Annotated in this window: 108 protein-coding genes and 1 riboswitch (2 of these 109 running past the window's edge); of the genes, 19 read left to right on the forward strand and 89 right to left on the reverse strand. The window is 36.1% G+C overall.

The window, feature by feature from the left end:
• The 13 genes from BCR23_RS10215 to BCR23_RS10280 form a co-directional block, all read right to left on the reverse strand.
• Positions 1-280 carry the beginning of a WxL domain-containing protein gene (locus BCR23_RS10215; RefSeq protein WP_069635400.1) on the reverse strand. It extends 491 nt beyond the left edge of the window, so the window shows 280 of its 771 coding nt (coding positions 1-280); its start codon is at positions 278-280; the stop codon falls past the left edge of the window.
• Between the two features lie 31 nt (positions 281-311).
• Entirely contained in the window at positions 312-1,118 is an 807-nt protein-coding gene (locus tag BCR23_RS10220) for a WxL domain-containing protein (protein WP_069635401.1), read from the reverse strand.
• Entirely contained in the window at positions 1,115-1,465 is a 351-nt protein-coding gene (locus BCR23_RS10225; protein ID WP_069635402.1) for an LPXTG cell wall anchor domain-containing protein, read from the reverse strand. The genes BCR23_RS10220 and BCR23_RS10225 overlap by 4 nt, the downstream gene beginning before the upstream one ends.
• A 15-nt stretch (positions 1,466-1,480) precedes the next feature.
• Positions 1,481-5,044 carry a pectate lyase-like adhesive domain-containing protein gene (locus BCR23_RS10230; RefSeq protein WP_069635403.1) on the reverse strand — a complete coding sequence of 1,188 codons (3,564 nt, stop codon included), beginning with the start codon at positions 5,042-5,044 and terminating at the stop codon, positions 1,481-1,483.
• A 141-nt stretch (positions 5,045-5,185) separates the two neighbouring features.
• The gene (locus BCR23_RS10235; RefSeq protein WP_069635404.1) at positions 5,186-5,893 is read right to left on the reverse strand and encodes a DNA-binding response regulator; all 708 of its coding nucleotides are present in this window, start codon (positions 5,891-5,893) and stop codon (positions 5,186-5,188) included.
• Positions 5,894-6,163: 270 nt separating this feature from the next.
• A complete protein-coding gene (locus BCR23_RS10240) occupies positions 6,164-7,264 on the reverse strand; it encodes a tyrosine-type recombinase/integrase (protein WP_069635405.1) in 1,101 nt (366 codons plus the stop codon).
• Positions 7,265-8,392: 1,128 nt separating this feature from the next.
• Positions 8,393-8,953, reverse strand: coding sequence for an aggregation-promoting factor (gene apf / locus BCR23_RS10245; RefSeq protein WP_069635406.1), 561 nt, complete (start codon positions 8,951-8,953; stop codon positions 8,393-8,395).
• A 432-nt stretch (positions 8,954-9,385) separates the two neighbouring features.
• Positions 9,386-10,612: a hypothetical protein gene (locus BCR23_RS10250; RefSeq protein WP_069635407.1), complete on the reverse strand. Its 1,227-nt coding sequence runs from the start codon at positions 10,610-10,612 to the stop codon at positions 9,386-9,388.
• A gap of 24 nt (positions 10,613-10,636) precedes the next feature.
• Entirely contained in the window at positions 10,637-12,433 is a 1,797-nt protein-coding gene (locus BCR23_RS10255) for a glucosaminidase domain-containing protein (protein ID WP_069635408.1), read from the reverse strand.
• A 17-nt stretch (positions 12,434-12,450) separates the two neighbouring features.
• Positions 12,451-13,596 (reverse strand): coiled-coil domain-containing protein, encoded by a 1,146-nt coding sequence (locus BCR23_RS10260; RefSeq protein ID WP_069635409.1) that lies wholly within the window; start codon positions 13,594-13,596, stop codon positions 12,451-12,453.
• Between the two features lie 938 nt (positions 13,597-14,534).
• Positions 14,535-16,475 (reverse strand): heavy metal translocating P-type ATPase, encoded by a 1,941-nt coding sequence (locus BCR23_RS10270; protein WP_069635411.1) that lies wholly within the window; start codon positions 16,473-16,475, stop codon positions 14,535-14,537.
• A 195-nt stretch (positions 16,476-16,670) separates the two neighbouring features.
• Positions 16,671-18,302: a peptide ABC transporter substrate-binding protein gene (locus BCR23_RS10275; protein WP_069635412.1), complete on the reverse strand. Its 1,632-nt coding sequence runs from the start codon at positions 18,300-18,302 to the stop codon at positions 16,671-16,673.
• Between the two features lie 19 nt (positions 18,303-18,321).
• On the reverse strand, positions 18,322-18,699 hold the full coding sequence (locus BCR23_RS10280; RefSeq protein WP_069635413.1) for an OsmC family protein: 378 nt from the start codon (positions 18,697-18,699) through the stop codon (positions 18,322-18,324).
• A gap of 546 nt (positions 18,700-19,245) precedes the next feature.
• Between BCR23_RS10280 and BCR23_RS10285 the strand changes: the two genes are divergently transcribed.
• The gene (locus tag BCR23_RS10285; RefSeq protein WP_069635414.1) at positions 19,246-22,104 is read left to right on the forward strand and encodes an InlB B-repeat-containing protein; all 2,859 of its coding nucleotides are present in this window, start codon (positions 19,246-19,248) and stop codon (positions 22,102-22,104) included.
• A 74-nt stretch (positions 22,105-22,178) separates the two neighbouring features.
• Here BCR23_RS10285 and BCR23_RS10290 read toward each other — a convergent pair whose 3' ends face one another.
• Complete coding sequence (locus BCR23_RS10290; RefSeq protein WP_069635576.1) at positions 22,179-22,511, reverse strand: thioredoxin family protein; 333 nt, start codon at positions 22,509-22,511, stop codon at positions 22,179-22,181.
• Positions 22,512-22,585: 74 nt separating this feature from the next.
• Positions 22,586-23,353, reverse strand: coding sequence for a MerR family transcriptional regulator (locus tag BCR23_RS10295; RefSeq protein WP_069635415.1), 768 nt, complete (start codon positions 23,351-23,353; stop codon positions 22,586-22,588).
• 99 nt (positions 23,354-23,452) lie between these two features.
• Between BCR23_RS10295 and BCR23_RS10300 the strand changes: the two genes are divergently transcribed.
• The 6 genes from BCR23_RS10300 to BCR23_RS10325 all read left to right on the forward strand — a co-directional run bounded on the left by BCR23_RS10300 (position 23,453) and on the right by BCR23_RS10325 (position 35,218).
• Positions 23,453-25,195, forward strand: coding sequence for an ABC transporter ATP-binding protein (locus BCR23_RS10300; RefSeq protein WP_069635416.1), 1,743 nt, complete (start codon positions 23,453-23,455; stop codon positions 25,193-25,195).
• Complete coding sequence (locus BCR23_RS10305) at positions 25,195-26,970, forward strand: ABC transporter ATP-binding protein (protein ID WP_069635577.1); 1,776 nt, start codon at positions 25,195-25,197, stop codon at positions 26,968-26,970. The genes BCR23_RS10300 and BCR23_RS10305 overlap by 1 nt, the downstream gene beginning before the upstream one ends.
• Positions 26,971-28,474: 1,504 nt before the next feature.
• Positions 28,475-30,334: an Ig-like domain-containing protein gene (locus tag BCR23_RS10310; RefSeq protein WP_069635417.1), complete on the forward strand. Its 1,860-nt coding sequence runs from the start codon at positions 28,475-28,477 to the stop codon at positions 30,332-30,334.
• A 957-nt stretch (positions 30,335-31,291) separates the two neighbouring features.
• On the forward strand, positions 31,292-32,305 hold the full coding sequence (locus BCR23_RS10315; protein WP_069635418.1) for a trypsin-like peptidase domain-containing protein: 1,014 nt from the start codon (positions 31,292-31,294) through the stop codon (positions 32,303-32,305).
• Positions 32,306-32,540: 235 nt separating this feature from the next.
• Positions 32,541-32,712: riboswitch (Lysine riboswitch) on the forward strand.
• 202 nt (positions 32,713-32,914) lie between these two features.
• Positions 32,915-34,465 carry an ABC transporter permease subunit gene (locus BCR23_RS10320; protein ID WP_420809727.1) on the forward strand — a complete coding sequence of 517 codons (1,551 nt, stop codon included), beginning with the start codon at positions 32,915-32,917 and terminating at the stop codon, positions 34,463-34,465.
• A 9-nt stretch (positions 34,466-34,474) separates the two neighbouring features.
• Positions 34,475-35,218, forward strand: coding sequence for an amino acid ABC transporter ATP-binding protein (locus BCR23_RS10325; RefSeq protein ID WP_205688504.1), 744 nt, complete (start codon positions 34,475-34,477; stop codon positions 35,216-35,218).
• A gap of 38 nt (positions 35,219-35,256) precedes the next feature.
• Here the strand turns inward: BCR23_RS10325 and BCR23_RS10330 are convergent, their stop codons facing one another.
• The gene (locus tag BCR23_RS10330; protein ID WP_069635421.1) at positions 35,257-36,339 is read right to left on the reverse strand and encodes a helix-turn-helix domain-containing protein; all 1,083 of its coding nucleotides are present in this window, start codon (positions 36,337-36,339) and stop codon (positions 35,257-35,259) included.
• A 137-nt stretch (positions 36,340-36,476) separates the two neighbouring features.
• Between BCR23_RS10330 and BCR23_RS10335 the strand changes: the two genes are divergently transcribed.
• Together BCR23_RS10335 and BCR23_RS10340 are read left to right on the forward strand one after the other, a co-directional pair.
• Positions 36,477-37,589, forward strand: a complete 1,113-nt coding sequence (locus BCR23_RS10335) for a DUF871 domain-containing protein (protein ID WP_069635422.1) — start codon at positions 36,477-36,479, stop codon at positions 37,587-37,589.
• A 2-nt stretch (positions 37,590-37,591) separates the two neighbouring features.
• Positions 37,592-38,968 (forward strand): PTS sugar transporter subunit IIC, encoded by a 1,377-nt coding sequence (locus BCR23_RS10340; protein ID WP_240482549.1) that lies wholly within the window; start codon positions 37,592-37,594, stop codon positions 38,966-38,968.
• 129 nt (positions 38,969-39,097) lie between these two features.
• Here BCR23_RS10340 and BCR23_RS10345 read toward each other — a convergent pair whose 3' ends face one another.
• The 5 genes from BCR23_RS10345 to BCR23_RS10365 form a co-directional block, all read right to left on the reverse strand.
• Positions 39,098-39,664 (reverse strand): LOG family protein, encoded by a 567-nt coding sequence (locus BCR23_RS10345; RefSeq protein ID WP_069635424.1) that lies wholly within the window; start codon positions 39,662-39,664, stop codon positions 39,098-39,100.
• Between the two features lie 85 nt (positions 39,665-39,749).
• Complete coding sequence (locus tag BCR23_RS10350; RefSeq protein ID WP_069635425.1) at positions 39,750-40,379, reverse strand: histidine phosphatase family protein; 630 nt, start codon at positions 40,377-40,379, stop codon at positions 39,750-39,752.
• Between the two features lie 166 nt (positions 40,380-40,545).
• Positions 40,546-41,268, reverse strand: coding sequence for a hypothetical protein (locus BCR23_RS10355; protein ID WP_083241942.1), 723 nt, complete (start codon positions 41,266-41,268; stop codon positions 40,546-40,548).
• Positions 41,255-43,999 (reverse strand): hypothetical protein, encoded by a 2,745-nt coding sequence (locus BCR23_RS10360; protein WP_071870061.1) that lies wholly within the window; start codon positions 43,997-43,999, stop codon positions 41,255-41,257. The genes BCR23_RS10355 and BCR23_RS10360 overlap by 14 nt, the downstream gene beginning before the upstream one ends.
• A gap of 123 nt (positions 44,000-44,122) precedes the next feature.
• Entirely contained in the window at positions 44,123-44,740 is a 618-nt protein-coding gene (locus BCR23_RS10365; RefSeq protein WP_069635427.1) for a hypothetical protein, read from the reverse strand.
• 280 nt (positions 44,741-45,020) lie between these two features.
• Here BCR23_RS10365 and BCR23_RS10370 point away from each other — a divergent pair, with 280 nt between their 5' ends.
• The 4 genes from BCR23_RS10370 to BCR23_RS10385 all read left to right on the forward strand — a co-directional run bounded on the left by BCR23_RS10370 (position 45,021) and on the right by BCR23_RS10385 (position 49,297).
• Positions 45,021-45,386 (forward strand): MazG nucleotide pyrophosphohydrolase domain-containing protein, encoded by a 366-nt coding sequence (locus BCR23_RS10370; protein ID WP_069635428.1) that lies wholly within the window; start codon positions 45,021-45,023, stop codon positions 45,384-45,386.
• Positions 45,364-45,852, forward strand: a complete 489-nt coding sequence (locus BCR23_RS10375) for a GNAT family N-acetyltransferase (RefSeq protein ID WP_069635429.1) — start codon at positions 45,364-45,366, stop codon at positions 45,850-45,852. The genes BCR23_RS10370 and BCR23_RS10375 overlap by 23 nt, the downstream gene beginning before the upstream one ends.
• Positions 45,853-45,967: 115 nt before the next feature.
• Positions 45,968-47,329 carry a branched-chain amino acid transport system II carrier protein gene (gene brnQ / locus BCR23_RS10380; protein ID WP_069635430.1) on the forward strand — a complete coding sequence of 454 codons (1,362 nt, stop codon included), beginning with the start codon at positions 45,968-45,970 and terminating at the stop codon, positions 47,327-47,329.
• A gap of 459 nt (positions 47,330-47,788) precedes the next feature.
• Positions 47,789-49,297 (forward strand): helix-turn-helix domain-containing protein, encoded by a 1,509-nt coding sequence (locus tag BCR23_RS10385; RefSeq protein WP_069635431.1) that lies wholly within the window; start codon positions 47,789-47,791, stop codon positions 49,295-49,297.
• Between the two features lie 166 nt (positions 49,298-49,463).
• On the opposite strand, the gene BCR23_RS10390 is transcribed toward BCR23_RS10385, so the two are convergent.
• From BCR23_RS10390 to BCR23_RS10440, 11 genes are all read right to left on the reverse strand, one after another.
• Positions 49,464-52,073, reverse strand: coding sequence for a YfhO family protein (locus tag BCR23_RS10390; protein ID WP_069635432.1), 2,610 nt, complete (start codon positions 52,071-52,073; stop codon positions 49,464-49,466).
• Positions 52,074-52,116: 43 nt separating this feature from the next.
• Positions 52,117-52,779 carry a signal peptidase I gene (gene lepB, locus BCR23_RS10395; protein WP_083241943.1) on the reverse strand — a complete coding sequence of 221 codons (663 nt, stop codon included), beginning with the start codon at positions 52,777-52,779 and terminating at the stop codon, positions 52,117-52,119.
• Positions 52,780-52,803: 24 nt separating this feature from the next.
• Entirely contained in the window at positions 52,804-53,490 is a 687-nt protein-coding gene (lepB, locus tag BCR23_RS10400) for a signal peptidase I (RefSeq protein WP_240482550.1), read from the reverse strand.
• 41 nt (positions 53,491-53,531) lie between these two features.
• Complete coding sequence (locus BCR23_RS10405) at positions 53,532-54,197, reverse strand: hypothetical protein (RefSeq protein WP_069635434.1); 666 nt, start codon at positions 54,195-54,197, stop codon at positions 53,532-53,534.
• Between the two features lie 24 nt (positions 54,198-54,221).
• Positions 54,222-55,280 (reverse strand): WxLIP family cell surface protein, encoded by a 1,059-nt coding sequence (locus BCR23_RS10410; protein ID WP_069635435.1) that lies wholly within the window; start codon positions 55,278-55,280, stop codon positions 54,222-54,224.
• 78 nt (positions 55,281-55,358) lie between these two features.
• Positions 55,359-56,114, reverse strand: coding sequence for a WxL domain-containing protein (locus BCR23_RS10415; RefSeq protein WP_069635436.1), 756 nt, complete (start codon positions 56,112-56,114; stop codon positions 55,359-55,361).
• Between the two features lie 31 nt (positions 56,115-56,145).
• Positions 56,146-56,952 (reverse strand): WxL domain-containing protein, encoded by an 807-nt coding sequence (locus BCR23_RS10420; RefSeq protein ID WP_069635437.1) that lies wholly within the window; start codon positions 56,950-56,952, stop codon positions 56,146-56,148.
• Complete coding sequence (locus BCR23_RS10425; RefSeq protein WP_069635438.1) at positions 56,949-57,287, reverse strand: LPXTG cell wall anchor domain-containing protein; 339 nt, start codon at positions 57,285-57,287, stop codon at positions 56,949-56,951. The genes BCR23_RS10420 and BCR23_RS10425 overlap by 4 nt, the downstream gene beginning before the upstream one ends.
• Before the next feature lie 23 nt (positions 57,288-57,310).
• Positions 57,311-60,874 carry a pectate lyase-like adhesive domain-containing protein gene (locus BCR23_RS10430; RefSeq protein WP_069635439.1) on the reverse strand — a complete coding sequence of 1,188 codons (3,564 nt, stop codon included), beginning with the start codon at positions 60,872-60,874 and terminating at the stop codon, positions 57,311-57,313.
• Between the two features lie 141 nt (positions 60,875-61,015).
• The gene (locus BCR23_RS10435; protein ID WP_069635440.1) at positions 61,016-61,687 is read right to left on the reverse strand and encodes a winged helix-turn-helix domain-containing protein; all 672 of its coding nucleotides are present in this window, start codon (positions 61,685-61,687) and stop codon (positions 61,016-61,018) included.
• Positions 61,688-62,005: 318 nt separating this feature from the next.
• Positions 62,006-63,508, reverse strand: a complete 1,503-nt coding sequence (locus BCR23_RS10440; RefSeq protein ID WP_069635441.1) for a helix-turn-helix domain-containing protein — start codon at positions 63,506-63,508, stop codon at positions 62,006-62,008.
• Between the two features lie 483 nt (positions 63,509-63,991).
• On the opposite strand from BCR23_RS10440, the gene gad reads away from it, so the two are divergent.
• Positions 63,992-65,392 carry a glutamate decarboxylase gene (gene gad, locus BCR23_RS10445; protein ID WP_069635442.1) on the forward strand — a complete coding sequence of 467 codons (1,401 nt, stop codon included), beginning with the start codon at positions 63,992-63,994 and terminating at the stop codon, positions 65,390-65,392.
• A gap of 71 nt (positions 65,393-65,463) precedes the next feature.
• Here the strand turns inward: gad and truA are convergent, their stop codons facing one another.
• From truA to iolA, 45 genes are all read right to left on the reverse strand, one after another.
• Positions 65,464-66,210, reverse strand: coding sequence for a tRNA pseudouridine(38-40) synthase TruA (truA, locus tag BCR23_RS10450; protein WP_069635443.1), 747 nt, complete (start codon positions 66,208-66,210; stop codon positions 65,464-65,466).
• 19 nt (positions 66,211-66,229) lie between these two features.
• Entirely contained in the window at positions 66,230-67,027 is a 798-nt protein-coding gene (locus BCR23_RS10455) for an energy-coupling factor transporter transmembrane component T family protein (protein ID WP_069635444.1), read from the reverse strand.
• On the reverse strand, positions 67,024-67,893 hold the full coding sequence (locus BCR23_RS10460) for an energy-coupling factor ABC transporter ATP-binding protein (protein ID WP_069635445.1): 870 nt from the start codon (positions 67,891-67,893) through the stop codon (positions 67,024-67,026). Before BCR23_RS10460 ends, BCR23_RS10455 begins: the two co-directional genes overlap by 4 nt.
• On the reverse strand, positions 67,869-68,708 hold the full coding sequence (locus BCR23_RS10465; RefSeq protein ID WP_069635446.1) for an energy-coupling factor ABC transporter ATP-binding protein: 840 nt from the start codon (positions 68,706-68,708) through the stop codon (positions 67,869-67,871). The genes BCR23_RS10460 and BCR23_RS10465 overlap by 25 nt, the downstream gene beginning before the upstream one ends.
• 228 nt (positions 68,709-68,936) lie before the next feature.
• On the reverse strand, positions 68,937-70,106 hold the full coding sequence (locus tag BCR23_RS10470; RefSeq protein WP_069635447.1) for a M20 family metallopeptidase: 1,170 nt from the start codon (positions 70,104-70,106) through the stop codon (positions 68,937-68,939).
• Positions 70,107-70,121: 15 nt separating this feature from the next.
• The gene (locus BCR23_RS10475) at positions 70,122-71,324 is read right to left on the reverse strand and encodes a hypothetical protein (protein ID WP_069635448.1); all 1,203 of its coding nucleotides are present in this window, start codon (positions 71,322-71,324) and stop codon (positions 70,122-70,124) included.
• A 290-nt stretch (positions 71,325-71,614) separates the two neighbouring features.
• Positions 71,615-71,998 carry a 50S ribosomal protein L17 gene (rplQ, locus tag BCR23_RS10480; protein WP_069635449.1) on the reverse strand — a complete coding sequence of 128 codons (384 nt, stop codon included), beginning with the start codon at positions 71,996-71,998 and terminating at the stop codon, positions 71,615-71,617.
• Between the two features lie 27 nt (positions 71,999-72,025).
• Positions 72,026-72,964: a DNA-directed RNA polymerase subunit alpha gene (locus tag BCR23_RS10485; RefSeq protein WP_010761667.1), complete on the reverse strand. Its 939-nt coding sequence runs from the start codon at positions 72,962-72,964 to the stop codon at positions 72,026-72,028.
• 80 nt (positions 72,965-73,044) lie between these two features.
• Positions 73,045-73,434, reverse strand: coding sequence for a 30S ribosomal protein S11 (gene rpsK, locus BCR23_RS10490; RefSeq protein ID WP_010761668.1), 390 nt, complete (start codon positions 73,432-73,434; stop codon positions 73,045-73,047).
• A gap of 27 nt (positions 73,435-73,461) precedes the next feature.
• A complete protein-coding gene (rpsM, locus tag BCR23_RS10495) occupies positions 73,462-73,827 on the reverse strand; it encodes a 30S ribosomal protein S13 (RefSeq protein WP_010761669.1) in 366 nt (121 codons plus the stop codon).
• An 18-nt stretch (positions 73,828-73,845) separates the two neighbouring features.
• Positions 73,846-73,962: a 50S ribosomal protein L36 gene (gene rpmJ / locus BCR23_RS10500; RefSeq protein ID WP_002288710.1), complete on the reverse strand. Its 117-nt coding sequence runs from the start codon at positions 73,960-73,962 to the stop codon at positions 73,846-73,848.
• 32 nt (positions 73,963-73,994) lie between these two features.
• Positions 73,995-74,213 (reverse strand): translation initiation factor IF-1, encoded by a 219-nt coding sequence (gene infA / locus BCR23_RS10505; protein WP_002356224.1) that lies wholly within the window; start codon positions 74,211-74,213, stop codon positions 73,995-73,997.
• Between the two features lie 196 nt (positions 74,214-74,409).
• Complete coding sequence (locus BCR23_RS10510) at positions 74,410-75,060, reverse strand: adenylate kinase (RefSeq protein WP_069635450.1); 651 nt, start codon at positions 75,058-75,060, stop codon at positions 74,410-74,412.
• Between the two features lie 86 nt (positions 75,061-75,146).
• Positions 75,147-76,445 (reverse strand): preprotein translocase subunit SecY, encoded by a 1,299-nt coding sequence (gene secY, locus BCR23_RS10515; RefSeq protein WP_069635451.1) that lies wholly within the window; start codon positions 76,443-76,445, stop codon positions 75,147-75,149.
• Positions 76,445-76,888, reverse strand: coding sequence for a 50S ribosomal protein L15 (gene rplO, locus BCR23_RS10520; protein ID WP_069635452.1), 444 nt, complete (start codon positions 76,886-76,888; stop codon positions 76,445-76,447). The genes secY and rplO overlap by 1 nt, the downstream gene beginning before the upstream one ends.
• Positions 76,889-76,924: 36 nt before the next feature.
• A complete protein-coding gene (rpmD, locus tag BCR23_RS10525; protein ID WP_069635453.1) occupies positions 76,925-77,104 on the reverse strand; it encodes a 50S ribosomal protein L30 in 180 nt (59 codons plus the stop codon).
• A gap of 13 nt (positions 77,105-77,117) precedes the next feature.
• Positions 77,118-77,618, reverse strand: a complete 501-nt coding sequence (gene rpsE / locus BCR23_RS10530; RefSeq protein WP_069635454.1) for a 30S ribosomal protein S5 — start codon at positions 77,616-77,618, stop codon at positions 77,118-77,120.
• 20 nt (positions 77,619-77,638) lie between these two features.
• Positions 77,639-77,995 carry a 50S ribosomal protein L18 gene (gene rplR / locus BCR23_RS10535; protein ID WP_010761675.1) on the reverse strand — a complete coding sequence of 119 codons (357 nt, stop codon included), beginning with the start codon at positions 77,993-77,995 and terminating at the stop codon, positions 77,639-77,641.
• A 96-nt stretch (positions 77,996-78,091) separates the two neighbouring features.
• Positions 78,092-78,628 carry a 50S ribosomal protein L6 gene (rplF, locus tag BCR23_RS10540; RefSeq protein WP_069635455.1) on the reverse strand — a complete coding sequence of 179 codons (537 nt, stop codon included), beginning with the start codon at positions 78,626-78,628 and terminating at the stop codon, positions 78,092-78,094.
• A 31-nt stretch (positions 78,629-78,659) separates the two neighbouring features.
• Positions 78,660-79,058, reverse strand: a complete 399-nt coding sequence (gene rpsH / locus BCR23_RS10545; RefSeq protein WP_010761677.1) for a 30S ribosomal protein S8 — start codon at positions 79,056-79,058, stop codon at positions 78,660-78,662.
• A gap of 35 nt (positions 79,059-79,093) precedes the next feature.
• Positions 79,094-79,279 carry a type Z 30S ribosomal protein S14 gene (locus tag BCR23_RS10550; RefSeq protein WP_002356214.1) on the reverse strand — a complete coding sequence of 62 codons (186 nt, stop codon included), beginning with the start codon at positions 79,277-79,279 and terminating at the stop codon, positions 79,094-79,096.
• Positions 79,280-79,297: 18 nt separating this feature from the next.
• Complete coding sequence (gene rplE / locus BCR23_RS10555; protein ID WP_069635456.1) at positions 79,298-79,837, reverse strand: 50S ribosomal protein L5; 540 nt, start codon at positions 79,835-79,837, stop codon at positions 79,298-79,300.
• Positions 79,838-79,863: 26 nt separating this feature from the next.
• A complete protein-coding gene (gene rplX / locus BCR23_RS10560; protein WP_069635457.1) occupies positions 79,864-80,172 on the reverse strand; it encodes a 50S ribosomal protein L24 in 309 nt (102 codons plus the stop codon).
• Positions 80,173-80,206: 34 nt separating this feature from the next.
• Positions 80,207-80,575: a 50S ribosomal protein L14 gene (gene rplN, locus BCR23_RS10565; protein WP_010766218.1), complete on the reverse strand. Its 369-nt coding sequence runs from the start codon at positions 80,573-80,575 to the stop codon at positions 80,207-80,209.
• 59 nt (positions 80,576-80,634) lie between these two features.
• Positions 80,635-80,901: a 30S ribosomal protein S17 gene (gene rpsQ / locus BCR23_RS10570; protein ID WP_010761681.1), complete on the reverse strand. Its 267-nt coding sequence runs from the start codon at positions 80,899-80,901 to the stop codon at positions 80,635-80,637.
• A gap of 23 nt (positions 80,902-80,924) precedes the next feature.
• Positions 80,925-81,113, reverse strand: a complete 189-nt coding sequence (gene rpmC / locus BCR23_RS10575) for a 50S ribosomal protein L29 (protein WP_010766220.1) — start codon at positions 81,111-81,113, stop codon at positions 80,925-80,927.
• Positions 81,103-81,537 (reverse strand): 50S ribosomal protein L16, encoded by a 435-nt coding sequence (rplP, locus tag BCR23_RS10580; RefSeq protein WP_010761683.1) that lies wholly within the window; start codon positions 81,535-81,537, stop codon positions 81,103-81,105. Before rplP ends, rpmC begins: the two co-directional genes overlap by 11 nt.
• A gap of 2 nt (positions 81,538-81,539) precedes the next feature.
• Entirely contained in the window at positions 81,540-82,196 is a 657-nt protein-coding gene (rpsC, locus tag BCR23_RS10585; RefSeq protein WP_069635458.1) for a 30S ribosomal protein S3, read from the reverse strand.
• Positions 82,197-82,411: 215 nt separating this feature from the next.
• The gene (gene rplV / locus BCR23_RS10590) at positions 82,412-82,759 is read right to left on the reverse strand and encodes a 50S ribosomal protein L22 (RefSeq protein ID WP_069635459.1); all 348 of its coding nucleotides are present in this window, start codon (positions 82,757-82,759) and stop codon (positions 82,412-82,414) included.
• 21 nt (positions 82,760-82,780) lie between these two features.
• The gene (rpsS, locus tag BCR23_RS10595; protein WP_069635460.1) at positions 82,781-83,059 is read right to left on the reverse strand and encodes a 30S ribosomal protein S19; all 279 of its coding nucleotides are present in this window, start codon (positions 83,057-83,059) and stop codon (positions 82,781-82,783) included.
• Positions 83,060-83,101: 42 nt separating this feature from the next.
• Positions 83,102-83,932 (reverse strand): 50S ribosomal protein L2, encoded by an 831-nt coding sequence (rplB, locus tag BCR23_RS10600; protein WP_069635461.1) that lies wholly within the window; start codon positions 83,930-83,932, stop codon positions 83,102-83,104.
• A gap of 39 nt (positions 83,933-83,971) precedes the next feature.
• The gene (gene rplW / locus BCR23_RS10605) at positions 83,972-84,265 is read right to left on the reverse strand and encodes a 50S ribosomal protein L23 (protein WP_069635462.1); all 294 of its coding nucleotides are present in this window, start codon (positions 84,263-84,265) and stop codon (positions 83,972-83,974) included.
• Positions 84,265-84,888, reverse strand: coding sequence for a 50S ribosomal protein L4 (gene rplD / locus BCR23_RS10610; protein ID WP_069635463.1), 624 nt, complete (start codon positions 84,886-84,888; stop codon positions 84,265-84,267). The genes rplW and rplD overlap by 1 nt, the downstream gene beginning before the upstream one ends.
• 25 nt (positions 84,889-84,913) lie before the next feature.
• Positions 84,914-85,543 carry a 50S ribosomal protein L3 gene (gene rplC, locus BCR23_RS10615; RefSeq protein WP_069635464.1) on the reverse strand — a complete coding sequence of 210 codons (630 nt, stop codon included), beginning with the start codon at positions 85,541-85,543 and terminating at the stop codon, positions 84,914-84,916.
• 24 nt (positions 85,544-85,567) lie between these two features.
• Positions 85,568-85,876: a 30S ribosomal protein S10 gene (gene rpsJ / locus BCR23_RS10620; protein WP_002389727.1), complete on the reverse strand. Its 309-nt coding sequence runs from the start codon at positions 85,874-85,876 to the stop codon at positions 85,568-85,570.
• A 373-nt stretch (positions 85,877-86,249) separates the two neighbouring features.
• Positions 86,250-88,034: a Cna B-type domain-containing protein gene (locus BCR23_RS10625; RefSeq protein ID WP_069635465.1), complete on the reverse strand. Its 1,785-nt coding sequence runs from the start codon at positions 88,032-88,034 to the stop codon at positions 86,250-86,252.
• A 395-nt stretch (positions 88,035-88,429) separates the two neighbouring features.
• Entirely contained in the window at positions 88,430-88,735 is a 306-nt protein-coding gene (locus tag BCR23_RS10630) for a PTS sugar transporter subunit IIB (RefSeq protein ID WP_069635466.1), read from the reverse strand.
• 53 nt (positions 88,736-88,788) lie between these two features.
• Positions 88,789-90,390: a solute:sodium symporter family transporter gene (locus BCR23_RS10635; protein WP_071870060.1), complete on the reverse strand. Its 1,602-nt coding sequence runs from the start codon at positions 90,388-90,390 to the stop codon at positions 88,789-88,791.
• 24 nt (positions 90,391-90,414) lie between these two features.
• Entirely contained in the window at positions 90,415-91,308 is an 894-nt protein-coding gene (gene iolE / locus BCR23_RS10640; RefSeq protein ID WP_069635467.1) for a myo-inosose-2 dehydratase, read from the reverse strand.
• A gap of 18 nt (positions 91,309-91,326) precedes the next feature.
• On the reverse strand, positions 91,327-92,370 hold the full coding sequence (gene iolG, locus BCR23_RS10645; protein ID WP_069635468.1) for an inositol 2-dehydrogenase: 1,044 nt from the start codon (positions 92,368-92,370) through the stop codon (positions 91,327-91,329).
• 25 nt (positions 92,371-92,395) lie between these two features.
• Positions 92,396-93,400, reverse strand: coding sequence for a Gfo/Idh/MocA family protein (locus BCR23_RS10650; protein ID WP_069635469.1), 1,005 nt, complete (start codon positions 93,398-93,400; stop codon positions 92,396-92,398).
• 163 nt (positions 93,401-93,563) lie between these two features.
• Positions 93,564-95,477, reverse strand: coding sequence for a 3D-(3,5/4)-trihydroxycyclohexane-1,2-dione acylhydrolase (decyclizing) (gene iolD, locus BCR23_RS10655; protein WP_069635470.1), 1,914 nt, complete (start codon positions 95,475-95,477; stop codon positions 93,564-93,566).
• 21 nt (positions 95,478-95,498) lie between these two features.
• On the reverse strand, positions 95,499-96,458 hold the full coding sequence (gene iolC, locus BCR23_RS10660; protein ID WP_069635471.1) for a 5-dehydro-2-deoxygluconokinase: 960 nt from the start codon (positions 96,456-96,458) through the stop codon (positions 95,499-95,501).
• A 17-nt stretch (positions 96,459-96,475) separates the two neighbouring features.
• Positions 96,476-97,294 (reverse strand): 5-deoxy-glucuronate isomerase, encoded by an 819-nt coding sequence (gene iolB, locus BCR23_RS10665; protein ID WP_069635472.1) that lies wholly within the window; start codon positions 97,292-97,294, stop codon positions 96,476-96,478.
• A gap of 19 nt (positions 97,295-97,313) precedes the next feature.
• Positions 97,314-98,774 (reverse strand): methylmalonate-semialdehyde dehydrogenase, encoded by a 1,461-nt coding sequence (iolA, locus tag BCR23_RS10670; RefSeq protein WP_069635473.1) that lies wholly within the window; start codon positions 98,772-98,774, stop codon positions 97,314-97,316.
• A 260-nt stretch (positions 98,775-99,034) separates the two neighbouring features.
• Between iolA and BCR23_RS10675 the strand changes: the two genes are divergently transcribed.
• Positions 99,035-99,790, forward strand: a complete 756-nt coding sequence (locus tag BCR23_RS10675) for a DeoR/GlpR family DNA-binding transcription regulator (RefSeq protein WP_069635474.1) — start codon at positions 99,035-99,037, stop codon at positions 99,788-99,790.
• Positions 99,791-99,814: 24 nt separating this feature from the next.
• Positions 99,815-100,207: a tautomerase family protein gene (locus BCR23_RS10680; protein ID WP_069635475.1), complete on the forward strand. Its 393-nt coding sequence runs from the start codon at positions 99,815-99,817 to the stop codon at positions 100,205-100,207.
• 149 nt (positions 100,208-100,356) lie between these two features.
• On the opposite strand, the gene tuf is transcribed toward BCR23_RS10680, so the two are convergent.
• The 4 genes from tuf to rpsL form a co-directional block, all read right to left on the reverse strand.
• Positions 100,357-101,544 carry an elongation factor Tu gene (tuf, locus tag BCR23_RS10685; RefSeq protein ID WP_069635476.1) on the reverse strand — a complete coding sequence of 396 codons (1,188 nt, stop codon included), beginning with the start codon at positions 101,542-101,544 and terminating at the stop codon, positions 100,357-100,359.
• A 139-nt stretch (positions 101,545-101,683) separates the two neighbouring features.
• Positions 101,684-103,771 (reverse strand): elongation factor G, encoded by a 2,088-nt coding sequence (fusA, locus tag BCR23_RS10690; protein ID WP_069635477.1) that lies wholly within the window; start codon positions 103,769-103,771, stop codon positions 101,684-101,686.
• An 80-nt stretch (positions 103,772-103,851) separates the two neighbouring features.
• Positions 103,852-104,322 (reverse strand): 30S ribosomal protein S7, encoded by a 471-nt coding sequence (gene rpsG / locus BCR23_RS10695; protein WP_010761695.1) that lies wholly within the window; start codon positions 104,320-104,322, stop codon positions 103,852-103,854.
• Positions 104,323-104,378: 56 nt separating this feature from the next.
• Positions 104,379-104,798: a 30S ribosomal protein S12 gene (gene rpsL, locus BCR23_RS10700; protein ID WP_010761696.1), complete on the reverse strand. Its 420-nt coding sequence runs from the start codon at positions 104,796-104,798 to the stop codon at positions 104,379-104,381.
• A gap of 616 nt (positions 104,799-105,414) precedes the next feature.
• Here rpsL and rpiA point away from each other — a divergent pair.
• From rpiA to gpmA, 3 genes are all read left to right on the forward strand, one after another.
• Positions 105,415-106,092 (forward strand): ribose-5-phosphate isomerase RpiA, encoded by a 678-nt coding sequence (rpiA, locus tag BCR23_RS10705; protein ID WP_069635478.1) that lies wholly within the window; start codon positions 105,415-105,417, stop codon positions 106,090-106,092.
• Positions 106,093-106,223: 131 nt separating this feature from the next.
• Entirely contained in the window at positions 106,224-106,811 is a 588-nt protein-coding gene (locus BCR23_RS10710; RefSeq protein WP_069635479.1) for a recombinase family protein, read from the forward strand.
• 212 nt (positions 106,812-107,023) lie between these two features.
• The gene (gene gpmA, locus BCR23_RS10715; RefSeq protein ID WP_069635480.1) at positions 107,024-107,710 is read left to right on the forward strand and encodes a 2,3-diphosphoglycerate-dependent phosphoglycerate mutase; all 687 of its coding nucleotides are present in this window, start codon (positions 107,024-107,026) and stop codon (positions 107,708-107,710) included.
• A gap of 55 nt (positions 107,711-107,765) precedes the next feature.
• Here gpmA and BCR23_RS10720 read toward each other — a convergent pair whose 3' ends face one another.
• From BCR23_RS10720 to BCR23_RS10755, 8 genes are all read right to left on the reverse strand, one after another.
• On the reverse strand, positions 107,766-108,113 hold the full coding sequence (locus tag BCR23_RS10720) for a hypothetical protein (RefSeq protein ID WP_069635481.1): 348 nt from the start codon (positions 108,111-108,113) through the stop codon (positions 107,766-107,768).
• Positions 108,114-108,150: 37 nt separating this feature from the next.
• The gene (locus BCR23_RS10725) at positions 108,151-109,353 is read right to left on the reverse strand and encodes an iron-containing alcohol dehydrogenase (protein ID WP_083241945.1); all 1,203 of its coding nucleotides are present in this window, start codon (positions 109,351-109,353) and stop codon (positions 108,151-108,153) included.
• A gap of 297 nt (positions 109,354-109,650) precedes the next feature.
• Positions 109,651-110,358, reverse strand: coding sequence for a purine-nucleoside phosphorylase (deoD, locus tag BCR23_RS10730; protein WP_069635482.1), 708 nt, complete (start codon positions 110,356-110,358; stop codon positions 109,651-109,653).
• Between the two features lie 27 nt (positions 110,359-110,385).
• Complete coding sequence (locus tag BCR23_RS10735; protein ID WP_069635483.1) at positions 110,386-111,204, reverse strand: purine-nucleoside phosphorylase; 819 nt, start codon at positions 111,202-111,204, stop codon at positions 110,386-110,388.
• A 10-nt stretch (positions 111,205-111,214) separates the two neighbouring features.
• Positions 111,215-112,381 (reverse strand): phosphopentomutase, encoded by a 1,167-nt coding sequence (deoB, locus tag BCR23_RS10740; RefSeq protein WP_069635484.1) that lies wholly within the window; start codon positions 112,379-112,381, stop codon positions 111,215-111,217.
• Between the two features lie 135 nt (positions 112,382-112,516).
• Positions 112,517-113,479, reverse strand: a complete 963-nt coding sequence (locus tag BCR23_RS10745) for an ABC transporter permease (RefSeq protein WP_069635485.1) — start codon at positions 113,477-113,479, stop codon at positions 112,517-112,519.
• Positions 113,479-114,615 (reverse strand): ABC transporter permease, encoded by a 1,137-nt coding sequence (locus tag BCR23_RS10750; RefSeq protein ID WP_069635486.1) that lies wholly within the window; start codon positions 114,613-114,615, stop codon positions 113,479-113,481. The genes BCR23_RS10745 and BCR23_RS10750 overlap by 1 nt, the downstream gene beginning before the upstream one ends.
• Positions 114,608-115,343: the final stretch of an ABC transporter ATP-binding protein gene (locus BCR23_RS10755; RefSeq protein ID WP_069635487.1), read on the reverse strand. The gene runs 830 nt beyond the window's last position; the window shows 736 of its 1,566 coding nt (coding positions 831-1,566); its start codon lies beyond the right edge, outside the window; it ends in the stop codon at positions 114,608-114,610. The genes BCR23_RS10750 and BCR23_RS10755 overlap by 8 nt, the downstream gene beginning before the upstream one ends.

Genomic DNA, 115,343 nt, shown 5'->3' on the forward strand with positions numbered 1-115,343 from the left:
TTGCTGTTAAAACATCATGAGATTTAAACTCAAGTGGTGTTACAGCGATAATACCAAATACACCTGGGTTTGTTACGCTTGGTAAGTTTGTAATTGTTGTTCCATCAGTAACACCTGGATCTGTTGGGATAACACCTGTAGTCCCTGTATCAAAAGTAAATTCAATGTGTCCAGTACCAGTTTTTGTGTTATCTACCGCTTTTGTTGTATTTGGTGCAGCTAACGCTACTCCTGCTGCCGCTACTAGAGCTGCGCCGCATAATTTGTGTGTTAATTTCATTTGTATTTCCTCCTAATAATGTATGTTTTATTTATGGCAACTCGGCTAATATCCAAGTTAACACCGTTGAGTAAGTGACCGGATCTTTTTTTGTTGTCCCCGGTACAGATAAAGTAAGTGCACTATTTTCGTGCATTTGTTTACTAGCATATTTTTCATCTAGCATAGGTTTGTCGTTTGGGTCTTTCTTAGGTGTTAAAGTATTCGGCATCGCTGCTGGATTTTCACTTGAAGCACCAAAAGAAATCGACCACGTACCGGCACCTGCGCCTGGTTTTGCTTCTGCTAAATTATATGTTGCACCAATATTGTCCAAACGAATCACTTCTTTTGAAACGCTTGGTGCCATTGCTTGTTCCATCGTTGAATTGACCCAAGATTTATCTAAAGATAAAAAGGCACCATCTAATTGACTGTTCGCTGTTTGAGAATTTTGAAATTGTGTCTCTTGTCTCAATTGTAAGGTCCAACCTAAAGCTACTCCACGATAATCAGAGACTTGAACAAAATTTCCACGTGCAGCCGTATCATCACGAAACAACTGTGCATTCACCGCATAAACCATGTCTTTATCTGAGACTTTATTTACACTGGTAAAGTTCAATTGAGGAACAAAATCAATTCTAAGTTTCCCTGAAGTACTAGGACTCTCTCCAGGATCTGCCACTTGAGCTGGTTTTTCAGGATCTCGGATTCCTACACTGTCATACTCCCCCGTAAACGTAATATGCCCATTGCTTCGGCCATTCTCTTCAGCGTAACTTTTTTCAGTTGTTAGAAGAATTGTTACTGTGCTTAATGAAACTAACAGCAACAATCGGATCATTGATCGTTTCATTCTTCTGCCTCCTTTTTTTTACGCTTGAATAACAACCATAAGAATACAATCACAATGAGTACAGCACCAGTGATAGACAAGCTTGTTTTCACTAGCTCACCTGTCGAAGGATACCTACCTTTGGGTTTATTCGGAGCAGCGACTTCCTCCCTAGCTGTCGATGTAGAACTGGATGTCGAAGATTCTGGAACAGAATCGCCTTTATAAAATCCAATTTCTCCGTTCGTTTGAACAGCACCGCCACCATTTGCGCCTTCTTGTGCATTAACTGTTTGAAATGGTTGTATGAGCAAGGCTAACCAAACAATGGAAGATACAAGTAAATATGTGACTTTTTTTGTTTTCATTCTATCCCTCCATTGTTATCGTACGGCACTTAAGGTAAATTCAATTGTTGCAGTATACTCCCCTAATTTTCTATATTGATTAGGTTGAAGCATCATTTTGAATCCATTTCCTTTTTTCGCCCATTCTTCTTCACTCACATCATAACTGCCTCGAGCAGCAGAGAGATCCCCAGAAGTGGCGATGACGTTTGGCTCATCCAGTTTCAGCACAGATTCAGACGTTCCTTTTTTATAAACAATGGCTTCTGGCAGTTTATAAGAAGAATCGTCTTCTGATTCCATCACTTTGATTACTTTTGCTGTTAATTCCCAATCAGTGATACTTGCTCGACTATCACTGACGATTAGTGGTTGGTCATACACTGGTTTTTCCGCTGAAAATTGACCATAACTTCCAGTTTTTTTCAAACCAAAATCAATGACTGAAGGTGCTGACGACAGAGATAAAACACCAAAGACTTTTCCTCCATCTAAACCTACACGCTCCGATTTAGCTGTTACTTGTTCAAATAACGCATTAGGATCGTTCGGTCCAGCAACAAACGGCACTTCTCTTGGAGAATCGCCTGTCACTGTAGCTTCGTTAAAAATTTCTTTATCCACCGCTGTTTCAGCGACCGTCACTTTAAAAGTAACAACGACTGACTCTTGTGTTTTTAACTCTCCCACTTTAAAAGATAACACGCCATTTTCATAAGAATATTGATTTGTTTGTGCAGGATTTCCACCAATCGTAACTTCGGCTTTAGCTGCATCAAATATCAACTCCTCTGGCAAGGCATCTTTAATTACGATATTCTTCCAATTCGTTTGAACGGCTGCATCTTTAGAGTTTGTTGCTGTCAATGTATATAAGACTGTATCGCCAACTTGGGTATTAGCTACTTTGACGCCTTCACGATATGTGGCAGTTGTTTTTTTCAATGCCGCAGTTGGCAGAACATCCGCTACCTCATATTTAGCAACACCTGTGAACACAGCATCATGGTAAGATAGATCCTTGTAAGGATTGATATTACCGTCTTCAACGTTAGTTACCGGTGGTTTGATTAATCCAATTTGGTCATAAACTTTTGTACTGTTAGGATCTTCCGGATTACTTGGAATCAACTGGGCAGCTGTATGTTTACCAGCTTTATCTTTCAAATACACACTTAATTCTTTAGTCTTATCCACATATTGAGGTAAATTAAAGCTCCAAGTTCCATCTATTCCAACAGCCACACTTCCAAGTAATGTCCCAATATTATTATCACCTGAGTCATAATAAATAAACACACTTCCACCAACTTCAGCACCTGTTCCTGAAAGAACTTTTGTTGCGTTATTCAGTTTGGCATCTGTTAATTTTGTTGGAATTGGCGGAGTGACGTCTAAAACACTTCGATTAGGAGCAGTTAAATCTTTTTCCTCACTAATATGCACTTTTCCTGTGTCTTTATTTCCTCGCCACGCTTCAAGAACTTTTATTTTTTGTCCCGTTTTAAGGAAAGTCTCTTTTGCTTCAGTATCTAATTTAAATATACCGCCTCGTGCATCATCGCCATAAACAGAAATTTTTCCCGAGCCAGTAGAATCTTCAACAATTGTTCCTGTAGTTTTGTATAATAGTGTGTCATTTTCATCGTATACACCAACAACAACGGAAACTTCCCCAGTAAATGCATCACGGTTACTATCATGTTTTCCTTCTGGAATTCCTGCATGTCCAAAGATATATTTATCGGCATTTGTCGGCACCCGTAACTCGTCTACAACAGCTTTTTGATTATTCCCATTTAAACGAGTGTATTTTGGCATACCACCATCTTTGTTAAACCCATCAAGAACTTCTGCATCTGTTCCACTACCTATTGTTCCAAAATTAGCACCTGTTAAAACAATATTCGCAGATACAAAAGAACGCATTGGATTACCTGCTATATTATTTACACCAACGACCCACACTGAAATATCAGAATGCAAGCTTTGAAAAGTTGAGCCTGAACTTGTATCGAAAACTAATCCTCCACCAGGTCTTGTATTTACAAAATCAAAATATTTCATTGCAGCAAAATCTGCTTTTAGGTTCCCTGCATTAAAAATCCCGGTACCCGCTGTTCTTGTTTGCCCACGAGCGACAAAATACGTTCCCGTACCTGCTACTATAGACATATTGAGTCCTCTTGCATCAATTGCTGCACCATTTGTTGCTTGGATATCGACGGATGAATCTTCATCTTTGACTACAAATGAGTCTGGAGTTGCACTACCATTTGTATAAAGAATCCCCTGATTTCCTCCGTTTCCTCCTGGATCAATTGGTGTTCCTGTCCCACGATTTACTAACGTGAAATCTGATCCTCCTGATACATTGATAGCATTTCCTCCACCGTACATTCGAATACCTGGGGCTGATCCGCTTTCTTTTACCATTTTGATTTCTGATTGACCTTCGATATTAAACTGCATATTTCCTCGCAGTCTAAAACGAATCATTGCAGCTCGCTCGTAATTGTTGTCTCCGGTTTGACGGATGTTCAATAAGGATTTGTTTTTAACATTAAACATGCCACCTAAGCTTTGCATATTTATACCAGAAGTATTTTCTGTATAAATATCTAAGATGGCTTCATTCTCTACAGTGATAGTTGAAGCATCTGCATCAATATTGATTAAACCTGTGTAGTCAACATTTTGCCTACCATTCCCTCTGATTTTCAACTCAGTTCCAGCACCCTCAACTGTCATGTCTAATTGTCTAGTTGCTTGAATGGGTTGTCCACGGTTACCAGTACCAGTACCTTTCATACTTGAAAGCAATACTTTTGATTGTTTATCTACAATAAAAGTAGCCCCGGTATTTGAGGTAGCTGTAATTTGGTAAAACCGTTCAGAGTTACTATCAACTTTTGACTGATTAGTGATTAAAAAAGTTTTAGCAGCCACGGCCCCAGTTGATGACGTTGAATCAAAATACAAATCAACATTATCAAAGATCACCGTTGCGCCATTCATATTTGCAAGTACAGAACTATTTCCAGCTGATGAGCTTATTTTGTTTGTTAAAACAAGTATGCCACTTCCAGAAGCTAAATAATTGGTTCCTGTATATTCAAGATCAGAAATTGTTATTTTCCCAGTTGCACCAATATCAAAATACCTTGCCCCAAAACCAATCACATGATTATTTCCATTAATCACTAGTTCTCTATTGACTGCTGGTAATGCTGCTCCAGAGGTAAAATTAGCAGTAATATTTATCCTATCAATCGTTGTATCTCTTAAAGCTGCAATCAAATCAGTCCAATTGGCAACATCTTTTTGATTTACTGGCGTAGGTAATACTGCAAAAGGTACAACATAGTTTTTCACACTTTTATCTTGTGCTTCCAAATCAACTGAATTCTTTGTATTCAGTAACTGATTGGACAAAATTTGTTTATCACTAGACGATGCAGAAGTTTGTTTGTTAGAGTTAACTGTATTTGAAGACTCATTTGCTTTAATAGCAGAAGAATCCTTAATTACACCAAAAAGAACAATACCAAGCAATATACTTACCGAACTGATAAAAAGAATTTTCTTATTGACTTTCACTACTTTTCCTCCTTTCCTCAAAAATAAGTGTGTCGAATATCACGACACATCTATTTCAATTTTTCCAGCTAATCCTTTCATTCAATGAAGAAAGACTAGCTGAAAAAATAGAAACTAAATTAAGAACTGTTATAACTACTATCAACTAGATAACATATACCCTCTTGAACGAATCGTTCGAATATATTTAGGTTTTAAAGAATCATCTTCTAATTTTTTTCTTAAATGAAAAATCAGATTCGCTACACGATATTTCTTATCTCCTTTTTCTTCTCCCCATACATTTTTATAAAGTTCTTCATATGAAATTGCTTCGCCTTGATGATGAATCAATAACTGTAAAACTTTAAATTCCAACCTAGTTAAAGCAACTTCACCTCTTCCTTCGATATTTACAGAAAAATTATTAGGGATCAAACTTATCACAGGAGATTCCACTCCACTTGTCAAATGATTGTTATTACTACTTATAACTTCTTGTTTCTTTTTATTTGATCTTCTTTCAAGAGTATTCATAATATATAAGCAAAATTCGTCTGACTCTGTTCGATTATCAAAGGTTCCGTCTGCTCCTAGTTGAAGATGAATGATTCGATTAATCTTCGTTGACTCATGAGATAAAATCCAGATAAAACGATTTGTCAAATTTCTTACTTTAATAATCAACTCGCACGTTAGACCAATTTCTTCCAGTCCTGATTCTGTAATTATTACTGCATCCATTTTTTCAATACTTGCATCTAGTTCATCTGAGTTCAGAGAATGAATCGAACATTTCTCTTCTTTTAAAGCTGCTACGTAGCATGATTGGCTATCCTTGATACTACTTACAAGAGCTATGTTAAACATGTTCTTCCTCCTTATACTTTATAGTGATTTCTTCCCTATTTTTTGATTTCCTTTTCGTTTTACGCTAAAACTTATGAATAAAAATGCTCAGTAGTTAAAAATATTCTTTTATTCAAATTTATAGTAAAATTACTATAATTATTCTTTTTGTAGTTACCTTAGAACTTTCTCGTTCTAAGTAAGAACAGGAAATCATTGCATAAGCCTAATAGTAGCAACGTTTTTAATTTCCTGTGACGGCGATTCTGACGGCTAAATCGTAATTCCATATTAGATAGCAGCCACTGCTTCCACTGCTATTCTCTCTTCAGTTAAGTTTGAATTCGTGTAAACATCAAGGGTCATTTTGATTGAAGCATGCCCCAATAATGAACTGATTACAGCAATATTTATTCCTTTTTCTAAGCAACGAGTCGCAAAAGAATGCCTCAACGCATGGAAAGTACATTCAGCTAGTTCCAATTTTTTTAGTAGTCTTTTAAATTGATAGCGAATTGTACGCGGTTCCGTATAACTATGATTTTGAGAAACAACATAAACACTACTACTTTTTTGTTTTTTATTTTGTAGTTGTTCCAATAAATCCGAAGATAAAGGAATTCTTCGTTCCGAAGAGTCTGATTTTGGTTTTTCTTCAATAATTTGCGTTTTCTTCTCACTGTCTATGTGTGTTTTTACCCTCTGAAGAGTTCGTTTGACAGTCAATACTTTATTTTTAAAATCGACATCTTCCCATTTTAACCCTGCAATTTCGCCAATTCTCATACCCGTCTCTAAAGATATCAAAATAGCCAAGCCATCATGTGATTGTCTTGCTTCTTTTATCAATAGCGTATGTTCAAACTGAGAAATATTAGTTATCCTGGTTCTCCTCACTTTTGGAAGTTCAATATTTTCGTAGATTGAACTTCGAATAAAATGAAGTTTTTCTGCATATTTTAATGAGGTTTTCAACACTCTAAATACTGAATGTAGTGAATTTGTTGATATTTTTTTATTTGTTTCATGAATAAATTGATTAATATGGCTAGAATTCAACTCACTTAAGCGAATTTCCCCAATTGTTGGTCGAACATGACAATCAATTTTACTTTTATAGCTATCAAAGGTTCCCGGTTTTACTTTTGTACTAATAACTTTTTCCAACCAGTAATCTAGCCAATTATTGAGGGTTCCGTAAAATTGTTCATATTTTTCTTGACCAGAAAATATTGTTGCTTTTTTAATCGTTAATTTTTGTTTCACTTCTTTATATGTCTGACCATAAACATAACCATAATGAATGCGTCCATTAACCTTTCTCCCCTTTACATATCTCCCTTCCCAACGTCGATCTTTTCGTTTATAAATATTCTCACCTTTTCGAGCCAAAATAATCTTCCTTTCATAAAAAATAGTTGACGGCTAATGTGACGGCGAAAAAGAAATAGGGTTTTTCTCATTTTATTCAGAAATTACTAAAAAATTTGATATTTACTTTTTAGACAAATGAGTTATACTGAAAAAAGAGATATAAAATACATATTTCATATATTTTAAAGATATAAAAAATATAGTTGACATCATTCTGCAAATAATATAACATTCAAAAAATGGATAAAGCCTGAAAAATATCATTTTTTCTTTTCCGCGTCATTTTCGTTTCCTGTTCTTACTTAGAACAGGATTTTTTGTATCCGCTCCTATTATCTAGTATAAAGAAAATGCTTATCTTATTCTTAAAAAAATAGTGTAAATTTTATTTTTTTTAGACATCCCTTTAAAATAATTAAAACTATACCTGAAAAAATGAAAAAAAAAAAGAAGATATGAACTATCTTCCAAAATTTCTATATTTTTCTATACTTAATCATATAACACAAGTGGTTAAATCTTATCTTAGCAACAGATAATAAAAACCTCCTCACATTTAATTACTTACTAGTAGTTTTTTTGTACTTATTAACAAAGGCTCTCATAACACTCGACAAATGGTCATATATTATAAAGAACGCTATTAACTCATCCAACATTAAAACCATGATAGTCCATCGTATAAGGTTCTGCTATTTCAATGATTCGAAAACAACGTCTCGTTCTTGATTAAAACTTTGAAAACCATTTGCTTTTATCCTATTATTTATGTTTTTTTTGCTGTGGTCGCTACTCTACTGTTTTGCTTTTTTTAAGTAGGTCGTACAGAGCCGTACTATTCTTTCATTTCCTAGTTTCTGTACATATAAAGAGCTTTTTTATTTCACTTGATTCCACAGTGGCGTCTAGGATCATTTTATCTTCTAAACACAAAAAAAGAGCTAGACTAAACTAAAAATCAGTTTTGTCCAGCTCTCTATAGCTTAATAAACGGTGAGAGAAAAGCACCACGTTTAGAAATAAGTTGGAATTCACAAAAATTTATGAGTACATTTCGCAAATTTTAGCTTGCTTCTTATAACTAACCACTTTTCTCCTGTCTTCTTTTGGTTTAACTATGTTGCTTATTCTAAGCTTCTATTCGGCTTAATACCAACCATTAGCAACCCAGAAAGCTTGAGCTGCTTCCCATGAGCCATAGCGTCCCGCTACATAGCTATCTGCTACACGTTCTTGGTTAGCTTCTGAATAATCACCATTTAAATATGAAGCGTCTAATTGGTATCTACCGATGTATTTACCGTTTGTAGCATTGTATGAACCGCTAGATTCTTTTTGTGCAATCCATTCTTTTGCAGAAGACGTGGTTACAGCACTTGATGCCGTTGGAGTAGCCTCTTCTACAACAGGTGTAGTTGTTTCCTGTACAGGAGTTTGTACTGAAGCTGGTTTTTGAGGTGCCTCTCCAGTCGTACGGATCACTAGTTCTTCTCCTTCGAAGATCATATTTATATTCGAAATATTATTGTCTTTAGCGATTAAATCGATCAAACTATTGTCTCCATTGAATTGGTGAGAAATAGTAGATAATGTATCTCCAGATTTTACTGTATATAAGCTATCAGCGTGTGCGTCAGTTGCTCCCATAAAAATGCCAAATCCTGCAGTCAAAGTTGTTGCTAATAAAATCGTTTTAAGTGATTTCAATGTTGTTTCTCCTTTGTAAAAAAATATTTTGTCGTTTGTTTATCGACTTTGCATACTTTAACATCTAAAAATATTTCATAGGTGAAAATGTCATGACAATTCGTTACGAGTATTTTTGTTGAGTAACAGCTTGTAAAAAAGGCTAGAAAAACACTTGTTCGTACGGCGTTTTGACTTACATTTTTCAACGGGAGAAATCATTATTTTTTCTGAAATTTTCATCCTATATTTTTCATAACGAATGTAATATTACAAAATACTGGAATTGTTACAACAATTTTCGTATGATTTTTATTACTTCGGAGAATTTTTTGGGAAAATTTTTCCATTTTAACACATTAATTAACACTCATTTTATCCCTTCACATGCTAAAAATCGCAAAAAAAAGAAGCACTTATACTAATTAAGCACTTCTTTTTTATTTATTTAACCTATGCATCAAAATCTTTTTGTTCAATCACCGATTCTAACAACCTATTTTCAGTTTGAATGATATCAAAAAACGAACTAATCTTTTCTAATTGTTCATAATCAATTTGATATAATTTCACTCGTGGTTTAAAAAATAGAAAACCAGGTCGAATTTTAACACGTTCATTGATCAAATGACATTGTTCCATCATAGATTGTAAGTCCATTTCAGATACACTATTCTTAATTTTTTCAATACGTGCTCGTTCATAGACCCATTGATTTTTAGTAAACGTCATCTTTTCAGTAATCGTTACTAATTGACGGTTCAAACGCCATGATTGCTCAATAAATTTCGCTTTTTTATATAAATCATCATATTGAATTAAATCAATCCGTACAGGTTTATACCAGTCTTCTTCATCAATAGATGATTTTTGATGCTTTTTGAATCGTTTTAACCCGCTAACGAGTAAACTGTTTTCTATGGCGAGCAGCTCGTGCTCCAATTTTTCTTTTGCTACCCGCACACGTTCCTTTGACGCTTTTTCTCTTTTCAAACTTTCTTTTAAAAAGAGGACTTCACTTTCTTCTGAACGAACAGGAGTAATTGATCGAACTTCTTCCAAAGGTTCAGGTTCCAATGTTTCCTCGTCTTCGAATTCACTGTCCTCAAAAAAAGGGCTCTTGAAGTTTTTTTCTTCAACATTCTCTTCTATAGACATTTCTACAGGAAAGCTAAGTGTCTCACCAGATAAGGGTAACTCTTCTTCTTCCCGAAAGTCCGAAAGAAGTCTTGCTTCTAAAATACTGCTGACTGATTTATCTTTTGAATAGCCCATTTGTTCAAGGCTAACTAAAACTGAAAACTGAACTGGTTCTTCTTCTGAATCAAATGAAACAGGAATCAATTCACACAAATATGTACTAAAAGAACCATCTATTTCTTCAACTATCTTTGTCCAAACAAACTGAGGAAACAACTCTTCTAATTCTTCCAATAGAACATCCCAATTCAATTGAGCATGAAAAAACTGAATTTCCACATGTTTTTTTATAGATGAAGAAATTACTTTTCGGGAAAGTTCATCGCTTTCTCGAAAAGTAAGGAAATCTCCAGTTGAGCGTTCATAGAGTGCTTCACACGCTTCAACCATTTCTTCTACACTATCTTTTTGGTAGAGAACGGTCCCTGTAGTGAATGGGATTTCCCGTTGATGAAAAAACACATCAAAATAATCATTCATTAAACCGTTCTCCTTTCTTGTTTTTTATGATTGCAGATCATAAACTGGCCCTAAGATAAGTTGCTGACCTTCTGTTAAGAAATACTGATCTAAGTCGTTCCACTCTTTTAACGACCAAACTGAGATACCAGTCTTTTTAGAAATACTCGCTAAAGTATCTCCTTTTTTGACTTCATATGTTTCTTTGGTTTTTTTACGAGTTGCGCTCACTTTATAATCTTTAGTTGTTGTTTCACTTGTTTCTTTTGTCGCTTTGGCAACTTTTGTTTCACTTGTCGATTTTGTTGCTTTTGTTTCGCTAGTTTCTTTTGTCGCTTTTTTGCTAGCTATTTTCTTATCAGCTGTTGCTGTTTTTGATTCATTTTTTGTTGATGAAGAAGTTGTCTCTTTGCCTGTAAAAGCATTAGATAACTTTTGAACCATCTCCAACGAACGATCTACTGCTGCTTCTTTTGGCATAGTAGTCATTTCTTCTTGCTGTCTTGGAATACTTAATTTTTGACCAATAAACAGCATTCGTCGATCTAATTGATTTTTTTCCAAAATAGCTAGTGTCGAAATATTATACAAATCACTGATTGATTTAAGTGATTCGCCTTTTTTCACTGTATGCGTCAATAATTCAATCGCTTGATCTTTTTGAGCATCTTTCTTTTCAATCTTATCAAACTTTGTATTTAAAGTGATCTTTTTAGCTTTTTTACTGTTCTTTTTATCTTTCAGGGTGTCATATTGGGTTAAATTATATGCATCGATCAAACCATTTAGTTTTGAATTATAACTAGTGTCTGTTGCATAACGCCCTGTTAGAAACTTGGTAGCATCTTTGTATGATTTCGTATTCGTTTTCCACGTTCCGCTGTAAAAAGCGTTACTGTAATCTGTACCACCTCTAAGAAGCTTAACATAATCACCTAAGGATTCTTTATACGATGGGTACTTTCTAAAATTAGAACGAATCGTAAACATGCTTCCAGAACCATTGTCTTCACTCGTAAGGAAGTTAGCACTTGCTCCTTCATAGCTGCCTTTGATCCCAAATAAATTATAATTCGGTGCAGAAGCTAAGGCGCTATTTCCAGAAGCACTTTCCAGGATTGCCTGAGCAATCATAACTGATGCATATAAATTGTTCTCACCAGCAATTGCACGGGCATCTTCACCGATAACTTTAACAAAACTTTTGGTTGTTAAATTAGGGCTAATATGAAATACCTGATCTGACCCAGATGGGCTGTTGCTTCCAGTATGACTGCCAGTCACGTTTCCTATGTTCGTGTTCGGCCTGCTAGGCTGCTGCACTGAACCTGATTGTGCCGGCGGAGTTGTATTAGGTCTTGACGGTCTACTTGGCTGCGGTTTTGGTTTTGGCTTTGGTTTTGGTTTTGACGGCGTTGTCGTTGAACTTGACGTGCTCGTCGAGCTGCTTGTCGTACTGCTCGTTGTGGAATCAGTTGATGACGACGACGTGCTAGACGAACTTGTTGATTCAGTTGTATCTTGTGTAGAACTAGTATCATCCGTTGTACTAGTTGATTCACTGCTCGTCTCTTCGGTAGATTCTTCCGTTGTAGAAGTCGAACTGCTCTCAACAGAAGAGCTGGTTTCTATTCCTTCTACCGTACTTTCTGTTGTTTCATGTTCCTTAGTTGAAGATAAAATTTTAACATCTTCTTGTTTTTCAGAACCTTCTGTTGCTTTATGATCGATTTCTTTAGCAACAATCGGTTGAACATCGGTAACAGAAAGGACAGCACTTGAAGTAAGCAACCCTACACTTAATAATCGCATTTTTTTACTGTTTAGATTTCTTTTTTTCATCTTGTGTCCTCTCTTTTTTATTGGTATGGATCTTCTTTCACCAAGTTGATGATTTGATTGAAGGCTTGTTCTGATTCTTCCTTAACATCCTTGATGCGTTTGTAATAGTTTTGGTATTCTTGTTCTGCACGTTCTAAACGTTTTAAGACACCAGCTTTTCTCTTTGTCTCTTCGTTGATTAGTTGTGCACGCTGATTTGCCTGATTAATTATTTCTTTCGCTTGTTTCTTCGCTTCCAACAATACTTCACCAATATCTTCTTTAGATAATTGTTGATCAACATCTATCGTTTTTTGTGCTAATTGACGCTTAGCTGTTTCAAGCTCTTGACGAACTTTTGCTAGTTCTTCATAAGCACCCGTGTCAGTTGGCGTATCTGATGCCATAATCACAATACGATCTTCTGAAAGTTTATCAATTTCTTCTTGTTTCGCTAATAGCTCTTGTTCATACTGTCTAATTTTATTAGCAAAACGCTCTGCTTTTTTACGATTTAAATCAGTCTCATCGATTTGACGATTGCTTTCACGTAACAAAGTATTGTATTTACTTTTCACTTGTTCAAGCTCAGCCATACGAGCATCATAGTCTTTTGGTACAGCTTGTACCATTGATAATTCATTTTCCAGAGCTTCACTTGTTTGACGTGCAGCGTCTACTTCATTTTGCAATTGAGTAATTTCTCTCTTGCTCTTGCGTAGTTCCGCTTTTAACTCTCTAAGTTCACCTTGAAGTTGTTCATTTTCTTCTTGAAGCTCTTCTAGTTCTTCATCATCAATGACCTCATTAACTGGTGGTCTTTTTTTCTTTGGTTTTGGTTTTCTTGGTGCTGGTTTTTGTTTTTTCTTCTTCAAAGAGAATAACGAACGGTTATCTTCTTCGTCATCTTCATCGTCATAATCTTCGTCATCGTAGTCGTCATCATCATAATCTTCGTCATCATCGTAGTCGTCATCATCATCATAATCTTCGTCGTCATCATAGTCGTCATCATCATCATCATAATCTTCGTCGTCATCGTCGTAGTCGTCATCATCATAATCTTCGTCGTCATCATAGTCGTCATCATCATCATAATCTTCATCGTCGTAATCTTCGTCATCATACTCATCGTAATCTTCGTACTTTTTTCTTTTTTTACCTTTGCCAAAAATTTTTAGCATATGCTCACTTCCTCCTAATAATATCGGGCTATTTCTTTTATTGATTATTTTTAACGTATCAATTAAACACTAAGTAATTTAGTTGAGTTGTCTATATGTAACTATAGTGACAAGTGCAGTAATCTTTTTATTTGTAAAAATAATCAACTTCACTTCTGAGCTTAATCTGAGTTTATTTTCATTATGTAAAAAACGGTACTCAAAAAAACCTCTGAAAACATGCCTACCTTCCTCCATTTTATCAGATAACGCCTCAACAAACAAATCGAATTCAAGATTTATTTTCATTTTTACAAAACTAAAATCACTCTCACTTCATAATTTCTAAAAAATAGAAATAAAATATAGTCAAACCCATGTTTTTTTATGAGTATATTTCCAAAAAATACGTTATTCGATTTTATTATTATATTCAAAATCACTATTAATAGTTTTTTTCACATTCAATTTTCCAACTACAAAAAGACAATTTTATTCATCTTTCCTTTAAAAAATCATAAGAACTTCCACATTCAACTATTCATCGGGCTTAACTTTGCTTTTATCAAGTATTTAGTAAAGATAAAGTAGGTACTGACAAAAAATAGTCCTTAAAAACAACTAGTCATTTTATTTCATTTTCGTCTGTTATTTATTCTATAATAATTAATTAAACAATTGATAGTCACTGTTCAACATTTTTTTTGTTAAAAAGTAATTTTTAGCATAAATAAACGTCAGTTTCTATCAAATTCCAATGTTCTTTTAATCTTTCCAACTATAATATGATGGTTATTCAATTAAGACTTCTCTCAGTTACTACTAAATTTTCGTAAAACAACCTATTTTTCATTTAACAACTGTTAGATTGATTATTTACAAGAAAAGTTAGACAAATAAAAAAGCGCCGATAGAGTAAATCGAAATCTCGTCTTACTCTATCAGCGCTAAACATTTTTCTATTCTCTAGATGGTATCAATAAGCGTAATCCATTCAGTATAACTAGTAAAGTACTACCTTCATGCGCGATAATACCAATTGTAATATCCATTTTCCCAAAAATATTTAATGTGATTAACAAAAATACGATAAACATTGAAAAAATAATATTTTGCCAAACCACTCGATCTAATCGTTTAGAAATAGAATAGGCATAACTGAACTTCGTTAAATCATTTTGCATCAACACCGCATCGGCAACATCAATGGCAATATCTGTTCCATCTCCCATGGCAACACCTATGTCTGCCGTAACCAAAGCAGGTGCATCATTAACGCCATCACCAAGCATAGCTACACTACCATATCTCTCTTGCTGATCTTTGATAATCGCAGCTTTATTTTCTGGCAATACATTTCCAACCACCTCATCAATGCCAATTTGACGTCCAACTGCCTGCCCTGTCAATTCCGCATCGCCTGTAATCATCGTTGTGTGAATGCCTTGTGATTTTAAATAGCTAACCACTGTTTTTGCATTTTTATTCGGTACATCCATCATAGCAATCAGGCCAATGACTTCATCATCTTTCGCGAAATAAACTACCGTTTTGCCTTCTTTAGCGTATTGTTCATTATGAGCATTAATTTGAGGATTTACTAACGTGAAATTCTCTGGTTTACCAATTTGATAGGTACTTCCTTGATACGTAGTTACTAGTCCTTTACCGATTTCATTTTCAACCGTTAATGCTAATTCTTTTTCTGCTTTAAAATTTTTCAAAATAGCGTTCGCTAATGGGTGGTTCGCTGTTTTTTCCATTGCAACAATCACATCAATACAGTCTTGCTCTTTCATATCTGTTGATCCCGTTAAAAAATAAAAATCAGTTACAGAGGGTTTTCCTTTGGTTAGTGTTCCGGTTTTGTCAAAAGCTACTGACTTGATCGTTGCCAAGTTTGCTAGATATGAACCGCCTTTGAACAAAACACCTCTTTTAGCTAAATTGGAAATCCCTGACAATGTTGCAGGTACTGCACTGGCTGCCAACGCACATGGAGAAGCTGAGATCAAGAACACCATACCTCGATAAAAACTTTCATCCCATGTCCAATTAAACAAAAATGGACCAATAACTATAAATAATGGAACTAAAATCAAAACAGCTGTTACATAATGGGGAGCTAGTTTTTGAATTTTAGTCGCTGTTTTAGATAAATTTGATTGGGATTGATTGACTAATTGGAGAACTTTAGCAAATACAGTGTCACTGCTGTCTTTAGTTACTTCCATAGTAAATGCCCCGTTGCCATTGATCGTACTACCAAAGACTTCATCACCGACTGTTTTTTCACGAGGGATACTTTCTCCATTAATAGAAGATTCATCAATGGATGTACTTCCAGAAATGATGATCCCATCTGTTGCAATTTGATCTCCGTTCAACACTTGTAGCTTATCACCGATTTTTAAATCAGATACATCCACCGTTTCCACCTTACCATCAGATTGAATTAAACGAGCTTCTGTCGGATTCATTTTGAGCAGATTGGTGATTTCTCTTTTACTTCGTCCCTCTGCATACTCTTCAAGAAAATGAGCTGCAGCAAAAATAATAATCAGCAAAGCTCCTTCTTCATATTTCCCAATAATTGTCGCTCCAAGTGCAGCTAAGGTCATTAAAATATGGACATTGGGCGTAAACTTCCCTCGCTCTTTGGTGTCGTTTATGGTATCGACAACACCTTCTAAAACAATGTGATAGCCAGATAAGAGCATTGCACTAACAAAAAGAATATTTTGTAAAAGCGTTCCTTCATTTACAAAAAATGCACTAAGAAAAATAGCTAGCCCTACAAAAAATAAAATAACCGGAGATTTCCCGTGATCATGCTCGTGATCGTGGTTATGTCCTTTTTCTTTAGTGGAATCGTGTGTATGTTTTTTTGTTGTTTCCATTTTGTTCATCCTCCCTTTTCGATTGTTTTCTGAAAAGATACACTTTATCTTTTCAAATGAATAACCGTTCATATATTATAGTTCTATAATACATGAATGAACATTCATGTGTCAAGAGAAAATAACTCTCTTTTATGAACAAAAAAAGTTGAAGTAAGGTTTGTTACTCCTTACTTCAGCCTGAATTTATTTGGCTTAATCCACCTCTATATATTTGAAACTGTACGGCGAACCAAAACTGTGTTTTACTACGTTCTCAATATTTTTCTTTTGTAATAGTGCTGTTTGTTGTTGATAAATTGGGGCAATCGCATAATCTTCCGCAAGTAACATATGTTCAGCCTTCAAAAAATCAGACCATCTTTTTTCTTCATCTGCTACATCAGCATTTTCAGTCGCTTGGATTAATTGATCATATGCAGGATTCTTATAATTGATATGATTTAATCCAGAAGTAGACGTGAACATATCTAAAAATGTGATCGCATCTTTGAAATCAGGCATCCATTGTCCAAACGCGATATCATACTCTCCAGATAAATAGCGATCTTGCACATTATTGCTTGGTAATGCAACTATCTCAAATTTGATTTCCGGCAGCACTTCAGCGATTTGACTAGCTAAATATTCAGCCGTTTTTTTCTCCGTATCTGTATCTTTAGTCAAATAAACCAACGTTATTTCATCTTTGTTTAGTTCCTTTTTTGCTTGTTCAAACGCTTTTTTGGCTACTTCTTTGTTAAACTCTTGTTGGACACCATTTTCTTTGCGGAAATCTTTTCCAGTTTTAGGATTTTGTACGAAGTTTTGTGGAATAAATCCTGTTGCAGCAATTGATCCGTCTCCTAAAACATTGTTTACGAACGTTTCACGGTCTATTGCTAAAGAAATAGCTTTTCGCAATTGCTCATTTTTTAGCAACTTATCTTGTCCTTGGTTGAAACGAAGATAGCCCATTTTCGTGTCGTTTTGGTTTTGAAAATCAGGATCATTTTTATACTGTTTAGAGAATTCTCCGTCTAAAACAACTCGATCTAGCTCATCTGTTTGGTATAAATTGACTGCAGTGCTTGTTGATTTAACTACAGTATTTTGAATTTCATCAATTTTTACAGTCTTAGCATCCCAATAGTTTGGATTTTTCACATACTGCCAGGTCTCTGAATTTTGTTCCCAACCTTTTAACACAAAAGGACCATTGTACAATGTCGTTTCACTAGAAGTACCATAGTTATCCCCTTGTTTTTCAGCAAACTCTTCATTAATTGGAAAGAATGTCTCAAAAGTTAACAACGAAGAGAAATAGGGAATTGGTTTGATTAAATGGATCACCAATGTATAATCATCTGGTGCCTGCACACCCAGTTCGTCTGGACTCATTTTCCCAAGATAGATTTCTTTCGCATTTTTAATAGAAGAAACAAATAAGCTAGCATATGACGGCGCAGTTTCCGGTGTAACCGCTCGCTTCCAAGCATACAGAAAATCTTTTGATGTTACGGATTCGCCGTTTGACCACTTGGCATCTTTTCTCAAAGAAACGGTATACGTTTGCTTATCCGCACTAATGCTAGGTAGTTCTTTCGCGACCGCTGGGATCACCTCATCTTTTTGACTTAATTGATATAGTCCTTCCAACACTTGATTTTGTGCATTAAAACTAGTAAAGTCTTCTTCTTGCGTTGTATCCAAAGTCAACAGTTCTGCCGGTTCTGAAAATCGAGCAATCTTCTTTTGACTTTTATCAGACGCAGACTGATTTACTGGACTGCATCCTGTAAAAAACACCCCAAAAAAAATGAGCCCAATGATAAAATACTTTCTCATGTCATCCCTCCTTCATTTATTACACAAAAAACACTTCTTCAACAACATCAATAGATGGATCGAGCGATTGGATAACTGGACAATTTTTACTGATTAAATGAATTGCCCGTTCCGCTTTCCCTTGCGCTTCTTTTGAAACATTAATGAAAAAACTGATTGTTACTTTTCTTAGTGGTTTTGTTGGCCTATTTTCATCACGCTCATACGAAATCTCCACTTTTTTTATAGTAAAACTTATCTTAGAGTTCGTTAGAATCGTTTCATACACGTATGATCCACAAGCACCAATGGATGCAACAAGCATTTCCACAGGTGAAAAACCACTATCTTTTTTCAATAGCCAATTGCCACTTTGATGTACCAACTCAAAACCTCGTTTGCTTGAAATTAACTCCATATTCCCTACCCCTTTTTTATAGTTTATTTAATCCTTTTTGATTGTTCCATCCATCATAGTATAAATTCTCTTCCATTTATAATAGTTATTCTTGATATATGATAGTTATAACCTATCATACGAAGAAAAGCAGGTCGTTTGCTTCTCTTTCACTCAATTTATAAAAAAGAATTATATTTTCTCCCCTCACTTCGAACACCCTGGATATAAAAATAAGAAATATACAAGAATTTTATTAGCCGCATCCACATACCAAATCCAAAATCACAAAGCTATCATTACATCCATCCCCGAAAACAGCTGTTTTAATCCAATTAAACTTTATTAAAAAAGAACGATATATAAAATTAAATAACGTTAATATTTTATATCATATATTTATAAATCCGTATATTTTATAAATAAAAAAATATAACCATGCTTAGGAAACTACAAAAAAACACCTACAAACAGCTATTAAACAAGCTTAAAACAAAAAAATGATTTGATTTACAAATTAGAAAATGATAAGATGATGATACAAAAAACATAAGGATGAATACTCATATGAATCTAATTAATAACGGTATATACCTTAACAGAAAAATGAAAAAGAATTTTTTGATAACTATTTTATCCATTACATTCTTATATTATTCTTTTTCAATGGCTATCCATGCTGAAGCTACTGAAACGATTCCTTTCAATTACTATATAAGTATTCCATATGCCTATAAAGATTATGAAAATATGGCGTTGGATATCAGTGGAACAACAAATAAGTTAATCATCTATGCTAAACACAGCCGTGGAAACCAAACACTTGGTTTTGAGTATATACCAAAAGATGATGCCTATATTATATTTTCTGGTGAAAATAAACAAAAGCTATTAAGGGCTAGTAGTGATAAAAGCGGAAGCCATGTCAATTTATTTGAATTCACAGATATGGCCGTTAATAGTTTGGCAAATCTTCCAGAAGAAAGCCTATGGCAGATAGAAAAAACATCTACAACTGATTTTTACCGAATCACCAATAAAAAAAATGGTTTAGCTCTTACAGATGTGGGCACCGATGATTCAGCTCCCGTACAGTTACAAGGAAAAACAACAAACAATAACCAATTGTTCAAAATCACCTCATTTAACAGACTTTTTTATCTAAAACCTTCTCTTAAACAAGAAAATACTTTAGACATTTCTGGCGGAGTCGGAGAGAACCCTATCATTACATACACTAAAGGGACTACACCTCAAGAGAATCAGCAATGGTACGCAGTTTATTTACCGAAATGGGGAACGTATCTTATCGGAAACTATAAGGATCGCTCATTGCTCTTACATTACACGGCCAACAAAGATCCATTAAAAGCAAAACGCTTTAACTTAGATGTTAATAATATCGGGCTCAACCAGCAATTTTTATTTATACCTGTACCAAAAGAAACACAAGCATATTTTATTCAACCTGTGAACCAGCTTAATATTTACTTGAGTTCAGAAGGGCCATATGTTAATGGCTCCTCAACTACTTTCCGCGGTTCTAAAACAGCAAGCGTAACAACCGATAAAACCCAACAGTGGATTTTAGACTTTTTTGGCAACGTAACAGCTCCAGTTCTAAGTAATCTGAAAATAGTAGATGCAAAAAAAATTGATCCAACAAGCAAACTGCCTTTAATCTATCCTGGAGAAACGTTAGCTATAACAGGCGCTATAGCTTCTAACTTTTTTAAAGGCTACGACCTGTACGCCCGTATGAATTTAAACATTTCTGAGATTGTTAAATCTGATTTGAGTATTACTGATGGTAAATCACCGTTTAGCTATACATTCTCTGAAGATCAAACTGCACAATTACCAAATGGACTAAACTCTATGGAGATCAATGGACGAGCAGATAAATACTTCCCTTCAAATGGTTTAGCCGCAAATTTCATGGTCGATTACGCAATTCCCACATTAACTGCTGATAGTACGCTGAACTATACTGTAGGTGATAACCCACTTCCCGTTATCAAAGGTTCCTTTACAGATAAAAAAGCAAACACTCTTGAAATTACAGCAAAAATCAACCAATCAACAATTGAAATTCCTATTTTGAAACAGTCGGGAACCCAAAATACGAATTCTATTGCATGGCAATTGGATTTAAATAGCTTAACACCTGAACAGAAAAGTTCCCTAACCGTTGGCGAAAACACTATTACGTTTACACTAAAAAACGACTGGAAAGTTTATAATACTGCCACCACTGTAACTAAACTCAATATTTTAGGAACAGGAAAAATTTTGTATAAAAATGATGCTGGGAAAGAAATCAAAGAACAAACTCCACTTAAACAAACAGACATTGCCAAGCCTGACTATTTAGTAGATATCCCTGCAACAATTGATGATTATAAATTAGTCTCTGCTTCTGGTGACGGAGTTCTACTCCCTGAAACATCTCAAATAAAAGGAACCTTTGCTACTAAAGCGGTTGAATCAATTGCTAACTATGAGCAATATCGTTTTTATCTTTCTTATGATGGAAATGGCTTTTCTGCGGGAAGTTTACCAGAAAAACAGGTTTTCGAGGTAGGTAAACAGCAACCTGCAATCCCTTCACCAGGCGATTTGACTAAAAAAGGCTACCATTTTAAAGAATGGAACACAAAAGCTGATGGTACAGGACAAACGTATCATCCAGGAGACCTATATCAAACGTCTAAAAAGAACAAAACATTATATGCAATTTGGAGACCTGCAAAGGTTACCATGAGTGTTAATTTCCTTTATTCTGGAACAGATAAACCAATCTATCAAGATATTCGCACAGGCACTGAACCTGCAGCTCCTGTAAAATATGAAGTATTTGCTGATTCTGACTTAGCTTCTTCAATTAGTTCTCAAGCAATTCCGTTAGACCGCTTTGGTTACTCAATAGCTAACAATGGAGCTTACACTGTACAGTTAGATGGTAAAACGATAGATACAACCACCGTACCTCAAAGCGATTTTTCTATCTCTTATTCCTACAATGGTATGTTTAATATAAGTGAGTCTTCAACAATTGACTTCGGTAGCCAAACAATTAAAAATACCGGCACTATCAGACACAACCCAATTAACAACCCAGTGATTAATATATTGAATACTGAAGCAATTTCTCAGTGGACTTTGTATATCAAACAAGATCAACCTTTACAAAACTCAGACACACTTTTCAAAGGCGCTTTATTTTATAAAAAGAAGGACGCAGAGATAGAATTAACAACAAGCAATCAGCAATTTATTGGTGCTCACAACAGTGATCCTTATACTTCCGTTAATCTTGGCTCTAACGAAAATACAGCTTCGGAATTATACATGAAGGAGTATTTTGGTAATAAAGTTGGGCAATACGAAGGTATTCTGTGGTGGTCCTTGGTAAATGGTCCATAATAAGCAAACCAATTATTGCACAAAAAGACGAAGCTCTTAGTTTAAGAGCTTCGTCTTTTTGTATGCTGTGTTTCTTATGCCGAGTCCTTTGTATGCGAATATATATGTTCAATCTGAGCGTCTAATTTTTTAAACTGAACAAATTTTCCTTCACGAATGTACTCTTTTCCATCGACGAAAAAAAGCATCGTTGGGGCAGAAAATATCAAATACTCCGCAGAAATTTCTTTGACCTTGTGCGCTTCAACTTCTCTTAGTTCAATTTCAGGGTACTTTTTTAATAACTCAGTCAATTTAGGTTGTAGGACATGGCACACAGAACAATCCTCTTGTGAGACATATAAAAAAACCAAATGATTTTCTCTTACAAAGGTCGTTACTTCTTGAATCGTTTGTAATTTTTCCATCGCTTCATCATCCTTTTTTGATTGGCTAAATGATAGCATTTTCTCTTCAAAATTACGACTTTTCTGCACTTGTTCTATTTTCTTACTTCAATCCATGCCTTGTAATGATCTGTTTGAAACCCATCTTGATCTTCTGCCGTCATAATGTAACGACCGATCACACGTCCTGTCTGATACCCTTGCTTTTCCAACTTTTGTTTGATTAAGGATACATTATTCTTTAATGGATTTTCCGAGCGAATGGAAAGTAAAAATTGCTTATACGTATGTATCTGTTCATCTGATTTTTGCCAGATTGTTGTTTCTTCTATAAATTCTTCTTTTGTCACTGCAAAACCATAAGTAATTTCTTTTTCAAGTTTTAAATCGATGTAAACAACTAAACTTGATGGATCTTCGATGTATGCCTGCAGCTCATTTGGATCACTTAAATCAATTGGAATAATTCTTTCTACATCTAATATTTTATCAATAAATTCTTTTTCCTTTAATTCAATCAAACTCAATAATTGGTCTTTTCTATGCTTAATTCCTTGTTGTTTTCTTTCTAATTCCGCTAATTCTGAGGCAACTCGTGTTTCAGTCTCATCCAAAACCGTCCATAATTCTTCTGGTGATTTTCGATATAAATTGTTCATTTTACTGATGGGAATATCTAGTCTACGGTAAAAATCAATATCACTGATAGTCAAAATATCTTCCATATCAAACATTCGGTAACCATTATGATTATTTCTAGAAGACGTCAGCAAATTCATGTCATCCCAATAACGAATTTTAGATTTCGGCAACTTCATGATTTCAGCAACTTGTCCAACAGTCAATAACTTTTCTTTTTCCATCTACTCACCTCTTACTTTAAATTATAAACAAAAACTATTGACATTCAAGTAACTTGAAGGTGTACTATTTTTACTATTGACGAACAGGAGGACAATCGTATGAATATCACGCAATTTTTCATTAAAAATAATCGTAAACTAGTTTTTGTAACAATCTTTTTTTTATGCTTACAAATCATCGGTACATTGGGCGTTCCAATGTTAGTAGCCCAACTAATTGATGTGGGTATTGCCCGTGGAGATGAGCAATCTATACAATCTATCGGTTTAAAAATGTTAGCGATGGCTCTATTTGGTGCGCTCTCAGCGATTGCTGGAAGCTATCTTTCTGCAAAATTAGCAGCTAAATTCGGTTTTGAAATACGGACACTGATTTTCGATAAACTTCAAACCTTTTCGATGAAAGATGCAGATAATTTCGGAACAGGTTCTTTACTGACAAGAATGACTAATGACGTGGATAATATCCAACAAATGATCGTCTTATTTCTGCAGTTAATTTTACCTGCACCGATCATTGCAGTTTTCTCACTTTACATGACCTTTACGTATTCCCCCACATTGGCACTCGTTCCTTTGGTTGCAGTTGTTACCTTTGGCTTGGTTGTTTACCTATTAATGAAAAAAGGAACGCCGCTTTCGCTATTGATTCAACCTAAAATGGATAAAATCATTGTAACTTTACGGGAATTTTTTACCGGAATCAATATGATCCGAGCCTTCAACAATCAAAACTATGAAGAAAAACGATCAAATAAAACCTTTTCTGACTACGCAGATGCCATGATTCGAGTAAATAAAATTTTTGCTTTCATTACGCCAGTCGCTTTCTTATTGATGGGTGTGGTTTTCTCCTCAATTTTATGGTTTGGTGGAAACCTAGTTGCTGTCGGAACGTTACAAATCGGAATAGTTTCAGCAGTTATAGAATATTCTTTACTGACATTAGCTTACTTGATGATTGCAGCCATGGTTTTAGTTATGATGCCTAGATCTTTTGCTTCTGTAAAAAGAATTGAAGAAGTTCTAAATACGAAAGATGAAATTTCTGATTCTAAACAGCCAATCCAGCTTGAAGAAAATAGTTCAGTTCAAAATTTGATTGATTTAAATCATGTGACATTCAGTTATGACCAAGCAGATGAACCTGTTTTAGAAAATATTCATTTTAGTATTCCTAAGGGAAAAACAACCGCCATCGTTGGAGGAACGGGTTCTGGGAAAAGTACGGTTGCCAAGTTACTCTTACGTCTTAGCGATGTATCTCAAGGAAGCATTTTATTCAATGGTGTTGATATTAGGAATGTCACCCAAGAAGAATTGCGGGCTAAAATTAGTTACGTCCCTCAAAAAGCGTTTCTATTTAGCGGAACGATCAAGAGTAACTTAGAGATGGGCTATCCTGACGCAACAAGAGAAGAGATGGATCAAGCAGCTCATATTTCTCAGTTATCTTCTTATCTTTCTACGTTGGAAGATGGTTACGATTCTTTTGTCGCACAAGGAGGAACGAATTTCTCAGGTGGTCAAAGGCAACGTTTATGTATCGCTCGAGCATTGATCAAACCTGCAGATATTTATATTTTTGATGACAGCTTTTCAGCTCTTGACTATCAAACAGATGCAGCGCTTAGAACAGCACTAAAAAAAGAAATGTCTGATAAAACCTTACTAATCATTGCCCAAAGATTAAGTACGATTCAACAAGCAGATTCTATTATCGTCTTAGATGATGGAAAAATCGTTGGTCAAGGAACCCACAACCAACTTCTGAAAAATAACCAAACGTATCAAGAATTTGCACGTTCCCAAGGAATGATCACAGAAGGAGTACAGCTATGATGGAAAAAGTAAATAAACAAACATTCAAACGATTCTTTCAGCTAATTCGACCTGAACGCCCCATACTTTTCGGTTTGATACTCTGTAGCTTGATTGGAAATGCCTTAGTTATTGCTATGCCATTTATTATGGGGATTGCCATCGATGATTTAATCGCACTGATCAAAATGGAAGGTCTCGGTCAAGTCACGTTCACTATGGTTAAAGAGACCTTATTAACCCCCGTCTTGATCTTAATTCTCTTTTCGGTCATCAGTAGTTTTATGTCTTATATCCAAGAACGTGTGATGGCTTCTTTAAGCGAACGAATCACTTTAAGAGTGAGAAAACAAATCACTAAAAAATTCAAATCATTGCCCATGTCATTTTTCGACCAGCATCAAGTTGGAGATATTTTAAGCCGAACAACCACCAGTTTAAATAAATTATCACAAGTTTTCCTAACAGAGATCAATCAATTCTTCACATCCATCTCAACGATTGTATTTGCTGGAATCATGTTGTTTTATATTGATGTAAAATTAACGTTGATTGTGATTCTACTGATTGCATTAAGCTCATTTTTAACAGGGAAAATCTCCAATAAAAACAAAGAATTAGCTGAAATCAGCCAAGAAGAACTAGGCATTTTAAACAATAAAACAGAAGAATTTTTATCAGGAAATTTAGTCACTAAAACATTTAACCAGCAAGATCAAGCAAAAGAAGTTATTTTAGAAACAAACCAAAAGCACTACAAAGCATTTCTGAATGCTCAGTTTCTAAATTTCGCTATTTACCCAGCCATTCGCTTGATCAACCAACTCGCTTTTATCGTTAGTGCGATTATCGGTGCCTTCTTGGTCTTACAAGGCGGTATCACGATTGGTTTACTGCAAGCATATCTACAATATATCAACCAAGTATCTGAACCAATTTCTACCGCATCTTATGTAATCAATTCTATTCAAGCTGCCTTTGCAGCAATTGATCGAATTTTTGAAATTCTAGATGCCAAAGAAGATGTCCCTGAAAAAACAAGTCTACAACTCATTGAACAACCAACTGGCGCCATTGAGTTTAATAAGGTTCAATTTGGTTATACAGAGGAAAAAATATTGATGAAACAAGTTGATTTTTCTGTTCAACCCAAACAAATGGTGGCTATTGTTGGACCAACAGGTGCTGGAAAAACCACTTTGGTGAACTTACTCATGCGTTTTTACGAATTAAATAGTGGAAGTATTACCTTTGACGGAGTGGATATCACAAACCTTTCTAGAACTAATCTTCGAGGAATGTTTGGAATGGTGTTACAAAATACGTGGTTGTTTGAAGGAACGGTGGCTGATAATATTGCCTACGGAAAAATGGATGCCACACGAGAAGAGATCATTGAAGCCGCTAAAATTGCACAATGTGACCACTTTATCCGAACATTACCCAATGGTTATGATTCAATCATTTCCAGTGAAAATGGCTTACTTTCCCAAGGACAACAACAATTATTAACCATTGCTCGAATCATTTTAGCCAATCCGCCGGTCGTCATTTTGGATGAGGCAACGTCTAGTGTAGATACTAGAACAGAAGCTCACATTCAAAAAGCCATGGATGAAGTAACTAGTAACCGAACAAGTTTTGTAATTGCTCACCGTTTGTCTACGATTGAAAATGCTGATTTGATTTTAGTTATGAAAGACGGCGATATTGTAGAAAAAGGAAATCATCACGAGTTACTAGCGAAACCTTCCCTTTATGCCTCTTTGTATAATAGTCAGTTTCAACAGACGTAAGTCAAATTGCAAAAAAATAACCCTTCATAGCTTTAGCGAGTCATGGTTATTTCAACATAATATAACCTTTGCTATCGTCTTAAACGGTTCTACAAAAGAGAGATATGTTAACCCATATCTCTCTTTTCATGTTTATACTACCACGCCTTTTTAAAGAACGCATAAGTTACTGCTGTTTTCTCTCATTCGTTGAGCCACTTCCTCGTATTTATCTCTAGCAAAAAATAAACATTTCCTTATTAGCAAGAAAAAATTTCACGAATTAGTTGTTTTGCTCAAATTTGTCCAAATTTTTCGACATTTTTTGCACTTTAAAGATATTGTATTGACTCTTCTGACACCTTTAAGTTAAAATTAACTTACAAATTAAAAAAGGCGCCCTGTCAGAAGACGGACATCTTCAAACAGAGCCCTGTATTATCAGCACGAACTAATAATACAAGTTGCCTCGTCAATAATTATTATTGACTACTTTTATTGTACTAAAAGTAACAAAAGATTTCTAGTCTTTTTTGCTTACTCAATAAGGTTAGTTGATGATTATTTAGCGAACGCTTCATGGTATTAGTAGCTGACTAATATCATTTTTTTGTGTTTTTATTCAGATAATTAGAGCGAAAAACAAAATAAAAAAGGCACTCTGCAAAAGGACGGACATCCTCGAACAGAGCCTTATATTACCAGCACGAACTAATAATATAAGTTGCCGAAGTCAATATTTTCATATCGACTCTTTCATTTTACTCAATTTTTGTAAGAAATACCAGAGTTTTTTACAAGTTGGGTTGTTTTAGAAAGGGGTGGTGGTTATTTATTGAACTTTTGCACGGTATTGGTTGGTGTCCAATGCCGTATTTTTTCGCTCTTTTTATATATAGTAAATATCATGTTTTCCTGTTTTTAGAATGCCGTTATGTATTCTTGTTTCTATCTCTTGATGTTTACAAACTGGTGTTACGAGAATTAATCATACATCATACTTTTCTTATTTAATCAAAAAAGGCAGCCACGTCAATGCGTATACAAATGGACAGCAAGAAAATCATCATGTAAATAAATTTTTTCTAGATTTACCTGATTGAATAGTAAAAAGTAATGATTGTTCTTAGTACCCCAGTATTTATCTGAATCTGTGTTGGGGAAGACAGATTTCACACTAAAAAATCACACGTTTTAAAAGCCTGTTGGTTTCAAGTAACTGCTTATCACTCCTTTCATAAAAATAATCATACCAACCTTTCTATATACCTATGATAAGCAGTTACTTGTTTTATTCTCTAACTTTTCAAACCATCCGCAATAAGCATTAAACCACTTCACACCGTTCCTCTCTCTTGTCAGAACAACCACCCTTTAAAACAGTAGATAATACATCATATTGGTATTTTTATTATATAATTTAAATATTATTTGTTGCTATTTGTTTTCCTCTATATTATAATTCATCTAACTACTATACTATGAATAGTAGTTTAAAATCATAAAAAGAAAGGAAAGAATTATTTTGAAAAAATTTAAGTTAGGTTTAATTGGTATTTTTTTACTGGGGGTATCTTTTGTTTATTTAACGCCTGAATCACAAGCTGTGGGGATTGAGAATCGCACAATTATTGGTTCAGATGACCGACTACAAATTACAGATACTACAAAAGCACCCTATCAAAGTTCTGTATTTATCGCTACTGATGGTGGCTTAGGATCAGGAGCAGTTATCGGGAAAAACTCTGTATTAACAGCTGCACATGTTGTAAACAAATTCCGCAACAATCCAGATAAAGACAGCATTTACGTTATCCCTGGAAGAAACGGAGCAACCTTACCTTATGGCAAATTTAAAATCAAAGAAGTTTTCATTCCACAAAGTTATATTGATCAACCGAATCCAGATAGTGATATCGCTGTTATCACCCTAGAACAAAATAACGGTAAAAGTATAGGAGATCTTGTTGCACCTATGCCTTTTGTTCTCACAGATAAAGTAAATAAAGGGGATGCGGTCACAACTTCTGGCTACCCTGGAGACAAAACTTGGGGAACACTTTGGGCAGCATTTGGACATGTTGTGGGAGAAACAAAAACAAGAATCAATTTTGATATGGATGTTATGGGCGGACAATCAGGTTCTCCAATTTACAATAATCAACAACAAATAATCGGTGTTGTTGCTTACGCTTCAACCTTCTATAATTTCGGAACGAAACTAAACACTGAATTTTTTGACTTTGTCTCAAAACATAGTGGTAACCTTGTTGAGCCGACAGACATTCTTGTTGATCGTCAAAAAGTAACCTTAAACATTGGTGATTCCACTGATGTCAAAGCAACAGTTTTACCAGCCAATACAACAAATAAGCAACTACATTGGGACACAACTGCTGACCAAATTGCAACCGTTGATCAAAACGGAACAATCACTGGAACAGGTCTTGGTGTAACTATTATCGATGTCACATCAGACAATGGTAAAATTACTGAATATATTGAAGTTACAGTAAAAAATGAAGTATCTCCGAAAGAAATAGTTCTTGAACAAGAACAAGTGGAACTAAATATCGGTGACTCGATAGATATTAAAGCAACGGTTTTACCTGAAAATACAACAAACAAACAATTACACTGGGATACAACAGACGAAGGTATCGCCACTGTTGATGCCAATGGACGAATTACAGCTGTACAAAGTGGTTCAACATCCATTCGTGTAACCACAGACGATGGCACTATCAAAAAACAAATTATTGTTACTGTAAATGAAGTTGCCCCAGAAGAAATAGTCGTTGAAAAAGAAAACATAGAATTGACTGCTGGAGAATCTTTCACACTCAACGCTTCTGTGTTACCTGAAAATACGACGGATAAAGAATTATTCTGGATCTCATTAGATGAGTCAATTGCCGATGTTGATGATTACGGAACAATCACTGGACTAAAACCCGGCACGACAGAAATTTTGATTCTTTCTGTAACTAATTTCGGTGAAATCGAGAAGTACGTGACGGTCACTGTGAAAGAGAAATTACAACCTGTCGCTCTTACATTTCCATCAAAAACTGGCTTGTACTTTCCAAAGCAAACAATAACAGAAACTGGTGAAATCAATACGACTGCTGATAAAATGACAAACATTCTTTTCCACCTACGCAAACCAAATGCATCTTATGATTTAAAGATTGGTGAACTAGATTTCAACGGTGGAACAGGTGTATATAATGTTCAATCACTACCATTAGATAACCTAATTACTCAATCTTATTATGCTGTTAGTATCGGTAAAAAGTTGGATAATAGTAAGATCATTATTATGTATGTAGATAAGAAAGTTCCTACGACTGTAAAAGATTATTTTATCGTTGGTAAAAAGTAACCACTGATCGTTTTTTATGAGTATCTTACCTTAGTTAGAATAGACAAAAGAGAGCAGGACAAAACTAAAAATCAGTTTTGTTTTGCTCTTTAATTATGACCGCAACCTTCAAAATCACACTCCTCCTCCCTGTTCATCAATACCTCTCATCAGTTATCCTTTTTAAAAATCATGTTTCAGTTATCTATTTAATAACAAAATTCTCAATTAATTTATCTATTCCTATTTTATTTATTATTCACAAATGGTATATTAATCATGTTGTTTTGTAACCCTATCATTACATGAAAGAGATAAATGCGTTAAAATATAGAACTATTTCGATAGCAATTAATTAAAAAGGTGTAGGTTAAAATAATAATGAAATAAAAAAGGGGCGTGATTATTAATATATCCACCATTCGGGAAATAATTGGTATCATTGATTTTACAGAATCTACTGCTGAAGCGTTAACAGCTAAAAAAAGATCAGGTGCAATGCTACCGCTTCTTAACTTAAAAAAACTGATATGAAAAAAATTTATCCAATCAAATTATTAGTACCTACCCTTGATAATACCTATTGACAAAATTATTGAGCAACCTTACTCATTTTGCTAATATATCGATATTTTTCGCAAATTCTCTATATGTAAGAGTACAGACAATGACTGTGGGTGACAGTATGGTAATAAGCCCTTAAGAAAGAGTTCATACTAACAACCAATTCGACTTACTAGTTTCCAGAAATAGCTACCTATCCGAAGTGCACTCTCAATCATTTTTCTAAAAATATGATAGGCAATGCTTTATTTAAAAACTAGAAAGTACATGATTCTCTCGGCCTTATTTACTTACTTTGTCCCATGACAATCAAATATGTTTATTTATTGTCATTCATCTCACCCCTAAGATAACCATCTGCTAATTATCTATAACTAGCAGGTACGCACCATAAAAAGAAAGGAATGAATTATTTTGAAAAAGTTTAATTTAGGTTTAATTGGTATTTTTTTACTAGGAGTTTCCCTTGTAGGGCTATCTCCTAAAACACACGCTCGGGCGATTGAAAATCGTTCGATTATCGGTATAGATGAGCGTATTCAAGTTACTGACACTACTCTTTCACCTTATCAAAGTACTGTATTTATCTCTGCAAATGGAGGAATGGGTTCGGGATCAGTCATTGGGAAAGATACCATCCTAACCGCTGCACATGTTGTAAGCAGAATTAAAGACAATCCAAGCAGCAATTCTAACTATGTTATTCCTGGAAGAAATGGCGCAACCCTTCCCTTTGGAAAATTCAAAATCAAAGAAATCAACATCCATCCACAATATTTGATTAATTCAGATCCTAACCATGATATTGCAGTAGTTACACTTGAACAAAATAATGGCAAGAGTATTGGAGAGGTTGTTGAGCAAAAGAACCTTGCATTAACCAACGAAGTAACTGTTGGAAATCCAGTTTCAAGTATGGGGTATCCAGGGGATAAAACTTGGGCTACAATGTGGAAAACACAAGGGAAAATTACTGGACAAAGCGCACACAGAATCAACTATGATCTTGACACTAAAGGTGGTCAATCTGGCTCACCTGTTCTTAATGAGCAACAAGAAATAATTGCCGTTCATGCTCATGGCGCCACAACTTATAATGATGGAATAAAACTGAATGCAGGTCATCTTGAGTTTATTTCAAAACATATTGGTGAGACAACAAGCACGTTTAATAAAGTTACTGATATCCAAGTAGATAAAGAAACATTAACGTTAAAAGTTGGCGAATCTATTAAGGTAAATGCAACAGTCTTGCCTGAATATGCAACAAGTAAACAATTACATTGGGACACCACGGCTGAACCAATTGCAGTCGTTGATCAAAATGGAATAATCACTGGAACTGGTTCAGGTGTAACAGTTATTGATGTTGTATCCGAAAGTGAGAACATTACTAAATACATTATAGTTTCTGTTACAGATGAATAAGCACCTAAAAAAAGTTGTTGAAAAAGAATAAACTAAAAGTAAATGATTGTTGGTAAAAGATAACACTCATTACTATTTTTGAGGAATACAAAACGATAGTTTCGTTTTGTATTCCTCATTTTTTTACTGGTTTTCTCAAGTAAATTGTAGTGACAATGAATTATGTAAAATATTGACTTTTCTCATCAAATAACGTACACTATAAACTTGAATCAACTAACTAAATAGTACCTCAATTCGAGGTAGAGGTTGCGATTTTTATTAAGCTTGTGGAGTGAGAGGACACGTTGAAACAAGTCTAGGGGAAATCGCCGAAATGCATAACAGCCTCCCTGTTATGTGTTGGGACGCAAGCGAACAACTTGCGGACTGTCTTAGTAGTGATGCTAAGTTGCGCTATGTTTTTGTTGAGAGTACCTGACGATAGTAGACAACTATGCATTTATGTATGGTTGTTTTTTTGTAAAAAAGAACATTTAATTCACAATACAAGACTATTTTTCAAAAACTCTTTAAACTAATTTATAGTAGAACAAATTCAGTACGGAAAAAGAGAGGAAGACAAACATGAACAAAAAATCATTTTCACTTGGCTTACTATTCACAATTATGCTAAGTGTTTTCTGCGCTCCATTATTTGGTCAGGCAGAAGAAGCCACTCCAAAAGGCGAATTTCGTGTCGCTATGGAAGCTGGGTATGCACCATTTAACTGGTCTCAAAAAACAGACGCAAATGGCGCTGTGCCTATCCAAGGGAACGCTTCTTATGCAGGAGGCTATGACGTCCAGATTGCAAAAAAAATTGCGGATGGCCTTGATAAGAAATTAGTAATCGTTCAAACAAAATGGGACGGTTTAGCCCCTGCTTTACAATCTGGAAAAGTTGATGCAATCATTGCTGGTATGAGTCCAACTGCTGAACGTCGGAAAGAAATTGATTTTACCGATCCTTATTATGAATCACAATTAGTGGTCGTCGTTCAGAAAAAAAGCAATTTTGCAGATGCAAAAAACTTAAAAGAATTATCTGGTGCAAAAATCACTGCACAGTTAAATACCTTCCATTATAGTGTGATTGATCAAATTCCAGGTGTAAATAAGCAACAAGCTATGGATAATTTCTCAGCAATGAGGACGGCTTTGGCTTCTGGAATGATTGATGGCTACGTCAGTGAACGACCAGAAGGCGTCACTGCAACAAGTGTAAACAAAGATTTAAAAATGCTGGAATTCTCTAAAGAAAATGGCTTCCAAACAAACGAAGAAGATGTACAGATCGCTGTTGGCATGCGTAAAGCTGATCCTGAAATCAGTAAAGTCAACCAGATTTTATCAGGTATTTCTTCAGAAGAACGTACAAAAATCATGGATCAAGCAATTAAAGATCAACCAGCTGCCGAAACAAGTGCTACTGAGAAAAAAGGTGTTTTAGCTGATTTCAAAAATATTTGGGATCAATACGGCAGTATGTTCTTACGTGGTGCTGGATTAACATTATTCATCGCTTTGATTGGTACAGTTGTCGGAACAAGCTTAGGTTTATTGATTGGTGTTGTGCGTACGATTCCAGAATCTGAAAATAAAATGACACGTTTCTTCCAAAAACTTGGTAACGGCTTGCTTTCAATTTACATTGAAGTCTTCCGTGGTACGCCAATGATGGTACAAGCAATGGTTATCTTTTATGGCTTGGCTTTAGCCTTTGGCATTTCTTTAGATCGAACCGTTGCAGCATTGTTTATTGTTTCTATTAATACAGGTGCTTATATGTCTGAAATCGTTCGTGGCGGAATCTTTGCTGTTGATCAAGGACAATTTGAAGCAGCTCAAGCAATCGGTATGACACATGGTCAAACAATGCGTAAAGTTGTTATTCCTCAAGTTTTACGTAATATTTTACCAGCAACAGGAAATGAATTTGTCATTAATATTAAAGATACCGCTGTATTGAGTGTTATCGGTGTGGCAGACCTATTCTTCCAAGGAAATGCGGCCTCTGGTGCCAACTTCCAATTCTTCCAAACATTTACGATCGTTGGTATCATGTACTTGATCATGACCTATGCGATTACTCGTGTTTTACGTGTTGTTGAGAAAAAAATGGATGGCCCTTCTGCTTATGTGAAACTAGAAGAAGCAGAAAATCTAAAAGAAAGCTAAGAGGACTAAATGATGAGCGCAATTATTGAAGTCGAACATTTAAGAAAAAGCTTCGGTGAAAATGAAGTGTTAAAGGATATCAATGTGACTGTAAATAAAGGAGAGGTTGTAACCATTATCGGTTCTTCTGGTTCCGGCAAATCAACTCTTTTACGTTGTATCAACTTATTGGAAAAACCGACTGGCGGTAAAATTATCTATAATAATGAAAATGTTTTAGAACGTGGCTATAACCTTCCAAAATACCGTACACATTTAGGAATGGTTTTCCAGTCATTTAACTTATTTAATAATATGAATGTTTTAGAGAACTGCACCTCTGGCCAGATTACTGTTTTAAAACGTGATAAAGAAGAAGCACGTAAAATTGCTTTGGAAAATCTAGATAAAGTTGGTATGGAACGTTTTGTTGATGCAAAACCATCACAACTTTCCGGTGGACAAAAGCAACGTGTTGCCATTGCACGTGCGTTATCTATGAATCCAGATGTGATGCTATTCGATGAACCAACCTCTGCTCTTGACCCTGAAATGGTTGGTGAAGTCTTAAAAACGATGAAAGATTTAGCTCAGACTGGTTTAACAATGATCATCGTGACACATGAAATGGCTTTTGCAAAAGAAGTTTCTGATCGTGTGATTTTCATGGACAAAGGTGTTATCGCTGAAGAAGGAACCGCTGAAGATATTTTTGTTCATCCAAAAGAAGAACGAACAAAAGAATTTTTACATCGGATTTTGGCACAAGGTTAATAATAGAATATAAAGCACCTGAGTTGAACTAAATACGTTCAACTCAGGTGTTTTTTTTGATAAACCATAGGGGTCATATATTCATACTTTTTAAAAATTTTAATAAAATGACTTTGATCGCTAAATGACAATGAATCGCTTATTTCAGCCACTTTCATTTTTCCTTTTTTTAGCAAAAACTTGGCCTCTGATATCTTTTCTTTTTGTATATAATTATTCAATGATAGACCCATTTCTTTTTTAAATTGGCTACTCAAATAACCTGGACTTATTTCTAGCTGTTCTGCAATTTTATAGATTTTAATAGGTGTATAAAGGTTACTTTGGACAAATCTAATCGTAAAGCCAACGTATTTAGAGTAGTTTTTATACCTGTATCTCCCTAATAATTGTGTGAATTCAAGAATAATTTCTTTTAATTGATTCATTAATCCAGATACAGTTAAATTATTTTGTTTTTCTACATTTTGAATGGTCAGATCGCTAAATGTATAAGCGATTTCCGACGGTAAACCACCATCAATGATTGCACGTGATGCTAATGTGATAAAGGAAATCATAATATTTTTTAAGTTTCTGGATGTAGTATTCGCTAAAATTGGCTTAATAGATTCAAGTGTTTCCAAATAATCAATAGCTTCTTCTGCATTCCCCACTTTTATCGAATGCAGCAACTGCTTTTCAACAATCGGATTTTGATGAATCTTCCCCTCTATATTATTAACATACATTTCATCAATAATATTTCGTGTATTAAAGTTAATCGTATCTGTAAGAATATAGGCTGGTTGATACTCGTTAAAAATCGACAAGTACAAAATCTCAGATAGTGTATCTAACTTCTGCTTATTGTATTGTCCTTTTAAATCCATCACAAAAAGATAACAGTCTTCGTTTTTCGTACATAGAATAAGCGCAAAATTCAAATTATGGACAATATACAGATAGATAGGCTTTTTCATGCCATCGATGAATTTTTCTTCGTACCGTTCAAACATGTACTTTTTATCCATTTTTTTATTTGCTAAATGTAAATGAGTTAATTGAAAAGGCGAAAAAGATAGTCGATACGTATTCAAATTGTGAAGCCTTGATAATAAAAAAATGGATAGTTCTCTCAATTCCACTCTCTCCTCTTTTTGTAGCGCTTTCAAAACTGTTACACAAATATACTATATATTTTACTTTTTTACTATAAAGAAGTTTGTTTATTTTATATTTTATAAATAACGTTAATTCATTTTTAGGAGGAGAAGCTATGATTAAAGATTTAGGTATCTCTATTTATCCTGAGAAAGCTGATTTTCAGGATATGATCAACTATATTAAACTTGCGCGCACGTTTAATTTTTCAAAAGTATTTATGAGTATGCTGCAATTTTCAGAGAATCCCAGTGAGGATGTACAGAAGTATAAAGAAATAATCGTTGAGATCAAAAAATTGAACATGTCTGTCATTTTAGATGTTAATTCTTTGTTATTACCTAAATTAGATGTAACATGGAAAGATTTGTCGTTCTTTTCAGATTTAGGTGTAGATATCCTGCGCTTAGATGGCGGTTTTTCTGGAATGGAAGAGATGTTTATGACTCATAATTCTCATAATATGATGATTGAACTAAATATGAGTTCTGGCTCAGCTCTAATTGATAGAATCATGAGTTTTTCCCCCAACATTGCGAATCTCTGTGGCTCATATAATTTTTATCCTCACGCCTACACTGGAATGCGCTTAGAAGACGTTAAAGACATAAGTAACTGTTATCATTCATACAACGTACCTTCAACTATTTTCGTTACATCGCGAGTAGGAAATATGGGACCTTGGAAAATGCATGAAGGACTATGCACGATTGAAGAACATAGATTTCTGCCGATCACTGCCCAAATCAAACAAATCAAGCTCTTAGATTTAGCTGAAACTGTCATTATTGGGAATGCATTTGCTTCAGAAAATGAGTTAAAAAAAGCAGCGGAAGAATTGAATTATACAGAGGTCCCTTTGGATATTGAAATGGATCAAAAGATTACAGAAAATGAAAAAGAAATCTTATTTTCAGATTTTCACTTTGTCCGCCCTGAATATTCTGGCATAACGCTACGTTCAGCTTTTTCACGCCATGTTCATAAACAAATAACCATTCCTGCTAGAAACAGTTCTACTGAAATAAAAAAGGGATCTGTTCTAATAGACAACAATCTATATGGTCAATATGAATGTGAACTTCATATTGTATTAAACCCTGAAAAAGTGAAAAAAAATCGGGATAAATACAATATTATTGGACAACTATCCACCGCAGACAATGTCTTGTTACTAGATGAATTAGCCAAACGACCTTATCAAAAATTTAGTTTTAAGGAGAGTTAATCATGAAAAAACTGGAAGAATTAATGACAAAAACCCTGCTCCCGTTATCAGAAAAGATCAATCGCAATATTTTTCTCAGTTCCCTTTCTGAATCTTTTGTTCGAATCACATTCATCATCCTAGGTATTTCTTTAATCGCCATCGTTGGCTACTGGCCTATTCCATCTGGTTGGGGGATTTGGCTTAGAGAAACAGGTATCATGACCCATGTTGATGCTGTGCTGAACGCCAGTACCAATGCCATGGCTATATATATTTCTTATAGTTTTGCAGCAGCTTACAGTAAAAACAGCGGATATAATTCTCAAAATGGTGGAATGTTGGGATTACTAAGTTTTTTAATTGTTTCCCCTCAAACATTGACCTTTACAACTAAACAAGGCATGACCGAAGTCGTTCAAACCTTTTCAAAGAATCAGATTACTGGTCAATTAGATGTGACTCCTATTAACGCTTTCCCTATTTCTGCTCTGGGTGGTCGTTCTTTGTTGGTTGCACTGTTTATTAGCTTTTTAGCGGCTTATATTTTTGTGAAGATGAGCAAAAAAGGCTTTGCTATCAAGTTACCCGACAGTATTCCTCCAATGGTTTCAGAATCATTGAGTCCTGCAATTATTTCAGTTGCTGTTGTTTTAGTTGCCTTTACTTTAAGAATTATTTTTTCTTATACAGCAGAAGGGAATATGGTCGATTGGTGTAATTTTATTATTTCTAAACCCCTAAGTTTACTGACGGCAACGCCAATCGCTTTTATTTTCATTTTGACTTTAGCTAGTTTTATGTGGTTCTTTGGTATCCATCCTAATGTTGTAAATGGTGCGATTTCACCTTTATTGTATACGATTATTTTGGAAAACATCGCTGCCTATCAGCATGGTACACCTCTGCCTTATGGCACTTTGGCTATCGTTTTAGGAAATACTATTTTAGGAGGTGCGGGTTGCACGCTGGGACTTCTGATTGCTTTACTATTTGCTAAATCAAAACGATATAAAGCAATTTTTAAAATTGCTGTTATTCCGTCTATTTTTAACATAAATGAACCATTGATTTTCGGTGTTCCTGTGGTCTTAAACCCAATCTTTTTTATTCCTATGGTAGTGAGCCCACCTGTTTTGGGTTTAACTACTTGGCTATTGACTTCTTTAATCAAAGTAAATCTAAATCCTCTAGTTGGATTAATGCCTTGGACAACACCGATTTTCTTGACTAAACCACTAGGTAGTGGTTTAGCAGGAACCTTTATTCTAGCCATCTGTTTGGTACTGAACACGTTGATTTATTTACCCTTTGTAAAGTTAGCAGACAAACAAGCTCTTGAAGTTGAACAAGCTGAGGAAATCTTAAAATCAGAAACCGAACTTTCTTTACAATCATAGACGCTTCACAATAGTCTTTTTCAAAATAATATCGCTTAAAATTCAAACAACCTCCAACTATTCTTGTATGATAAGATGTTGGAGGCTGTTTTTTTATATAGATAAGAAATAGCTACTTCACTTTTATTATCATTTATACTGCCGAATTACTGGTGGTACATAATTATCAATAAATTTTTTAATCTCAGATAAAGAATCAGAGAAAAAGATTTTTTCTCTATCTTCCTTTGTCAAAAATCCGTCAGTCACCATCTTATCAAAGAAATCTGCCAACAGATCATAATATCCATCCACATTAAAAAAGATGCACGGATTTTGGTGTGCACCAATACGTCCCCAAGAAACCACTTCTGAAATTTCTTCTAGCGTTCCTGGTCCACCTGGTAATGCGAGATAACAATCCGCCAAATCAATCATTTTTTGTTTACGTTCATGCATGCCATTTACAATATACATTTCAGTAAGATTTTGATGCGCTAATTCTCGGTCTAATAGAATAGTCGGCATAACTCCGAATACGTTGCCACCATTTTCAAGAACTGTATCTGCCAAGATTCCCATCAATCCAACGTCACTGCCTCCGTATACAAGATCATACTTGTTGGTAGTTAGCCACTGTCCTAACTCTTTGGTTTGTTCTTGGTAAATCATCTTATTTCCCGTGCTAGCGCCACAATAAACAGCTATTTTCTTCATAAATCCCTCACCCAACTTAAATAAATAAACGTTTTTCTACATTCATTTTTTTACTTATTCGTTACTTTTGTCTTAACAATCCTTTTTATGCATCTTCTGTTTGCGTTTGATACGATATGTCATTAAATGATGTTAAGGTGTATTTATTTTTCTTTTCAACAATCGTGATACTTGTATTAGCTAATGGTCCACCTTCACGCCAGTTTGCTTTTTCTTTGCCTATCAGTGAATTAATTAGCGTGATCAGCAACACACCATGAGCAACGATCAACACTTTTCCATCTGGATATTCTTCACTGATTTTTTCTATCGTCTCAGTGGAGCGTGTTACTAAAGAATCAATTGTTTCTCCACCAAAAGCTGTGGGATCATATAAATCTGGACGCTGTCTTAAATGTGCAGTTTGTTCGTCTGCGTGATTGATCTCAGTACCTTCGCGCTTTCCAAATTTGATTTCTCTTAGGCTATCATAATACTGAAGTGTTAACTTATCTAAATAGTTATTTTCTTTAAGAATGTAATTAGCCGTATCCATCGCTCTTTTTTGAGTACTCACAGCAATAGCATCAAAGGATATATCACACAGATAGCGTCCTGCTTGAATTGCTTGTTCAATTCCTATCGGCAATAAGGGAGAATCAATGTCTCCTCCTTGAAATTTCAAGCTTAAATTGAGTTCTGTTTTTCCATGTCTAACAAAATAAAATGTAGTCATTTACTCTGTCCCTCCATTTTTTTGAAATGTTTCTTCTATTAAATATGATACTACAAAAAAGTCAACTCTGCTCTATATCCTTTAATCTAACGTTCTGTATATAATAAAACAAACCTAAGCAAAACGGTTCGTGTTTTGCTTAGGTTTGTTAATGGTTACAACATAATTAGTTTTTTACCTGGACAGTTAAATTAACGATAGAGGTCGTTTGTTCTTTTTTTGTCTCTAGATCATATATCTTAGCTTTAGCATACCCTTGGTACTCACCTTTAGCCAAATTCTTTAATAATTTCCCTTTGTTTACATACTGACCTGGATAAATACTGCCAGATTCATATAACAAGTCGTCTTCTCCATCTAAAAAAACATCTACAGCGATAATACTTTTATTTTGATCTGGATTGATAATTTGAATTTTTCCATTTTCATTTGAAGAATTGAAAATTAACTCAGTATCCATCTGTAAATTGAAATACCCATCATCGACTACTGACTGCATTTTTTTGATCAATTCTTCTTTATCGATTTTTTTAGCATCCTTGATATCTGGCGCTAAATCACTTGGGATGATCGCTGGCTGAACGGCTTCTTCTTTTTGACTAGTTGCAAACCACAAATAATATCCCCCAATACAAAGGACTAAAAATAGGCCCACAGGAATCAACCATTTTTTCAAAGAACTTTTTTCTACTAAAATAGGCTGAAATTGGTCGCTGCCATTTTTTTTAACTTCTATAATGAACGAAGATTGCTTAGAAACTGAATCAAAATCGAAATCTTTTATTTCCTCAATTTTATTATCCGCTTCTTTTAGTGCTGTAGTTAATTCCTCTTTCGTTCCATATTTTGCGGGATCTATATTTATTCGTTGTTTTTTATTTTTCATCATTCACCTGAAATCCTAGTTTAATTTTATATTTCGGTTGTAATATTTTTTCGTAAGTGCCAAAGTATGAACCTTGTAGCCTAAAGGCTTTGCTACTTTCTCCTGATAAATAGCCTAGTACTTCTTCGCCCATAGATGTATTTAGGTGTACTTCTGCATCTTCTGTTTTAATGCTCATGCTTGCCTGTTGCTTTTGCTTATCTTTGTCAAATAAGTCAACTAATTCAAAATCTGACACAGCTTCTTCTGTAAGTCCTAAAACACTTAATGTGATAGACGTTTGACTGTTATTTTTCACTTCGTATTGAGGAGAAATAATTTGATTCGATAACACATCACTAGAGCCGAACAAGACTTTTTTAGGAATCATCACATTGATCTTCTGCTTCTTATCCATAACTTGAATTTTTACAGTCAGAACATATTCTTTATAGGTAAAATTGGCTTGATAACTACCTGGTAAAGGGATTTCTTCTAAGTCCGTTGATTCTAATATAAAATCCGCACTCGGTAATTCTTCTACTTCAGACCAAACTTTTCTTTCAATCCGCTGGTTTAAATAGTCTGTAATGTCACCTGTAACATCTTCTGGATAAACCTCTAAGCCTAATCCCCAAAGTAGAAACCCACTCTTTTCTGAAGTCTGAAACACACGACTGTTTTCATCATAAACAAATATTGGAACGATGATCTCACTAAAATTATTACTTCCGTCTGTTAATCTCACCGTTAATTGCTGTCTTCCAACTTTAGCTTCCAAGGTATTAGCGACTTCTACAGTTGGAGGGATGCCACTATTATCCTGAATATTTTTTACTAGTTTAGTTAAATCAAGTTCTGCAACTTCATTGATTGAAACGGTTTGAAGCAATGGTTCTGCACTTGGAGGCAATGTATCAATTACCTGTTTTTCGACTCGTGTTACTGCTCCTTCACCACCAACAGAGGCTGAAAACGATACAGTTGAACCCACTTTAAGCGTCTTGGGTAGTTGATAAGAAAAGGTACGATCTTTAGAAACATCTATTGTCTGATTAAATGCTTCTCCATCTGTAAAGAAGCCACTCATCTGGATTGTTGCATCTGGATGAGATATACCCGTGACTTTAGTTGCCGTGTCTTTTATATCATCAATCTCTAAAGGGACAATAACTTCTGCAGCAAATCTAATCTTTGCCACTTCATCTTCATAAATAGCGGCATAAGTATCCGCAAAGTTTCTATTGGTTGACGAAATAACTTTTGTATTTCCTTTTCCCCTACCATTCTGATTGACTGCCGCAGTTACATTAATAAATGCACCTGTAGACACAGATAAATTTCCTTTACGATATAAATCAATTCGACTACTATTGACAAAAAGATTGCCTTTATCGTTACCAATTAAGTTAAAAATCTTCCCATTATATGCTGCATTACTATCAGATCGTGCATTTTGAAGAATGACCCTTTTCGTTGTTGCGGGAATGACGATAGGAATTGCATCTTCAACGGTTTCTTGTTCAATTAGACTATAACGATTATTGGAGTCAATGATTAAATCCATTCCTGCACTAATAACAAGCTCGCCACTTCTTCCTCTTAAAGGAACAAATCTTGCTAAATTCATACCAGTTTTTTTATTTTTTCTACTTTCATCCATCAATGTGACAGCTGACTCTTCTCCAAATATATAATGTAGTGGTCTTTGAGAAGTTGGTGCTTCAATCAAATCCCCAGAAACTTTCAATGTGAATGCCGCATTCTCCCCAACTTCCAATGTAAAATCACTGTAACCAGTTCCTGTAACAAATGACTTTTTGGTTTCAATTGAAACCACAGCATTTTTTAAAATCTCAACTCTTCCAGAACTTATTGAGCTTTTTTGTATAGATAAAAATGGACCTACTCGGACGTCATTGGAAAAGCCATCGTGATTGATGGTTGTTTTGCCAGATAAAAATAAATGAGATGTTTCCGCAAATGCCTTATTGTAACGTTCTAAGGTACTCGTTTGAGTGAAGGTAGAATCGTTGATAACGATTATTCCGTTTTTAGCGACAAATGCTTGACCACCGTTAGATGTATACTCCACAGCATCAAAATATTGTGTCCCTATAATCCTTTCTTCAAATGAAATAATCCCGCCATTGTCTTTATTATCAATAAAAATATCTGACACATGAACGTCACCAAAACCAAATGACGCCTCTAGAGCATATAAGCCTCGATGTTGTTCTGTTTCAGAAAAAGTATTCAATGTGAGTTTATTCTTCTTAACTGCTTTACTGGTACGACCAAGTAAACGAAATTCAGCTACTATTTCAGCCTTATCTCCAGAAAGTAACTCCACATCTGCGGTCAATACGATATTTTTCTTTGAATTTGCCGCTTCTAGAAATGCTTGACGGGTTCCTACCTTCACATAAGTGTAGCCATCAATAATAATTTCTTCAGCTATTGCAACAGGTTCTACTTGTTTCTCATTTTCTAATGGTTCTGAAGTATCTAGTGTTTCTGGTGTATAGACCTCATGTTCTGATTGATCTATAGAATCTGTCTTTACTTTTGGAATTTCTACTATATGTAAGTTATCTTGAATCAATTGATTTTGTTCATTTTTTTGTTGGTCATTTTCTAGCTCACTCCGTTCTAATCCTTTATTTGCAGTTGTTTCGGCAAATACTGGACTGACCTGTCCGATTGATTGAAGAGTCATCAGAAACACCAAAAATATGTATCGTTTATTTTTCATAATCACTTTTACCTCACTAAAAAAGTTTTACGAATGAAGAGTGTTGAGACAACGACTTGCTTTCTTTGTTCCAACCTCTTCATTCGAGCAAACTGTCTAAAGAAGTTTAATTCTCTGTCAAACTTATTGTACGTCGAATTTTAAAGACAAGTTGTATTTCGGTGTTAATGGACCACTTTCAATCGTTGGATATACACCAGAAAATTTCCCTTGTAAGGTAAAATCAACAGATTCTCCTGTTGCTAATCCTTTAATTTCTGCTGCTTTGTCTAAAAGTGAACCATCATTTTTAACCAAAGGAACAGTCACTTTACCGTTGTCAGCTGACATATTCAATTCAAGACCCGAATTGATCGCATTTGCTACTGCAGTCACATTTTGTGCTGAAACTTTGACACTTTTTACAGAGTTGTTTTTAATTGCATATGCTGGTCCATAAATATTTCCTTTATCTGATTCTAACGATCCAAATAAAACAGTGACAGGCATTGTAACATTTACCCAAGATGAATCTTTATCACTTGGCGTTGGTTGTTCTGGATCTGGTGCTTCTGTTGGATCAAAGGTTCCGATCCAGCCTTTTAATTCCATGTCGCCATTATCTACTTTATCCAAGGTTTGTTGATTATTTTGAATCGGGTCAGTATCACCTGCTTCGTATGCTAAAACTTGGTTACTATGTACTAATGCACCAACTAAAAATAAACCACTTACCAAAACTACTTTCGTTTGTCTTTTCATAAAATTCTCCTAATTCAGTTATTTTTCAAAATTTATAATAGCATCATAAAATTTAAAAGTAAATATATTTAAAAATTATATAAAAACAATCAAACGGCTACACAACAGCATTTAAGACCCTTTTTCTCAAAAACAGAGAAAATTACTTCGATAATTAAAATATTTTTCCTAGATTTTAACATTATAATACATTCGTTATTTTTTACCCCATCCAAACAACGTTGCTTTTATTTTTTTATTAACATATGCTATCGTAGTAACATAGACTGGAGGGATTTACATGGATCTTCAACACTATCAACACTGGATCAGTAATTTTTATAAAAAAAGAGGCTGGTATGCACTTAATCCATTTATTCGTGTTGGCTTTTTAGCTGAAGAAACAGGAGAAGTTGCTCGTGCTGTTCGTGCTTTGGAAATTGGACGGGATCGACCAGATGAAGAAGAAAAAAACGTAGAACATTTAGTACAGGATTTAACGGAAGAACTTGGTGATGTTTTAGATAACGTGTTTATTTTAGCGGATAAATATGATATTCACTTTGAAGATATCTTAACGTCTCATAAAAAGAAGTTAGAAGAACGTTTTAGTGAAGTAAATTTGATGAAAGAAGGATCGTCCAATGGAAAACAGACTAACAATTAGACCCGTTGAGGACAAAGATTTCCCAGACTTACTTGATATAGAAAATAGGATTTGGACGAATGAAAATTCTCCTGCGCTTCATTATTATGATTCTATAGATGAATACAAAGAGAAATCAGATGGACAAATCATTTTTGTTGCTGTAGATGATAATAGAGTTCATGGCTTTATTAATGTTCACCATCCCACCTCTCTGCTATCACATAAAAAACAATGGATGCTTGGCATTGGTGTTCATCCAGATAGTCAGTCTTTAGGGATCGGAAAACAGTTATTAGATTATTTAAAGCAACTTGCTGCTAATGAAGACATTCATAAAATTTCTTTGCGGGTTATGGGACAAAATACTAAAGCCATTCAATTTTATCGTAAAAATGGTTTCATTCAAGAAGCCTTATTTAAAGATGAATTTTTCATCAATGGACATTTCTGTGATGACTATCAATTTGCTTATTTTATCGATTAATCTCATTTTTTTTTAATATTGCAGTCCAACATTAAGCACTTTCTCCAAATTTACTTGCTGTACTCTCTTTATTCTGTTATTTTAATTAAGAACAAAATTTGAGGAGTGTTGAATTGTGACAAAAAAATTATCATGGCGTGATTACCTTTATGTAGGTTCCATGCTATTTGGCTTATTTTTCGGAGCGGGAAATTTGATTTTTCCTGTTCATATGGGACAAGAAGCTGGAGCTAATATTCTCTTAGCAAATCTTGGCTTTTTAATTACGGGAATTGGTTTACCTTTTCTAGGTGTAATTGCCATTGGTATTTCCAAAAGTAATGGTGTATTTGATCTAGCTACTCGTGTAAATCGTCGCTATGCTGTAGGTTTTACCGTGTTGTTATATCTAACGATTGGGCCATTTTTTGCATTACCTAGGCTTGCAACAACATCGTTTGAAATTGGTTTAGTACCATTTATTCCAACGGATCAGCATAAACTATTTTTAGCTATTTTTTCAGCTTTATTCTTTTTAATTGCGTGGGCTTTTTCACGCAAACCATCTAAGTTACTAGACTATGTTGGAAAATTTTTAAATCCATTATTTTTACTGTTGTTAGCTATTTTAATTTTATTTGCTTTTATTAATCCCTTAGGTGATATTTCTTCTGCGTCTGTTGGGACTGCCTATGTTGAAAATCCTTTTTTCAAAGGATTTACTGAAGGGTATAATACATTGGATGCCTTGGCTTCATTAGCCTTCGGAATTATTATTGTTTCAACAATTCGTGGCATGGGTGTGGAAAAACCAAATGATATTGCAAAAGATACCATAAAATCTGGTGCAATCAGTATTGTCTTGATGGGTGTCATTTATACCTTGTTGTCTTATATGGGAACAATGAGTTTAGGTGGATTTCCTCTTAGTGAAAACGGTGGGATTGCTTTAGCTCAAATTGCTAATCATTATTTGGGGAACTTAGGCAGTATTTTACTGGCATTTATCGTTATTTTAGCTTGTTTAAAAACAGCTATTGGATTGATTACAGCTTTTTCAGAAACATTCAGCGAGCTTTTCCCGAAAGGTTCTTACGCCTTTTATATTGCAGCGGCTAGTATTTTGCCTTGTTTATTTGCAAATGTTGGGTTAACAAATATTATTCAATTTTCTGTACCCGTTTTGATGTTTCTTTATCCTTTGGCAATCACTTTGATGCTTTTGGTTATCTTAAGTCCATTGTTCCATCATCGTAAAGAAGTTTATCGTATGACAACATACGTAACGCTGTTTGCCGCATTACTGGATGCACTAAACAGTGCACCAGATTTTATCAAAACAAATACGATCAGTACAACTATTTTGAAATCAGCTGAACAGTATCTACCATTATTTACAATTGGGATGGGTTGGGTTGTTCCAGCAGCTATTGGCTTCTTGATTGGTTTGGTTTGGATTTTCTTAAAAAAAGAATCGGAACTAAATAAAGTAAGTTAATTCTTTTAGAACATTTTCTCCTTCGTGGGGAAATGTTCTTTTTGTTTTAGCATTGTTCTTTATTTACTTTAAATTTAAAAAGCTAGTTTACTATTTACATCAGAAAAAAACAATGCTCTTATTGTCGTTTCCCCCTACACATTAGGTACTTAAAAAGGATCTGTTGTTTTCGATTTATATCCATCTTTAATTTCGCTTACCACCATTGCTTGCAGGCTATTTTCTTTAGGCCTTTTTTCATTTCCAATCACATCTTCCCTTCCTGCAATACAGATTCGGATTGACGCTGTATTCAGCTGTATAACATTAGAGCCGACAAATCATTTCTTTTCATCTCCTATTCACCCTACCTAGATTTGCCTTTTCATTAAAAATGTCTCACTAACTGCTTCTAGTTTATCATCTTAGCTGACAAGTTCCTATAAAGTACAGTAGAATAGAGATAAGGAAGTGATTAGTATGCTATACGAGAAATTGATGATGGATTCGGGAATGCTGACAAAATTCATACTGTTCAAACGAATCACACAACTCAACCAATCTGATGTATCTATTACCCAATTAGCTGATGAACTATCTTTAAATTATCAACAAACCTTTATTATAGCCACAGAAATCAGTCATGATTTAACTAAGGTAATGGCTACTCACCCGTCGATTTTACAAAAAGCTGGAAAAATCGACAGCACCAAATTACTTGTTACTATTGATGAATACCGCTATTTTCTCTTGAAAAAATCGGTACCTTTTCAGTTTATCATGTATTTTTTAAATCACGATTCTCCCAACATTGACGATTTTTGTGAACGACATTATGTCAGTCGTTCAACTGTTTCAAGAAAAATGTTGCCTTTGAAAAAGCACGTAAAACAGTTTGGTCTTCGCTTTACATATACTGAAGCTAATTTAACTGGTGATGAACGTTCCGTTAGAGTTGCTCTTTTTGATGCTCTTTGGTTAGGAACACGGGGAACGGTTTGGCCATTTAAAAGTGTAGCTCTTGAAGATGCTGAACGCCTTGCTAGCGCTTTTGCTGAATATTTCCCTTTATCCAGAACATATTTAGGTGCAAAAGAATTAAATTATTTTGCAGCAATTTTTCTTTGCCGAACCCGTAAGAAAATGTATGTTTCTTATGATGAACGCTATGATTTCTTAATGAACGATAATCCGTATTATGATTTTGATCGTTTGAATCAAGAATTAGGTCCAGTACAGGCTTTACCGCCTAGATATAGTAAAGGAGAAAGTAGTTTTATTTTTTTCTTAGCTCACTATGCGCCTTTTTATACATTAGATGATGATCCTTCATTGTTTCAGACACTCGAGGACTTCTCTGTTCGTCCTAATCCTGTCTACGAATTAGTTCAAGAGTTTTTAGACTATGCAAAGACCAATATTTTTAAGAAGGAACCTGAAGTTCTTGATAAACCAATACTTATCGGAAACCTGATCAATATCACATTTACGTTTTATGTATTGAGAAAACCTTTCCCAAATTTACAAAGTTTGGTTGAAGTACCTGATAAAAAAAGAAAAGCAGATCACTCTCTTGAAGTAAAGCTTCAACAGTTTTTCGATGAAAAAGCTCAGGAAAAAGAATATAAATTTATCTATACGGTTAAGAAGTACTTGATCTATGCATTTAAAAGTGTCCTACTTCCTGCTTACGATAAACCAAAACATTCTGAGCATCTAAAAGTCGGTGTTGCTTTTGAGCATAACTTTACTTTAGTTCGAATGATCTATCAGTTTTTAAATGATTTAGGTTTTGTCGATTCATCACCTTACCAAGAAGAGTTGAACAGCAGCTATGACTTAGTCATCAGCTCATCCTTGCTCCCAAGACAGAAGCACCCAGATCTTCCATTGTATTTTTGGGATTTGTCATACGGAAATAAAGATTTAGCTGATCTGTACAAAAGACTTCAACAATTATTTGAGCAAAAAAACATTCTCAATGAATAACCTCTATTGCACTAATCACTAAGATTTGAACAGCTAAAAAAATAGACTATATCTGTAACTAACCATTTTAAATTGGCTAGCTACAGATATAGGTCTATTTTTTGTTTTGTGCTTGTAGAAGTAATAACGTCAGAAAAAACAATTGGAAACGATCGCTATATTCCTACTACATCTCTATTTGATGCTTTGCTTTCAGTTTTTTATTTATTTGCAAATAACAAAAGAAAATAATGAAACAAACCACAGACAATACTGCTCCTATGATCAATCCCTCTGGTATAAAGACAAGCTTAACCTTGTGTTTCCCTTGTGGAACTATTAAAGATATAAAAGCATCTTTAAATGGTTTGAGTTTCACTTTTTCACCATCAACATACGCTGACCAACCCTTATCATACGGAATAGTTGTCCATAGAACATTATTTTGTTCAACATTTACTTCCGCTGTAAGTGCATTTCCATTATTTTTAAACTCTACCCCATTTTTTTGTGCAATTTGAATTGTTTCTGCAAATTCTTTGGTATCAAGAAACACTAAATCTGGTTTTAAGAATTTCAAGTGGTTGCCATTATAAAAACGAATTGAAAAAGTCACTTCGGTTTCTTCTTCATAGTTTCCTATATTGTAATATTGATTTGTACGGCTTATCTGTGTTCCACGAGTTACTTTATCCACGGTAAATAAAGCTCTCGCATTAAGGTTTTCAGGTCTATATTCTGCAGGTTTTAAAGATAGGTATGCTTGTTTATGCGCCGGGATTTTAGCTTTCCACGTCAGTTTCATCGCACCTGTTGATGGTTCGTCAGTTGATTTAGAATATGTCACAAATGGCCCCTCTTCTACACTAACAATATTTTCCTCTTCCACTGATGTAAGATCGTCTATATCATAGTATTCACTGACTCTTCCACTTAATTGCTCAAACAAATTAGTTTGATTTTCAGCTACTCCCTCATTGTATATAGTCCGATCTGTCATTACACCTAGTGGAAGTGCATAGTCATTTTCATATAAACTATAGTGCTCACTTTCTCCAACTTTTTTATAGCCAAATTTCATGGGATTTTCTAAAGATAGATTGTATTTGATCCCAACTAAAGCATCTAACATTAATGTATTATTTGGGTATTGTATTTGTAAGTTGGTTCCCCAAGATCGAAAACCTAATGAATCCAAATACGCAGCCGAATTACGATTACGAATGGAGGAGAACATTGTTACTCCGCTATATCCATAGGTAAACACATCATTTTTTGATACAGGATTCAGATTTTCCATTCGGTAAAAATCATCATTTTCATGTTTTGTTTGATCCACCAGTTTTTTTATTTCCGGATAAGGCCCAGAATACAGATTTCTTTCTGGATATGTCCAATCTTGTTTTATTCCTTCAATTAGTCCTCTCGTATTTAAACCTAATTCTACAGTGACTGATAGCAGCAATAAAAGGAACAACCATTTTTTTCCTTGTTTTTTTTGAAAGGCAATATGAATAACGAAATATACGCATAACATAAGTACCGTAATGATGAAGGAACTCATTTTTAGATACTGGGCTCCATCTATTCTGGACATCACTATTTTCACAACGCTAAAGACAAAAATCAATCCAATCATGATATTTGAAAGTAATTTAGAATCTTCTATTTTTAATTTTTCCCATCCATATCCAGCAGTAATCAAAACTAAAAATGAAAAAAGAAAACTATAGCGAAAAGGTAAATTGTTTGGTGTATGCATTCCCATCCAAAATAAATTTAATGGTTCGATATAAAAACTAGCAATTAGAAGAAGAAAAAGTGCACCTAAAGATAGCTTAGATCGTTTATTTATTTTCTTTGAAAAAAAGAAAAATAGACATAAGATTAATGGAATCAATCCAACATAGATGAACGGTGTCCCTTCATTTCTAGTAGTGTCATAAACGCCAACCATATTTTTTGCGACTAAATCTATTATTCCCATATTATCTGTTGTAAATCCAGTAATACTTGAAAACGACTCTCCATTGTTTCTTAGGTCAATTAGTGTGGGTAAAACCACAACCATAGATGCTCCACCAGCCAGTAGCGAAGTGATTAGATAATGGACAATTTCTTTTACTTTTCCGTTCATAGAAAACCAACGAACAATAAAATAAAAGAAGGAAAATAGACCAATCATGAAAGCCATATAAAAATTAGTTATAAAGAGAAAGAAATACGATAAAAATAATAGTAGTGGTCTTCCCTTATCCATTAATCGATTGATTCCCAAAATAATCAAAGGCAAATAATACATAGCATCTAACCACATAATCATTTCTGATAAAGCAATACTAAAGCCCATCAACCCATAACAAAGGCTTAAAATAACATATTGACCTTTTGATAAACGAAAGGTATGTTTTCCATAAAACCAAAAGGATAGTCCAGCCAGTCCTATCTTTAATAAGGTCAAAAAATACAAAGCATCCGGAATATTTTGATTATCAAAAAAGAATACTAAAGGAGTTAAAAATCCACCTAAATAATAAGAGATAAACGAGCAGTAATTTAATCCTAGTGATGCATTCCATGTATACAAAATATTTTGTTTTCCATGAAGCATATTATTAAAACTAGCATGAAAGGCAGAAAACTGAGAAAAACTATCACTTGCCATAATACTAATTGAACTACCGGGATAAATTCCTTTTTCTGCATAAACAACTGCAAGTATTACTATAGGTATAAAGAAACAAGCGACCATTGATAAACTATTTTCTTTGAAAAAAAGACTAATTTTTTTATTCATAAAAGCTCCTTTTTGATAATTCACGAGGTGTTTTTCGTTATTTTTAGTTAACAAATCCAAATTTATTTATAGGTGTATAACGTAATGCAAGTTTCCCTTCAATTTGATCTTTATTTACTAAACCAAATTTCCGGCTATCTAGTGAGTTATTTCGGTTATCTCCCATAACAAAATAATAATCATCTGGAATCTTTTCCTTTGCAGATAATTCCATACTAACTAAAGGATCGATGTTCACTTTTATTGTGCCATCAGGCAGCTGTCCTTCTTTTAATGACGAAGGTTTTTTTTGAATCTGGTGATTGATATACAAATCACCTTTATCCAACCAAATCACATCACCTGGCATACCGATCACTCGTTTTATATACATTTCGTTAGGTTTATTCTTGGGTTTTAACGTAACGATTGCATACCGATCGATTTTTTGTGTTTTAAAGATAAGTAGTTTGTCTTTATTTTGTAAGGTAGGCATCATTGATTCTCCATCCACATAATGTGTACGGATATTAAGTAAAAAAAGTAAACTAAACAAAACCAAAACACCCAACGAAACATTCATTATTTGTTTTTTTCTTCTTTGTTGCTGTAATTTTAGTTGCTTTTTTTTTTGCTGTTGTGGAGACAATGGTTTACGTGAACGTTTTTTTTCAATCGATTTACTTGAAATATGACGTTCTTTTTTTTCTGATAATTGATTGATCACAAATGACTTTTCCTTTCCTATTTATTAAAATTTTGTGGCTTTATGTAGAGGTAGTAAGCGATAGGTGACAACACCAATAATATCTTTCTCATCAACATAGCCATAGTAACGACTATCAGATGAAAAAGGCCGGTTATCCCCTAAAACAAAATACTGTCCTTTGGGAACTCGGCTGTTATTTTTCCATATATCCAAACTAAAATCTTCGGTGTACATATAATTTTCTCTTTTAGCGTTTATCAATTCATTTGCTAAAAAACGTTCGGCTACTAATTCATCATTTATATATAACTCATCATTTATGTAAGATAGCTTTTCTCCTGGTAATCCAATAATCCGTCTGACAGAGGTTTCTTTTCCTCCTGGTACACGAAAATAAACAAGATCAAAACGTTTTATTGGCGAAAGACGATCAACCAATACACGTTCATTATTATTGATGCTATGTGTCATGCCATAACCAGTTACTTTAGTTGTTGTAAAGGTAAAAAATGATAGTATATAGAATAGGCTAGATACAATTACAAACGTAAATAATAACTCAAAAAGAAAACGCAGCTTTCTTTTTTTCCTCTGTTTTTTTTGTTTAGAAAGTCCTCTTTTCTTTCCTTGGTTTTTCTTATTTTTAAGCTTTCTTTTAGTTGCGTTATGGGGATGCTTTTTGGGAAATTTACTGTTTCTTTTTCCGTTATCAGCTACTTTTTTCTTCACTTTAGCATCCCTCATAACTTGCTCTACTGCCTTTCAATCATTTATTTTTTCTTTGACAATGCTGATTCATTGATATGAAAATACTTAAATACTTTCTTTTGCTGTTCTTTTGCTTTATCTAAATCTCGTGTAAATTCGGATAATTTTTCTTCATTACTTAAAAATGATGGAGCTTGTGCTGCAAGGTTTACTCCAAGTTGTTTCATATAATCATATTGCTTATTTAATATTTGCTGTCCTTCTAAGGTTAAACGATGATACCCCTTTTGATTTCCATAACTGGCTAAGCGACTAGACAGTTCCTTGATATTATTGGCTAATTTTTCCTGATTGTCACTATCCTTCGCTTCTTTGAGCTGAATGTCAATTTGAGAAATAAAATAATAGCCTTGTACAATCGCATCTGAGTCTCTGCTATTTAATGTATGCTTTTGATAGTAAGAAGCATAGTAGGAACTACCAAAACTCAGACCGGCGAGCAATATAAAAACAATACTTGCCATCAGTTGTTGTTTTACTTGTTCTTTTTGTTGTCTAATAATTTTGCGTAATTTTTTTCTCTTAAGTTTATTCTTTGGACGTTTTCGCTTTAACTTTTTTAATTCTTTCTTGGAAAAAATCGAGAATAAAAAGTAAATGAATGAAAAAACACAAAAAAGAATCGCTAATGATAGTAGTGCAACAAATATCCAATCTAACGTACTCATTTTCTCTCCCACACAATCACTTGATTATTTTTTGCTCTTTTTCTTTCCTTTTTTCTTGCTTTTTTTTGACAGTTTTCGTACAACAAAAAATACGATAACCACTAATACAACAACTCCAATGATCATTCCAACAACGATTTGCCAGTTGATTCCTTGTTCTTGAATTTGTCCTAAATCTTCGGCATTAAATTTATCTGCCTGCTCATTGGTAATTTTGAAGTCTTTTACCCAACTCCATTTTTTATCACCCGAAGTAACAACGATTTTGGCTTTATAATCGCCTGGAATCATCTTCTCTCCTTGCATCGAAACAGGGAAATCGATCATAGAATTTGGCGCCATTCTCATCCCAGCTTTTTTTGTATCATAGAGAACTTCTTCACTCTTACTCTTCGTTATTTGTGCGTCAACAGTCATATCATTCAAGAAATTAGCTTGTGTGTTTGAAAAATTGATCATGATACTATTACGGAAATTTTTCAAATCTGGGTAGACTTTATTTAATGATAAATCTGGTTCGATTGGTGTGTCCGTCTCTTGTAAGACAATTCCGATGATATATGCATACTTATTAACGATTGTTCCTTGTGGTTCCTTACTTTTCTTTCCTTCATTTGTAATATCCTGCAATTGAATACCACCTGTAATGATACCGTCATAAGAAGATTCTGGCATTGTCAGATCAATATCTAATACTGTACTTCCTTTAGCAGGAATAGTGATTTTATCTGGCGCCTTTGCAATAGAGGCTAAATCATATTTTAGTGATGCATCTTTTTCTAGTTTATTTGGGCCAAATTCAACCACGCCATTGCTGTTCGTTTTAGCACCATTGATTTTCACGCTAACAATATTGTCGCTTGAAAAATCGTTCGTAAATTTTATTTGTATTTTTTGTTTTTGTCCTGGATTCATCTTTAAGTTAAAATAATTCGAATCATCTATTTGGTTTTCTGGTTTGATTACTTCATAAACAAATCCTGTTGCAGCTTTTGAGTCTTCTGCATATGTTGATACTGGTAAAAAGTTAAATAGTCCTATGTATGTGAACAAAAAAAATATAAAAATATGCTGTTTTTTCATAAAAATCCTTCTTTCTATTAATAAACAAGGTCACCAGTTCATAAAGAACTGGTGAACTCCTTCGTTTTATTTCTTTAATTATTCAGCTGCTGGTACGTCAGCAATTGTCCAAGTGATATCTGCTGTATAAACACCTTTAGCAATTGTAACACCTGCTGGAATGCTTAATTTAACAGAGTCTTCTGCTGTTTCGTTAGTACCGAACAATAAGTCAAATTGTCCAAAACCTTTTTTAGGATCTGTGTTTGTAACGAAAGTTTGAGAAGCACCATCTGAAGTTAATGTTACTGCTCCAGTTGCAGTTCCTACAGGAATCAAATCTTGGTTAGCGTCTTTTTTAGAAGTCAATGTTCTTAAGTTGTTATAAATGATAGAAGCTTGTTCTAAAACCATACCATTATTTGTAAAAGGTGAAGTCATCGCTGCAGATACAGTATATTTGTGATCTGTTGTTGCACGATAGTCTTGGAAACGAACAAAGTGTTGCATTTCAATTACTTCATCATTTTCTTTGTTTGTTGTACTGAATTTTTTAGCTTTGTACTCTTTTGCTTTACCGTCATATAGATCAGTGTGCTTATCAAAATCTAAATCTGTTGCTGCATTGATTTTCATGTCTTTATCTTCAGTATTTGGTGTTGGTTCTGTAATTGTGATGTCTGTATCCGTATCTGGAACAGTGATATCACCTGAATCAGAAGTATCTTTATCGAATTCTACTGATCCTTTTGATGCCCATGGGTTTGCTTCCGCTTTTGTTGCTGTTGGTACAGCTAAAGCTACTCCTAATACTGCTAATAAAGCTGCTCCTGATAATGTGTGTGTGTGTTTCATAATGTGTTTCCTCCTAGTTTGTGTGTGTTATTTATGGTAACTCGGATAAAATCCAAGTTATCTCAGTTTGATAAGTAACAGGATCAATTTTTGTTTCATTCGGTATTTCAATAGAAATCGCACTATTTTCATGAATAGGCTTATTTTCGAATACTTGATCTGTTACTGGGTTACCTTGTTTGTCTACTTTTGGTTTTAGTGTAGAGGCCATACTTTTTGGATTATCTTGTGATGCACCGAAGACAATCGCCCATGAACCTTCACCAGTATTTTTCTGAGCTTCCGCCAGATTATACGTATCACCAATGTTTTCGATTTTTATTACATCTTTTTGAACATTTGGGACATCGGTATTCGGCCAAGCAGAGCTTGCCCACGATTTATCAAATGAAATTACTGCTCCATTGAGCGTATTATTTAATGTTTCGTTATTTGAAAATTGCGTTTCTTGTCTCATCTGTAATGTCCAACCACCAGCATTTCCCCGATAATCAGAGATTTGAATAAAACTTCCTCTAGGTGGTGTCTCACCATGAAATAATTGCGCATTTGCCGAGAAAACCGAACTGTTTTTTCCTTTTTTTATAGAGTTCGCGCTAAAATTCAATGTAGGTACAAAATCGATTCTTAATGCACCTGTTGTTTTAGGGCTCTCTCCAGGATCTACAGCTACTTCCGGTTGCTCTGGATCATATATGACATGATCGTCACCTGAGCCTTTTTCAAATTGAATTGTCCCTGTTCCCCTTGTTCCATTTACTTCTTCAGCAAAACTAATCGCTGGAGATAAGCTAACGGTAAGGAAAAGTAGTAATAAAGATTCTATATAACGTTTCACTGACCTACATCTCCTTTCTTAGACTTTTTACGTGTCCAAAAAAAGAGAATGATCGCAGCAAGCAACAGGATAAATCCACTTAAGGAAAGACTTTTTTTTACTAGTTCTCCCGTAGACGGATATCTTCCTTTTGGTTTTTCAACCAATTGAGGATTCTCTTTTTGTTGAGAGCTACTCGGTGACGTAGCGCTATCTTCATCATAAAAGCTGATAACTCCATTTGTCTGAACTGCTCCGCCATTTTCAGATGCGTAAGCATGTACTGGTACAACTAATGAAATAGCCCAAAAAGCAACAGCAGTGAGAACGATAATAAATAGTTTTTTCTTTTTCATAGTTATCTGCTCCCTTTATGCTACTATGGTGTTTCAGCTATTTCCCAAGTGATTTCGCCTTGATACTCACCTAGTTTTATAATGTCAATAGCTTTTACATCAAGTTTTAATCCTTTATTATCTTTCCAAACATTCGCATTGACATCAAATAGTCCTGCTGTAGTATGGTGATTATTAACAATCGGCTGTGGATCATCCAAACCTAGAATAATCTCATCATCAGTACCATCGTTATAACGAATGGCATCTGGCAATTTTGTTTTTTCATCACCAGTATTGGTTAACACTTTAGTGACTTTAGCTGTTAAAGTCCAATTTGTTAAATCAGAACGATTATCCCAAACCGCTAATGGTTGTTCAAAGTTTGGTGATTCAACACGGACATTCTTATCCTTAAATTTATTCAATCCAAAATCAATTTTATTTGGAATTGAAGCAATTGATAATGTTCCTTTGAACACGTATTTAACATTGGTGCCGCCTTCTTTAATTGCTAGAGCCTCTTCATCAACTGGTGCTTGATCCAACACGTATCTTTTAGCAATAATTGCGTCAAGAGTGGTTTGAACGTCCTTGTTTTCTTTCAAATTAACTTTATCTCCGATATTTCCAATGATTGTTACAGAGGTTATATCAGGAATAGGTTTTCCTTTTTCATCAACAAAGTCGATCGTTACCTGGTCTTCACTTTTTACCACTGTTACGTTAATTGTTTTTACAACAGCTGAGTCTCCTGTGCCATAAGATAGTGGAACTGAATATATTCCAGCTGGAACTGTTGCTCCTACTGTTTTGGGTGCTGGTAAATTACTTGTGTCGATTTGTATTTCAGAAACATCCATGTCAACTGCCGGAGCTGGTAACAATTGTCTCAATCGTAATTTCCCGCCAGTTTCTTGATCGCGGATCATAGACAGGATACCTTCAGCAGTTGTTGGATAGTCTTTAGCCGCCACATCGAAGTCATATGCACTTAATGCATACTTTTCATCTTTAGATACTTCAGTGTTATCGTTTTGAATAAAGACTTGAATTGGTGCTGAAATATCTGCCGGAATACCTGCTGCACTTGCTTTTACTGTTAAGGTTACTGTGAATATTCCCTCAGTTGAAGCAACAGACAAACCGCCAAAATCGCTGATTTCAATCTTATCTGTTAAGTCAACTAAACGACCATCCTTAATACTAGAAGCAACAGCCTTACTTCTTTGTAGAATCAAATCAGACAATTCTTTTGGTGTCATTGCCTTTATTTCTGAAGATTTTGCCGTTATAGGATTCCCCTCAACAAAATCTGAACTATCGTGAACGATTAGTTTAGATTTTATCTTCGTTTTGTTAGGCGCTGGCTTTCCAGCAGTATCCGTCGCCCCATCTAAAAGATAAACATAAATATCATGTTCGCCTTGCTCATTCATCAATGCCGCAATATCAGCTGCTGAATTTTCTTCTGCAAATTCATACTTGAATGCAGGAGTAGCAGGGTTTGTATCTGATGGATTTTTAACAAGTTTACCTGGGGTTGGTGCAGTATCTCCTAATCTAGCATGGTATTCCGCAGCTTCTCCAGTTGGTGGTGTTTTATCAAGGACAATTTGCCCAATCATCGCATCTTTACCTTCTTTAAAAGCATAAACTGCAACTACACCGCCAGCTTCAAAATGTTGGTCATTTGGTAATGTATAACTATATGTTGCTGCAACACCACCAACACCTCCAACTCCTTTAGTAGTAAATGGAGAGTTTTGATTATCCCATGCTTCTCCAGGAAGTCTATCAACTGGACTAGGTATTTTATTTTCAATTGTTATGTTTTTACCATTTGCTGGTGGATAATAACTGATCCGAATATATGCATCTGGATTGGTTACTCCTTTGACGGTTGTAGAGCTAATATCTGTAATCAAATCATTAGATATACTATCAAAAGATACGTTTACATCTGGAATATATTCAAATAGTATACGCTGTGCTCCTGGTATACCCTTTGTGGGACCAGTATTAAAATAGTTCATAAAACTTGTTCTCACAGTAGAACTTGTAGAACGTGCCTGTATACTTCCATTGTTAATAACGCGAGCACTATAAGGTAGACGCATTCCAAACATCGGGGACCAATCATAGCTAGGCTCTGATCCTAAGTTACCTTGGTTCCATTGTTTTACTCGTTGAACGTCAACATCAAAATAACCTGCGCTTCCACTCATTTCAACAAGAGAGGATGCGGCGTTTGGTGTGCCTATATATCTCATATCTACTTGCTCAGCATCACTAAATTGAAATTTTGCATTAGTTCCCATTCTAACTAAAGATTTTGAACCCGTTCCATCACTTTCAACAGAAAATGTTCCTTTTTTCGCGACTGTAAACGTAGCTGAGTTATCTGCATAAATAACGGAGCCTGTTCCTGCACCTGTGTATGTGGAAGAAACGGAAAGTATTCCCTCTTCACCTACAGATAGTACAGCACTCGTTCCTAAACGAATAACGTTTCTTGTCGCAGCATCATTTTGTGTATTTGCTAACGCATTTACATCAAGTTTGGCTTTTCGCGCAATCTTTAAAAAACTGCCTGCTGATGCTAAATGAACTGCAGAATAGGGTCTGACTGTTTTGACTAATAACTTGGATTGTTCTTTCATATCCAAATTACCTGAAATCAGCAAGGCTTCTGCCAATTCTCCCGTAGTAGTCCCTGTTGAAGCAGTATTGTCGATTGTTACATTAGCATTAGGGCTTACTTCAAAAGTCCCACCTGCCTTAATATCAGTACTACCAACATTACCTGCTATTAGATTCAACGTTGTCCCAGCTAGAGCAATTGCATTTCCAACCTCTAAATTTTGCTGAGTAGTAAAAGATTGTGTTGCAAAAGAAGCTCCTCCAAAAGGTGAAACATAGGAAGCCACTAAACTAGTTGATACGTTCCCAGAAAATTTAACTGGGGTATCATCTGCTCTTAGCAGTTGAGAACCGGTATGCTTAATATTATGATACGTAATAGTTGAAAGATTTTGGTTAGCAGTCGTAGCAAACCTTGTCGTTACTACTCCATAATAATGACGGGAATACATTGTTAAATTTTGTAACGTTATATCCCAAGCACCGTTACTCGTTCTAAAGGCTCTTCCACGAAAATCAACAATGTGATTATTTCCTTCAATAACGATGCTTCGATTTCCAGTTGGATTCCATGCGGCAGAACTTGTAACATAGTTAGCATCACCGGTGGATTCAGTAATTGCAAAATCGGCTACAATGTTGAACACAACAATATTGGGATCCTTAAAAGCAGCTTGAAAATCTGCATCATTGCGAATATCTTTTATTTGATACGCTGGAATTTTTGTTGTATCAACTTCAGCAGATTCCTTATAATCTAACGGAATATCGCCATTCTCATCTCTCGGATATTCATCAGCTAATAAAGAAGCGGACTTTGCATTAGGCTCTATTTCATTACTAAGAACAACTTCTTCAGAAACTCTATCGGATTCTTCATTCGCTTTAACCTCGCTTGTCTGATACAAATAAACTACAGATATCAGAGCAACTAAAAATAGTATACTTATTTTTATTTTTTTCATTTTTTTCCTCCTCCCTCAATTATTGCTGTATACCAACATATGGTTATACATGATATATTTCAAATCTCTTTTACGCTATAAAAATTCTTAACTATAGTAAGAACTAGGCAAAAGAGATGTGAAAACAAAGAAATGTTTCTATTATACTGGAGGAACAAACATGTAGCCTATACTTCTGACCGTTTTTATAACATGAAAGTTATAGGGTTCTTGTTCTAATTTTTCTCTTATATGAAAAATAACATTGGCGAGCCTTGGTCGATATTGTTCAATATTTTCTCCCCAAATCCCTTGAGACAATTCACTATAACTTAGTGCTTGCCCTGGTTGCTGACAAAGATGATTCAGCGCTTTGAATTCTAGATTTGTCAAACTGATTTCTTTGCCTTCAGCTGTTAGAACACTCTGATTTTTTTTGTGTAGTTTGAACAAATGTAATTCTTTGTTTTCTTTTTTATTTTGTTTGATTCTGCTAACAGTATTGCGAACAATCAAAAATAGTTCTTGTTTTTCCTTTTCAGTGATATTTCCGTCTACTCCTAATTGTAAATAAATTAGACGATTCACTTCAGAAATTTCTTTCCCATACATCCAAATTAAAAGTTTTGGATGATTTCTTAATTGTGTAATCAAGCCACAACTTTTACTAATACTTTGTTGATGCTCGTCAACAATAATCACTCCATCTATAGTCTGTACTATTGAAAAGTCATTATTATTAATTTCCAAAAATTCTATCTCTCCTGTACTTGATAATTCCAAATTTTGAAAATCTGCTTCACCAGATAGTATAATTACTCCTAGCTTTATCATTTTGTTCCTCCTAAATATGTACTTTCTATCATTTCATGCTCTTATGTTTTAGTTATATATAAAATTCATATATTCCATGTATTATTTATATCATTTTTAACCACACTTTTAATTTCATTTTTTTTTGAAAAACGTAAATTAATTGAAATCCGTGTATACAAAAAAAATAAACTCCTCCCAAAGCTCTTTAAAACAGCCTTTATCAATTAAGTTAAAAATTAAAATAAATGAATAAAAAAACAGAATATATTAATTTTCATCATTTTTCCATCAAAAAAAGAGCGATTTTGATATCAAAATCGCTCTTTTTCATTTAAATTATAGATGCTCATTATTAATTTGTTTGATAATTTCCAGAAAAATTTCGTTAAATAATCTATCCATCGCTTGAGTATCATAAAATGTAGTGACATAAATAGTTTTAGGAAAGCTTATCTCATTATCATACTCTTTATCTGTGATAAACAGATCAACATCTGTTGAATATACTGAAGTGAGTTCTACTTTGTCAGAAAACATTTTCTTGATTTTAGCCTTTATGATCTCTCCCGTGTACACTCTAGAATTTTGAACATAAATCATCACTTTTTCTCTGCTGACTTTGTTCATCTCTTTTTTCGACAAAAAACTGTAAACTAAAACAAATAATTTATTATACATTGCACCTTTTTTATCGAAATCATTCAACTCAATACCGAAGAAGCCCCATAATAAATCTTGCTCCATATTATTCAGTATTTCAATGACCCTATTATAGATTTGCTTTTCATAATTGTTTTTACTCTCATAATTATCATCGTCATAAATGTATAGAAATCTTCTTGCATCTGAAAAACTGGTGTATGCAAAAAGTAGAAAAGTAGTGATCTCAAAATTTATCATTTTATGCCACTGTTCATCTCCATCGAAAAACTGAACAAGTATAGCATCGACCAAATAATTTTTTACATAATCAAAGTAGTTAATATCTTTCGTATCAAAAGTAATTTCATCTTCTATTAGTAAATCGATTTTAATAATCTGATGGCGTGTGCAAAATACAAAAATAAATTTTGCTTCCTCCACTATGTTTTCATAATAAGGAAAATAACTATTTAAATATTGGTAAATATCTAGAAATATTTTTTGTAATTTTCCTTTTCCTTTAATTTCAATTGAAGTAACCTCAGACACATAGTGCTTTTGGGCATTTCTTGTATTACAGATGTGCATAAATAGACGCACTAAGCCTTTTTGTGACGGATCAAAATTTAAAGAGTTTAAAAAGTCTGATTTTAAAGAAGCTTCTAGTGTACTGTAAGCTTCTTTAGAAAAAAGCCACTTAGAACACGCATTGGAAAAAAATAAAAAGTAGAAGTTCCTAATTTTATACTCTTCCCCTTCAAGAGTATTCTCTCTAGTTAACTCCAGATCAAATGATTCTAAAATTTCAGAAAGCCTTTGCCTTACTCTTGAAAATGTCGAAGAACTTATAAAGTACTTATCACATATTTTTACTCTATTAATATATCCCGCTTCAAATAACTCTTTTATCGTAATGAATAATAACGATTTTTTTAGATAGAAGAAGGACGCATCAATCATAGAAGTATCGGTGATTCTCACAGAATGTAATTTTCCAGCTTCATTGTAATTCAATTGTAGATTGTCTTTTTTTATGTATGTATTTTCTTTAAACGAGTATAAGATATGATTAATTGTGCTATTTGACAGCTTGGTTTCTGAAACTAGTTCCGTTACTGGTACCTCTCTTGATGCCCTTATTAAGTAGTCAAGTACCATTACTTTATTATTATCTGATTTATTCAAGAACTCTTTCACTCTTTACTGCCTCCTTTACAATAACTACTGGCCTTATAAAAATTTTTATCATTTAACAGATAGAATATTCATACTAGCTTTTGTCAGAACGATCACCTCTAGTTTTTTGAACGATCTCTGCATTTAATTTTTCTCTAGACAACCTTCTATTGTTTTATTGGTATTTTTACAATAAAAGAAATAATACTACAAATTAAAGTTATTTTCAAACTGTTTTATATAATTTTTATACACTAATCTCCCTTTTATTTATCAAAAAACACCATTATAGAGTATCCAGACTGCAAAAAATAGACTTGCAGCTTTCTATATTAGAAAGAAAAAATCATGGTTATTCTATATGATAACTCATTTATTAATTATTAAAAAAAATAATACTCTCAGTAATTATGAAGAGGTGTCCTAAAGTAAGACTTCTCCCTTCAAACGTTATATACTAATAATAAGAGAATACGTCTTAATAATCTTTGGGAGTGATAACAAATGATCCATAAAAAAAGGAGACATGAAGATAACGATTACCTAGAACCAATTTTCGGAACAAAAGCAGAAGGGCAAATATTACCCAACTATCGTTTAGCTCAACAACCAATTGAGCCCAGAATCGCCCACCAACTTGTGAAAGATGAATTATTAGATGAAGGAAGTGCTCGCCAAAATTTGGCCACATTCTGCCAAACTTTTATGGAACCTGAGGCCATTGATTTGATGGCTAACACTTTAGAAAAAAACGCCATCGATAAATCTGAGTACCCCCAAGTGACTGAATTAGAAAACCGTTGTGTCAATATGATTGCTGACTTGTGGCATGCCAATGACTCAGAAGACTATTTAGGAACATCAACAATAGGTTCTTCAGAAGCCTGTATGCTTGCAGGAATGGCTATGAAATTTGCATGGCGGAATCGTGTTCAGAAGCTTGGATTAGATAGTACCAAGAAAAAGCCCAATTTAGTGATTTCTTCTGGTTATCAAGTTTGTTGGGAAAAATTCGGTGTCTATTGGGATGTAGAATTGCGTGAAGTACCAATAGAACAAGCAGAAATGACTCTGAATCTTAAATCTGTAATGGACTACGTTGATGAATATACCATTGGTATTGTTGGAATACTTGGTATCACTTATACAGGGAAATATGATGATATTGAACAGTTAAACAACTTAGTTGAACAATATAATCAAACAACGGACTATAAAGTATTTATTCATGTAGATGGCGCATCAGGAGGACTTTTTACACCGTTTGTTGATCCAGAGCTTATTTGGGATTTTCGATTAAATAATGTTGTTTCCATCAACACGTCTGGTCATAAATATGGTTTAGTTTATCCTGGTGTTGGTTGGGTCATCTGGCGTGGAAAAAAATATCTGCCAGAAGAATTGATTTTTGAAGTCAGCTATCTGGGCGGAACTATGCCGACAATGGCTATCAATTTTTCCCATAGTGCATCTCACATTATCGGTCAATACTATAATTTTTTACGTTTTGGATTTGAAGGTTATCAAGCGATTCATCAAAAAACACGGTTAGTAGCCAAGTTTTTAGGAAAAAAACTGACAACATTTGGTGATTTCGATGTTATTAATGATGGGAATGACTTACCCGTTATTTGTTACTCCCTTAAGAAAGATAAAAACATACATTGGACACTTTATGATCTTTCAGATCGGTTAAGAATGAAAGGATGGCAAGTTCCCACTTATCCTTTACCAAAAAATATGGATGATGTCCTTGTCCAACGAATCGTTGTTCGGGAAGACTTTGGAATGAATTTAGCTCATGATTTTATTAAGGACTTGCAAAGTGCACTGAATGAACTAAATCAAGCTCATATTCTTTTTCATGATGACGATGGGTTACAATCTTATGGCTTCACTCATTGAGTGTGTTTTCAAATAATTATAGACAAAAAAGTTCTCAGCTATTTGAAATGCTGAGAACTTTTTTATTTTAATTATTCATACTTAACTTCAACCAAGTACAATCCTTCTGGATGTGCAGTAGGCCCAGCTAAGTTTCGATCTTTCGCTGCAAGAATTTCTGGAATCATCGTTTCATCCATACGCCCATTTCCCATCTTAAGAAGTGTACCTACTAAGATCCGAATCATTTTATATAAAAAACCGTCGCCACGAAACGTAAAAATCAACTCATCTCCGGCTTCGTTAACTTCCAAACTCGCTTCATGGATGGTACGTACCTTATCTTCTATCTCAGTACCAGATGCACAAAATGAAGTGAAATCATGTGTTCCTAACAAGTCTGATAATGCACGGCGAATCTTTTCCTCATCAATTGGATAAGGAAAATAACTAGCATAAAATCGTTTAAATGGGCTTCTCGGTTTGCCGATATCTACGCGAAATTGATAGGTCTTTTCTATAACGTGATAACGAGCATGAAATTCATCTGAAACGATCTCTACGCTTTTTACAGCGATATCTTCCGGTGTTTGAGTATCTAAAGCATAACGCATTTTCTCTAACTCTCTGGTCTGAGGATAGTCAAAATGAATGACTTGTCCTGCAGCATGAACACCAGCATCCGTACGTCCAGAACCAAAAATCGTGATTGTTTTGCCATTATTCATTTTTCTTAACGTTTTTTCAATCTCTTCTTGAACCGTCCGTCCATTTGGTTGAGCTTGAAAGCCATTAAAATTCGTTCCATCATAGGCAATTATTGCTTTATAACGCGGCATTTCTTTTCCACCTTTACTTCTAACTTCTTATTAAAATCAAGATTACGGTCAAGACGGCAAAAGCCAGCATTACGACAGTATCTTTCAAGTGCCAGTGCAGAACTCTATATTTTGTTCGCCCCTCTCCACCTTGATATCCTCTAGCTTCCATAGCAGTTGCTAAATCTTCTGCTCGGTTAAAACTACTAACAAATAAAGGAATCAGCAAAGGGACTACTGCTTTCATCTTCTGAATCAAATTCCCTTCACCAAAATCCACTCCTCTAGCACGTTGTGCATTCATGATTTTTTCAGTCTCATCCATCAAGGTTGGGACAAAACGTAATGCAATAGACAACATCAAAGATACTTCATGGACAGGAAAGCGAACCACTTTTAAAGGACGCAATAAATACTCAATAGCATCTGATAAATCAAGGGGTGGCGTTGTTAACGTCAATAATGTAGACATAAAAATAATCAACACAAACCGACAGAATATAAATAGTCCATTGACCACACCAAATTCGGTAATGGTAAAAATCCCCCAACTAAAATAAACATCTCCACCTTGTGTAAATAACATCTGCAGCGCAACTGTAAATAAAATCAACCAAATCAACGGTTTGATTCCTCGAATAAAGAAACGAATATTTACTTTCGATAGAAAAATTGCAAATAACGTAAAAATAGCCAGAATACCGTATGTTTGCCAATTATTAGCTAAAAATATAATCCCAATAAAATAAAAGCTGGCAATTAATTTTGCTCGTGGATCCATTGTATGGATAAAAGAATCTCCTGGAATATAGCGACCAAAAATCAACTTGTTCATCATAAGTTGTCACCTGCTTTTTGCAAATCTTTTAGCAAATCATCTGCCAACGCTTCTGCTGTTAACGGCAACTCTTCAAATGAAACACCTTTGGCCATTAATTTATCTGCAAAAGAAGCAGCAGTAGGAACGCCTAATTGTTTTTCTTTTAGCCACTGGATATTTTGAAAAACCTCTTGAGGTGTTCCAGATTTGACTATTTTGCCTTTCTCTAAGACGATCACATGATTCGCATAATTTGCAACATCGTCCATTAAATGGGTAACTAAGACAATGGTCATTCCACGTTCTTCATGAAGGCGCTGAAACATCTCCATCATTTCTTTACGTCCTTGCGGATCTAAACCAGCAGTAGGTTCATCTAATACTAGAACTTCTGGTTCCATAGCTAAAACACCAGCAATTGCCACACGACGCATTTGCCCTCCTGATAATTCAAAAGGAGAACGCTCTAAATAACTGGCATCCAATCCCACTAAATCTAGCATTTCAGCTGCTAATCTTTCAGCCTCTTCTACTGACACGCTAAAGTTTTTAGGTCCAAAAGCAATATCTTTAGCAACTGTTTCTTCAAATAACTGTGCTTCTGGAAACTGAAATACGATGCCGACTTTTTTACGAATGGGCTTAAGATTTTTATTATTTGTTTCTGGTATGATTTCTCGATCTCCAATCGTTACCTTGCCTTTCGTCGGTTTTACCAGAGCATTTAAATGCTGCAGCAAAGTGGATTTTCCACTACCTGTGTGACCGACAATCGCTGTATAGGAACCATCTTCTATCGTCAAATTTAAATCAAATAATGCTCGCTGTTCAAATGGTGTATTGGGCTGATACGTAAAATCTACTTGTTCAAAACGGATGTCCATAACCAATCCACCATCCTTTCTTCAGTCAAATACTCATTCGGTACATCAACGCCACGTTGTTTTAACGCTATTTTCAATTTTTCTGGGAATGGCAAATCTAAGCCCATCTGGATCAGTTCAGTTCCAGCAGAGAAAATGTCTGCTGGTGTGCCTTCCCCTACAAGTTCTCCTTGCTTCATCACTAAAATTCGATTAGCATTCGCCGCTTCATCAATATCATGGGTAATTGAAATCACGGTCAAATTGCTTTCTTCTTTGATTTTCTTGATTGTGGTAATAACTTCTTCTCGTCCTTCTGGATCAAGCATGCTTGTGGCTTCATCTAAAATGATAATATCTGGGCGCAAAGCAACAACGCCTGCAATTGCAACTCGTTGTTTTTGACCGCCTGATAAACGAGCTGGTTCACGTGTAGCAAAAGAATTCATTCGAACCTTTTCTAACGCATCTTTGACTCTCTCAAGCATTTCATCGCGAGGAATCCCTTGGTTCTCTAATCCGAATGCGACATCATCTTCTACGGTTGATCCCACGAACTGATTATCTGGATTTTGAAAAACCATTCCTACCATACGACGGATATCCCAAACGTTGTCTTCATTTAGTTCCTTACCGCCAACAGCAATACTACCGGAAGCTGGTAACAGTAATCCGTTAATGGTTTTTGCCAGCGTTGATTTTCCTGACCCATTATGTCCAATAATTGCAATCCACTCACCTTGTTGGATGGAAAATGATACATCTTTCAAAGCGGGAGAAGCATCTTCAGGTTGATAGTTAAAATCGATATTTTTTAATTCAATGATCGGTTGCATCGCGTACTCCCTCAATTATTTAGTCTTACTAACACTAACAAAAAATCAGTATTTTTTCAATCATCTCTTCTTATCTTTGCACTAAGCTCTATTATAACAAAATAAGACCCGTTATGTGAATTCTTATCTGTCAAGACAGAAAGTTTTTTGATAGTTCATTCCATTATAAAAAAATAGAACAAAACTAAGAAGCTAGTTTTGTTCTATCCTATACGTTTAGATAATTATCTATTGATTTAAATACTCAAATGCGTATTGGGCATATAGTTCCGCACCAATTTCCATTGCATCTTCATCTACATTGAATCGTCCGTGATGATGAGCCCACTGTGTATCTTTTTCTGGATTTCCACAACCGACTAAAGCAAAACACCCTGAAGTATTTTCAGTGAAATAACTAAAGTCTTCTCCACCAGTAGTTGGTGGTTCTTGGATAAGTGCTTCTTTACCAAAGTTTTCTTCAATGATTCCCTGAGCAAATAATGCATCTACTTCATCATTGATCACAGGAACTGTTCCGTAACTATAATCTACTGCAGCAGTTCCACCGTACATCGCTGCTGTTTGCTCTGCATAACGCTTCAAAGCATTCTCTACACGATTACGTGTCTCAATGCTAAAACACCGAACTGTTCCTTCTAAACGAGCATTTTCAGCGATGACATTAAAACGTGTCCCCACATCCATTTTCCCCACCGTCACAACTACTGGATCTAAGGGATTTGTCTCTCTGGAAACAACAGCCTGTACATTCATAACGAAGGAAGAAGCGATCACTGCAGCATCCACACAAGCGTCAGGCATGGCACCATGTCCGCCTCGTCCTTTAAAATCAATTGAAAAAATATCCGCTGATGCAAATGATGAACCAACAACACAAGAAGCTGTTCCAGAAGGCATTTGTGACCAGATATGGATTCCAAAAACATCATCCACTCCTTCAACCGCTCCTTGAGCTACCATAGCTTTAGCACCTTGAGCATTTTCTTCTGATGGCTGGAAAATAAATCGAACTGTTCCTTTGATCTCATTTTGAACTTCTTTCAATGCTTTCGCAGCTGTCAAAAGCATCGCTGTATGTGCATCATGTCCACATGCATGCATTTTTCCATCTTCTAATGATTTATATGAGATTCCATCGTTTAATTCTTGAACAGGCAAAGCATCCATATCTGCACGTAACGCAACTGTTTTACCCGGTTGTCCACCGACTAAGTTTGCAATAATTCCTGTCGGTTCAGTTTTACGATAAGGAATACCGATCTTATCTAACGCTTCCGCAACTCTTTCAGTTGTTCTAAATTCTTCAAATTGTAACTCTGGATGTTGATGTAAATCTCTTCTAAAATCAATCATTTCTTCTTTATATTTTTGAATCAAAGTGTTTATTTCTTTCATCTGATTTCCTCATTTCTATAAACTCAGTAAAATACTCGAAAAGATTCCTGCTAGTATAACAGATACAATCGTGACAGTTATAAATCCAGCAACTAGCATCGGCGGCATCATATGGCTTGTCAATGCTTCTTTTTCTTTTTCATCTTCCGTTAATGACTGAATGACTTCATTCGTAATAATATAATCTGCTGGAAAGCCATATAAGGCTGTCAGAGATACTGCAAATGCCATTTCTTTACTAACGCCCAATAGTCTTCCAACAACAGCAGAAAAGACATACATTCCAATAACACCTACAATAATAATCCCTACCATTGGCACCAATAATTCTTCTAACATCTCAGGTGTCGCTTTTTTTAAGCCATCAAAAATAAACAGCATTAATCCTAAAATAGCAAATCCAAAACTATTTGCTTTTTTCAGCGGTTGTTTTTCCAGAAATCCTACTGAAGAAGCAACAACACCAAAGAATAAGCATAAAACAAATGGACTAATCGTTAGAAAAGATGCGCAGAATACAGAGACATAATACGCTAGTAAAGCTACAATTGCTAAACGAAAGATTCGTGAAAAATCAGTATGATACTTTTTAGGTATTTTATTAAACAATTTTGGGGTATCTTCATCCAACGTCTCAGTTTGATTATTCTCTTCCTCATGAGTTGGTGTCCATTCACCACTACGATATTTTTCAAGCATTCGCTTTCCTTCTTTTTTCAGCATAATAGACGTTAAAGGATATCCAGCAAAACCTTGCATGACATAAATCAAAATGGCTAATACCGATAATGATGTTAGCCCTGCCGTTTGAGCTGCTTCTGACATAATCAATGACGAAACTACCCCACCAACTAATGGAGGTACTGCTACTAAGACGGTTTTAAAATCAAACATCAATGATCCCACTGTCAATAATAATACAACAATGCCTAAAATCCCTGAAAGTGTGATTACGATGGTTTTCCATTGATTTGCTAGTTCTTTAATCGATAATAATGTCCCCATGTTAGTAATCAGCAGATACATCAATAATGTAGCAACTACAGGTGGTATACCTGCAATCTCAACGATATTCTCTGGGAAAAATGTCCAATAACCAATAATAAATAATACTGCACAAACAAAAACGGATGAAATCCACGCTTTTGTCTTAGTTGATACAACGTCTCCGATATATAATATCCCCATCAGTAACGTAAAAGCTGTCATTTGTGCCATGTTACTCCCCCTTTAAAACTCCTCTTCTTTTATCAGAAAATTCCGACTAATAAAAGTATACTAAAATTTACACCCAGATGCAATAACATAACAATGATAATTGATTTTTACTGTTTGAAACAAAAAAGCCCTAAGAATAAATTCTTAGGACAAAAAAATACACCTTATCATATGATGAGTGCTCCCCTGCCGAATAAATCCGACAGGGAAAGCGTTGAGCTAGACTAGGAGTCGCCTCCAACATCATAACACTCTAAAAGAATCATCTATAAAGTGACGGTATAGTTTGATTATTTAACAAATTCGATAATTACCATTGGTGCTGCATCTCCGCGTCTTGGTTCTGTCTTCAAGATACGAGTGTAACCACCTTGGCGTTCTGCGTAACGAGGTGCAAGATCATTGAATAACTTTTGTAAAGCTGATTCAACAACGATTGCTTCGTTCTCTTCACGTACGCTAGCAACTTCATTACGTACAAAAGTAGCTGCTTGACGACGAGCATGAAGATCTCCACGTTTGCCTAAAGTAATCATTTTTTCTGTTGTAGAACGAACTTCTTTCGCACGAGCTTCAGTCGTAACGATACGTTCATTGATAATTAAATCAGTAGTTAAGTCACGCAACATTGCCTTACGTTGGCTTGATGTGCGTCCTAATTTACGATAACCCACGTTGGTTTTCCTCCTTCGTAAAAAGTATTAATCGTCTTTACGTAAGCCTAAACCTAAATCATGTAGTTTTAGTTTAACCTCTTCAAGAGATTTACGACCTAAATTACGTACTTTGATCATTTCTGGTTCAGATTTATTTGTAAGTTCTTGTACAGTGTTAATACCTGCACGTTTTAAACAGTTGTATGAACGAACAGACAAGTCTAGTTCTTCGATGGTCATTTCTAGCATTTTTTCTTTTTGTGTTTCTTCTTTTTCAACCATGATTTCAGCGTTTTTCGCTTCATCAGTAAGGTTAACAAAGATGTCTAAATGCTCCGTCATAATCTTAGCAGCTAAGCTAAGGGCTTCTTGAGGAATGATTGAACCATCAGTCCATATTTCCATTGTTAATTTGTCGAAGTCATCACGACGACCAACACGAGTGTTTTCTACTTGGTAGTTTACACGGCGAACTGGTGTATAGATGGAATCAACAGGGAGAACACCAATTGGCATATCTTCCTTTTTGTTTTCGTCTGCTTGAACATAGCCACGACCAGGTTTCACTGTTAAGCGAGCATGGAAAGTAGCTCCTTCAGAGACACTACAGATAATTAAATCTTTATTCAAGATCTCAACATCGCTGTCAACGATAATATCGCCAGCAGTTACTGTAGCAGGTCCTGTAATATCGATCTCAAGGGTTTTTTCTTCTTCTGCATAAAGCTTAAGAGCTAAACCTTTAATATTCAAAATAATTTGAGTTACGTCTTCTCTCACACCTTTAATGGTAGAGAATTCATGCAACACACCATCGATCTGAATATTTGTAATAGCCGCTCCCGGCAGAGAAGATAATAAAATACGACGTAGAGAATTACCTAAAGTAGTCCCGTAACCTCTTTCCAGTGGTTCAACGACGAACTTGCCATAATCTCTATTCTCATCAATTTTTTCGATTCTTGGTTTTTCAAATTCAATCATTCTTATCTATACCCCTTTCAAAACGAAAAGTGTCTTGTTCAATGACGTTCTTAATTCAAACTCAGAATGAGTGGCACTCATTAAACACGACGGCGTTTTGGAGGGCGGCATCCATTATGAGGAACTGGAGTCACGTCACGAATTGCAGTCACTTCTAAACCTGTTGCTTGCAATGAACGAATCGCTGCTTCACGTCCAGAACCTGGTCCTTTAACTGTTACATCAACAGTTTTTAGTCCGTGTTCTTGTGCTGCTTTAGTTGCAGCTTCTGCGGCCATTTGAGCTGCAAACGGTGTTGATTTTTTACTTCCTTTAAAGCCTAATGATCCTGCTGATGACCATGCTAATGCATTACCATGACTGTCAGTGATCATTACAATTGTATTATTGAATGTAGAATGGATATGTGCAATCCCAGTTTCTATATTCTTTTTCACACGGCGTTTACGACTAACTTTTTTTGCTGCCATGAAGATCTAACCTCCTTCACTTAGGAATTATTTTTTCTTGCCTGCTACAGTACGAGCTGGGCCTTTACGAGTACGTGCATTATTTTTCGTGTTTTGTCCACGAGTTGGTAATCCACGACGATGACGGATACCACGGTATGAACCGATTTCCATCAAACGTTTGATGTTTAAGTTCACTTCACGACGAAGATCACCTTCAACTTTTAACTTATCAATTTCCGCACGGATAGCATCTGTTTGGTCATTCGTTAAATCACGAACACGAATATCTTCAGATACACCAACGTTTGCTAAAACTTTTTTAGCAGTAGTGTTACCAATACCAAAAATATAAGTAAGGGAAATTACTACACGTTTATCACGAGGGATGTCTACTCCTGCAATACGAGCCATTCTACGTTACACCTCCTATTATCCTTGACGTTGTTTATGTTTTGGATTTGCTGGGCAAATGACCATAACACGTCCTTTACGGCGAATTACTTTACAATGTTCACACATTGGTTTTACTGATGGTCTTACTTTCATGATAATACCTCCCTGAATTTTACGGAGTACAATTATTTAAAGCGATAAGTGATTCGACCACGAGTTAAATCGTATGGAGATAACTCTACAGTCACTTTATCCCCAGGTAAAATTCGAATATAGTGCATACGGATTTTACCGGAAACAGTTGCAAGAACTTGGTGTCCATTTTCTAGTTCAACTTTAAACATTGCATTCGGCAAAGTTTCGACGACTGTACCTTCGACTTCAATCATATCTTCTTTTGCCACGCACAGTACCTCCTTGTACTTGTTTCGCATTTTCACACGATAAAATGGCGGAAACTTCAGCTCCCACCCAGAATTTTCAATTAAACTTCTTCTTAAAAAAGGTAGAAGTCGGACTGATATATTCTATCATAAACTATTCTATTTGGCAAGAGAATCTGAATCAAACAAAATGGTAGGCTGCGGGCAATTCAAACAACTATCTTTTTTCAATGATTTGCTTCACTTCAGAAAAAACAGCATCGATATCGCGATTACCATCTATTGTGTGCAATACGTTTTTAGCTTTATAAAAGTCTAAAATCGGTGCACTGCTTTTGATATTTACTGCCAGACGGTTTTTGACCGTTTCAGGCTTATCATCTTCTCTTTGATAAAAATCATGTCCGCCACAACGGTCACATGTTCCTTCTACAGTAGGAGGATTGAAGATCTTATGGTAAGTTGCTCCACAAGTACGGCAGATAAACCGACCAGCTAAGCGTTCAACTAAAATTTCTTCTTCAACATGGATGTCGATGACAGCATCAATTTCTTTATTTAATTCTTTTAGCATTTTATCTAATGCTTCTGCTTGATCCAAAGTCCGCGGAAAACCATCTAATAAAAAACCTTTATCAGTATCAGGTTCAGCCAATCGTTCTTTGACAATTCCATTCGTTACATCGTCTGGAACCAAAGCACCTTTATCGATATAAGATTTCGCTTCTAAGCCAAGAGCAGTTTCGTTTTTCATAGCAGCACGGAACATATCTCCTGTAGAAATATGTGGAATATCGTAAGTATCAACGATTTTTTCTGCTTGAGTTCCTTTGCCTGCTCCAGGCAATCCCATTAAAATGAGGTTCATTTCTTTTCCTCCTAATTTTAAAGGCTGGCTTTTGAAGCTAGCCCAATGAGAGAACGGTGCTGAGGATAATCCTCAACACACTATTCCTACTTATTGATAAAGCCAACATATTGACGTTTCAACATTAAACCTTCTAATTGTTTAGCTGTTTCTAAAGCAACACCAATCACAATCAGTAAGCTAGTTCCTCCTAAACCGATAGACTGCGGTAACTTCCAAATCATTTGAGCAATGATTGGCAGTAATGCAACCAAACCTAGGAATATAGAACCGACAACACTTAGTCTCATTAACATTCCAGAAATATATTCTTCTGTCCCTTTACCTGGTCGTACGCTTGGAATATAGCTTCCTTGTTTTTGTAAGTTTTCCGCTAATTTCTCAGGGTTAACTTGAACAAAAGCATAGAAGAATGTGAAAGCAACGATCAGTACAGTATAAATAATCGCACCTGGAACGGTATTGTAACTAAAAATTTGTGTCATTATATCGTACCATCCTTCACCAGAATAACTCTTAGAGAAGGCTTGTAAAACGGCATTTGGCGTTGCGATCAACGAACTGGCAAAGATAACTGGGATAACACCTGCAGCATTTACTTTTAATGGTAAATAACTACTAGTCGGCGCACCTGAGACACGTTTTGTATATTGGATTGGAATTTTTCGTTCTGCTTGCTGGAAAAATGTTACTAATGTAACAACAGCTAAAATTGCAATAATCAAAATCACAATAAAAATCGCAGATTGCCAAATTTTAGAAGATTCAATATTGATAAAGTAATCATCAACGATTTCTTTAATTCCTTCTGGTAAGCGAGAAATAATCCCCGCGAAGATAATCATTGAAACACCGTTTCCGATTCCTTTTTCAGTAATTTGTTCTCCTAACCAAGTAACAAACATTGTTCCACCGGTTAAAATCACAGCGATCATCACATAGGTGTTGATATTAGGATTTTTTACGATCCCAGCTTGACTTAAGCTTTGGAATCCAGCTGTAATACCCATAGATTGAGCAATACCCAAGAAAATCGTTAAATATCTTGTTGCTTGATTCAACTTCTTACGTCCAACTTCACCTTGCTTCGACCATTCTACAAATTTAGGAATGATATCCATTTGTAATAATTGAATGATGATTGATGCTGTAATGTAAGGCGAAACCCCCATCGAGAAGATGGAGAAGTTTTGCATTGCACTACCACTAACCATATTCAACATATTTAAAAATGGCAAATTGCTTAAGTCTTGCAATCCTTTTGCATTTACGCCAGGTACAGTTATATGCGCACCTAAACGAAATACAAAAAGAATGAATACAGTAAACAAAATTTTTGATCTAATGTCTTTGACTTTAAAAGCATCTTTTAATAGTTTAAACATTAGATCACCTCGATTGTTCCACCAGCTGCAACAATTGCTTCTTCTGCTGCTTTAGAGAATTTAGCTGCTTTCACAGTTAATTTTTTAGTTGTTAACTCACCATTAGCTAAAACTTTGATACCAGCTTTTTCGTTTTTAACGATTCCAGCTTCGATAAGTCCAGCAGGTGTAACTTCAGTTCCATCTTCGAAACGATTTAAGACATCTAAGTTGATGACTGCATAATCTTTACGGTTGATGTTTGTGAAGCCGCGTTTTGGTAAACGACGGAATAATGGAGTTTGACCCCCTTCAAATCCAAGTCTTACACCACCACCTGAACGAGCTTTTTGCCCTTTTTGTCCACGGCCGGCAGTTTTACCATTACCAGATGAAGTACCACGTCCAACACGGTTACGTACTTGGCGTGAACCTTCAGCAGGTTTCAATTCATGAAGTTTCATTGGTTTGGCACCTCCTTAACAATGTACTATTGTAAATTAAACTTCTTCAACGTCCACTAAATGTGACACAGTGTTGATCATACCTTTAATTGCTTCATTAGCAGGTTTCACAACAGAGCTGTTTACTTTTCCTAAACCTAATGCTTTAACTGTATCTTTTTGGTTTTGAGGACGTCCGATAACGCTGCGTTTTAATGTAACTTTTAATTCAGCCATTCTTATGTCCTCCTTATCCTAAGATTTCTTCTACAGATTTACCACGAAGTGCTGCCACTTCTTCGGCACGTTTTAATTGTTTTAACCCTTCAACTGTTGCACGAACAACGTTGATTGGTGTGTTTGAGCCTAATGATTTTGATGTAATATCTGCTACACCAGCTAATTCCAATACGGCACGAACTGGTCCACCAGCGGCTACCCCAGAACCTTCTACTGCAGGTTTCATAAGGATACGGCCACCACCGAATACCCCAATCACTTCGTGAGGGATAGTAGAACCAACCATAGGCACTTCAACTAAGTTTTTCTTCGCGTCTTCGATTGCTTTACGGATTGCTTCTGGCACTTCTTGTGCTTTACCAGTCCCAAAGCCAACGTGACCGTTTTTATCTCCCACAACAACTAATGCAGCAAAGCGTAGACGACGTCCACCTTTAACAACTTTAGTTACACGGTTGATAGCAACAACGCGATCTTCTAATTCCAAGTGTTTTGGATCAATATAAACCATGAATGGTGTTCCTCCTTCTCCTAAAATTCTAGTCCATTTTCACGCGCTGCTTCAGCTAAAGCTTGCACGCGGCCATGGTAAAGGTATCCACCACGGTCAAAGACTACTACTTTAACGCCTTTTTCAGCGGCACGTTCAGCGATTAATTTACCAACAGCTGCGGCTGTTTCTGTTTTGTTTCCACCTGAAATTTCTTTATCTAAGGCAGAGGCACTTGCTAGCGTTACACCCGCTACGTCATCAATAATTTGCGCGTAGATGTTTTTGTTAGAACGGAAAACGTTCAAGCGTGGGCACTCAGCAGTACCAGAGATTTTGTTACGTACACGGCGATGTCTCTTCTGACGTGTTTTGTTTTTATCTGGTTTTGTAATCACAATTGTCACCTCTTTATATTTGCTAGCTATCAAGCTGCGATAAACAACGGATCGTTATTTTCCAAACTTAATTGAAAAATAACTCTCAAGCTGCTATTATTTACCAGTTTTACCTTCTTTACGGCGTACGAATTCACCAACATAGCGGATTCCTTTACCTTTATAAGGTTCTGGTGGACGAACGCCACGGATGTTTGCTGCTAATTCACCAACGTGTTCTTTGTTAGCGCCTTTTACAACTACTTGTGTGTTCGAAGGTACTTCTACAGTTACACCAGCTGGTGGTGTGATTTCTACTGGATGAGAGTATCCAACGTTAAGAACTAATTTAGTTCCTTGCATTTGAGCACGATAACCAACCCCGATAAGTTCAAGTCCTTTTTCAAAGCCTGTACTTACACCAACAACCATGTTATTGAAGTTCGCACGAGTTGTTCCGTGGATTGTTTTCATGTCTTTGCTATCATTTGGACGAGTGAATGTTACTTCGTTTCCTTCGATATTCATTGTGATATCAGCAGAGAACTCACGTGTTAATTCACCTTTAGGTCCTTTTACAGTAATGTTGTTTCCTTCTTGTTTGACTTCAACGCCAGCAGGAAGTACAACGATTTTATTACCAATACGGCTCACTTAGAGACACCTCCTTGTGTGTTTTTTTAAATTACCATACGTAGGCGATTACTTCGCCGCCGATGTTTTTAGCTCTTGCTTCTTTATCAGTTACAACACCTTCAGAAGTAGAGATAATTGCGATTCCTAAACCGTTTAATACTTTAGGTACTTCGTCAGATTTGACATAAGCACGTAAACCTGGTTTAGAGATACGTTTTAAGTTAGTGATAACACGTTCTTCGTTTTTACCATATTTAAGGAAAACACGAATCACGCCTTGTTTGTCATCTTCAATATATTCTACATCGCGTACAAAACCTTCACGTTTCAAGATTTCAGCGATATCACGTTTGATTTTTGACGCAGGCACTTCTAAGCTTTCATGTTTAACCATGTTTGCATTACGAATGCGCGTTAGAAAATCTGCAATTGGATCTGTCATGACCATTGAACTATTTACCTCCTTTATGCGAGTTTACTTGTTTACCAGCTAGCTTTCTTCACGCCGGGAATTTGACCTTTATAGGCAAGTTCGCGGAAGCAAATACGGCAAAGATGAAATTTACGATAAACTGAATGTGGACGTCCGCAACGTTCACAACGAGTATACGCTTGTGTTGAATGTTTTGCAGGGCGTTTGTTTTTAGCAATCATTGATTTTTTAGCCACGTAGTTCGCCTCCTTTTATTATTTTTGGAATGGCATACCTAATTGTGCCAACAATTCACGAGATTCTTCATCTGTGTTTGCTGTTGTTACAATAACGATGTCCATACCGCGTACTTTATCTACTAAATCATAATCAACTTCTGGGAAGATTAATTGTTCTTTAATACCTAAAGTGTAGTTACCACGTCCATCAAAGGCTTTTTTGCTTACTCCGTGGAAGTCACGTACACGAGGTAGAGAAACAGATACTAATTTATCTAAAAATTCGTACATTCTTTCTCCGCGTAAAGTAACTTTCGCACCGATTGGCATTCCTTCACGTAAACGGAAACCAGCGATTGATTTCTTAGCTTTTGTGATTAAAGGTTTTTGACCTGTGATCAATGCTAATTCTTCAACTGCTTTATCTAAGTTTTTTGCGTTTGAAACAGCGTCACCCACACCCATGTTAATAACAATTTTATCAACTTTAGGTGTTTGCATAACTGAACTATAATTAAATTTTTCCACTAATGCTGGAGTAATTTCTTTAATATATTTTTCTTTCAGGCGGTTCATTTAGTAAGCCCCTCCTTCCTTTTAATCTATTTATCTAAGACTTCACCGGTTTTTTTAGAAACACGGACTTTTTTACCATCGACTTCTTTATAACCAACTCGACCAGCTACTCCTGTGCCGTCAATTACCATCACATTAGAAACATGAATTGGCGCTTCGACTTCCAAGATACCGCCTTGCGGTGCTGCTTGGTTTGGTTTTTGGTGTTTTTTCATAATGTTAACACCTTCAACGATGACTTTGTCTTTTTTAGGAAACGCTGCTAATACAACGCCTTCTTTATTTTTGTCTTTGCCAGTGATAACTTTTACTTTATCGCCTTTTTTAACAAACATTATAGTTTCGCACCTCCTTTGATACGCGTCCTGATTATAATACTTCTGGTGCTAGAGAAACGATCTTCATGAAGTTGTTTTCACGTAATTCACGTGCAACAGGACCGAAGATACGAGTTCCACGCGGGCTCTTATCATCACGAATAATTACAGCAGCATTTTCATCAAATTTGATGTATGAACCGTCAGTACGACGAGCTCCTGATTTTGTACGAACGATAACGGCTTTTACGACTTCACCTTTTTTGACAACTCCACCTGGTGTTGCTTGTTTAACCGTAGCAACGATCACGTCACCAATATTAGCAGTTTTACGTCCAGAACCACCTAGTACTTTAATCGTTAAGATTTCACGAGCACCTGAGTTATCTGCGACTTTTAATCGGCTTTCTTGTTGGATCACGATGTGTATCCCCCTTTCAGATTTTATGTTTCAATCTATATAGGAAAATCTCGTTTTTATTAGATAATAACTGCTTCTTCGACTACCTCTAGTAAACGGAAACGTTTTGTAGCTGATAATGGACGAGTTTCCATGATTCTTACGATGTCTCCAACTTTTGCAGTGTTGTTTTCATCATGAGCTTTATATTTCTTAGAATATTTCATACGTTTACCATAAATAGGGTGGTTTTTCTTCGTTTCTACGACAACAGTGATTGTTTTATCCATTTTGTCTGAAACAACACGACCTTGGTAAACTTTGCGTTGATTTCTTTCTTCAGTCATACGCGTTTGGCCTCCTTCCACTATTAGTTAGCTTGTTCACGCAATACTGTTTTGATGCGTGCAATCGATTGACGTACTTCTTTAATACGTGCAGTGTTTTCTAATTGACCTGTTGCTAGTTGGAATCTAAGATTAAATAATTCTTCTTTGAATTGCTTTTCTTTTTCAAGCATTTCGGCAGTGGTTAATTCTCTGATTTCTTTAACCTTCATTCGATTCACCACCCATTTCCTCACGTTTTACAATTTTGGTTTTCACCGGTAATTTGTGGGATGCAAGGCGAAGAGCTTCACGAGCTACTTCTTCAGGTACTCCTGCGATTTCAAACATGATTTTTCCACGTTTAACTGGTGAAACCCAGCCTTCAGGTGCCCCTTTACCTTTACCCATACGAACACCGATAGCTTTACTTGTATATGATTTGTGAGGGAAAATTTTAATCCATACTTTCCCGCCACGTTTCATATAACGAGTCATAGCAATACGGGCAGCTTCGATTTGACGGTTAGTAATCCAGTGAGATTCAGTTGCTTGTAAACCCCATTCACCAAATGTTACTTCTTTTCCGCCTTTGGCTTCGCCACGCATTTTACCTCTAAATTCACGACGGTGTTTTACACGTTTAGGTACTAACATGATTATTTCCCTCCTTTCTCAGTGTTTTTTTTCGTTGGAAGAATTTCTCCACGGTAAATCCACACTTTAACTCCTAATTTTCCGTAAGTTGTGTCTGCTTCTTCCCATGCGTAATCAATATCTGCACGCAAAGTGTGAAGTGGAACTGTACCTTCAGAGTAACCTTCTGAACGAGCAATATCAGCACCGTTTAAACGACCTGATACTTGTGTTTTGATACCTTTAGCGCCTGAACGCATAGTGCGTTGGATCGCTTGTTTTTGAGCACGACGGAAAGCAACACGGTTTTCTAATTGACGTGCAATTCCTTCGCCTACTAATTTTGCATCTAAATCTGGTTTTTTGATTTCAACGATGTTGATGTGAACTCTTTTACCAGTTAGTTGATTCAATGATTTTCTAAGGTTTTCGACTTCAGATCCGCCTTTACCGATAACCATACCTGGTTTAGCTGTGTGGATTGAAATGTTCACACGGTTTGCAGCGCGCTCGATCTCAATTGTAGACACAGCGGCATCAGCAAGTTTTGTCGCGATAAATTTACGGATTCTTAGATCTTCGTGTAAGAACTCAGCATACTCTTTTTCAGCATACCATTTTGCATCCCAGTCGCGGATGATGCCTACACGCATTCCTATTGGATGTACTTTTTGACCCACTGATTGTCCCTCCTCTTAATTGTTGAGATTCTTTTTCTTATGATAGAAAAAAGATTTCTCTTTGAGGTTCGGTAGCCATTGCTGTAACACACAGTGCCTGCTTGACAGAACTGATGTGACACAGTACAAGGTGACTGTAAAGAACATTGTTCTCTTATGATCCCCTTTATCCTAGGCTCCTCCTCTTATCTAGTGATTCTGTTTAAAGAAACAGATTATTTTTCTGATACAACTACTGTAAGATGACTTGTACGTTTGTTAATTGGTGATGCTGAACCTTTTGCACGAGGACGGAAGCGTTTCATTGTTGGTCCTTCGTTGACAAATGCTTCAGATACTACTAAGTTTTCAACGTCTAAGTCAAAGTTGTTTTCTGCGTTAGCAACTGCTGACATTAAAACTTTTTCAATGATTCCAGCAGATTTGTTTGGTGTGAATTTCAAGATTGAAATTGCATCCGCAACGCTTTTACCTCTGATAAGATCGATTACTAAACGTGCTTTACGAGGTGAAGTGCGAACTGTTTTTGCAGTTGCCTTAGCTGATGTAATTTGTTCTGACATTTGCATTTCCTCCCCTCAAAATTAACGTCTAGTTTTCTTATCGTCGGCTCCGTGGCCACGATAAGTTCTAGTTGGTGCAAATTCACCTAATTTATGTCCTACCATGTCTTCTTGAATGTATACTGGAACGTGTTTACGCCCATCATATACAGCAATTGTAAACCCAACAAATTGTGGGAAAATTGTAGAACGGCGAGACCAAGTTTTAATTACTTTTTTCTTTTCAGCACCTTCTTGAGCTTCTACTTTTTTCATTAGATGCTCATCGACGAAAGGTCCTTTTTTCAAACTACGACCCATGGTGAACCTCCTCTCAAAATGTACGACACATGGTCAAAAAAATTATTTAGTACGACGACGAACGATAAGTTTGTCAGATTTAGCTTTTTTGTTACGAGTTTTCAAGCCGATAGCTGGTTGACCCCAAGGTGATACTGGAGCTTTACGTCCGATCGGTTGTTTACCTTCACCACCACCGTGTGGGTGATCGTTCGGGTTCATTACACTACCACGTACAGTTGGGCGCTTACGCATCCAACGAGAACGTCCGGCTTTACCGATATTGATTAATTCGTGTTGTTCGTTACCAACTGAACCTACTGTTGCACGGCAAGTTGCCAAGATCATACGAACTTCTCCTGAGTTCAAACGGATTAATACGTATTTGCCTTCTTTACCAAGTACTTGAGCACTTGTTCCAGCTGAACGAATCAATTGACCGCCTTTACCAGGTTTCATTTCAATGTTGTGGACAACAGTACCTACTGGAATGTTTTCCAATGGTAATGCGTTCCCTACTTTAATATCTGCTTCTGGACCTGAAACAAGGCGCATGCCTACTTCCAATCCTTTTGGTGCTAAAATGTATGCTTTAACTCCATCTTCGTAATGTACTAACGCGATGTTAGCAGAACGATTTGGATCATACTCGATAGTTTTGACAACCGCTACAACGTTATCTTTATTACGTTTGAAGTCGATCATACGGTATTGACGTTTGTGACCGCCACCTTGATGACGAACAGTAATACGACCGTTGTTGTTACGACCGGCATGGTTTTTTAATGGCGCCAACAACGTTTTTTCCGGTGTTGATGTCGTGATTTCAGCGAAATCAGATGCTGTCATATTACGACGGCCATTTGTGGTAGGTTTGTACTTTTTAATCGCCACGTCTTTTTCCCTCCCATTTAATAGTTAAACATGGTCTGCTTATTCAGCAGCATCGAAAATTTGAATTTCTTTTGAATCGTTTGTTAATGTCACAACTGCTTTGCGACGTTTTTTAGTGTATCCAGCATGTTTACCCATACGTTTGAATTTAGGACGTACGTTCATGATGTTTACGTTTTTTACTTTAACACCTTCAAAAGCTGATTCTACAGCTTGTTTTACTAATGTTTTGTTTGCGCGAGTGTCTACTTCAAAAGTGTATTTCTTTTCGTCCATAGCTAGCATGGATTTTTCAGTGATCACTGGGCGTTTGATTAGATCTAGTAAGTTCATTATGCAAGCACCTCCTCAATTTGAGTAAGAGCAGTTTGTGTTGCCAATACTTTAGTATTAGAAACGATATCTAGAACACTTACGTTATCAGAAGTTACTACAGAAACGTTTGGTAGATTACGTGCAGACAACGCTGCAAAATCATTTCCTGCTTCTAAAACAACTAATACTTTCGTATCGATAGATAAGTTTGTAAGAACTTGTTTGAATTCTTTTGTTTTTGGTGCATCGAAGCTTAACGCATCAACAGCAACCAAGTTGTTTTCAGCAACTTTATCTGACAATACAGATTTCATTGCTAAACGACGAACTTTTTTAGGAAGTTTGTAGCTGTAAGAACGCGGTGTTGGTCCGAAGACTACGCCACCTCCACGCCATTGTGGTGAACGAATTGAACCTTGACGAGCACGTCCAGTTCCTTTTTGACGCCATGGTTTACGGCCGCCGCCACGAACTTCTCCGCGGTGTTTTACTGAGTGTGTGCCTTGTCTTAATGAAGCGCGTTGCATGATGATTGCATCGTAGACAACTGTTTCATTTGGTTCGATTCCAAAAATCTCTTCGTTTAAAGTGATTTCACCATTTTGAGTTCCATCTTGTTTAAATAATGCTACATTCGGCATTCCTTAGTTCCTCCTTTCTCTACGCTTATTTAGCTTTCACAGCTGATTTGATTGTGATTAATGATTTTTTCGCTCCAGGAATGTTACCTTTGATCATGATTACATTTCTTTCAGCGTCCACTTTAACAATTTCAAGGTTTTGAATTGTTACGCGGTTGCCACCCATACGGCCAGCAAGTTTTTTATTTTTAAATACACGGTTAGGTGCTACTGGACCCATTGACCCAGGACGACGGTGGTAACGAGAACCGTGAGACATTGGTCCGCGGCTTTGTCCGTGACGTTTGATAACGCCTTGGAATCCTTTACCTTTCGAAGTTCCTGTAACATCAATAATGTCTCCTGCTTGGAAAACATCTACCTTAATTTCTTTACCTACTTCATATTCTCCCAGCTCAACATTTTTGAATTCCTTAATGAAGCGCTTAGGAGCCGTGTTTGCTTTTGCAACATGACCTTTCGCAGGTTTGTTCGATAAAACTTCACGTTTGTCTTGGTAACCGATTTGGATAGCTTCGTATCCGTCAGTTTCAATAGTTTTTACTTGTAAAACTACGTTTGGCGTAGCTTCAACTACTGTTACTGGAATTAATTCACCAGACTCAGTAAAGATTTGTGTCATTCCCACTTTTTTTCCTAAGATTCCTTTGGTCATGAGTACACCTCCATCATCTTGATTTTATAGTTTGATTTCAATATTTACACCAGATGGTAAGTCAAGCTTCATTAAAGCATCAACTGTTTTTGGTGTTGGGTTCACAATGTCGATTAGACGTTTGTGAGTACGCATTTCGAATTGTTCGCGAGAATCTTTGTATTTATGAGTCGCACGAATAACTGTGTAAAGCGAGCGTTCTGTTGGTAATGGAATTGGTCCTGACACGTCAGCTCCAGTTCTTTTTGCTGTTTCCACAATTTTATCCGCTGATTGATCTAAAATACGGTGTTCATACGCTTTTAAACGGATACGAATTTTTTGTTTTGCCATCTTGTTCCCTCCTTCGCCTATTTTGAAAGTAGACATAGCTCCACGAAAATTTTTCCGTCACGCTCGTTCGTGGCAAAGCGTCCGGGCGTGTCGCAACCTCTCGTTTCTTAGCCGGTAGATCAAAAGCTTGATTTACCAATGCTTTTTACACTTCTGTAAATAGCACCTTTGTAAGTATATTACAGAAACACTGCAATAGCAAGGATTTTTTTCGAAAAACCAACTCTTTTTTTATCTTTTTTTCATGAGGTGAATATCTTTTTTAACTTCTTTTGTTCATTTAAAGAAAATTAAATAGACAGCGTCTTAAAAAAGTGAGTCCATAAACTATGGAACTCACTTTTTTTGGGAGGCTTTCTGTTTTTAATCAAGCCTATTTAAAGGGTATTTCATTTATTTTCACGAAACGATAGCAACACATGTAACTGCCAAGTACATATAACAACCAAAAAAGAGCAGTTAAACTTGTTACCTTCTCCCCAGTGTTAGGTAATTTCTTCTGTTTCTCTGCTGTTTTGTCTATTGGTTTCATTAGTTTCTCTTTTTTCCCAGACTGCACCGGCGTTTCATGTTCCGCTGTTATTCCCTCTGGATCAAAATGTTCATCCTCTTTAGATCCTGTTTCTTCCTTTATATAGGTGTTAATGATAGTTGAGTCTTGAATGCTGGATTCGTAGTGAGGAACAGGTTCTTCCGACACCGTATACTGATAGAGATTCCCCTCTCCATCATATTTCTCAAGATCTTCAAAAGCATATAACCATTGCCCTTCTTCAGATGAGATGACTTCTTGTTTAGCTATTTTCATTCCATTTCGCAGTAAATTCACTATAATGCTTTCTGGTCGTTTTTGATTTGCATTATTATCATCTACCCAAACTTTTTCACCACGAAACACTGTCGGCGTGTCATCTCTTTCATTTCCAACAGCTAATAGGATCCCTTTTTCATTTCCCGATTGAATGCTGAACCAATACTCCTGTTCAGAATCAAAAATCACATTTGCGGGAGCAGCTGTTTCTTTTATATAATATGTCCCTTCAGGTAAATCCGTTACTAACACTTCACCAGTTTCATTCGTTACTAAATCATCTGCTAAAAGCGTGTTATTGGCGGTATATAAGGAGAATGTCACGTTCTTGATTCGTTCATCTGGCTGTCCTACCACATATTTAATAATTTTCAATTCACTTTTTTTAGGCAACTCACCAATTATTTCTCCGCCGTAGGAAATGTTTGTGACCGTCGCTCCACTTGAATCCTCCACAACACCGGACAAATCATTATAATCAAGTTTATAGTAGTTATCAAAACTTTCCAACATATGCCCAAATTCAGTGATTTCTGCTTCATAATAGACAATCAAATTTTTCTTCGACAAAAATCCGCCTGAAATTTCAATATCTAATCCTGTTTTTTCAAGCTTGATGGATCCATAACCACTGTCATTAAATTCTTCTGCAGTGAACGTTTGTCCATTTGAAAAACGTAGTTCTAGCACCTTGTCTTTCATCACCATTCCTTGTCCGAATTTATCTGTTAAGCGAATAGGTTGATCCGGTAGTTCTTGTTCATTGATATTAAAATTCAAAAACCAACGGATCGTTGAAGGATCCTCCGGCAATATGTCTCCTGTTTTATAGAAGAAAATATCTGGTGTTTCTCCACCGCCTTCTGGGTTATGAATGGTCACTGTTTTAGAGGGGATCGTTTCTTTTCCGAAATTAGTCGTTACTTCTTTCGACTCTCCCGATTCCACCCCTTGCGCTTGGGCAGTAACAACGAATTTCCCTCGTATATTCAATAATTTTTCTACGGTATCATTAAATACAATTTGAATTTGGTCATCTACTACATGAACCATACCAAAACTAGTACCATTCGCATCTTTTAAAGGAAAATCTGTATGAAACCCTCTTAATTCCGGTGGCAACGTCAAGGTTAAAGTATCACCACTTTTCAAATCATATTCTTCTTTCTCACTAAACTCAAACGATAGTTTTAGATTTTGACCTACTTGCACTTCTTCTTTATCAAAAGTAAAGTCATCTATAAACTTTTGACTTGAAAGCTCCTGCGCTCTACTCAAAGTACTTAACGAAAACAATCCAACAAACAGCACTAAAATAGTTACTAAACCGATAATTTTTTTAAACATAATTTTCTCCTTAGTTGTCATTCAACAAACTTAAAAATTTTTCATTATGTTTACCCCAACTTTTTTTCACTCAATTCTTCTACCCGTTTCCTCCCATTCTATTTTCGATTCATAGCAACAACGAAACTATTATAACATAATACAATTTTAACTATACATTTTAATATTTTTTTAATACATTTATCATAAAAAAACTAATTATATTATCTTTAATCACTTGTTCTACTAGAATATGAGACAAGCAAAAAAACATCTTTATCCCCACATGAATTGAATTACTTAAAATACAATTCATGTAGAAAGAAAGATGTTTTATTCAGTCTATTTCCCGATTTATTCGTTTCATATCTATAATGAGGATACTTTTTCTATTACTTCAGATTTATATTTAGCTCTTAAAGTGCACTAATGATCTTTTCAACATTCATATATTGAAAGTCTTCTGGTTTAATAAATACAATTTCAGAAGTGCATTTTTTTTGATCAATGATTTTTTGTATTTTCTCTTTGTGACGTGCTACTTGTGGTGTTAAAAGAAGTACATCATAATTTTTAAAGTCAAGCTTCTCTTGTACCCTGCTTACTGGAGCATAGTCAATCACATAGTTCAAACGCTTTTCTTTTATCGTTTCAAGAATTTTTGATACTAATAAAGATGCGCTAATTCCCGCTTCACAGATAATTAAAATAGTCTTTTCCATGATAATCCTCCTGTCCTTTTATAAATAATTCTCAAACGAATCGAAACTAGCAATTATTTCAAGCTAGCGAATCCCATTGGGGAAAAGGCGATATAAGTTAGAACAACAATCCCGACTAATATAACAGATGCAACTTTTGTATAACGCCATGGTTTAATATCCACTTTTGTATCAAAGGACGCCAACACAAAGTTTCCATCTGGTTTCCACTTAGAGATTGCCAACATAATTAAGACATCTAAGAAGAATAAGATGCTCAATACGTATAAGAAGTGAATGTCTTTTAAAAAGAATTTTGATAACGCATATAAAACGATATGGATTGCAATCGTTGATTTCGCTGCAATCGCTGTCGCTTTTTTTGAATAAAAGGCAAACAGAATAATCACTAAGAGCGGCATATTATACAAACCATTAAACTCTTGTACAAATTGATATAACCCTGCTGGAGCAAATGAAATGAATGGTGCTACAATAACCGAAATGACACCAACTATTATAGTAACAATTTTCCCTGCCCGTGCAATTTGTTGATCATCTGCTTCTTTGTTAATTACTGGTTTGTAAAAATCTAAAGAAAATAGCGTTGCCGTAGCATTTAAAGCACCTGCAAAAGAAGAGAGTATCGCTCCGAAAATAACTGCGGCAAAAACACCAAACAACACTTGCGGCAATACTTCTGTTACTAAATACGGATAGGCATTATCAGGGTTGTTCATCAATGCATCACCGAAAATATTACGAGCGACAATCCCTGGAAATACTAGGAATAATGCACCAAACACTTTAAAAATCCCTACCAAGAATGTTCCTTTTTGCGCTTCAGCCAAATTTTTTCCAGACAAAGCTTTTTGAACGATCATTTGATTTGTACACCAGAAATATAAATTATTGAACAGCATTCCTGTAAGTAATGTTGGCCAAGGTACAATCGCTGAGTCAATCGCACCAACAGAATTCAGCAGCCAAGGCGTGTGATCAACAATATAATCAAGCCCTCCGATAAAATTGCCCTCTCCTAACTTCATCACGCCTAGAATCGGCACCAACAATCCGCAAAGCAACAGCCCTACGCCATAGACCGTATCACTATTTGCACTTAATGATAAGCCACCAATCAGTAAATATAAAATACCGATAACACCAATAATCAAGGCAACTAAAATAATAGCGACAATTGGACGAACACCTAATAGTTCATCGATATGAAAAATTTTATTGAATACTAATGATCCGGAATATAAAACAACCGGTAAAAAGGAGATCATGTACGTAACAATAAACAAGATCGAAATAATTCTTTTCGTTACGGTATCATAACGAATTTCGATAAAATCAGACACCGTATTAATTCCATATTTAAAATACTTTGGTAAAAAAACGACTGCCAATGCCACAATTGCAATTGCTGCTGTCACTTCCCAAGCCATTACCTCCATACCAGCATGATAACTTTGGCCGTTTTGTCCAACGATTTGTTCTGTAGACAAGTTGGTCATAATAATCGATCCAGCAATTGGCAACGCCGTCAGGCTTCTTCCTCCCATGAAGAAGCCTTCAGACCCTGATGTATCTACACCTCTTGAACGGCTATAAGCAAACAACCACACACATGCTACAATTACGATAAAACTAATGAGAGAAAATATATTCATAACTATCCCGCCTCTTTTTAGATTTTATATACTCGTGATTTCATGAATATACTTTCTCGCCTTGACTGCATATTCAAAAGGATTAGCTTTTGATGGATCTTGTTCTGCTTCTACTATGATCCAACCACTATAGCCGCTTTTTTCAATCGCTTCCCAAATCGGACTAAAATCAATCATCCCGTCTCCTGGAACAGTAAACGCTCCTGCTTTGACTCCATTTAGAAAACTTTGTTCCGTGGTCTTAACTTGTTTTGCAACATCTTCTCGAATATCTTTAAAATGAATATGTTTGATTCGTTTTTGATGTTTTTGGTAGATAGAAATAGGGTCTTCTCCGGAAAAAACTAAGTGACCTGTATCAAAAAGCAACGATACTTTTTCTGGATCAGTCAATTCCATTAAACGATCAATTTCTTCTGTAGTTTGAACCCCTGTCCCCATATGATGATGGTAAACGATCGTCATACCTTTGGCGTTCGCTAATTCTCCTAAACGCTCTAATCCTGTAGCTAACCTTTGCCAATCCTCATCTGAAAAAACTGGTTTATCTTTAAATAGCGGTGTCTCCATTTGCCCCTGAATGCTATGCCCTTGCTCAGAAACAACAATTACTTTCGCTCCCATCTGGTGCAAAAAATTCATATGATCAGTAAATGCTTGTTCCGTTTCTTCATAAGGTTTTGTTGTTAAAAAGGCACTAAACCACGCACTCGCTACTGATAACCCTCTGATATCAAGATAAGGTTTTAATTTTTCTGGATCTTTCGGATACTTATTACCGATCTCCGTTCCTGTATATCCTGCTAAGGCCATTTCACTGATACATTGTTCAAAGCTGTTTTCTTTACCTAATTCCGGCATATCATCGTTCGTCCAAGCAATCGGTGCGATACCTAGACAGATTTCTTGCTGATTCATTTATTTTTTCGCCCCTTTCTATTTCGTTGTTTCTTCCTGATTTTCAATCGTAATCAATTTATGCGTTTCAAACGATTCTTTGCAAGCTAAAGCCACTTTTGTTGACTGTAATCCGTCATTAGCTGAAATTTCTGGTTGTCTTTTCTCCTTGATACACGCAATAAATTCTTTGGCTTCATTTACGAAAGCCTCACGAAAACGTTCTGGAAAATCTTGTGAACAAGAGCGTACAACACCTTGTTCATTCATAACTGTCACTAAATTTTTCTCCGGAGCTGCAGCTACCCGCAACATCCCTTTGGTTCCAATCAGTTCTGTCTCCACATGATAGCCATGATGACAATTCCGACCAGCAACTAAGATTGCCATCGTTTTATCTTCTAACTGCATAAGTGCAGTTCCTGTTTCCAGCTCGCCTACTTCATCTAGTTCTGGATAAGCAGCATTTTTGCCAATTGCCCAGACTGTTTGAACTTCTTTTTTTGTAAACCAACGAACTAAATCGATATCATGTATGGACATATCGACGAATATACCTCCACTATCGCTGGCACCCGCAAATTTCACAAAACTCTCCATTCCAGAACTTGGATCGATACTGTAACAACGAATGACCGTAAGCTCCCCTAGCTCCCCAGCGTCTACTAGCTGTTTAGCATATTGGTAAGAATCATCATAGCGTCGCATAAACCCAAGCATAAAGACTAAATTCGGATGTTTCTGGATCACTTTTTGGGTTTCTTTTATTTCAGCTATATCCAAACCGATAGGCTTCTCGCTAAATACATGTTTGCCATTTTCCATCGCTAATTGAATTTGTTCGCAATGAAAGCCAGAAGGAGAAACGATGAATACCGCATCAATCGTTGGACTTTTGACCATTTCTTCATATGTTTTATAGGTTTCTTTTACGCCTAACTCTGTAATGGCATAATCTAATTCTTCTTGAACAAAGCTACAGGCCGCAATCAACTGGCATCCTTGAACATTTTCTGCTAAGTTTTTTGCATGAACTTTTCCTAACCGACCTAATCCGACAATACCAACTTTTATTTTCTCCATACCTTCTGACCTCCGATTGATTGGTTTATTTGTATAATGCTGGACAGTCCTCTAATTGAATCTTGACTTTCTCTCCTGATTCTCGCGCTTTCCCGCACGCATCCATCGTAACAGCTGCTACGTAGCCATCCCATGCAGTAGGTCCTGCCAACTTTCCAGTTTGAATTGAACGTACCCACAATTCAAATTCATAATCATACGCCTCAACAAAACGAGTTTGCCAGTCTGGTGAAATTTCTGTGTAATTTTTTCCTTTTGATTTTATATGTGTATAAGCTGGATCTTCTAAGCCAATTTCTCCTGTTTCACAAACCACATCACACTTGATGTCATAACCAAATTGACAGTTAACAAAAATCTCTAAATCAATATGGATACCAGATGTCGTTTCTAAGATCAGCACTTGTGGGTCATGTAATTTTTCGTGAGTAAAGCTTGTTTGTTTCGGCAAAATCATTTGAGCTGAAACATAATCTTCCTGCAACAACCAACGTAATGCATCGATTTCATGAATACCAGTATTAATGATTGCCATTGGTGTCAGATAGTTTTCATCTGCTGTGGGGTTTCTGTGAGCACAATGCAACATTAAGGGTTCTCCAAATTGTCTCGTTTCAATTGCCCGTTTTAGTTCAATATAGCCTCGATCGTATCTTCTCATGAAACCAACTTGAACTAATTTTTTCCCAGCTGCAATTTCCGCATCAACAATCCGTTTACATCCTGCACTATCTGTCGCAAGAGGTTTTTCACAAAACACATATTTCCCATGTTTGATTGCTTCTAGAACATACTTTTCATGGGTTGGATCCCAAGAAGTTACAACAACAATATCAACATTTGAAGATGCAATCAGTTCTTCTCCGGTTTCAAAAAATACCGCATTAATCTGATTTGCTAATTTTGTCGCTTGTTCAATATTTATATCAGACACTGCCGTAACAAACGCTCCTTGTACTTTTTCATTAATACGTCTGATATGTTCAATTCCGATTGCGCCTGTTCCGATAACACCGACTTTTAAATCCATTTTTTTGCCTCCGTTTTCTATTTGTATGAATTGACATTCTCATTTTCTTTCAACATAAACCGTATGCGCTTTCAAATGTTTTTAGTTACCTAGACTCACTCCAAATAAGCGGACTGAGTAGGTAATCACTTGTTTGTTTAATAAAGATTATTCAGCTATATAATCAATAGGTTTTAGCTTTTTTCAACATTTTTTGACTACGCTCATAAGCCTCATGAATTTCCTGACTGCCAGATACTTCGGCGACTCCAACATGCCACCAACTTTCATAGCCATCAGACATTGTTTTCGGCAATACTTTTATTTCTATCAACGTTGATCTTTTTTGATTAGCAGCATCCTTAAGCGCTGCAACCAACTCTTCTTTCGTATTTGCACGATAAACTTTAGCTCCGTACCCTTCGGCTACTTTAGCATAATCGATATTCATAATTTGGTTATTTGAATCTCTAAACTCACACTTATAGCTACCGCTGCCATTTTCCATCTGCAAGTTGTTGATACAGCCAAATCCTGAATTATCAAACAACATAATATTGATTTTTTGATCATACTGAAGGGCTGTAATCAGTTCTGAATGAAGCATTAAGAAACTTCCGTCTCCTACCATAGCGTAAACTTCTTGTTCTGGCTGCGCTAGTTTCACTCCTAATGCGCCACCAATTTCATAGCCCATACATGAATACCCATATTCTAAATGATACGTATTTGGAACAGCAGGATTCCATAGGCGTTGCATATCACCTGGCAATGAACCAGCAGATGCAACAACGACACTGTCTTTTGCAACATTATCATTAATCGTTATAAATGCGCTGGTTTGAAGGAATTCCGTACCTAAAGCTGTCGCATATTCATTTAACTCTTCCTGGCTAAATTGTCCTTTGATTTCTGGATCGAAATGTTCTTTTGAAAATACACCATCTCTTAAACGATTTCTTTCTATTTCCCACTCATCCTTCAATGATTGAATCTCTGAGCCAAAGGTCGTTTGATAACCATCTAGCATCGGAATAAGTGCTTCAAGCGTTTCTTTAGCATCTCCAATAAGTTGAAATGCATCAAATTTATATGCTTGCATGCGATTAACATTAATATTCATGAACTTTGTTTGTTCATAATTAAAGGCAGTTTTAGATGATGTTGTAAAATCGGTATATCGAGTACCGATACCAATAATCAAATCAGCTTGTTGAATCGCTTTGTTCGCTGCCAAGGTTCCTAATACACCTGTACCACCTAAGTTATTATTAAAATCAGCCTCTACTGTTGATTTCCCTGCGTGGGTTTCCACCAAAGGAATGGCACATTGTTTAGACAAATCAATCAGTGCTTGGCGAGCTTCAGAGTATTTCGCTCCACCACCAACGATGATTACTGGTTTCTTGCTTTCTCTAATTCGTTTCACACCACCTTCTAGCTCTCGTGGTGTAGGCAGTTGTCGATTGATATAATGAATTCGTTTTTTGAAAAAATCTTCATCATAATCATATGCTTCTGCTTCCGTGTCTTGAGAAATACAAATCGTTGCAGGTCCAGCGGTTGCAGGATTTGTCATAACTTCAAAAGCTCTTAGCAAACTACTCATCAACTGTTCTGGCCGCTGAACGCGATCCCAGTATTTTGAAACAGCTTTGAAAGCATCATTTGTCGTAACCGCAGCACTGGATTCATGCTCCAACTGCTGTAGTACAGGATCAGGCTGTCTTGTTGCAAAGGTATCCGCTGGTAAAATCAGAACAGGAATGTTGTTAGCGAATGCAGTAGCAGCGGCGGTAATCATATTCGCCGATCCTGGGCCAGCTGAAGCTGTTACTGCAAAAATTTTCTGTCGTAATTTTTGCTTGCTGTAAGCAACTGCAGCATGTGCCATCCCTTGTTCATTTTTCCCTTGAATTACTTTTAAATGTCCTGGATTTTCTTCAAGAGCTTGACCAATTCCTAGTACATTTCCATGACCAAAGATGTTGAATATCCCTTCAACAAATGGAAATTCTTCTCCATCAACGTTGATGTACTGCTGATTTAAAAATTTGATAAGCGCTTGTGCAGTGGTTAGTCGAATTTTTTTAGTCATTAATTTTCCACCTTACTTTTATCAAGATTGTCCTTCAATCAATGCTTCGATTTCTTCTACTGTCGGCATCGCTTCTGATGAACTGTGCTTACTAACAACAATTGCCGCCGAAGCACTTCCGTATTTTAACGCTGTCTCTATATCTTTGCCTGCCTTCAATGCATATAAAAATGCTGCTGCATAAGAGTCTCCTGCGCCAAAGGTTTTCAGCACTGTGGTTTTATACGCCCCAGCTTGATAGGATTTCCCATCATTAGTATAAGCAAATGAGCCTTTTACTCCATGTTTAATCACTAACAATTCTGGTTGATGCTGAAATAAATAGTTGATTGTCTCTTGATTGGTACCGCCTTTTTTCCCTTCCATTTCGTCATATTCATCTCTCGTCCCAATAACAATATCGGCATTTTCAGCAACGATTGAATAATAAACAGAAACATCTTCTGGTGATTGCCAAGTATACGGTCGATAATCTAGTTCAAACGCGACTTTCACCTGATTTTTTTTGGCGTACGAAATTGCTTTTAAAACCGCTTCTCTAGATGGACTTTGAGCAAGTGCTGTTCCAGATACCAACAAAAGATCCGTCTTTTTAATGTAGTCTTCACTGATTTCTTCTGGTTGTAAATACAAATCAGCTACCTGATCTCGATACATTAAGATGCTGCATTCTTCCGGACTTTTAATTTCAGTAAAAGCTAATCCTGATTTATGCTCCGCTTTATCGATATAAATTTGACTCGTATCAATTCCCGCATCCTTCATGAATCGTTGGATAAATCGGCCATGCTGATCATCGGAAACTTTTCCGACAAAACCAACTTTTGCGCCTAACTTAGCACTGCCAATAGCAATATTTGCTGGTGAACCACCCACATATTTTTTAAAGGTCATCGTTTCTTCCATCGGTCGATTATATTCCACCGCATTCAAATCAATACACGCACGACCAAGGGCAATCAAATCAAATTTTTTTGTCATCCTCATCACTCCTTCGTTTATTTTCTATTTAAAATCCATTCATGATCGGGATCGTTATGAAATTGCCATTTTCTTGTTGGCCCGGCCATTACATTCAGATAGTAAGAATCATAGCCATCCGGTACTCCAACTGGATGATACCCCTTAGGCACAACGACGACTTCTCCATTTTCAACGGTCATCGTCTCATCTAACAAACGATCATCTGTATAAACTCGTTGAAAAACAAACCCTTGACGTGGATTCATTTCATGGTAATAGGTTTCTTCTAGTAATGATTCTTTGGGCAAATTGTCTTGATCGTGTTTATGAGGGGGATAACTTGACCAATTCCCACCATCTGTAAACACTTCAACCACTAACAAACGATCTGCAATGGTGCTTGAATCTGGCAAGATATTGTGAACCAACCGTTTATTTTGATATATGCCTCGATGTTCAACAGTATTATCAGATGCTTTGATTAAAACAGTTGTTTGTTTTTTCTCAGTAGGTGAATAGCACAGAACCACAGTTGCTTGTGTTACAGCTTCAAGTTCAAATTCTTCTTCTATTGGAATATAGACACTGTCCGTAGGAATTTTTTCAAATACGTTCGTTCTCGTGCCGATCTCATTGAATGTCTGGGTTCCATTTGTCACTGTGATTTTCCCAGTCAGGGCAACGATACATACTTCTTGTTTCTTTAAGGTCTCTTGCAGTCGGCTGCCTGGATTCATTTCAATCACTTTTAGTTCGATATAATGAAGCGGTGTATTTTGCTGATGGATATGTTGGAGCAGCTTCACTCCACTTCCAATTGTTCTTGAAATCGATTCATGTTTTAATCGAGCCATGTTTATTCCTACTCTCTGTTTAGATATTTGCTTTCGGGTAACGAGCAGTGACTACTTTTTTACGTGTGTAAAAGTCTACACTGTCTTTCCCATTCGCATGAAGGGTGCCATAAAACGAAGATTTCCATCCAGAAAATGGGAAAAAGGCCATCGGAGCTGGAACACCTAAATTGATCCCCAACATGCCTGCATCGATATTTTCTCTGAAATAACGAATAGCTGCAGCATTATTTGTGAAAAGACACGCACCATTTGCAAATTCTGAGCGATTTGCGGTGGCCACTGCCTCTTCTAAATTTTTTACTCTAATAATAGAAAGAACAGGAGCAAAAATCTCATCACGCCAAATCGTCATTTCCGTTGTAACACCGTCAAAAATCGTTGGGCCAATAAAATACCCTTGATCAGGTTTATTTTCTCTACCATCCGCTACCAAAGTAGCTCCTTCAGCCATTCCTTTTTCGATATAAGCGAGTGTTCTTTCCTGATTTTCTTGACGAATGACAGGCCCTAAGAACACACCATCATCCAAGCCATTTCCGATTTTAATTCCTGCTGATTTTTCTTTCAATTTTTCAATAAATTCATCTGCGATCGACTCTTCAACTGTTACAACAGCACAAGCCATACAACGCTCACCGGCCGAACCAAATGCAGCAGATACGATATTTGTTACTGTATCATCTAAATCCGCATCTTTTAATACGATCGAATGGTTCTTCGCACCAGTCAATGCTTGTACTCGTTTTAAGTATTTACTCCCTTGAGTATAAACATATTCACCTACAGGTTTTGAGCCAACAAATGAAATCGCTTTAATTTCAGGGTGTTCTAAAACACCATTTACAATATCATGAGCGCCATAAACGACATTAAACACACCTGGTGGTAAACCAGCTTCCGTAAATAATTCAACTAGTCGTTCAGTCAATAAAGGCGTTCGTTCAGAGGGTTTTAAAATAAAGCTATTTCCACATGAAATTGCCATCGGAAACATCCAACAGGGAACCATCATAGGAAAATTAAATGGCGAGATTCCTGCGACCACACCAATCGGGTAACGATAATTCGCCACTTCTACATCTGTCGCAATTGAAGACAATGAATCTCCCATCATCAAAGTTGGACTTCCAGCAGCAAACTCTACATTTTCTATCCCTCTTTGAACTTCACCTAAAGCTTCCGTAAGATTCTTACCATTTTCAATCGTGATCAAGCGAGCTAGTTCATTTTTATGTTTTACTAATAGTTGTTGAAAATTAAACAAGATTCTTGCACGTCTCGGTACAGCTACTTCTTTCCATGTTTGAAAAGCTTCTTCAGCAATTTTTACAGCTGATTCCAAATCTTCTTTTGTTGAAAGGGGAACTTCACACAGTACTTCTTCGGTAGCAGGGTTATAAACCTTTTCGTACGTATCTGTATGGCTATCTACCCATCTTCCACCTATATAATTTTTTAACTTCCGTATCTCCGTCATCTATACATCCTCCTTGTTTTATTAAAAATCAAGCGCTTGGTTACATCTTGATAAAGTTTGGTTAACTTTTGATTACATTGTACAGTTACAAAATCAGATAGTCAACCCATTTTTTCGCGATAAATGAACTTTTTTCTTCTCAACTTGTTAATTAAGCAAAATTGTACTCAACACACTAACCAAAAAATGGTTACATATTGATTACATTGAGAGCATATGTTATAGTAAATTCAATACACGAAGTGGAAAGGTTACAACACATGAAATTACAACGGATTCAGCAAATTGAAAATTATATCCAGCAACAAGGCAGTATCTCTTTAGACGAGTTATGTCGTGTCTTTAATGTCTCTAAAAACACGATTCGTCGAGACATCAACGAATTAGAAAAAAGAGGAACATTGAAAAAAGTTTACGGCGGCGTGGTATACGTCGAAAACAATCTCGTTTCTTTCGAAAACCGCAACATTCATAATCAAAGAGAAAAAGAAGAAATCGGCGCCACAGCTGCTACTCTTATTGAAGAAGATGATTTAGTTTTTATTGATTCAGGGACAACAACCAGTCAAATTTTGAAAAATGTAGATCCAGAGCTGCCATTTACTCTTCTAACAAATAATCTTGATATCATTAATTCAGCTGCAGCAATGAAAAATGTTCAGCTCATTCTTATCGGTAATAGCTACAAAAGAAAAACACGCTCTTTTGTTGGCATAGAAGATGAAGAAGTCGTAACAAAATATAATATAAACAAAGCATTCATGGCTGCAACTGGTGTATCGATTACAAGTGGTCTGACTAATTCCGATTTAATGGAGTATAGAATCAAAAAAATGATCGTAGAAAGAGCCAAAGAGATTTATCTGTTAGCAGACAGTTCCAAATTCGATCACTCGACCTTGCTCACTTACTCACCTTTGGAAAATACTAAAGGCATCGTTACAACAAAAGAGATTCCACAAAAATATGTAGATTTTTGTGACTTACATGATATTCAGCTTTTACATAGCAATTAGGGAATCAAAAAAGGAGGAGTCAACTTGCCATTATTAAAATTTGATTTAATCGAAGGTCGTAGCGAAGCAGAGATAAAACAACTTCTTGACGTTACTCATGAAGTTGTTCTAGAGGCTTTCGAAGTGCCTAAGGGTGATAGATATCAAATCGTCACTCAGCATAAAGCTTGCGAAATGGTTATGGAAGATACTGGTTTAGGCTTCCAGCGGGATTCTGCTAAAATGATTACTCTTACTATTATCAGTCGTGAACGTACCACTCCACAAAAAGAAACCTTTTATCGTTTACTTGCACAACGATTAGAAGAGTTATGCGGAATACCATCTAAAAATTTACTTGTTTCATTTGTGATTAATGATGATGCAGATTGGAGTTTTGGATTCGGGAAGGCACAGTTTTTGACTGGGGAACTTTAATGAAAAAAAGTCTGGAAGGTCGTACTTTCAGGCTTTTTTTTAACTACAAAAAACAAAAAAAGCCGAAGGGAAATCCCTTCGACTTACGTCCGAGTACGCCGATGTTTTACGTCGGTTTTATTGCTTTATATTAAATAGTTATATTTAAATTATTTAGTGATTTCTGAAACAACGCCTGAACCAACAGTACGTCCGCCTTCACGAATTGAGAAACGAGTTCCGTCTTCGATAGCGATTGGGTGGATTAATTCCACGTCCATTGCTACGTTATCACCAGGCATTACCATTTCGATACCTTCTGGTAATTCAACTACACCAGTTACGTCAGTTGTACGGAAGTAGAACTGAGGACGGTAGTTTGTGAAGAATGGAGTGTGACGTCCGCCTTCTTCTTTTGATAAAACATAAACTTCAGCTTTAAATTTTGTGTGTGGAGTGATTGAAGCAGGTTTTGCCAATACTTGTCCACGTTCGATATCTTCACGTGCAACACCACGTAATAAAGCACCGATGTTATCGCCAGCTTCAGCGTAGTCTAATAATTTACGGAACATTTCAACACCTGTAACAGTTGTTTTAGATGTTTCTTCTTTAATACCAACGATTTCGATTTCGTCACCAACGCGAACTTCTCCACGTTCAACACGACCTGTAGCAACAGTACCACGTCCAGTGATTGAGAATACGTCCTCAACTGGCATCATGAATGGTTTGTCAGTATCACGAGTTGGAGTTGGGATGTACTCATCAACTGCAGCCATTAATTCCATGATTTTTTCTTCGTATGAAGCGTCGCCTTCTAGGGCTTTCAAAGCAGAACCAGCGATAACAGGAGTGTCATCACCTGGGAAGTCGTATTCAGATAATAGATCACGAACTTCCATTTCTACTAATTCTAATAATTCTTCGTCATCAACCATATCCATTTTGTTTAAGAAAACAACGATGTATGGTACACCAACGTTACGTGATAACAAGATGTGCTCACGAGTTTGAGGCATAGGACCATCAGCAGCAGATACTACTAAGATAGCTCCATCCATTTGTGCAGCACCAGTGATCATGTTTTTAACGTAATCCGCGTGTCCTGGGCAATCCACGTGCGCGTAGTGACGAGCATCAGTTTCATACTCGATGTGAGAAGTGTTGATTGTGATACCACGTTCTTTTTCTTCTGGAGCGTTATCGATATCAGCATAGTTTTGAGCTTCACCGCCACCGTGTTTAGCTAACACAGTTGCAATTGCAGCAGTTAATGTAGTTTTACCATGGTCAACGTGTCCAATAGTACCAATGTTTACATGGGGTTTAGAACGGTCAAATTTTTCTTTAGCCATTTTAAATGTTCCTCCTAAAATATATGAATTTTATTTTTATTTGATAGATAGTGACAACTACCTGATCATCTTTAATTAGTTTACCTGAAATCCTTAGAAAATCCTAGTCATAAATAAGCACGTAGCTATTTCTTAACTATTAAGCGTTGTTTCCACCATTTTTCTTGATGATTTCTTCTTGTACAGATTTTGGTACGTCTTCATAGTGGTCAAAGACCATCATAAATGTACCGCGACCTTGTGTTGCTGAACGTAATGTTGTAGCGTAGCCGAACATTTCAGCTAGAGGCACCATCGCGTTAACGATTTGTGAGTTACCGTGTGCTTCCATTCCTTCAACACGTCCACGACGACTTGTAACGTGTCCCATGATATCACCTAAGTAATCTTCTGGTACAGTGATCGTTACTTTCATCATTGGTTCTAAGATAACTGGGTTAGCTTTCTTAGCAGCCGCACGTAGAGCCATAGAAGCTGCTACACGGAAGGCTGTTTCATTTGAATCGACATCATGGTATGAACCATCGTAAAGTTTTGCTTTAATATCAACTAATGGATATCCAGCAAGAACACCGTTGTTCATTGATTCTGCCAAGCCTTTTTCAACCGCTGGGATGTATTCACGAGGAACCACACCACCGACGATGGCATTTTCAAATTCAAAACCTTTTCCTTCTTCGTTTGGTGTAAATTCAACCCAGACATGTCCGTATTGACCTTTACCACCAGACTGACGTACAAACTTACCTTCTGCCTGAGTTAAAGGCGCACGGAAAGTTTCACGGTATGATACTTGAGGAGCACCAACGTTTGCTTCAACCTTGAACTCACGTCTCATACGGTCTACTAATACGTCTAAGTGCAATTCGCCCATACCAGAGATAACTGTTTCACCAGTTTCAACGTTTGTTTCAACGCGGAATGATGGATCTTCTTCTGCAAGTTTTTGCAGAGCCACACCCATTTTATCTTGGTCAGCTTTTGATTTAGGTTCAACAGCTACTTGGATAACCGGTTCTGGGAACTCAATTGATTCAAGAATAACTGGTGAATCTACCGCACATAAAGTATCACCAGTTGTTGTATCTTTCAATCCAACAGCGGCAGCGATATCTCCTGAGAACACTTTGTCGATTTCTTTACGTGTGTTCGCGTGCATTTGTAAAATACGACCGATACGTTCTTTTTTGTCTTTAGAAGCGTTCAATACGTATGAACCACTTTCAAGGACACCAGAATAGACACGGAAGAATGTTAAACGACCTACGAATGGGTCAGTCATAACTTTAAATGCTAGTGATGCAAAAGGTGCTTCGTCATCAGCAGGACGAGTTGTTTCTTCGTCTGTTTTAACGTCGATCCCTTTGATTGCATCAATATCTAGTGGTGATGGCAAGTAATCAAGAACTGCATCAAGCATTATTTGAACACCTTTATTTTTAAAGGCAGACCCACACATTACTGGGAAGAATTCAACGTTAATCGTTGCTTGACGGATACCCGCTTTTAATTCTTCGATTGTAATTTCTTCACCGTCTAAATATTTCATCATTAGGTCTTCATCAGTTTCAGCAACAGCTTCAACTAATTTTTCACGCCATTCAACTGCTTGATCCATATATTCTTCTGGAATCTCAGTTTCTTGAATGTCAGTACCTAAATCATTTGTATAAATTTCAGCTTTCATCGTAATTAAATCGATGATCCCTGTGAAGTTATCTTCTGAACCAATTGGTAATTGGATTGGATGAGCATTAGCTTGTAAACGATCATGTAATGAGTTTACAGAGTATAAGAAATCCGCACCGATTTTATCCATTTTATTACAGAAAACAATACGTGGAACTTTATAATCAGTTGCTTGACGCCAAACTGTTTCAGTTTGAGGCTCCACGCCTGATTGTGAGTCAAGAACGGTTACAGCACCATCTAATACACGTAATGAGCGTTGAACTTCAATAGTGAAATCCACGTGTCCTGGTGTATCAATGATATTTACACGGTAACCTTTCCATTCTGCAGTTGTTGCAGCAGATGTGATAGTAATACCACGTTCTTGTTCTTGTTCCATCCAGTCCATTTGTGATGCACCTTCGTGTGTTTCACCAATTTTATGGATTTTACCAGTATAGTATAAAATACGCTCTGTTGTTGTTGTTTTACCCGCATCAACGTGCGCCATAATACCGATATTACGAGTGTTTTCCAACGAAAATTCTCTTGGCATTCTAGGTTTCTCCTCTCTTTATTTAAATCGATTGTAAAGTGACTGTCTGCAGTAAAGTTAAATTACATACAGAGAGGATCTTACCAACGATAGTGTGCAAACGCACGGTTAGCGTCCGCCATTTTGTGTGTGTCTTCACGTTTTTTAACAGAAGCACCAGTGTTATTGGCAGCATCCATGATTTCTTTCGCTAAACGTTGTTCCATTGTATGTTCACCGCGTAGGCGAGCATAGTTAACAACCCAACGTAAACCTAAAGTTGTACGACGTTCTGGACGAACTTCAACTGGTACTTGGTAGTTAGAACCCCCAACACGGCGAGCTTTAACTTCTAAGACAGGCATAACGTTTTTCATTGCTTGTTCGAAAACTTCCAATGGGTCGTTCCCTGTAGATTCTTTGATAATATCAAATGAATTATAGATAATATTAGCAGCAATCCCGCGTTTTCCATCAACCATTACACGGTTGATCAAGCGAGTTACTAATTTTGAGTTATAAATTGGATCTGGTAAAACATCGCGTTTTGTAACAGGACCTTTACGTGGCATCCGTAACTCCTCCTTCCGAAAATTCTTTATTATATAAGACCTTAGTGATTGTCAAATTATTTAGCAGCTTTAGGCATTTTAGTACCATATTTAGAGCGGCTTTGTTTACGATCTGTAACACCGGCTGTATCAAGCGCACCACGTACGATGTGATAACGTACCCCTGGTAAGTCTTTTACACGTCCACCGCGTAATAATACCACGCTATGTTCTTGTAAGTTGTGACCAATCCCTGGGATATAAGCTGTTACTTCGATTAAGTTAGACAAACGAACACGGGCATATTTACGTAAAGCTGAGTTCGGTTTTTTAGGTGTCATAGTTCCCACACGAGTACAAACCCCACGCTTTTGTGGTGAATTTACGTTCGTTTGAGATTTCTTAAAGCTATTATATCCTTTGTTTAACGCTGGTGAATTAGATTTTTCCACCTTTGATTTACGAGGTTTACGTACTAATTGATTAATTGTAGGCATTCCTTGTTTCCTCCTTCCTCATTTCGCATCTAGTCCCACACATCCAGGTGGTTCTTTTTTAGCGATAAAAAATAATGCAATCTCTGCACTCATTATCAAATATGCTTCGATAGACAGTCAGCACGTCTCCAACGAGAGACCTGTAGATAAAGCACCTTTGACATCATATCATGCACCTATTCATTTGTCAATTTCTTTCTTTACTTTTAAAACGATAAATTATAATGCCTACTTTTATACATCACCCACACTGCCAAATAAACAGTTTCTTTTCAATACGGTGTTGGTTTTGCGAACGTTACGAAAGATTAATTGGGTCGAATTTCATTTGCCCCCCCCACAAAGAAAGACATCTAGCGCTACAAACTATCCTATAATTTCAAGATTCAATACGACTAATATAACTGACTCGATTGCAAATGCCACCATTAAATATACTAAATGATTGGAAAAACTTTTCTTCTGAAAATCCAACAGCTATAAAGAGCTATACCGTTCACTTTACTAAATAAATTCTCAATTAAAAATCTCAATAAAGCTATTCAATCAGCTATCTTTTTTGATCTCTTGCATGTATTATATTTGTGTGATAGTTAAACAGGAGAGGATGTTTATAATGAATCTGAAACAAATGGCAGGGATTGAAGCAGCAAAATATGTAACCGATGGTATGATCGTAGGTCTCGGAACAGGATCTACCGCAAAATTTATGGTAGATGAAATTGGTCGACGTGTGAAAGAAGAGGGTCTATCAATCATTGGTGTCACCACCTCAAAAGAAACAGAGCGTCAGGCACAAGCATTAGGTATCCCTTTAAAAAGTATTGATGAAGTTCCTTATGTGGATTTAACAATTGACGGAGCAGATGAAATCAGTGCAGACTTCCAAGGCATCAAAGGCGGAGGAGCGGCTTTATTGTTTGAAAAAGTCGTTGCTACCTATTCAAAAAAATGTATTTGGATCGTTGATGAATCTAAGTTAGTTAACAAACTAGGAAAATTCCCATTGCCCGTTGAAGTAATTCCTTATGGCAGTCAGCAATTAGTTCAATTGTTTGAAGAGAAAGGTTTTGCCCCTGTTTTACGCAAAACATCTGCTGGGGAAATCTTAGTGACAGACGGCGGTCATTATATCATTGATCTTCATTTAAAAGAAATTAATGATCCAATTGCTTTAGGGGATTATTTAGATCACCTAGTTGGTGTTGTAGAACATGGATTATTTCTTCATATTGTTTCAACCGTTATCGTTGGTGGAGAAACAGGCCCTAGAACTATCAACGTTCCAGAGTAAATAAACATTTGAATAAGATTTGAAAAAGAAGAATAACATTAAAAAAAGATAAAAAAATGACTTTCATTTCGTCTAGTTATATGCTACATTTTTAGTATCCTAATTTACTTTTTTACTAGAAAGGACGAACGATGAAAATATTTGGTTATGCACGTACAACAATCAACGATAATGATCTAGACGCTCAACTCAACACGTTATCTGACTATGGTTGTGATGAAATTTTTCACGAGTCTTTTGACATCACCAACGCCAAACATGTCGTCTCTGAATTGGAGAATGTTCTCAGCAACTTAAAAGCTGGTGACACATTAGTCATCTGTCGCTTAAATAGATTAGGACGTTCTACTTGCCAGTTGACTGAACTCTCACAATCTTTTAAAGGATCCGGCATCCATTTAGTCAGCCTTGATGAGAATATCGATACACGACACCCGATGGGTGAAATTTATTTTAAGTTAATGAACGGATTATCAGCTATGGAAAGCGATCTAATCAAAGAACGTACCTTAGTCGGATTGAATAATGCTCGAAAAAAAGGAAAAATCGGCGGTCGTCCTAAGATAGATAAAAAAATCGTAAAAAAAATCCGACACTTATATCATGAAAAAAAAGAAACGATTCAATTCATTTCCACAAAATGCAATGTTTCAGTCGGCACTTGTTACAAATACATCAATTTATCTGAAGCGGATCTCGCTAAGATTTCACAAGAATAATTTACAGTTTAATAGAAACAACTCTACAGAAGACTGCAATAAAACCTTGCAGTCTTCTTAATTTATATCTTTTTTCCAAAAACATCCTTATTTAGATATCCTCAACTTTCAATATTTACCAATAAATTTACAATGGAAATCTATTTTAAAACGGTGTACAATAGAAAAGGAAATGAAAGTTTCAGAAACTACAACTCAAAGGAGAGCTATACATGCCAAAATTAGTTTTTTCTCGTCATGGACTTAGTGAATGGAATGCTTTGAATCAATTTACCGGTTGGGCTGATGTTGATTTAGCACCAGAAGGTGTTGAAGAAGCAATCGAAGGCGGCCGCAAAATCAAAGAAGCTGGAATTGAATTCGACATAGCCTACACTTCTGTATTAACTCGCGCCATCAAAACATGTAATTTACTTTTGGAAAACTCTGATCAATTATGGGTACCTCAAATCAAATCTTGGCGTTTAAACGAACGTCATTATGGTAAATTACAAGGTTTAAACAAAAAAGAAACCGCTGAAAAATACGGAGATGACCAAGTACACATTTGGCGTCGTTCTTATGATACTCTTCCTCCATTAATGGAAGCAAATGATGAAGGTTCTGCTGCAAACGATCGCCGTTATGCAATGTTAGACCAACGTGATGTTCCTGGTGGAGAAAACTTAAAAGTGACTCTAGAGCGTGCATTACCATTCTGGCAAGACGAAATTGCACCTGCTTTACTAGACAACAAAACTGTTTTAGTAGCAGCTCACGGTAACTCTTTACGTGCTTTAGCTAAACATATCGAAGGCATTTCAGATGAAGATATTATGGATCTTGAAATCCCAACAGGCCAACCGCTTGTTTATGAATTAAATGACGACCTAACAGTAGCGAAAAAATACTACTTATAAAAATTAATAGAGGTTGAGACAAAAGTTTTTTACTTTTTTGTCTCAACCTCATTTTTTATGTCTTGCTCGATTCTTTTAAGTGTTGTTTTAACTGCTGGAGCCAAAGGGCAATACGATCTTGTTGCGTAACAAACTCAAAATCAGACATATTATAGTGAACATCATACTGTCCATCAACTAAACGAACCATGATAGAGGACCGTACATTCTCATCAAGGGCATCCGTTTGAGTCTGTTCACGATAAAATATCCAACTTGTTGCAAAAACAGAAACAGACTTCTGCAGGTCAGTTTGGATGATTTGACTGATTGTTTCGATCAATTCAGTTTGCTCTAGATCCTTAAAATAGCCGTACCACAGCGTACGATTTTCAGAATACGTTTCATCAAATAATTGTTTCATTACGTTTATCCTCACTTCTATATATAGACCGAGTTACCTATACAAAAATTGATTCAGTTAAACATTCCCGATAAATCGCTTCAACGTCTGACTCCGCTAACGGAACATAAGCATCTGTTTTAATTGTACTATGAGCCACCGCTTGTGTGGCCATCTCCACAAATTTATCCTCGTTGATCCCAACTTCTGGTAAGGTCATTGGGATACCGCAAGATTTAAAGAAATCATAGGTTGCTTGAATTCCTTGTTTGGCCGCTTTCATCTTGTCTTCCTCAGTGATTCCCCAAACATCTTTTGCAAATTGAGCAAATTTATCCACTGTTTGGTCTGATAATACATAGTTCATCCATCTAGGAGTCAAAATCGCTAAACCGACACCGTGAGTAATATCATAAAACGCGCTTAATTCATGTTCCATCGCATGACAAGACCATGTTCCGCCTTTGCCGCTACCTGTCAAACCATTCAACGCTAAACTACTAGCCCACATCAAGTTTGCTCGTGCATCATAGTCATTTGGTGTTTCAATGGCTATTGGACAATTTTTAATAACAGTTCTCATCAAGCCTTCTGAAACAAAATCTTGAACATCTGTCCCAGTCGTTTGTCTGAAGTAATTCTCAAACAAATGACTAAGAATATCTGCTGAACCTGCTGCTGTTTGATTTTTTGGAACAGTAAATGTATTTTGCGGATCTAAGAATGAGACTTTTGGAATCATTGAAGGACCACCCATTCCTAGCTTTTGATTTGTTGTTAAATTAGAAATTACAGCACCCGCATTCATTTCACTACCTGTCGCAGCTAATGTCAAAACAGTCACTAGCGGCAAGGCTTTGCCGCCGTATCCTTTTTCCAAAACTAGATCCCAAACATCTTTATCAGAATAAAAACCTGCCGCAACAACTTTGGCACAATCAATGGTTGAACCCCCACCAACGGCTAAAATCACATCTACCTGATTCTCACGGCATAACTCAATCCCTTGACGAACCGTTTCGACACGAGGATTAGGTTCTACACCACTTAGTTCTACAACCGTGTTTTGATTTTTTTCAAATAAGTCGATAACTTGATCATACAACCCATTTTTCTTGATGCTACCGCCGCCATAAACTAAAAGGACGTTTTTCCCATAAACATTTAGTACATCAGTCAGTTCGGTAGCTAAACGGTCTTTCCCAAAACGAATATCTGTCGGTACATAAAATCTAAAATTATCCAATTTTTCTTCCTCCATTCAATTAGTTTCCTCACTCTATTATAGAACAAGAACTCCGAAACTTCTCTCGCTTTGCTCTGACGCATCAGCTTTGCATGCAATCGCTGTGATTTCGTACGAACGGAACTTCGCTCTCTTCGTTCGCCAAGTATTGCGCATCATCAGCTCTGCATGCAGTCGCTGTGATTTTGTACGAACGGAACTTCGCTCTCTTCGTTCGCCAAGTATTGCGCATCATCAGCTCTGCATGCAGTCGCTGTGATTTGCAATAAAAAGAGATTGAGGCGGATAACTGCTCTCAATCTCTTTAAACTATTAACTGTGTAATGCTGTTTCTAGACCTACTTCGATCATATCGTTGAATGTTGTTTGACGTTCTTCAGCGGTTGTTTCTTCGCCTGTTACTAGGCTGTCACTAACAGTCATAATCGCTAGTGCTTGCACATCAAATTTAGCTGCTAAATAGTATAGCGCTGCAGCCTCCATTTCAATTGCTAAAACACCTAGTTTACCTAGCTCAAACACACCATCCATGCTGTCTTTATAGAAGACATCATCAGATAAGACATTTCCTACATGAGTCGTAAATCCTTTTTCTTTTGCAGTTGTGTATGATTTTAATAGTAAATCAAAATTAGCGATTTGCGGAAAATCGTATTTTGGAAAATCATTTCTAATCATTGATGAAGGTGTCGCTGCAGCTTGGGCAATCACTAGATCTCTAACTTTAACTTTTTCAGAGATTGAACCACATGTACCCACCCGAATCAACTTTTTCACACCATAAGAATTGATCAATTCGTGGGCATAGATTGTTGCAGAAGGCATTCCCATCCCTGTCCCTTGAACAGAAATTCGTTCTCCTTTGTACGTACCTGTATACCCCAACATCCCTCTTACTTGGTTGTAACATACCGGATTTTCTAAAAATGTTTCGGCAATGTATTTCGCACGTAACGGATCTCCCGGTAATAAAATTTTGTCTGCGATTTCGCCTTGTTTTGCTTCGATATGAACGCTCATATTTTTTTCTCCTTTATAATAAATCTATTATAGTTCAACCAAAATGGCTTTAACTAATTCTTTAAATTGAGCTTTAACACGTTCTGTTGTTTCAACAACTTCTGCGTGATTCAAGCTGCTTTGCATCCCAGCCGCTAAGTTAGTGATACATGAAATTCCTAAAACTTTCAAACCACTATGAGCTGCAACGATCACTTCTGATACTGTTGACATACCGACAGCATCAGCACCCATCACACGTGACATACGGATTTCAGCAGGTGTTTCATAGGTCGGACCAGAATAGCCCATGTATACACCTTCTTGTAGTGCTACATTCTTATCTTTCGCTACTTTTTTCGCAGTTTCAAGATACTCCGGCGTATAGGCATGACTCATATCTGGGAAACGAGGACCCATAGCGTCTTCGTTTTCACCAATTAAAGGATTGTCTCCTGTAAAGTTGATATGATCAGTAATCAACATCAAATTACCAGGTGTGAAGTTTACATTCACCCCGCCAGCAGCATTTGTTACAATGATTGAATGCGCACCCATTGCGGCCATAACACGAACTGGATAAGTCACCGTTTGCATTGAGTGTCCTTCATAATAATGGAAGCGACCTTGCATTGCTAAAACTTTTTTCCCAGAAAGCGTGCCGTAAACTAATTTCCCAGCATGTCCTACAACTGCAGAAACGGCAAAATACGGAACTTCAGAAAATGGAATTGCAATAGCATCTTCTATTTCATCTCCTAGTTCTCCCAAACCAGATCCAAGAATTAAACCGAAATCAACTTCTTGAATACCTTTTTCTTTCAAAAAGCTCGTTGTTTCTTTTAACATTTCACTTAGTCTTGTCATTTTTTCTCTCCTATACCAGTTTATTTAAAAAGCTTTCGCCATTTTCAGTTTTAGGAACAGCAAAGTTTTCAGCAATTGTCGCTGAAATATCCGCATAATGCCCTTGAGGTAATTTGCCTTGCTTATTCATTTTTTTGCTGTAAACCAATAAAGGAACATATTCTCTTGTGTGATCTGTCCCTGGGAATGTTGGATCATTTCCGTGGTCAGCAGTAATCATCAATAGGTCATCTTCTTCCATTGCATTGATGATTTCAGGAAGTCTTAAATCAAATGCTTCGATCGCATGAGCATATCCTACTACATCACGACGGTGACCATATAATGCGTCAAAATCAACTAAGTTGGTAAAACTCATTCCTTCAAAGTCTTTTCTCATCACCTTAAGTAATTGATCTACACCATCCATATTACTTTTCGTGCGGACAGACTCGGTGATTCCTTGGCCATTAAAAATATCATTTATTTTCCCAACAGCAATTACTTCTTTACCGTTTTCTTTTAGTGAATCAAGAACTGTATGACCAAATGGATCTAAGGCATAATCATGACGATTACTTGTTCTAGTAAAGTTACCTGGCTCACCAACATAAGGACGGGCAATAATACGGCCGATCATATACGGTTCGTCTTTTGTAATATCACGAACGTATTGACAAATACGATACAACTCTTCCAAAGGAATGATCTCTTCATGGGCTGCAATTTGCAACACTGGATCAGCAGACGTGTAAACAATCAAATCCCCTGTTTCCATTTGATGTTTACCGTAATCATCAATGACTGCTGTCCCGCTGTAGGGTTTATTACAAACGATTTTACGTCCTGAGAAGTCTTCGATTTTTTTTAACAATTCTTCTGGAAAACCATCTGGGAATACTCGGAAAGGTTTTTGGATATTCAAACCCATAATTTCCCAATGACCAGTCATTGTATCTTTACCTACAGAAACCTCTTCTAATTTTGTCGCATAACCAATATGTTCGGCTACAGCTTCTACATCTTTAAGAGGAGCGATCGTTCCAAGGCCAAGATTCTCCAAATTAGGAATTGTTAAACCAGCTTCTTTAGCAATATGACCTAACGTATCACTGCCGACATCGCCGAATTTCTCAGCATCTGGTGCTTCCCCAATTCCGACTGAATCCATAACAATTAAATGTACGCGTTTAAACATAATCCATCCTTCTTTCTTATTTTTGCTTACTATTGATAAAAAGGGCTGGAGAAAACAGTGTGAAAATAGTAGCTCTTTCGAAGCTAAATGCTTTTTCACAATCTTAGTAGCCCCGCCCTTTTATACTAAAAATACTTATTTGGATTTGATATAATTTTTCCCAATCGCTTTTGGTCCAGAAGCTTTTCCTAAGAAAACGACTAAAACGATAATAGTTAAAACATACGGTGCTGCTTGTAAATAAACAGCTGGTATTGATGAAATAACTGGTAAACTCGAACCTGCAATACTGATATTTTGTGCAAAGCCAAAGAATAATGCCGCGCCCATTGCACCTAATGGATTCCATTTACCAAAAATCATCGCCGCCATCGAAATAAATCCTTGACCCGCAATTGTGGTTACTGCAAAACGACCAGCAATCGTTTGAGCAAAGACTGCTCCTCCAATACCACCTAAAAATCCAGAAATCAACACGCCTGAATAACGCATAAGATAAACATTTATTCCAAGTGTATCCGCAGCTTGAGGATTTTCACCTACTGAGCGCAAGCGTAAACCAAAACGAGTTTTGAATAACACAAACCAAGCAAGAATCGCAACTAGAATCGCAACAAAAGATGGTAATGATGTTTGTTTAAAGAATAAGTCCCCCAAAATCGGAATATCCTTTAAAACAGGAAATGAGAAGTAACCAAAAGATTCCTTGATTGTATCTGTTTGTCCTTTTCCATAGATTACTTTAATCAGGAAAATTCCTAAAGCTGGCGCCATCAAGTTAATAACGGTTCCGCTAATGATATGGTCTGCTCTTAAATTAATCGTAGCAACGGCATGAAGCAAAGAAAAGAGCATTCCGACAACGCCACCTACTAAACAAGCAAGCCAAGGGGTTGCTGCACCAAAAGTTTCAGCAAAAGTTAAGTTAAATACAATGGAACTAAAGGCGCCCATAACCATGATACCTTCTAGCCCTACATTTACAATACCACTACGCTCAGAAAAAGTCCCACCCAAAGCCGTAAAGATTAAAGGAGTAGAATAAACCAAAGTTTGTGTAATAATCGGCGCCAATACAGCGATTAATGCAATATTCATTAGATTTTTCCTCCTTCTTGACTTGCAGGATCTGATTTCCCATCCAATTCTTCAACAATGGCAACTTCTTTTTTGCTGCCTGAAGCTTTCGCCAATAAGAAGCGAATCAAGTAACTGATTGCAACGAAGAAAATAATCGCCGCAATAACCACATCAACTAGTTCAATCGGCACACCTGCACGTAACGGCATCCCTTGACCACCTAGTTTCAATACACTGAATAAGATCGCAGATAGGAATATCCCAACAGAACTCCCTGCTCCAAGAAGGGAAATAGCCATTCCATCAAATCCAATGCTTAATGAAGAACCCTGAACAAAGAAGTTTCCAAACGTTCCTAACCCTAGAACCACACCGCCTAAACCAGCTAAAGTTCCAGAGATCACCATCGACATTACAATTGTCCGTTTACTACTCATCCCAGCATATTCAGAAGCAAATGGATTCAACCCTACTGAGCGGATTTCATACCCCAATGTAGTTTTCTTCATAAGGAACCAAATGAGTACTAAGAAAATAAGTGCTAGAAAAATACCAATATTCAAACGTGATCCTCCACTTAACTCCTTCAAGAAGTCCGTTCGTAAACTAGCATTTTCTCCAATAATTTTTGTCACACCTTTGTTAGTGCCTAACACACTTGGCGCCATGACATTATTAACAATGTGTGTACTTGTATAAAGAAAAACATAATTCAACATGATCGTAACAATTACTTCACTAGTACCAAAGAACGCACGCAGTAATCCTGGAATCGCTGCTGCTGCTGCTCCCGCTAATGCTCCTGTAAGTACCGCTAGAGGTAAAACGATCATACGAGATGCGTCCGGCATAGACAACGCTACCCAGATACTTGTAACCCAACCGCACAACGCTTGTCCTGAAAGCCCGATATTAAAGAATCCTGCTGAATTCGCTACAGCAAATCCTAAAGCTGTAAAAATCAATGGTCCTGCTGTTACGAAAATTTCCCCAATGCTCTTTGGACTTTGAAATGCAGTCTTAAGCATCGCTTGATACCCAGCAATCGGATCTTGTCCGGAAATAAGCATAATAATTGCACCAAGAATAAATCCCATTAAGACTGATAAAATAGGAACTAGTATATTCCTTAATCGTTCTGCCTGATTATTCAACTGCCTCACCTGCCTCTTGACTTAATTCTGCTCTGGCTTCTTCTAATGAATAACCAGCCATCAGTAAACCTAGTTCGTTTTCGGTCGTTTCTTTCGGATCAACGATTCCGACGATTTTCCCAGCATGGATTACGGCAATCCGATCTGACACATTTAAAATTTCCTCTAGCTCAAAACTCACTAATAAGACTGCTTTATCTTTATCACGCTGCTCAATCAAGCGTTTATGGATATATTCGATTGCACCAACATCTAGTCCTCGAGTGGGTTGAGAAACAATCAATAAATCAGGATCACGATCTACTTCACGGGCAATAATGGCTTTTTGCTGATTCCCACCTGATAATGCTTTGGCTGGAACCAACTCATTCGTTGTCCGTACGTCATATTCTTCAATTAATTTGCGTGCATAGGAATTGATTTGATTGTAATTCAAGACTCCACTTTTGCTTAAAGGTTTCTTATAATAAGTTTGTAATGCAATATTTTCAGCCAATGTCATATCCAAAATCAATCCATATTTATGTCGATCTTCTGGTACATGACCAACGCCTGCTTCTGTGATTTCGCGAGGATGTTTGTTTGCGATCGCTGACCCTTTCAGTTCAACAGATCCGCTTTCTACTTTACGTAATCCAGTCAATGCTTGGATCAGTTCCGTTTGACCATTACCATCAATCCCAGCAATCCCAACGACTTCTCCTGCACGAACATCTAAGCTAAGACCT

It is taken from the genome of Enterococcus quebecensis, from assembly GCF_001730365.1.
GTDB lineage: Bacteria > Bacillota > Bacilli > Lactobacillales > Enterococcaceae > Enterococcus_L > Enterococcus_L quebecensis.

What these genes read in the sequence shown, in the direction of transcription:
- deoD (WP_069635482.1), bottom strand. Translation starts at nt 110,358, where the DNA reads ATGAGCGTTCATATCGAAGCAAAACAAGGCGAAATCGCAGACAAAATT.
- gpmA (WP_069635480.1), top strand. Translation starts at nt 107,024, where the DNA reads ATGCCAAAATTAGTTTTTTCTCGTCATGGACTTAGTGAATGGAATGCT.
- rpmD (WP_069635453.1), bottom strand. Translation starts at nt 77,104, where the DNA reads ATGGCTGAATTAAAAGTTACATTAAAACGCAGCGTTATCGGACGTCCT.
- BCR23_RS10485 (WP_010761667.1), bottom strand. Translation starts at nt 72,964, where the DNA reads ATGATTGAATTTGAAAAACCAAGAATCGAAAAAATTGATGAGAATAGA.
- BCR23_RS10465 (WP_069635446.1), bottom strand. Translation starts at nt 68,708, where the DNA reads ATGCAACCGATCATTGAATTAAAAAATATCGATTTTAACTATCAACCT.
- BCR23_RS10260 (WP_069635409.1), bottom strand. Translation starts at nt 13,596, where the DNA reads ATGCTAAAAATTTTTGGCAAAGGTAAAAAAAGAAAAAAGTACGAAGAT.
- fusA (WP_069635477.1), bottom strand. Translation starts at nt 103,771, where the DNA reads ATGCCAAGAGAATTTTCGTTGGAAAACACTCGTAATATCGGTATTATG.
- rplX (WP_069635457.1), bottom strand. Translation starts at nt 80,172, where the DNA reads ATGTTTGTTAAAAAAGGCGATAAAGTAAAAGTTATCACTGGCAAAGAC.
- BCR23_RS10385 (WP_069635431.1), top strand. Translation starts at nt 47,789, where the DNA reads ATGCTATACGAGAAATTGATGATGGATTCGGGAATGCTGACAAAATTC.
- BCR23_RS10510 (WP_069635450.1), bottom strand. Translation starts at nt 75,060, where the DNA reads ATGAACCTCATTTTAATGGGATTGCCTGGAGCAGGCAAAGGAACTCAA.
- BCR23_RS10635 (WP_071870060.1), bottom strand. Translation starts at nt 90,390, where the DNA reads ATGAATATATTTTCTCTCATTAGTTTTATCGTAATTGTAGCATGTGTG.
- rplD (WP_069635463.1), bottom strand. Translation starts at nt 84,888, where the DNA reads ATGCCGAATGTAGCATTATTTAAACAAGATGGAACTCAAAATGGTGAA.
- BCR23_RS10305 (WP_069635577.1), top strand. Translation starts at nt 25,195, where the DNA reads ATGGAAAAAGTAAATAAACAAACATTCAAACGATTCTTTCAGCTAATT.
- BCR23_RS10630 (WP_069635466.1), bottom strand. Translation starts at nt 88,735, where the DNA reads ATGGAAAAGACTATTTTAATTATCTGTGAAGCGGGAATTAGCGCATCT.
- BCR23_RS10225 (WP_069635402.1), bottom strand. Translation starts at nt 1,465, where the DNA reads ATGAAAACAAAAAAAGTCACATATTTACTTGTATCTTCCATTGTTTGG.
- rpsG (WP_010761695.1), bottom strand. Translation starts at nt 104,322, where the DNA reads ATGCCACGTAAAGGTCCTGTTACAAAACGCGATGTTTTACCAGATCCA.
- BCR23_RS10255 (WP_069635408.1), bottom strand. Translation starts at nt 12,433, where the DNA reads ATGAAAAAAAGAAATCTAAACAGTAAAAAAATGCGATTATTAAGTGTA.
- BCR23_RS10415 (WP_069635436.1), bottom strand. Translation starts at nt 56,114, where the DNA reads ATGAAACACACACACACATTATCAGGAGCAGCTTTATTAGCAGTATTA.
- rpsJ (WP_002389727.1), bottom strand. Translation starts at nt 85,876, where the DNA reads ATGGCAAAACAAAAAATTCGTATCCGTTTAAAAGCGTATGAACACCGT.
- BCR23_RS10290 (WP_069635576.1), bottom strand. Translation starts at nt 22,511, where the DNA reads ATGGAAAAATTACAAACGATTCAAGAAGTAACGACCTTTGTAAGAGAA.
- tuf (WP_069635476.1), bottom strand. Translation starts at nt 101,544, where the DNA reads ATGGCTAAAGAAAAATTTGACCGTTCTAAACCCCATGTAAACATTGGT.
- rpsL (WP_010761696.1), bottom strand. Translation starts at nt 104,798, where the DNA reads ATGCCTACAATTAATCAATTAGTACGTAAACCTCGTAAATCAAAGGTG.
- BCR23_RS10625 (WP_069635465.1), bottom strand. Translation starts at nt 88,034, where the DNA reads ATGTTTAAAAAAATTATCGGTTTAGTAACTATTTTAGTGCTGTTTGTT.
- rpsM (WP_010761669.1), bottom strand. Translation starts at nt 73,827, where the DNA reads ATGGCTCGTATTGCAGGAGTAGACATCCCTCGTGATAAACGTGTAGTA.
- rpsS (WP_069635460.1), bottom strand. Translation starts at nt 83,059, where the DNA reads ATGGGTCGTAGTTTGAAAAAAGGACCTTTCGTCGATGAGCATCTAATG.
- gad (WP_069635442.1), top strand. Translation starts at nt 63,992, where the DNA reads ATGATCCATAAAAAAAGGAGACATGAAGATAACGATTACCTAGAACCA.
- BCR23_RS10220 (WP_069635401.1), bottom strand. Translation starts at nt 1,118, where the DNA reads ATGAAACGATCAATGATCCGATTGTTGCTGTTAGTTTCATTAAGCACA.
- BCR23_RS10710 (WP_069635479.1), top strand. Translation starts at nt 106,224, where the DNA reads ATGAAAATATTTGGTTATGCACGTACAACAATCAACGATAATGATCTA.
- iolA (WP_069635473.1), bottom strand. Translation starts at nt 98,774, where the DNA reads ATGACGGAGATACGGAAGTTAAAAAATTATATAGGTGGAAGATGGGTA.
- BCR23_RS10725 (WP_083241945.1), bottom strand. Translation starts at nt 109,353, where the DNA reads ATGGAGGAAGAAAAATTGGATAATTTTAGATTTTATGTACCGACAGAT.
- rpsQ (WP_010761681.1), bottom strand. Translation starts at nt 80,901, where the DNA reads ATGACTGAAGAAAGAAATCAACGCAAAGTTTACCAAGGTCGTGTTGTT.
- BCR23_RS10325 (WP_205688504.1), top strand. Translation starts at nt 34,475, where the DNA reads ATGATGAGCGCAATTATTGAAGTCGAACATTTAAGAAAAAGCTTCGGT.
- rplP (WP_010761683.1), bottom strand. Translation starts at nt 81,537, where the DNA reads ATGTTAGTACCTAAACGTGTAAAACACCGTCGTGAATTTAGAGGTAAA.
- BCR23_RS10375 (WP_069635429.1), top strand. Translation starts at nt 45,364, where the DNA reads ATGGAAAACAGACTAACAATTAGACCCGTTGAGGACAAAGATTTCCCA.
- BCR23_RS10335 (WP_069635422.1), top strand. Translation starts at nt 36,477, where the DNA reads ATGATTAAAGATTTAGGTATCTCTATTTATCCTGAGAAAGCTGATTTT.
- iolD (WP_069635470.1), bottom strand. Translation starts at nt 95,477, where the DNA reads ATGACTAAAAAAATTCGACTAACCACTGCACAAGCGCTTATCAAATTT.
- deoB (WP_069635484.1), bottom strand. Translation starts at nt 112,381, where the DNA reads ATGTTTAAACGCGTACATTTAATTGTTATGGATTCAGTCGGAATTGGG.
- BCR23_RS10650 (WP_069635469.1), bottom strand. Translation starts at nt 93,400, where the DNA reads ATGGATTTAAAAGTCGGTGTTATCGGAACAGGCGCAATCGGAATTGAA.
- rpmC (WP_010766220.1), bottom strand. Translation starts at nt 81,113, where the DNA reads ATGAAGGTTAAAGAAATCAGAGAATTAACCACTGCCGAAATGCTTGAA.
- rpsK (WP_010761668.1), bottom strand. Translation starts at nt 73,434, where the DNA reads ATGGCAGCAAAAAAAGTTAGTCGTAAACGCCGTGTGAAAAAGAATATA.
- BCR23_RS10235 (WP_069635404.1), bottom strand. Translation starts at nt 5,893, where the DNA reads ATGTTTAACATAGCTCTTGTAAGTAGTATCAAGGATAGCCAATCATGC.
- secY (WP_069635451.1), bottom strand. Translation starts at nt 76,445, where the DNA reads ATGTTTAAACTATTAAAAGATGCTTTTAAAGTCAAAGACATTAGATCA.
- BCR23_RS10735 (WP_069635483.1), bottom strand. Translation starts at nt 111,204, where the DNA reads ATGACAAGACTAAGTGAAATGTTAAAAGAAACAACGAGCTTTTTGAAA.
- BCR23_RS10295 (WP_069635415.1), bottom strand. Translation starts at nt 23,353, where the DNA reads ATGGAAAAAGAAAAGTTATTGACTGTTGGACAAGTTGCTGAAATCATG.
- BCR23_RS10340 (WP_240482549.1), top strand. Translation starts at nt 37,592, where the DNA reads ATGAAAAAACTGGAAGAATTAATGACAAAAACCCTGCTCCCGTTATCA.
- BCR23_RS10470 (WP_069635447.1), bottom strand. Translation starts at nt 70,106, where the DNA reads ATGAAAGAAATAAACACTTTGATTCAAAAATATAAAGAAGAAATGATT.
- rplV (WP_069635459.1), bottom strand. Translation starts at nt 82,759, where the DNA reads ATGTCAGAACAAATTACATCAGCTAAGGCAACTGCAAAAACAGTTCGC.
- BCR23_RS10460 (WP_069635445.1), bottom strand. Translation starts at nt 67,893, where the DNA reads ATGGACATCCGTTTTGAACAAGTAGATTTTACGTATCAGCCCAATACA.
- BCR23_RS10320 (WP_420809727.1), top strand. Translation starts at nt 32,915, where the DNA reads ATGCTAAGTGTTTTCTGCGCTCCATTATTTGGTCAGGCAGAAGAAGCC.
- BCR23_RS10720 (WP_069635481.1), bottom strand. Translation starts at nt 108,113, where the DNA reads ATGAAACAATTATTTGATGAAACGTATTCTGAAAATCGTACGCTGTGG.
- BCR23_RS10425 (WP_069635438.1), bottom strand. Translation starts at nt 57,287, where the DNA reads ATGAAAAAGAAAAAACTATTTATTATCGTTCTCACTGCTGTTGCTTTT.
- BCR23_RS10475 (WP_069635448.1), bottom strand. Translation starts at nt 71,324, where the DNA reads ATGGCACAAATGACAGCTTTTACGTTACTGATGGGGATATTATATATC.
- BCR23_RS10675 (WP_069635474.1), top strand. Translation starts at nt 99,035, where the DNA reads ATGAAATTACAACGGATTCAGCAAATTGAAAATTATATCCAGCAACAA.
- BCR23_RS10365 (WP_069635427.1), bottom strand. Translation starts at nt 44,740, where the DNA reads ATGAAAAGACAAACGAAAGTAGTTTTGGTAAGTGGTTTATTTTTAGTT.
- BCR23_RS10285 (WP_069635414.1), top strand. Translation starts at nt 19,246, where the DNA reads ATGAATCTAATTAATAACGGTATATACCTTAACAGAAAAATGAAAAAG.
- BCR23_RS10275 (WP_069635412.1), bottom strand. Translation starts at nt 18,302, where the DNA reads ATGAGAAAGTATTTTATCATTGGGCTCATTTTTTTTGGGGTGTTTTTT.
- BCR23_RS10405 (WP_069635434.1), bottom strand. Translation starts at nt 54,197, where the DNA reads ATGAGTACGTTAGATTGGATATTTGTTGCACTACTATCATTAGCGATT.
- rplW (WP_069635462.1), bottom strand. Translation starts at nt 84,265, where the DNA reads ATGAACTTACTAGATCTAATCAAACGCCCAGTGATCACTGAAAAATCC.
- rplO (WP_069635452.1), bottom strand. Translation starts at nt 76,888, where the DNA reads ATGAAACTTCATGAATTGAAACCTGCTGAAGGTTCACGCCAAGTACGT.
- BCR23_RS10435 (WP_069635440.1), bottom strand. Translation starts at nt 61,687, where the DNA reads ATGATAAAGCTAGGAGTAATTATACTATCTGGTGAAGCAGATTTTCAA.
- rpiA (WP_069635478.1), top strand. Translation starts at nt 105,415, where the DNA reads ATGAATCTGAAACAAATGGCAGGGATTGAAGCAGCAAAATATGTAACC.
- BCR23_RS10410 (WP_069635435.1), bottom strand. Translation starts at nt 55,280, where the DNA reads ATGAAAAAACAGCATATTTTTATATTTTTTTTGTTCACATACATAGGA.
- BCR23_RS10280 (WP_069635413.1), bottom strand. Translation starts at nt 18,699, where the DNA reads ATGGAGTTAATTTCAAGCAAACGAGGTTTTGAGTTGGTACATCAAAGT.
- truA (WP_069635443.1), bottom strand. Translation starts at nt 66,210, where the DNA reads ATGCCGCGTTATAAAGCAATAATTGCCTATGATGGAACGAATTTTAAT.
- iolE (WP_069635467.1), bottom strand. Translation starts at nt 91,308, where the DNA reads ATGAATCAGCAAGAAATCTGTCTAGGTATCGCACCGATTGCTTGGACG.
- iolB (WP_069635472.1), bottom strand. Translation starts at nt 97,294, where the DNA reads ATGGCTCGATTAAAACATGAATCGATTTCAAGAACAATTGGAAGTGGA.
- BCR23_RS10745 (WP_069635485.1), bottom strand. Translation starts at nt 113,479, where the DNA reads ATGAATATTGCATTAATCGCTGTATTGGCGCCGATTATTACACAAACT.
- rpsE (WP_069635454.1), bottom strand. Translation starts at nt 77,618, where the DNA reads ATGGTTTATATTGATCCAAAACACTTGGAATTAGAAGATCGCGTTGTT.
- BCR23_RS10345 (WP_069635424.1), bottom strand. Translation starts at nt 39,664, where the DNA reads ATGAAGAAAATAGCTGTTTATTGTGGCGCTAGCACGGGAAATAAGATG.
- rplE (WP_069635456.1), bottom strand. Translation starts at nt 79,837, where the DNA reads ATGAACCGCCTGAAAGAAAAATATATTAAAGAAATTACTCCAGCATTA.
- BCR23_RS10370 (WP_069635428.1), top strand. Translation starts at nt 45,021, where the DNA reads ATGGATCTTCAACACTATCAACACTGGATCAGTAATTTTTATAAAAAA.
- BCR23_RS10355 (WP_083241942.1), bottom strand. Translation starts at nt 41,268, where the DNA reads ATGATGAAAAATAAAAAACAACGAATAAATATAGATCCCGCAAAATAT.
- BCR23_RS10350 (WP_069635425.1), bottom strand. Translation starts at nt 40,379, where the DNA reads ATGACTACATTTTATTTTGTTAGACATGGAAAAACAGAACTCAATTTA.
- BCR23_RS10455 (WP_069635444.1), bottom strand. Translation starts at nt 67,027, where the DNA reads ATGATGAACAAGTTGATTTTTGGTCGCTATATTCCAGGAGATTCTTTT.
- rpmJ (WP_002288710.1), bottom strand. Translation starts at nt 73,962, where the DNA reads ATGAAAGTAAGACCATCAGTAAAACCAATGTGTGAACATTGTAAAGTA.
- rplC (WP_069635464.1), bottom strand. Translation starts at nt 85,543, where the DNA reads ATGACCAAAGGAATCTTAGGAAAAAAAGTGGGAATGACACAAATCTTT.
- rpsH (WP_010761677.1), bottom strand. Translation starts at nt 79,058, where the DNA reads ATGGTCATGACAGATCCAATTGCAGATTTTCTAACGCGCATTCGTAAT.
- BCR23_RS10390 (WP_069635432.1), bottom strand. Translation starts at nt 52,073, where the DNA reads ATGAATAAAAAAATTAGTCTTTTTTTCAAAGAAAATAGTTTATCAATG.
- BCR23_RS10250 (WP_069635407.1), bottom strand. Translation starts at nt 10,612, where the DNA reads ATGAATGATTATTTTGATGTGTTTTTTCATCAACGGGAAATCCCATTC.
- BCR23_RS10430 (WP_069635439.1), bottom strand. Translation starts at nt 60,874, where the DNA reads ATGAAAAAAATAAAAATAAGTATACTATTTTTAGTTGCTCTGATATCT.
- BCR23_RS10300 (WP_069635416.1), top strand. Translation starts at nt 23,453, where the DNA reads ATGAATATCACGCAATTTTTCATTAAAAATAATCGTAAACTAGTTTTT.
- BCR23_RS10270 (WP_069635411.1), bottom strand. Translation starts at nt 16,475, where the DNA reads ATGGAAACAACAAAAAAACATACACACGATTCCACTAAAGAAAAAGGA.
- BCR23_RS10360 (WP_071870061.1), bottom strand. Translation starts at nt 43,999, where the DNA reads ATGAAAAATAAACGATACATATTTTTGGTGTTTCTGATGACTCTTCAA.
- iolG (WP_069635468.1), bottom strand. Translation starts at nt 92,370, where the DNA reads ATGGAGAAAATAAAAGTTGGTATTGTCGGATTAGGTCGGTTAGGAAAA.
- iolC (WP_069635471.1), bottom strand. Translation starts at nt 96,458, where the DNA reads ATGACAAAAAAATTTGATTTGATTGCCCTTGGTCGTGCGTGTATTGAT.